This window comes from Yinghuangia soli (assembly GCF_021502675.1).
In the GTDB taxonomy this organism is placed as follows: Bacteria; Actinomycetota; Actinomycetes; order Streptomycetales; family Streptomycetaceae; genus Yinghuangia; species Yinghuangia soli.
Window position 1 is genome coordinate 218103 of the sequence record NZ_JAKFHA010000003.1, and the last position, 115343, is coordinate 333445.

The following is a 115343-nucleotide window of genomic DNA, read 5'->3' on the forward strand; positions in this document are numbered from 1 at the left end:
CCCCCGCCCCCCCCCCCCCCCCCCCCCCCCCCCCCGGGGGGGGGGGGGGGCCCCCCCCCCCCCCCCCCCCCCTCGCCGCCGGCAAGAGGTCCCGGACGTGCCCGTCGGTCAGTTGCGGCGCGCTTGGTGGAGGACGGCTGCAAGGTGGTCGGCGACAGCCTGCTGATGGTCGGTCAGATAGAAGTGGCCGCCCGGGAACGTGTGCAGGTCGAAGGGGCCGGTGGTGTGTTCGCGCCAGGCGGCGGCCTCGTGGATGCCGACCTTGGGGTCGTGGTCGCCGACCAGTGCGGTCAAAGGGCAGCCGAGGGGCGGCCCCGGGCTGAAGCGGTACGTCTCCACCGCCCGGTAGTCCGCGCGGATCGCCGGGAGGACCATCCGCAGCACCTCGTCGTCGTCGAGGATGCCGGCGTCGGTGCCGCGCAGCGCGCGGATCTCGGCGACCAGCGCTGCGTCGTCGTAGGTGTGCACGCGCTCGGCGCGGCTGCGGTCGGGTGCGCGGCGGCCGGACAGCACGAGGGCGGCGGGTGCCGTCGCCGGGTCGGCGGCGGTGAGCCGGCGGGCGACTTCGAACGCGACGACGGCCCCCATGCTGTGGCCGAACAGGACGAGCGGCCGGTGCCTCGGGTCGCCCGCGATCACGCCGCCGAGGATCCCGGCGACGATGTCGGCCAGCCGGCCGATGTCCTCGACGGGTGCCTCTGCACGCCGGTCCTGACGGCCGGGGTACTGGACGCAGAGGACTTCGGCCTGGTCGCGCAGGGCCACGGACAGCGGCAGCCAGAAGCTGGCCGAGCCGCCCGCATGCGGGAACGCGACCAGGCGCGGCAGGGGTTCGGACGTGGGGTGGTAGGTGCGCATCCACGCGGCGGGGTCGGCCTCGGCAGGGTCGGCCGTCGGCGCGGTGGTGCCGGTGTGTCGCGGGCCTGCGGTCGGCGCCGCGGGGGTAGGGCTCATGGCGGTGTCCTCGGGTATGGGGGTCGATGGCCGGGCCCGGGCCAGGGGGGGCCCGGGGCCGGCGGGCTGGAGCGGTCGCGGTGTGCCGGCGGCGGTCGGCGGGGAGCCCCGTGGGCCGTCCCCGGCCACCGGCCCGCGCCGTTCCCCGCGCCCGTTCAGTCGTCGCTGATGCGGGCCAAGTTCTCTGCGGTGGGACGCCACTGCTCGGCGAATTCCGCGGGCAGTTCGGTGGCGGCCAGCACGGGGTGCCGCGGGACGGACACCCGGTAGCTGATGCGCCAGCCGGCCGAGGTGGGTTCGACGATGTCGTAGTAGTCCCCGCCGTGCACCCGCCCGTCGACCAGCGTGGCGATGTAGCGGCTGCGGGCGCGGACGATGCCGTCGTCGCCGACCAGCACCACGGTGTCCAGCGTCTGGTGGTCCGGGGTGTCGGGGCGCCGCGCGCGGGTGAATGCGGCGGCCTGGCCGATCCCCGGGATGGAGTAGCCGAGGCCGATGGTGTTCTCGACTGTCACGTCCTCGGTGAACACCTCGCCCAGCTCGTCGGCGTCGCCGTTGTCGAAGACGTGCCCGAACTGCGCCAGCGCGAGGTGGATCTCGGCAAGGTCCGCGGCGGTGACGGTGCGTGCGGCGCTCATCCGAACTCCTTGGACAGCGGGAAGGCGGACGTTGCGGCGGCAGTGCCCTCGGGGCGCGGTACGCGGGCGAGGCTGCGGCGGTAGCGGATCCGCCAGCCGTCCGGTGTCCGCTCCAGGATGTCGAGGAACTCGCCGCTGGTGAGCCGTCCTTCGGGGTTGATGCCGATGTAGCGGCTGCGCGCCTGCACCCGGCCGTGCTCGTCGACGACGACCGCGGTGTTGAGCGTGTGGTGGTCGGGCGTGGCGTCGCTCTTGCCGCGGGTGTATTCGGCGAACTCGGCAATGCCGTGGAACGAGCGGTTCGCGCTGTGCCCGATGTCCACGGTGACGTCGTCGGTGAAGACCAGGCGGAGTCCGTCGATGTCGCGGTTGTCGAAGACGTGCGCGAACAGGGCGAGGGTCCGGTGGATCTCGGCGAGGTCGGCCGGGGTGAGCGGGTGGGTCATGGACTTCCTTCGGATTCGGTCGTGCGCCGGTGGAGGCACCGGACGGTGGGAATGCCGTGCGGGGCAGCGGCTGCGGGGGCGGTCAAGGTTGCCGGGCCAGGCCGTCGGCCCATGCGGCGACGGCGCGGGCGGTGTCCCCGGCGTGGTCTTCCAGGACCGTGAAGTGGTCGCCGTCGACGGGGATCAGGTCGTGCGGGAGCGGCCAGTAGGCGTGCCAGTCGGCGTCGCCGTCGAGGTCGTCGGGGGTTCCGTCGATCGGTTCGTTCGCCTGGGCGACGAGAGTGGGCGCGGCGATGGGCTGCGGCTTCCAGTCGGCGAAGATGCGCTGGTACAGGCCCATGGTGCTGAGGTTGGTGTCGTCCAGCCACATGTCGTACTGGGCGATGCGCCCGAGCATGCCGTCGATCATGGCGGGGAGCCACCAGTCCATGCCGGGCTCGAGCGGGGTGTCGATGGGGAAGGTGTCGACGAGGGCGACGCCGAGCGGGGCGAGGCCCTGGGCCTCGAGTTCGCGGGTGACGGCGTGCGCGATGCATCCGCCCATGGAGCGTCCGACGACGATGAACGGCGCGTCGCCGACCGCTTCGCGCACGCTGTCGGCGTGCAGCCGGATGATCGCCTCGGCGTCGCGCGGCAGTGCCTCGCCGACTGCGAACCCGGGAGTCTGCAGCACGAAGACGTCGCGTTCGCCGTGGAACGCTTGCGCGAACCGGGCGTATTCGTGCGGCCCGGAAATGGCGCTGACGGAGGGGAAGCACACGATCGCCGGCCCGCCGTCGCCGGTGGCGAGGCGCAGCACGGGCTTGGCGTGTGCGGCGCGTTCGCCGGTGCCGAAGAAGTCGCGGAGCCCGGCCGCGGCCATGATCACCTCGGCGGCGGTGCCGTGCTTGGCCGCCCGGGACAGTTGGACATAGAACTGGGCCAGGGGGCCACGGGCCCGCTCGTCGGCGCTCCGGTCGGCTTGGCCGGCCGGCGCGTCCGATGTGCCGGGGGCGGCGATGCCGCGTTCCGTCAATGCTTCGTCGAGGGCGGCCGCGACCGCGCGTGGCGTCGGGTGCGCGATCGTGACGGTGGCGGGCAGGCGGACGCCGGTCGCCTCGGTGATCCGGTTGCGCAGTTCGACGGCGGTGAGCGAGTCGAGGCCGAGTTCCAGGAAGGCCGTGTCCGCGGATATGGGCTCGTCGCCATCGGTGTGCCCGAGCACCACCGCGGTCCGGGCGCGCACCAGTTCGACGAGCGCCTCCTCCCGGGCCACGGGGTCGAGGGCGTCCAGGCGGGCGGCGAAGTCGGTGGCCTCGGGCGCGGGCGCGGTCCGCGCGCGGCGGCGCGCGGCCACCGGGCGGGCGGAGGTGGCGCGTGAGGCGTCTGCGGAGGCGCTCCGGCGGAGGCGGGCCGCGGCCTCGGCGGGCACGGCCCGTGACACGAGCGAGGCGACCGACAGCACCGGCGCGCCGGTGGCGTCGGCGGCTTCGAGGGCGATGCTGTCTGTGCCGTTGGGCGTGACGGTGACGCGCAGGGCAACGGCGCCGGAGGCGTGCAGCCGGACATCGTCCCAGGCGTACGCGAGACGGCTGCCCGGGTCGGTGCCGCGAGCACGGGCGGTGCGGACAGCGTCGACGACGGCAATGTGCAGAGCGGCGTCGAGCAGCGCCGGGTGGACGCCGAAGCGGGCCGCGTCGGCGTGCTCGTCGGCGGCGAGTTCCACGTCCGCGTACAGGACGCCGTCGGCGCCGCGCCATGCGGCCTGCAGGCCCTGGAACGCCGGGCCGTAGTCGAGGCCTGCGGCGGTGAGCAGGCCGTAGGCGTCCGAGACGTCGACGGGCTCGGCGCCGGGCGGCGGCCAGGCCGCAGCGCGGGCGGGGTCGGGAGCCGGCGGCGGGGCAGAGCCGGTTCCGGGCGCGAGGAAGCCGCCCGCGTGCCGGGTCCAGTCGGCGCCGTCGTCGGCCGCGTCCTCGTCGCGGGAGAGGATCGCGAACCGGCGCCGCCCGTCCTCGGTCGCCGATCCGACGGCGACTCGGAGGTGCACGCCGCCGCGCTCGGGCACCGCGAACGGCGCTTCGATCACGAGTTCCTCCACCACACCGAGGCCGACCTCGTCGGCGGCCCGGACGGCGAGTTCGAGGAACGCGGAGGCGGGCAGCAGCACGGTGCCTTGCACCGCGTGGTCGGCGAGCCACGGGCTGCCGCGCAGCGAGAGGCGTCCGGTGAGCAGGACGTCGTCGCCGTCGCCGATGTCGACCGACGCACGCACGAGCGGGTGTTCGATGCCGCGCAGCCCGAGCGCGGACGCGCCGGACGCGGGCGCCTCGACCGTGTCGCGCCAGTAACGACGGTGCTGGAAAGCGTAGGTGGGCAGGTCGGTGTGCCGCGGAGTGTGCTCCGCGAACACGGCCGCCCAGTCGACGGCTACGCCGCGCACGAAGACTTCGGCGAGTGCGGTGAGCACGCGCGGCAGGCCCCCCTGGTCGCGGCGCAGGGTGCCGGTGACGATTCCGGCGGGCTGCCCGGGCCGGGCGGCGGGCAGTTCCTCGTGGAGGGTGTCCTCGATCGCGGGGGTCAGCACCGGATGAGGGCTGATCTCGATGAAGGTGGTGTGTCCGGCGGCGACGAGGCCCTGGGTGGCTTCGTGGAAGCGGACGGTCTCGCGCAGGTTCGCCGCCCAGTAGTCGGCGTCCATGCCGGCGGTGTCGATCCAGGTGCCGGTCACGGTGGACCACAGCGGAACGGCGCCGGTGACGGGGGTGATCGGGGCGAGGTCGGCGCGGATGCGGTCACGGATGGCCTCGACCTGAGGCGAGTGCGAGGCGTAGTCGACGGGGATGAGTCGGGCGCGGCCGCCTTCGCCGGTCACCTGGGCGACCAGGACTTCGAGGGCGTAGGGGGTCCCGGAGGCGACGACCTGCGCAGGTCCGTTGACGGCGGCGACGGCGATCTTGCCGTCCCAGCGCGCGATGCGCTCGCGGGCCTGTGCCGCGGGCTCGCCGAGCGAGGCCATGCCGCCGCGGCCGGAGAGCGTGGAGATGGCCTGGCTGCGCAGCGCCACGATGCGGGCGCCGTCCTCGAGGCCGAGCCCGCCGGCGACGACGGCCGCGGCGATCTCGCCCTGCGAGTGCCCGACGACCGCGTCGGGGTGGACGCCGTAGGAGCGCCACACTTCGGCGAGCGAGACCAACACCGCCCACAGCACGGGCTGGACGACGTCGACGCGGTCGAGCCAGCCGCGGTCGGCGCCGGTGACGACGTCGGTGAGCGACCAGTCGACGAACGGTTCGAGGGCCTTCTCGCACTCGGCGAAGCGTGCGGCGAACACCGTTGATTCGGCGAGGAGTTCGGCTCCCATGCCGGCCCATTGGGAGCCCTGGCCGGGGAATACGAACACGGTCTTGCCGGTGGGGCCTGCCGTGCCGGTGACGACCGCGGGGCTGTCCTCGCCGCGCCCGAGGGCGGCAAGCGCGTCGCGCAGGCCGGTGCGGGCGCCGACGAGCACGGCTCGTTCGTCGAACGCGGTGCGGGCGGTGGCGAGGGTGTGTCCGACGTCCGCGGTGCGGAAGGCCGGGTGGGCGGCGAGGTGTTCGGTGAGCCGGCCTGCCTGGGCGCGCAGCGCGTCGGCGGACTTCGCCGACAGCACCCACGGGAGCGGCCGGTCGGCGTCGGGAGCGATCGCCGCCGGCTCTTCGGGATCGGTCGTTGCCTCGGGGAGTTCGAGGATGACGTGCGCGTTCGTCCCGCTCACCCCGAACGCGGAGACCGCGGCGCGGCGCGGCGCGCCGGTCTCCGGCCACGGCTGCGCCCGGTCCAGCAGCCGCACGGTCCCGGCGGACCAGTCGACGTGCGGCGACGGTTCGTCCGCGTGCAGGGTGCGAGGCAGTCGGCCGTGGCGCAGTGCCTCGACGGTCTTGATCACGGCCGCGACCCCCGCGGCGGCCTGCGCGTGGCCGATGTTCGACTTGAGCGAGCCGAGCCACAGCGGCCGCTCCGGGTCGCGGTCCTGGCCGTAGGTGGCGATCAGGGCCTGCGCCTCGATGGGGTCGCCCAGCGTGGTGCCGGTGCCGTGCGCTTCGACGGCGTCCACGTCGGACGCGGTGAGCCCGGCGTTCGCGAGGGCCTCGCGGATGACGCGCTGCTGGGCGGGTCCGTTGGGGGCGCTCAGGCCGTTGGACGCGCCGTCCTGGTTGACGGCGCTGCCGCGGACGACGGCGAGCACCGGGTGTCCGAGGCGTTCGGCGTCCGACAGCCGTTCGAGGACGAGGACGCCCGCTCCCTCGGCCCAGCCGGTGCCGTCGGCGCCCGCCCCGAAGGCCTTGCAGCGCCCGTCGGGCGAGAGCCCGCGCTGGCGCGAGAACTCGACGTAGCCGGCCGGCGAGGCCATGACGGTCGCGCCGCCGGCGAGTGCCAGGTCGCTCTCGCCCGAGCGCAGCGACTGCACCGCCAGGTGCAGCGCGACCAGCGAGGACGAGCACGCGGTGTCGACGGTCACGGCCGGGCCTTCGAGCCCGAACGTGTAGGCGATGCGTCCGGACGCGACGCTGCCGAGGGTTCCGGTGCCGAGGTAGCCCTCGAGTTCCTCGGGCACCCGGTCGAGGGCGGGCGCGTAGTCGATGCCCGCGATCCCGGCGAAGACCGCTGTGCGGGTGCGCTTGAGGGTGGCGGCGTCGATGCCGGCGCGTTCGAACGCCTCCCACGCGGTCTCCAGGAGCAGGCGCTGCTGGGGGTCCATGGCGAGCGCCTCGCGCGGCGAGATCCCGAAGAACGCCGCGTCGAAGTCGGCGGCGTCCGGGAGGAACGAACCGTTGACGGTGTAGGTGGTGCCGGGCCGGTCGGGGTCGGGGTCGTAGATGTCCCGCAGGTCCCAGCCGCGGTCGGTGGGCGCCTCGCCGACCGCGTCGGTCCCGGAGTCGACGAGCTTCCACAGGTCGTCGGGTCCGCGGACGCCGCCGGGCAGCCGGCATGCGGTGCCGACGATGGCGATGGGTTCGCGCCGCGCGGACTCCACCTCGCGCAGGCGCGCGCGGGCGGTCTGGACGTCGGCGAGGGCGCGCTTGAGGTAGGTCCGGAGCTTCGCTTCGTCGGCGGGCGTCCCGGCCGCGGCGGTCCTCGCCTCGGTGCTGACGTCGGTCATGGTGCGTGCCTTTCTCTGCGGGCTTCGGTGCCGCGCGGGGGCTCAGAGGGATTCGAGGTCGCCGTCGAGGAGGCTGAACAGTTCGTCGTCGGTGGCGGTGTCCAGGTCGATCCCGTGGCCGCCGCCGGGGTGTTCCGGCACGAGGGCCCACTTGTCGGCGAGCAGCCGCAATTGCCGGAGGACGGCAGCGCGAGTGTCCGCGTCGCCGAGGCCGTCGCCGGCCAGGGCCGCGTCGAGTCGGACGAGGCCGGCGAGCACGTCCGGCGCGGAGCCGTCGCCGCCGGACGGGTCGCCCGACGCGAGTTCGGCGGCGACGAGAGCCGCCACGTCGGCCGGCGTCGGGTGGTCGAACACGAGGGTGGCGGGCAGGTTCAGCCCGGTCGCCGCGTTGAGCCGGTTGCGCAGTTCCACGGCGGTGAGCGAGTCGAGGCCCAGTTCGCGGAAGGCCCGGTCCGCCTCCACGGCGGCCGCGCCGTTGCGCCCGAGCACCGCGGCGGTCTCGGCGCGCACGAACTCACCGATCACCGAAACGCGTTCGTCGCCGGCGAGGCCTGCGACCCGGGCCGCCAGCACGGGACCCTCGACGGGCGCGGCGGCGAAGGCGATGTCGGCGGCGGCGCCGTTCGCGGTCCGCTCGCCGTCGAGCCAGTAGCGGGTGTGCTGGAAGGCGTAGGTGGGCAGCGGGACCGTGCGCGGCCGGCGGTCGGCGAGCGCCTCCTGCCAGTCGACGGGCACACCGCGGACCCAGGCCTCGGCGAGCGAGATGGTGAACCGCCGCAGGCCGCCTTGCTCGCGGCGCAGCGTCCCGACGACGACCGGGCGGGTGACGCCGGCGGATTCCAGGGTCTCGGCGACCGCGGTGCCGACGACCGGGTGCGGGGCGATCTCGACGAACACGGTGTGCCCGGTCGCGGCGAGGCCGCGGGTGGCGTCGTCGAAGCGGACGGGCTCGCGCAGGTTGGTCACCCAGTAGGCGGCGTCCATCTCCGCGGTGTCGATCCACTCCCCCGTCACGGTGGACCACAGCGGGATCCGGCCCGTGGCGGGCGTGATCCCCGCCAGGTCGGCGCTGATCCGGTCGCGGATGGCGTCCACGTGTGCGGAGTGCGAGGCGTAGTCGACGGGGATGATGCGGGCGCGCACCCCGTCGGCTTCGACCGCGGCCACCAGGGAGTCCAGTGCGGCGGGTTCGCCCGCGACGACGGTCTGGGCGGGGCTGTTGACCGCGGCGACGGAGATCCGCCCCTCGTAGGCCGCGATGCGCTCGCGGACCTCCGCCTCGGGTTCGGCGACGAAGGCCATACCGCCGGTGCCGGACAGTGCGAGGATGGCTTGGCTCCGCAGTGCGACGACGCGTGCCCCGTCCTCGAGGGACAGGCCGCCCGCGACGACCGCGGCGGCGATCTCGCCCTGCGAATGGCCGACGACCGCGTCGGGCCGGACGCCGTGTGCCTGCCAAAGCTCCGCGAGCGCGACGAGTACGGCCCACAGCAGGGGCTGCACGACGTCGACGCGGTCGAGCCAGTCGGTGTCCTCGCCGGCCAGCAGATCGGCGGGCGACCAGTCGACCAGCGGTTCGAGTGCCTTGGCGCAGTCCGCGAAGCGTGCGGCGAACACCGGTGACTCGTCGAGGAGTTCCGCAGCCATGCCGGCCCACTGGGAGCCCTGCCCGGGGAAGACGAACACGGTCTTGCCGACCGGCCCGGCAGTCCCGCGCACCACCGCCGGCGATGATGCGCCGTCGGCGAGGTCCGCAAGGGCGGCAGGCAGTTCGCCGCCCGTCCCCACGACCACGGCGCGCTCCTCGAACGCGGCCCGGGTCGCGACGAGTGACAGCGCGACATCGGCCGGGTCGGTGCCGGGCCGATCGGCGAGGAACGCGTGCAGGCGGCGGGCCTGGGGCGCCAGGGCCGCCGCACGCCGGGCGGTGACGGGCCAGGCGACGACCTGCTCCGCGCCGGTGCCGTCCGCGCGCGGCGCCGGCGCGGGCGTCGGTACCAAGCCGTCGGCCCCGTCCGGCTGTTCGAGGATGACGTGGGCGTTGGTCCCGCTCACCCCGAACGACGAAACGGCGGCGCGGCGCGGCCGTCCGGTGTCGGGCCAGGCCTGGGCCTCGCTCAGCAGCCGGACCGCTCCCGCGGACCAGTCGACGTGCGGCGAGGGCTCGTCCACGTGCAGCGTCCTCGGGAGCACGCCGTGGCGCAGGGCCTCGACGGTCTTGATGACGCCCGCGACTCCTGCGGCGGCCTGGGCGTGGCCGATGTTGGACTTGAGCGAGCCGAGCCACAGCGGGCGCTCCGCCGGGCGGTCCTGGCCGTAGGTGGCGAGCAGCGCCTGCGCTTCGATCGGGTCGCCGAGCGTCGTGCCGGTGCCGTGCGCCTCGACGGCGTCGACGTCGGCGGCGGTGAGCCCCGCGTTGGCCAGGGCCTGGCGGATGACGCGCTGCTGGGCGGGCCCGTTCGGGGCGGTGAGCCCGTTGGACGCGCCGTCCTGGTTGACCGCGCTGCCCCGCACCACGGCGAGCACCTGGTGCCCGTTGCGCCGCGCGTCGGACAGCCGTTCGAGGAGGAGCATGCCGACGCCTTCGGCCCAGCCCACGCCGTCGGCGGCACCGGCGAACGCCTTGCAGCGGCCGTCCGTGGACAGACCGCGCTGCCGGGAGAACTCGGTGAACGCACCGGGCGACGCCATCACGGCCACGCCGCCCGCGAGCGCGAGGTCGGTCTCGCCGGTGCGCAGCGACTGGGCGGCCAGGTGGAGGGTGACCAGCGACGAGGAGCACGCGGTGTCGATGGTGACCGCGGGGCCTTCGAACCCGAAGGTGTAGGCGATACGTCCGGACGCGACACTTCCGGCCGTTCCGTTGCCGACGTATCCCTCCAGTGAGGCGGGCACGTGGGCGGGCTGCGGCGCGTAGTCGTGGTACATGACGCCGGCGAAGACGCCGGTGCGGCTGCCGCGCAGCGCGGTGGGGTCGATCCCGGCCTGCTCGAACGCCTCCCAGCTCGTCTCCAGGAGCAACCGCTGCTGCGGGTCGGTGGCCAGCGCCTCGCGTGGTGAGATCTCGAAGAAGTCGGCGTCGAAGTCCGCTGCGTCGTAGAGGAATCCGCCGTGCCGGGTGTAGGACTTGCCGGGCGCCGTCGGGTCGGGGTCGAAGAGGTCGTCGACGTCCCAGCCGCGGTCCTCCGGGAACGGGCCGATGGCGTCGGTGCCGGATGCGACCAGGTCCCACAGGTCGTCCGGAGAGCCGACACCGCCGGGCAGCCGGCATGCCATGCCGACGATGACGACCGGGTCGTCGCCCGTGGCGGCTCCGGGGCGCGGCGCTGCGGCGGCCGGTGCGGCAGCCGCGGAGCCGAGCAGTTCGCTGCCGAGGTACTCCGCGAGCGCGGCGGGGGTCGGGTGGTCGAACACGAGCGTCGCGGGCAGCCGGGCGCCGACCACGGCGGTGAGCCGGTTGCGCAGTTCGACCGCGGTGAGCGAGTCCATGCCGAGGTCGGCGAACGGGCGGCGCGGCCCGACCGCGTCGAGGTCGGCGCCGAGCACGCCGGCCACCTGGGCGCAGACCAGCCCGACGAGTTCGCGGTCGCGCTCCCCCGGGGTGAGCGCGGCGAGCCGGGCCGCGAAGCCCCCGGTGGGTGTGCCGGGCTCGCCGGCCGCGGCGGCGGTACGGCGGGGCCCGGGGACCAGGACGCGCAGCAGCGCCGGCACGGGGGTGCCGGATGCGGCGGCGCGGGCCCGGAGCCCCGCGAGGTCGAGCGGGGCGGGCACCAGCACGGGCGGCGCGGTCGCGGAGCGGACGGCGGCGTCGAAGAGCCGCAGGCCGTCGTCGGTCCCGAGCGGCCGGATGCCGGCGCGGGCGGCGCGCGCCCGGTCGGTACCGGTCAAGTGGGCGGTCATGCCGCCTGCTTCGGCCCACATGCCCCACGCGAGCGAGAGCGCGGGGAGTCCCGCGGCGCGCCGGTGTTCGGCGAGGGCGTCGAGGAAGGTGTTCGCCGCGGCGTAGCTGCCCTGCCCCGCGCCGCCGAGGACCGCGGCGACCGACGAGAACGACACGAACGCCGACAAGTCGTGCCCGGCGGTCAGTTCGTGCAGATGCCAGGCGGCGTCGGCCTTGGGCCGGAGCACGGCGGCGAGGCGTTCCGCGTCGAGAGAGCCGAGCACGCCGTCGTCGACGATGCCCGCGGCGTGGACGACCGCAGTCAGCGGGTGGTCGGCCGGAACGCTGTCGAGGAGGCCGGCGAGGGCGGCACGGTCCGCGACGTCGACGGCCGCGACGGTGACGCGGGCTCCTGCGGCGGCCAGTTCGTCGCGCAGCGCGGCGGCGCCGGGGGTCTCGACGCCGCGGCGCCCGGTGAGGACGAGATGCCGGACACCATGCTCCGCGACGAGATGCCGGGCGAAGAGCCCGCCGAGAGTGCCGAGGCCTCCGGTGACGAGCACCGTGCCGTCGGGGTCGCCGAACGGGCGATCGCCGACGAGGGGCTCGGCCGGTTCGGCGCGGGCAAGGCGCGGCACGTACAGGGCATCCGCGCGCACGGCGAGCTGCGGCTCCCCCGCGGAGAGCCCGGCGGCACGGACCCGCTCGAGCAGGGCCGCGTCGCCTGCCTGCGCCTCCGAGCCGGGGCCCGCACCGGTCCCCGCGGCGGGGGCGAAGTCGACGAGCAGGAAACGGCCCGGCTGTTCGGTCTGGGCGCTGCGGACGAGGCCCCAGACCGCGGCGCCGACCGGGTCCGGGTGCTCGCCGGGAAGCGCGGCGACGGCGCCGCGGGTGATGACGGCGAGCGGCGCGGCGTCGTCCGCGCCCCGTTCGGCGCTTGCCTGGAGCACGGCGAGGACCCGCGCGGTCTCGTGGTGCACGGCGTCGACGAGTTCGGCGGCGTCACCGGACCACGGGCGCACGTACACGGCTTCCGCGTCCGGGACGGCGCCGGCGTGCACGGCTGCGGCGACGTCCTGCGCGGCGTCCTCGACCGGGAGCGGCGGGCCCGGCATCCACGTGGGCGCGAACAGCGCGTCGCGGTCGCGGCTGCGCGCGGCGGCGAGTTGGTCCGCGGTGACGTGCCGGGTCGCGAGGCGGCCGATCGAGACGACGGGCGTCCCGGTGCCGTCGGCGGCGTCCAGGACGACGTCGCCCTCGCCGTCCGTCCCGATGCGCACGCGCAGCAGGCCGGCGCCAGCGGCGTGCAGCCGGACGCCCTTCCACGCGAACGGCAGCCGGTTGCCCCGCTGGTCGGCGGGGTCGAGAGCGCGGACGGCGGCGATGTGCAGGGCCGCGTCGAGCAGCGCGGGGTGGAGGCCGAAGCTCGCGGCTTCGGCTCGCTGCGCCTCGGGCAGCACGGCCTCGGCGTAGACCGCGTCGCCCTGCTGCCAGGCGGCGCGCAGTCCGCGGAAGACGGGGCCGTAGGCGATGCCGGCCGCGTCGAGGGCGTCGTAGGCGCCGGTGACGTCGAGCGGTGCGGCGCCTGCGGGCGGCCACGGGGCGGCACCGAGTTCGGCCGGGAACGCAGCGGCCGCCGCGGTGCCGAGGACGCCGGAGGCGTGCCGGGTCCACGGTGTGCCCGGTGCCGCATCGGCGAGCCGGGCGTGCACGGCGACCGGGCGCCGTCCGTCGGGCTCGAGGGTGTCGACGAGGACCTGAAGGTGGACGGCGCCGTGTTCGTCGAGAACCAGGGGCGCCTCGATGACGAGTTCGTCGACGGCGTCGAGCCCAGTCTCCTCGCCGGCCCGCAGCGCGGCCTCGACGAATGCAGTGCCGGGAACGACGACGTTGCCGTGCACGACGTGGTCGGCAAGCCACGGGTGGGTGGCGAGCGAAAGCGATCCGGTGAGCAGGACGGTTCCGGTGCCGCCGTCCGGGCCGTCGCCGGCGACGTGCACCGCGGCGGCGAGAAGGGGGTGTCCGGCCGCGGCGAGGCCGAGCCCGGCCGGGTCGCCGCCGTCGGCGGGCGGCTGGTCGATCCAGAACCGCCGGTGCTGGAAGGCGTACGTGGGCAGGTCGGTGCGGCGCGGCCGGGCGGGTGCGAAGAAGGCGGCCCAGTCGATGCGGGCCCCGGCCGCGTGTGCGGTGCCGAGGGCATGCGGGACGGTCTCGGCCTCGGCGCGGTCGCGGCGCAGCGCGGCGGCGAACAGCGGCGGCTCGGTGCCGGTGTCGGCGCGGTCGGCCAGGGAGTCCTGGGCCATGGCGGTCAGGATGCCGTCGGGGCCGAGTTCGAGATAGGCGCGTACTCCGGCGTCGGCGAGATGGGCGACGACGTCGCGGAAGCGCACCGCGCCGCGGACGTGGTCGGCCCAGTGTGCGGGGTCGGCGAGTTCGGCGGCGCTTGCGATGCGGCCGGTGAGGTTGGAGACGAGAGGGATACGCGGCGGCGCGTACGCGAGGGTTCCGGCGATGCGGCGGAACTCGTCGAGCATGCCGTCCATATGCGGCGAGTGGAAGGCGTGGCTGACGCGGAGCCGCTTGGCCTTGCGGCCGAGCGCGGCGAAGTGCGCGGCGACGGCTTCCGCGGCGTCGGCGTCGCCGGAGACGACGACGGACGCCGGCCCGTTGATGGCGGCGATGCCGAGTCGGCCGGCGTGGGCGGCGACTGCCGCGGCGGCCTCGGCTTCGTCGGCCTGGAGGGCGACCATGGCACCAGTGGCGGGCATCGACTGCATGAGCCGGGCGCGCGCGGCGACCAGGGCGGCGGCGTCGGTGAGGTCGAGAACGCCGGAGACGTGCGCCGCGGTGAGCTCGCCGAGCGAGTGGCCGGTGACGAAGTCGGGTCGCACGCCCCAGGACTCGTAGAGCCGGAAGAGCGCAGTCTCCAGGGCGAACAGCGCGGGCTGCGCGTAGATGGTGCGGTCGAGGAGGGCGGCGGCCTCGGTGTCGGCGGGATCGGCGAACACGACATCCCGCAGTCGGCGGGGCACGTGGCCGGTCAGGTGAGTGTCGAGTGCGTCGGCGGCGGCGTCGAAGGCCGCCGCGAACACGCGGTGCCGGGCGTGGAGTTCACGTCCCATGCCGACGCGTTGGCTGCCTTGCCCGGTGAACAGGAAGGCGAGCGGGGCGTCGGAGGTGGCAGTCGCGCGGACGACGTCGGGGGCGGCATCGGCGGCGAGGGCTTCGAGGCGGGCGAGCGCGTCCTGCCGGTCGGCGGCGATGACGACGGCGCGTTCCGCGAACGCGGCGCGCGTGGTGGCGAGCGAGAACGCGGTGTCGACCGGCCGGGCCTCGTCCTGGTGTGTGCGGAGGTGGTCGGCGAGCCGGGCGGCCTGGGCCCGCAGTGCGGCGGGCGTCCTGGCGGACAGCACCCACGGCTGCGGGCCGTCCGCCGCTGCCGCGGTGGCCTCGCCGGCCGTCGTGCCGGCGGCCTCGTCGGCAGGGGTCCGGTCGGCGGCGCCGCCGGTGTCCTGCGGGTATTCGAGGATGACGTGCGCGTTGGTGCCGCTCGCCCCGAACGCGGACACCCCGACGCGGCGCGGCCGTCCCGTCTCGGGCCACGGCAGTGCCTCGGTCAGGAGCCGCACGTCGCCGGCCGTCCAGTCGACGTGCGGGCTGGGTTCGTCGACGTGCAGGGTCTTGGGCAGGATCCCGTGGCGCATGGCCTCGGTCATCTTGATGACGCCGACGATTCCCGCGGCGGCCTGCGTGTGGCCGATGTTCGATTTGGACGAGCCGATCCACAGCGGGCGGCCGTCGGGGCGGTCCTGCCCGTAGGCCGCGATGAGCGCCTGCGCCTCGATCGGGTCGCCGAGCGTGGTGCCGGTGCCGTGCGCCTCGACGGCGTCGATGTCGGCGGCGGTGAGCCGGGCGTTGCGCAGGGCGTCCCGGATGACGCGCTGCTGGGCAGGTCCGCTGGGGGCGGTGAGGCCGTTGGAGGCGCCGTCCTGGTTGACCGCGCTGCCGCGCAGGACGGCGAGCACGCGGTGCCCGTTGCGGCGGGCGTCCGCGAGCCGTTCGACCAGGACGAGTCCGGCGCCTTCGGCCCAGCCGGTGCCGTCGGCGGCGGCCGCGAAGGCCTTGCACCGGCCGTCCTCGGAGAGCCCTTGGAGCCGGGAGAACTCGACGAATCCGATGGGCGAGGCCATCAACGTGATGCCGCCGGCGACCGCGAGGTCGCATTCGCCGGTGCGCAGGGCGTGTGCGGCAAGGTGCAGCGAGACCAGTGCCGACGAGCAGGCGGTGTCGACGGTGACCGCGGGGCCTTCGAACCCGAAGGTGTAGGCGATGCGGCCGGAGGCGACGCTGGCCGCGTTGCCGTTCCCTATGTAGCCGCCGACTTCCGCGGGGATCTCGCGCAGCCGGGCGGCGTAGTCCTGGCCGTTGAGGCCGGCGAACACGCCGGTGCGGCTTCCGGCAAGGCCGGTGGGGTCGATCCCGGCGCGTTCGAACAGCTCCCACGCGGTCTCCAGGAGGACGCGGTGCTGCGGGTCGGTGGCGAGCGCCTCGCGCGGGGAGATGCCGAAGAAGTCGTTGTCGAATCCGGCGATGTCGGGAAGGAACGAGCCGTGCCGGGTGGTGGACGTGCCCGGGTGGTCGGGGTCGGGGTCGTAGAGGCGCTCGACGTCCCAGCCGCGGTCCTCGGGGAAGGGGCCGACGGTGTCCGCTCCGTCGGCGATGATCTTCCAGAGGGCTTCGGGCGAGGTGGCACCGCCGGGCAGGCGGCAGGCGGCGGCGACGATGGCGACCGGTTCGGGCAGGGGATTCTCGGCGTGCGCCAGCCGTTCGCGGGTTTCGTGGAGTTCGAGGGTGAGGCGCTTGAGCAGGTGGCGGATCTGGTCGTCGTCGCTCATGTCGTGTCCGTCTTTCCGGAGGTTGCCGGGTCGGTTCGGCGGGGCGCGGTGTCGGGTCGGGCCGGGCGGGGTCAGGCGATCCCGAACTGCTTGCCGATGAGGGCGATGAGTTCGTCGTCGCTTGCGGCCTCGATCGCGTCGGCGAGGCCGCCGTCGGCGGTGTCGGGGCGGGGTGGTTCCGGGTGGGCCCCGCGGTCGCTCAAGCGGTCGGCGAGAGCCGCGAGCCGAGCGGCGACACGGGTGTAGTCGGCTGCCGCGGTGGCGGCTGTCGGGTCACCGTCGGCGTGCCCGGCGACTTCGGAGAACAGGTGTTCCAGCCGGTCGAGTTCGTCCTCCAGATCGGCGGGCGTGGCGGCGATGCGCGGCACGAGGGTGTCGCGCAGGTAGTCGGCCAGCGCGTTCGGGCTGGGGTGGTCGAAGACGAGCGTGGCGGGCAGCCGCAGCCCGGTCTCGGCCGCGAGGCGGTTGCGCAGTTCGACGGCGGTGAGGGAGTCGAACCCTTGGTCCCGGAAGGACTTTCCGGGGTCGACGGCGTCCGCGGACGGGTGTCCTTGGACGGTGGCGGCGAGCCCGCGGACGAGCTTGGCCAGGTGCCGGGTGCGCGCCGTCCCGTCGAGGCCGGAGAGCACCTCGGCGAGGCGGGCCGGCGCGGTCGGGGCGGCGGCTGCGTCGTCGGCGTCGCCCGGCGTCGCCGCGGCGCGGTTGCGCAGCACCTCGGCGACCAGGGGGTGCCGGCGTCCGCGGAAGAGGACGTCCCAGTCGATGTCGCAGACGGTCAGGTGGCTTTCCCCGTGGTCGAGGATGCGCCCGAGGGCGGTGACGGCGAGCGCCGGGTCGAGCATCGTGAGGCCTTGCCGGCCGAGGCGTTCCTCGATCTCGGGGGCGGCGATGCCGCCGCCCGCCCAGTGGCCCCAGGACACGGAGGTGGCCGGGAGGCCGGCGGCGCGGCGTTGCTCGGCGAGGGCGTCCAGGTAGGCGTTGCCCGGCGCGTAGTTGCCTTGTCCGGGGACGCCGCAGATGCCGGCGACGGACGAGAACAGCACGAATGCGGTCAGGTCGAGGCCGCGGGTGAGCTCGTCGAGGTTGCGGGCGCCGATGGCTTTGACGCGCAGCGCGCGCTGCATCTGGGCCGGGGTCAGGTCCGCGATCACCGCGTCGTCGAGGATGGCGGCGGTGTGGAAGACGGCGGTGAGCGGCCGATCGGCAGGGATGCCGTCCAGTACGGTCGCCAGCTCGGCGCGGTTGCCGATGTCGGCCGCGGCATAGGTGACGCGGGTACCGTGCGTGGCGAGTTCGTCCGCGAAGTGTGCCGCGTCGGGGGCGGTTCCCGCCGATCGGCTGAGCAGCACGAGGTGTTCGGCGCCGCGGGCGGCAAGCCAGCGCGCGATGTGGGTGCCGAGCGCTCCGGTGCCGCCGGTGACCAGGATGGTCCCGGTGGGCGTCCACGGTTCGCCGGCGCCTTGCGGGCGCGCGGCGCGGACGAGGCGCCGTGCGAGGAGGCCGGATGCGCGTACCGCGACCTCCTTCTCTCCTGTCCCGGCGAGCACGGCGGCGATGCGGTCGCCGGACGCCGCATCCCCGGGCGACGCGGGCAGGTCGATCAGTCCGCCGAACGTGTCGGGGAACTCGGCGGCGGCCACGCCGCCGAAGCCCCAGGTCTGGGCTTGGTCGGCGGCCCGGACCACGTCGTCGGGCGCGGCGGCCACCGCTCCGCTCGTGGCCAGCCACAGGCGTCCGGCGACCCCGAGGTCGTCGAGTGCCTGGGTGAGGTGGAGGTTCGCGGCCGCGCCCCACGGCACGGCGTCGAAGTCGGCGGCGGTGCCGTCGGCGAGCGCCAGCAGGGACAGGATGCCTGCGGTGTCTTCGCTCAGCCGGGACTGCAACTGCGCCCGCAGCGTGGCCCGGTCGGTGCCGTCCGGTACGGGAACCTCGGCCACCTCGGCGCCCGCGGCGGTGAGCACGGCGGCCAGGTGGTCCGTCCACGCGCTACCGGTGCGGTCGGAGCGGACGAGCAGCCAGCGTCCGGTGAGCGACGCCGGCGACTCCGGCGCGGGCAGCGGCCGCCAGGCGATGCGATGGCGCCAGGCGTCGGTGCGCGCGTCGGCCCGGGACTTGTCCCACCACGACGCGAGCGCCGGAAGGACATCGCCGAGCGATGCGGTGACCCGGGTGTCGTCGGCGCCGAGTGCGGCGGAGAGCGCTTCGGCATCGCCGCCGCGGACCAGGTTCCAGAACTCGGCGTCGATGCCGGTGCCGGGTGTGGGCGGCTGTGCGGGGCGCACGGGGTCCAGCCAGTAGCGGGTGCGCTGGAACGCGTACGTGGGCAGGTCGACGCGGCGGGGCCGGTGCCCGGCGAACGCGGCGTGCCAGTCGACGGGGACGCCGCGTACCCAGGCCTCGGCGAGCGAGGTGGTGAGGCGGCGCAGTCCGCCCTGCTCGCGGCGCAGCGTGCCCAGGACCGCACCGGTGCGGTCTTCGGCGTCGAGAGTCTCCTCGACGGCGGCGGTCAGTACCGGGTGCGGACTGACCTCGACGAAGATGCCGTGCCCGTCCTCGGCAAGGCCGCGGACAGCATCGGCGAAGCGCACCGTCTCCCGCAGATTCGTCGCCCAGTACGCAGCATCCAGCTTCGCGGTGTCGATCCACTCCCCCGTCACCGTCGACCACACCGGCACCGCACCCGGCACCGGCGCGATCGGCGCCAACGCCGCGACGATATCGGCACGGATCGCGTCCACCTGCGCCGAATGCGACGCATAGTCGACGGGGATCACGCGGGCCCGCCCGCCATCGGCAGTCACCTGCGCGACCAGGTCCTCGAGGTCGGCGGGGCTCCCGGAGACCACGGTCTGGGCCGGGCTGTTGACCGCGGCCACCGACACCCGCCCGGCGAAGGCGGCGATCCGCTCCCGTACGGTCTGCTCGGGCTCGGCGACGGACGCCATGCCGCCGGAACCGGCCAGCTCCAGGATCACCTTGCTGCGCAGCGCGACCACCCGCGCGCCGTCCTCCAACGACAGGCCGCCCGCGACCACCGCAGCCGCGATCTCACCCTGCGAATGACCCACCACCGCATCCGGCTCGACACCATGCGCCCGCCACACCTCGGCCAACGACACCAGCACCGCCCACAGCAACGGCTGCACGACATCCACCCGATCGAGCCACGCCTGATCCCCGGCGGCGAGGACCTCGACGGGCGACCAGTCGACGAACGGCTCCAGCGCCTTCGCGCAGTCCGCGAACCGCTTGGCGAACACCGTTGATTCTTCGAGGAGTTCCGCAGCCATGCCGGCCCACTGCGAGCCTTGCCCAGGGAAGACGAACACGGTCTTGCCGGACGCGTCCGCCCGCCCGCGCACGACTGCGGGCGACGCCTCGCCGGCGGCCAGTGCGGCCAGCCCCGCGGGCAGTTCGGTGCCTTGGCCGATCACGACGGCGCGTTCGCCGAACGCCGTCCGGGTGGTGGCGAGCGACCAGCCGACGTCGACCGGATCGGCGGAGCCGAGCGCGCTCAGGCGTTCGGCCTGGGCCCGCAGTGCCGCTTCGGTCGTTCCGGTGACGGCCCAGGGCACGAGCGCGTCGGCGGTACCGGTGTCGTCCCGGTCGGCTCGTTCCTCGCCTGCGGCGTCCGGAAGTTCGAGGATGACATGGGCGTTGGTGCCGCTCACCCCGAACGCGGACACCGCGGCGCGGCGCGGCCGCCCGGTCTCGGGCCAGTCGCGGGCCTCGGTGAGCAGGCGCACGGCGCCCGCCGACCAGTCGACGTGTGGGCTGGGTTCGTCGGCGTGCAGCGTCTTGGGCAGCACGCCGTGCCGCAGCGCCTCGACGGTCTTGATGACTCCGGCGACACCGGCGGCCGCTTGGGCGTGGCCGATGTTGGACTTCAGCGAACCGAGCCACAGCGGTCGGTCCTCGGGCCGGTCCTGCCCGTACGTGGCGATGAGCGCCTGCGCCTCGATCGGGTCGCCCAGCGTCGTGCCGGTGCCGTGCGCCTCGACCGCGTCGACGTCCGCAGGCGAAAGGCCCGCATTCGCGAGCGCCTGGCGGATCACCCGCTGCTGAGAAGGACCGTTCGGTGCGGTCAGCCCGTTGGACGCACCGTCCTGGTTGACGGCGGAGCCGCGCACGACGGCGAGCACCCGGTGCCCGTTGCGCCGCGCGTCGGAGAGCCGTTCGAGGACGAGGAGCCCGGCCCCCTCGGCCCACCCGGTGCCGTCGGCGCCCGCCCCGAACGCCTTGCAGCGTCCGTCTGCGGACAGCCCCCGCTGCCGGGAGAACTCGACGAACATCCCGGGCGTGGCCATCACGGCCACCCCGCCCGCGAGGGCGAGATCGGACTCGCCGCCGCGCAGCGACTGCACGGCCAGGTGCAGGGCCACCAACGCCGACGAGCACGCGGTGTCCACCGTGACCGCGGGTCCTTCGAGCCCGAGGCTGTACGCGATACGCCCGGACAGCACGCTGCCCGCTCCGCCGGTGCCGAGGTACCCCTCGAGCCCGGCCGGGACGTCGTCGAGGCCGACCGCGTAGTCGTGTCCTGCGGCTCCGGCGAACACACCGGTGCGGGTGCCGGCCAGCGTGTCGGCGGCGATCCCGGCTCCTTCGAGCGCTTCCCACGCGGTTTCCAGGAGCACGCGCTGCTGCGGGTCCATCGCGAGCGCCTCGCGCGGCGAGATCCCGAAGAACGCGCTGTCGAAGAGGGGTGCGCCGGCGAGGAAGGCGCCGTTGCGCGTGTACGAAGTGCCGGGGTGGTCGGGGTCGGGGTGGTAGAGCGCGTCCAGGTCCCAGCCGCGGTCGGCCGGGAAGCCGCCGACCACGTCGGCGCCCTCCGCCACGGTCCGCCACAGATCGGCGGGCGACGCGATCCCGCCGGGCAGCCGGCACGCCATGCCCACGATGGCGATCGGGTCGTCAGTGGAGTCGACCCGCCCCGCGGACGGGGCGGCGGTGTCCGCGGCGGCGTCGCCGAGCAGTTCGCCGCGCAGGAACTCGGCGAGCGCTGCCGGGTTCGGTTGGTCGAAGACCAGCGTGGCGGGCAGCCTCAGGCCGGTCTCCGCGCTCAGCCGGTTGCGCAGTTCGACGGAGGTCAGCGAGTCGAAGCCCTGGTCGCGGAACGGCCTGGCGGGCTCGACGGCGTCGCCCGAGGCGTGGCCTTGGACGAGGGCGGCCTGGGTGCGGACGAGGTCGACGAGGAGCCTGCGGCGGTCGGTGTCGCCGAGCGCGGCCAGGCGCTCGGCGAGCGGCGCGGTCAGGGTGTCCGCGCGGCGGTCGGCGGACTGCCGTGCGCCGGACACGAGTTCGGCGACCAGCCGGTGGTCGCGGCCGCGGAACAGCCGCTCCCAGTCGATCGAGCAGACGACCAGGTGCGGCTCGTCGTGGTCGAGGACGCGCCCGAGAGCGTCCACCGCGAGGGCGGGGTCGAGCATGGCCAGGCCCTGCCGGGCGAGGCGCTCCTCGACGTCGGGGGCGGCGATGCCGCCGCCCGCCCAGTGGCCCCACGCGACGGCGGTTCCGGGCAGGCCGCGGCCGCGGCGCCGGGCGGCGAGCGCGTCCAGGTAGGCGTTCCCGGGGGCGTAGTTGCCCTGTCCGGGGACGCCGCAGATGCCGGCGACGGACGAGAACAGCACGAACGCCGAGAGGTCGTGTCCGGCGGTGAGTTCATCGAGGTTGCGGGCTCCGGCCGCCTTGACACGGGCAACGCGGTCCAGTTGCTCGGGGGTCAGGTCGCCGATGAGCGCGTCGTCGAGGATGGCGGCGGTGTGGAAGACGGCGGTGAGCGGCAGGTCGGTGGGGATGCCGTCGAGCGCGGCGGCGAGTGCGTCCCGGTCGCCGACGTCCGCGGCCGCGTAGGTGACGCGGGTGCCCTTTTCCGCGAGTTCGGCGGCGAACTGCACGGCCCCGTCCGCCCGGTCGCCCGAGCGGCTGAGCAGGACCAGGTGCTCGGCTCCGCGTCCGGCCAGCCAGCGCGCGAGGTGCCGGCCGAGTGCGCCGGTGCCGCCGGTGACCAGCACCGTGCCGGTCGGCGTCCACGGCTTGGCGGGCGCGGCGGTGCCGGGGGCACGGACCAGGCGGCGCACCCACAGGCCGGACGGACGCAGGGCGATTTCGCGCTCGCCGGAGGCACCGCCGAGCACCGTGGCCAGTGCGGCGGGGGCCACCGGTTCGCGGGCGGCGTCCGCGCCGGGCGCCGGAAGATCGAGCAATCCGCCCCAGACCTCGGCGAGTTCGGCCGCGGCGATGACCCCGAAGCCCCACGTCTGGGCCTGCTCGGGGGCGACGAGGATGTCGGTGGGCGAGGTCGCGACAGCGCCGCTGGTGGCGAGCCACAGGCGGGCGTCCGTCCGGGCCTCGGCGCCGAGGTCCGCGAGTGCCTGGGTCAAGGCGACGTTGGCGGCCAGGCCCCAGGGGGCGGCAGGCCGGTCGGCAAGGGTGCCGGAGGCAGGAGTGCCGGAGGTGAGGGCGAGCAGCGAGAGGACACCTGCGACCGGTTCCGCGGCGGCCGTGTACGCCCGGTCGAGTGCGGCGCGCAGCGTGGCGCGGTCGGCGCCCGCGTGGTCGACCGCGAAGGGGGTGACGGTTGCACCGGCTCCGGTGAGGGCGCGCGTCAGGTCGGCGGTCCACCCGTCGGCGTCGGGGCCGTGCGGGTGGGCGATGAGCCAGGTGCCGGTCAGCCGGCCCGCCGTCGTGGCGAGCGGGCGCCAGACGACGCGGTGCCGCCATGCGTCGGCGGTCGCTCCGGCCTGCTCGCGGTCGTGCCACGCGGTGAGCGCGGGCAGCACCGCATCGAACTGCCCGGCCAGTTCGGGTGCCGCCCCCAGGGCCTCGGCGAATCCGGCGGAGTCGTTGTCGGCGACGAGGCGCCAGAACGCGCTGTCGGCTTCGGTCGGGGGCGGCGTGTACTCGCCGGTGTCGAGCCAGAAGCGCTCGCGTTGGAAGGCGTAGGTCGGCAGAGCGGTGCGGCGTGCGCCGGTCCCGGCGAAAGCAGGCCGCCAGTCGACGGCGACACCGCGCACGAACACGTCCGCGAGGGACGTGTACAGGCGGCGCAGTCCGCCTTGGCCGCGGCGCAACGTGCCGGTCACGACGGCCGCGCCCCGGTCCGACTCCTCCAGGGTCTCCTCGACCGCGGCGGTCAGTACCGGGTGGGGGCTGACCTCGACGAAGACGCCGTGCCCGTCCTCGGCAAGGCCGCGGACGGCGTCGGCGAAGCGCACGGTTTCCCGCAGATTCGTCGCCCAATAGGCGGCGTCCAGCTTGGCGGTGTCGATCCACTCGCCCGTCACCGTCGACCACACCGGCACCGAGCCCGGCACCGGCGCGATCGGCGCCAACGCCGCGACGATCTCGGCGCGGATCGCGTCCACCTGCGCCGAGTGCGATGCATAATCGACCGCGATCAGGCGGGCCCGCCCGCCGTCCTTCTCGACGGCGGCGACGAGTTCGGCGAGGGCGTCGGATTCCCCGGACACCACGGTCTGGCCGGGTCCGTTGACCGCCGCGACGGACACCCGTCCGGCGTAGGCCGCGATGCGTCCGCGTACCACCGCCTCGGGCTCCGCGACGGACGCCATGCCGCCGGAACCGGCCAGCACCAGGATCGCCTTGCTGCGCAGCGCGACCACCCGCGCGCCGTCCTCCAACGACAGGCCGCCCGCGACCACCGCGGCCGCGATCTCGCCCTGCGAATGACCCACCACCGCATCCGGCTCGACACCATGCGCCCGCCACACCTCGGCCAACGACACCAACACCGCCCACAACAACGGCTGCACGACGTCTACCCGATCGAGCCACGACGCGTCGTCGCCGGTGAGGACGTCGCGGGGCGACCAGTCGACGAACGGGGCGAGCGCGCCCGCGGCGGCGTCGAACCGTGCGGCGAAGACCGGGGATTCGGCGTACAGCTCGGCTCCCATGCCGGCCCACTGCGAGCCCTGCCCGGGGAAGACGAACACGGTCCTGCCCGACGCGGGGGCCTCGTCGGGGACCGAGACGACTGCGTGCGGAGACGCCTCGCCGCGCGCCACATCGGCTGCGGCACGGGCGAGTTCGCCGGGCGTGCCGACGGCCACGGCGCGCTGCTCGAAGACGGCGCGCGTGGTGGCGAGCGAGAAGCCGATGTCCGCGGCGGCGGTGTCCGCCGCGGCCGCGCCCAGCCGCTCGGCCTGGCCGCGCAGGGCCCGCGCCGACTTCGCGGAGAGCACCCAGGGAAGGACGTCAGGAGTGCGGGGTGTCGCCTCCGCGGCGGTGGCCGACGGGTCGTCGGACCGGGCCGGGCCGGCAGGGTCCGCGTCGTCCGGCAGCTCGAGCACTACGTGCGCGTTGGTGCCGCTCACTCCGAAGGAGGAGACGGCCGCGCGGCGGGGACGCCCGGTCTCCGGCCACGGACGGGCCTCGGTGAGCAGGCGTACTGCGCCCGCCGACCAGTCCACGTGCGGGGAGGGCTCCTCGGCGTGGAGTGTCCGGGGCAGGGTGCCGTGGCGCATCGCCTGGATCATCTTCACGACCCCGGCGACGCCTGCCGCGGCTTGGGCGTGGCCGATGTTGGACTTGAGCGAGCCGAGCCACAGCGGCCGGTCCGCCGGCCGGTTCCTGCCGTAGGTGGCGATGAGCGCCTGCGCCTCGATCGGGTCGCCCAGCGTCGTGCCGGTGCCGTGCGCCTCGACCGCGTCGACGTCCCCGGGCGCGAGGCCCGCATTCGCGAGCGCCTGCCGGATCACCCGCTGCTGCGAGGGCCCGTTCGGTGCGGTGAGCTGGCTGCTGGCCCCGTCCTGGTTGACGGCGCTGCCGCGGATGACCGCGAGCACGTCGTGGCCGTTCCGCCGGGCGTCGGAAAGGCGTTCCAGGACGAGGACGCCGACGCCTTCGGCCCAGCCGGTCCCGTCGGCGCCCGCCCCGAATGCTTTGCAGCGGCCGTCCGCGGACAGCCCGCGCTGCCGGGCGAATTCGACGAACATGCCGGGCGAGGCCATGACGGTCGCGCCGCCGGCGAGCGCCAGGTCGCATTCGCCGCCGCGCAGGGCCTGCGCCGCCAGGTGCAGGGCGACCAGCGACGACGAGCACGCCGTGTCGACGGTGACGGCGGGGCCTTCGAAGCCGAACGTGTAGGACAGCCGCCCCGAGGCGACGCTTGTGGTGCTGCCGGTGAGCACGTAGCCGTCGACGCGCTCGGGCAGGGTCTTGTAGAGCCGCGGGGTGTACTCCTGGGCGATGACGCCCGCGAACACCCCGGTGGCGGATCCGCGCAGGGTGCCCGGGTCGATGCCGGCGTCCTCCAGCGCTTCCCAGGCGGTCTCCAGGAGAAGGCGCTGCTGCGGGTCGGCGGCCAGCGCTTCGCGGGGCGAGATCCCGAAGAAGCGGGCGTCGAAGTCCGCGGCGTCGTAGAGGAACCCGCCGTGCCGGGTGTAGGACGTGCCGGGCCGGTCGGGGTCGGAGTCGTAGAGCGCGTCCAGGTCCCAGCCCCGGTCGGCGGGGAAGCCGCCGATGGCGTCGCGCCCGTCGGCGACCAGGCGCCACAGGTCGTCGGCGGTCGCGACGCCGCCGGGCAGGCGCAGGCCGATGCCGACGACCGCGATGGGCTCGGTGCGGGCGTCCTCGGCGTCGCGCAGGCGGCTGCGGGCCTGGGCGAGCTCGGCGGTGACGCGGGTGAGGTAGTCGCGGAGCTTGTTCTCGTTGGTCGTCATGCGGGTCTTCTGCCTTTGCGTGCGGCGGCTCGGCGCCTGGTGGTCGGGCGGGCGGGGGTCCGGGGGCGGCCGGTCAGGCAATACCGAGTTCGTTGTCGATGAAGTCGAAGAGTTCGTCGTCGCCGACGGCGCCGAGGCGGACGGCGACGTCCGCGGAAGTGGCGGCCGGCACTCCTGCTGCCGGGGCGACGCGGTCGAGCAGGGAGCGCAGCCGGTCGGCAAGGGCGGTGCCGCTGCCCGGGTCCAGGTCGAGGCCGGACAGCAGGCCGTCCCAGCGGTCCAGGTCGGCGATCAGCCGCTCGGTCTCGGACACGGGGGCGGCCGGTGCGAAGCGCTCGGCCAGATAGTCCGCGAGGGCCGCGGGGGTGGGGTGGTCGAAGACGAGGGTGGACGGCAGGTCGAGCCCGGTCTCGGCGCTAAGCCGGTTGCGCAGTTCGATGGCGCCGAGCGAGTCGAACTCGGCGTCCATGAAGCCGCGCTCGGGCCGGATCAGGTCGGCGGCGCCGGGTCCGTCGTGGCCGAGCACGGCTGCCGCGGTGCTGCGGACGTGGCCGAGCAGGTCCCGGCGCCGCTCCTCGGGGCTGCGGGCGGCCAGGCGGGCGGCCAGACCGGCAGGTTCCGGTGCCGCGGAGGGAGTCGTGGCCGGTCGGTGGCGGCGGCGTGCGGCCGCGAGTCCGGCGAGCAGGTCGTGTGCGGCGCCCTCGCGCAGCGTGCGGGTGTCGAAGCGGGCGGGCAGGGCGTGCGGGAGAGCGGTGTCCAGGACGCGGTCGAACAGCTCCAGGCCGACCTCGGTGGGCAGCGGTGCGATGCCCGCGCCCGCAAGGCGGGCGAGGTCGGTGCGCGTCAGGTCCGCAGCCAGGCCGCCGGCGTCGGCCCACAGTCCCCAGCCCGCGGAGGTAGCGGGCAGTCCCGTGTTGCGGCGGTGGTGGGCGAGGGCGTCGAGGAACGCGTTGGCGGAGGCGTAGGCGCTCTGCCCGGGGTTGCCCGCGGTGGCGACCGCGGAGGAGTAGAGGACGAACGCGGACAGGTCCAGGTGCCGGGTGAGGTCGTGCAGGTGCCAGGCGCCGTCGGCCTTGCCGTCGAACGTGCGGGCGAGATGGTCGGCGGTGACTGCGGCGAGCGGCGCGTCGGCGGTCGTCCCGGCGGTGTGCACGACGGCGGTCAGCGGGTGCTCTGCGGGAATGGCGTCGAGGAGCGCGGCGGCCTGGTCGCGGTCTCCGATGTCGCAGGCGGCGATGCGGACGGATGCTGCCCCGAGGGCGAGGAGTTCGTCCCGCAGGCCGGCGGCGCCGGGCCCGGTGCCGCCGCTGCGGGCGGCGAGGAGCAGGTGCCGGATGCCGTGCCGCTCGACCAGGCGCCGCGCGGCGAGGGCGCCGAGGGTTCCGGTGCCGCCGGTGACGAGCACCGTGCCGTCGGGGTCGCGCGGGGTCGGGAAGGTCAGCACGAGTTTGCCGGTGTGCCGGGCCTGGCCGAGGTGGCGCACGGCGCGCACCGCGTGCCGGGCGTCCCACGCGGTGGCGGGGAGCGGAGAGAGCGTTCCGTCGGCGAACAGCGGGGCCAGGGCGGCGAGCATGCGGCGGACCGCGTCGGGTTCGAGCGTCAGCAGGTCGAATGCGGTGTAGCGGACGCCGGGGTGGTCGGCGGCGACCCGGTCGGGGTCGCGCTGGTCGGTCTTGCCCATTTCCACGAACCGCCCGCCGGTTGCCAGGAGTCCGAGGGAGGCGTCGGTGAACTCGTGGGCGAGGGCGTTGAGGACGACGTCGACCCCGCGGTCGTCGGTGGCGGCGCGGAACCGCGGCGCGAAGTCCAGGCTGCGGGACGACGCGATCCGGTCGTCGGCGAGGCCCGCGGTGCGCAGCGCCGTCCACTTGGCGGGGCTCGCGGTGCCGAACACGTCGGCGCCGAGGTGCCGGGCGAGTTGTACGGCGGCGCTGCCGACGCCTCCGGTGGCGGCGTGGATCAGCACCGCCTCGCCCGCTGCCAGCCCGGCCAGGTCGACCAGGCCGTGGTAGGCGGTGAGGAACGCGACCGGAACGGTGGCGGCCTCGGCGTAGGTCCAGTGCTCGGGGATGCGGGCCAGCAGCCGCGCGTCGACGGTGGCGACCGGCCCCAGGTGGCCGGGGACCAGGCCCATGACCCGGTCGCCGACGCCGAACCGGGTGACGTCCGGTCCGACTTCCGCGACGACGCCGGCGGCTTCCGCGCCGATGCGTGCGGTGCCCGGGTAGACGCCGAGCGCGATGAGCACGTCGCGGAAGTTGAGGCCCGCGGCGCGGACCGCGATGCGCACCTCGCCCGCGCCGAGCGGTGCTTCGGCCTCGGGAGCGGGCACGGCGCCGACGCTGTCGAGGCTGCCGGGGGCGAGTGTGTCGATGCGCCAGGCGTGTTCCGCCGTTCCGGCAGGCGGCGCGATGTCGTCCGCCGACGCATCGGCGATGCGGGCGACGAGGAGTTCTCCCGCGCGGATCGCGGTCTGTGCCTCGCCCGCACCCAGTGCCGCGGGTATCGCGGCGGGCGAGTCGGGGTGGGTGTCGAGGTCGAGGAGGGCGAATCGGCCGGGGTGTTCGGTGCGGGCGGCGCGGACCAGGCCCCACACCGCGGCGGCGGCCAGGTCGGCGATTCCTTCGCCGGTGTGGGTGGCGACCGCCTGGCGGGTCGTCAGGACCAAGGTGGCGCCTTCGGTTTCCGGGGCGGCGGCCCATCCCTGAAGGAGGGCCAAGGCCTGTGCCACGGCCGTCCGGGCAGCCGTCGCATCCTGCTCGGAGCCGGTCCCGACGACCGCGAGGACGTGGCCCGGCCGGGCGTCGGCCGGGGTCTCGCCGAGCACCTTGCGCAGACCGTCGAGATCGGCGTGGACGGCGACGGCAGGCGGCGCCGCGGGGGATGCGAGACCGAGGGCGTCGGTCTCGGGGGCGCCGATCACCCACCAGGTGTGCTGCGCGGTCGCAGGTGTGTCGGGCCGGATCCAGGCGACTTCGTGCCAGGCGTCGGCCGGGCCCGTCGCCGCCGCGAAGGCTCCGGCGGGCAGAGCGCGCAGCGCGAGCGCGCGGGTGTCGAACAGCGGGGTGCCCTCGCCGTCGGCGAAGGAAAGTGCGACGGTGCCGGTGGCTGTCGGGGCGATCCGCACGCGCAGCGCGGTCGGCGCCGCGGCCGGCTGCGTCACGCCGGTCCAGGTGAACGGGAGAAGGGTGGCACCGTCGCCGGGCAGCAGCCCGACCACGGCGTGCAGTGCCGCATCCAGCAGCGCCGGGTGCATGCGGTGCGCTCCGGGGCGCGTTCCCGCGGCGTCGGCCGCGGCGGGCAACGCGACCTCGGCGTAGACGGTCCCGCCGTCGCGCCAGGCCGCGCGCAGGCCCTGGAACGCCGGGCCGTAGTCGTAGCCGAGGGCGGCCAGTTCCTCGTACAGGCCGGTTGTGTCGACCGGCACCGCGCCCGGCGGCGGCCAGGCCGAGGCGTCGAACGGGTCCGCCGTCGGGCCCGGCGTTCCGAGGCGTCCGGAGGCGTGCCGGGTCCAGGCGGGTCCGTCGGCCGGGTCCGCGGGCGTGGTGTGGGGGCGGGAGTGGACGGTGACGGTTCGGGCGCCGTCCGCGTCGGCCGGGCCGACCGCGAGCTCGATGCGCACGGCACCGTCGTCGGGAAGGACCAGCGGCGCTTCCAGGACGAGTTCGTCGATCCCGGCGGCGCCACTGCGGTCGGCGGCGTGCAGGGCGAGGTCGACGAACGCGGTGCCGGGCAGCAGCACGGTGCCGTGCACCGCATGGTCGGCGAGCCACGGGTGGGTGCGCAGGTCGAGGACGCCGGTCCACACGCGCCCGGTGCCGTCCGCGCGTTCGACCGATGCGCCGAGCAGCGGGTGTCGGGCCTCGTCGATGCCCGCGGCGGTGACGCCGGGGACGGGTGTGGCGGCGTCCAGCCAGTGGCGGCGGCGCTGGAACGGGTAGGTGGGGAGGGCGACCTTGCTGCCGCGGACGTCGCGGCCCTCGAAGGCGGCGTCCCATGCGACGTGTGTCCCGGTGGTGTGCAGTGCGGCGAGCGCGTGCGCGAACGTGCGGGCTTCGCTCTGCCCGGCGCGCAGTACGGGGGTGGCGGTGCGGGCGTCGACCGCGGCGGTGTGCACGAGCGCGGTCAGCACGGCGTCGGGGCCGAGTTCGAGGTAGCTGCCGGTGCCTGCGGCGGCGAGTGCACGGACACCGTCGTGGAAGCGCACGGCGCCGCGGATGTGCCGGACCCAGTACTCGGGGTCGGTGAGCTCGCCCGGTCGGGCGAGGCGCCCGGTGAGGTTGGAGACGACCGGGGTGTGCGGTTCGGTGTAGCGCAGCCCGGCGGCCACGGTGCGGAACTCGTCGAGCACGGCGTCCATGTGGGGCGAGTGGAAGGCGTGGCTGACCTGGAGGCGCTTGGTCTTGCGTCCGGTGGCGGCCCAGGCGGCCGCGATGTCGTCGATGACATGCGCGGTCCCGGACACGACGACCGAGTCGGGCCCGTTCACGGCGGCGACGCCGGCGTCCGCCTCGTGGCCGGCGAGCAGCGGCCGGATCTCGGCTTCGGTCCCCTGCAGTGCGGCCATCGCGCCGACGTCGGGCGGCAGCGCGCCCATGAGCCGGCCGCGGGCTGCGACGAGCGCGGCCGCGTCGGCGAGGTCGAGGACGCCGGCGGCGTGCGCGGCGGCGAGTTCGCCGATGGAGTGGCCGATGAGGAGATCGCCGTGCAGCCCGTAGGACGAGGCGAGCCGGTGCAGCGCCGTCTCCAAGGCGAACAGCGCGGGCTGGGTGTAGGCGGTGGCGTGCAGGAGGGCTGCGTCCTCGGTGCCGGGTTCGGCGAACATCACCTCGAGCAGCGGACGGTCGAGGAGGACGTCGAAATGGCCGCAGATCTCGTCGAGCGCACGGGCGAAAAGCGGTTCTGCCGCGTACAGTTCACGGCCCGCGCCGGGGCGCTGGCTGCCTTGGCCGGTGAACATCACGGCAAGCGGACCGGCCGGTTGGACGCTGCCGACGACGAGGCCGGCCGCGGTCTCCCCCGCCGCCAGCGCGTCGAGGCCGCGCCGGAGGTCGGCGTCGCCGCGCCCCGTCACGACCGCCCGGTGCGGCAGGACCGCTCGGGTAGTCGCGAGGGCGTGGGCGAGGTCGCCGAGCGCGGTGCCGGGTCGGGCGTCCAGGTGGGCGCGGAGCCGGTCGGCCTGCGCGCGCAGCGCTCCGGGGTCGGCGGCCGACAGCAGCCACGGGCCGGCGTCGTCGGCGTCCGCGGGCAGGGTCGCGGGCGCGGTGCCGCGGTCGTCGTGCGGTGCCTGTTCGAGGATGACGTGGGCATTGGTGCCGCTGATGCCGAACGAGGAGACGGCGGCGCGCCGCGGCCTGCCGGTCTCGGGCCATGCGCGGGACCGGTCGGCGACGGCGACGGTGCCCGCGCTCCAGTCGACGTGCCGGCTGGGTGCGTCGAAGTGCAGGGTGCCGGGCACCCGGCCGCGGCGCAGCGCCTCGACGATCGCGATCACGCCGGTGGCGCCCGCGGCCGCCTGCGTGTGGCCGAGCTGCGACTTGGCGGAGCCGACCAGCAGCGGGCGTTCGGGGGTATGGCCCGGACCGTAGGCGGCGATGAGCGCCTGCGCCTCGATCGGGTCGCCGAGTGCGGTGCCGGTGCCATGCGCCTCGACGACGTCGATGTCGGCGGGGCCGAGTCCGGCGTCGGCGAGGGCCTGGCGGATGACGCGCTGCTGGGCGGGGCCGTTGGGGGCGGTCAGACCGTTGCTGGCGCCGTCCTGGTTGACGGCGCTGCCACGTACGACGGCGAGCACGGTGCGGCCCGCGCGCCGTGCGTCGGAGAGGCGTTCGAGCAGGAGCAGGGCGACGCCTTCGGACCACGCGGTGCCGTCGGCGGCGTCCGCGAACGGCTTGCAGCGCCCGTCGCGGGCGAGGCCGTGCTGGCGGCTGAACTCGGTGAACATGCCCGGCGTGGACATGACGGTCACGCCTCCCGCCAGCGCGAGCGTGCACTCCCCCGCGCGCAGCGCGCGGGCGGCCAGGTGCAGGGCGACCAGCGACGACGAGCAGGCCGTGTCGACGGTGACGGCCGGACCTTCGAGGCCGAGCGTGTAGGCGAGGCGGCCCGACGCGACGCTGCCGAGCGCACCGGTGAGCAGGTGCCCTCCGTAGCCTTCCGGGGCTTCGTGCAGACGCGGCCCGTAGTCCTGCTGCATGGCGCCGACGAAGACGCCTGCGCGGGTGCCGCGCAGGTCGGCCGGGTCGATGCCGGCGCGCTCGACGACCTCCCACGCGGTCTCCAGGAGCAGCCGCTGCTGCGGATCGGTCGCCGCGGCCTCGCGGGGGCTGATGCCGAAGAACCCGGCGTCGAACTCGTCCGCGTCGTAGAGGAATCCGCCGGTGCGCACGTAGGAGGTGCCGGTGGCGGTGAGGTCCGGGTCGTAGAGCGCGTCGAGGTCCCAGCCGCGGTTGGCGGGGAACGGGCCGATGGCGTCGGTGCCGGCGTCGAGCAGCGCCCACAGGGCTTCGGGGCCGGTCGCGCCGCCGGGCCACCGGCCTCCGGCCGCGACGATGACGACCGGGTCGTCGTCCGGGTCGGCCGGAGCCGTCCCGGGCCCTGCCGAGTCCGCTCCGCCGAGCGGCTCGGTGCCGGCCGTGTCGGCGGCGAGGAGATGGGCCACGGCGCGAGGTGTCGGGTGGTCGTACGTCAGCGATGCGGGCAGCCGGGCGGCGCCCGCGGCGGCGAGCCGGTCGCGGAACTCGACGGCGCCGACCGAGTCGAAGCCGAGGTCCTTGAAGGTGGCGTCGGGATCGACGGCCGCCGCCGACGCGTGGCCGAGGACGGCGGCAGCTGCGGCGCGCACGAGCGCGAGGTGGTCGTGCCGGGCCCGGTCGGGCTCGGCAGGGGTGGCGCCGGCGGCTCGGTCCGACCCGACCGGGTCGGACGGGGCGGTGGCATGGCCGGTGTCCGCAGGGCCGGCCACGTGGCCCCCGACGGCGGCCGGCAGCCAGTGGCGGCGGCGCTCGAACGGGTACGTGGGCAGGTCGGTGCGCCGCGCATCGGCGGGCACGGCGGCGCTCCAGTCGACGGGCGCCCCGGCGGCGAACGCCTCCGCTGCCGAGGCCAGCAGGCGCACGGGTCCGCCCTCGCCGCGGCGCAGCGTGCCGACCGCGGCCGCGTCCTCTGCTCCGGCGGCGTCGAAGACCTGGCGCAGCCCGTACGCGAGCACCGGGTGCGCACTGGCCTCGACGAAGACGCGGTGGCCGTCGGCGAGCGCGGCGCGTATCGCGTCCTCGAAGCGGACGGTGCCGCGCAGGTTGCGGAACCAGTAGTCGGCGTCCAGGGCGCCGGGCTCGGCGCGCGCGCCGGTGACCGTCGAGTAGAACGGCACGCCGCCGGCGCCGGGCGCGATGCCGCGCAGCTCGGCTCCGAGTGCGTCGCGGAGGGTGTCGACCTGCGGTGAGTGCGAGGCGTAGTCGACGGGGATCGACCGCACGTCGACGCCTTCGGCCCGGTAGGCGTCGAGGAGTTCGGCAAGTGCCTCGGACTCGCCGGAGACCACGGTCACACCGGGGCCGTTGACCGCGGCCACGGCGAGGCGGTCCGGGAAGCGCTCGATGCGTTCGGCGACCTCGGCGGCCGGGCGCGGGATCGACGCCATGCCGCCGAGCCCGGCGAGGTGCTCGCGGATCAGGCGGCTGCGCTTGGCGACGATCGCGGCGGCGTCCTGCAGCGACAGCGCGCCCGCGATGTGCGCTGCGGCGATCTCGCCCTGGGAGTGGCCGATGACCGCGGCGGGCCGGACGCCGAACGCCTCCCAGGTCCGGGCCAGGGCGACCATGACGGCGAACAGTGCGGGCTGGACGACGTCGACGCGCTCCAGGTCGGCGGCCCCGTCGCGGCCGCGCAGCACGGCCTCCGGATCCCAGTCGACGTGTGGCGCGAGGGCGTCTGCGCAAGCACGTACGTGCTCGGCGAAGACGGGTGAGGCATCGAGGAGTTCGGCGGCCATGCCGGGCCACTGCGAGCCCTGGCCGGGGAAGACCAGGACGGCCGGCCGGTCGGCGCGGGCGGTACCGAGGGCGACGCTGCGCGCGGGGACGCCGCCGGCGATGCTGCCGAGCCCGGTGAGCAGGTCGTCCCGCGAGTCGGCGGCGACGACGGCGCGGTGCGGGAGGCGGGCGCGGGCGACGGCGAGCGTGTACGCCACGTCCGCCGGCTCGCGGTCGACGGCCGCGGCCCGGAGCCGGCCGGCCTGCGCCGCGGCCGCGCTCGGCGAACGCGCCGACACCGGCCAGGCGTACGCCCGCACGCCGGGCGCGAACAGGCGCGGGCCCGCCGCTCCGGAGGTCGGGCGGCGCCTGCGCGGTGCCCGGCCCGGTTCGGCGAGGATGACATGGCAGTTCGTGCCGCCGATGCCGAACGCGCTGACCCCGGCGACCAGGGGCCGGTCGGGATGCGGCCACGCACCGGGGTCGGTGCGGACCCGCAGCCGGTCGGCGGCGAAGTCGATCGCGGGGTTGGGCGCGGCGTAGTTGAGGCTCGCGGGCAGCTCGCGGTGGTGGACGGCGAGGACGGCCTTCAGCAGCCCGGCGATGCCCGCGGCGCCCTCCAGGTGGCCGATGTTGGTCTTGGCCGAGCCGACCTCGAGAGGGTCGTGCGGGTCGCGGCCCGTTCCGTAGACCGTGCCGAGCGCGCGGGCTTCGATCGGGTCGCCGACCTTGGTGCCGGTGCCGTGCAGTTCAACGTACTGCACCGTGCCCGGGTCGGTCCCGGCCCGGGCCAGGGCCCGGCGCAGCGCGTCGGCCTGCGCATCGGGGCTCGGCACGGTGAGTCCGTCGGTCGCGCCGTCGCTGCTCACCGCGCTGCCGCGGATCACCGCGTAGATGCGGTCGCGGTCGGCCTGTGCGGCCCGCAGGGGCTTGAGGACGACCAGCGCGCCGCCTTCGCCGCGCACGAATCCGTTGGCGCGGGCGTCGAAGGTGTGGCACCGGTGGTCGGGCGACAGCGCCCCGAACAGGTCGGCGCCGAGGGTGCTTTCCTGCGCGAGGTTCAGGTGCACACCGCCGGCGAGCGCCACGGTGGACTCCCCGGCGCGCAGGCTTTCGACGGCCTGGTGCACGGCGACCAGCGCGGAGGACTGCGCGGTGTCGACGGTGACGCTCGGCCCGGTCAGCCCGAGTGCCCACGAGACCCGGTTGGCCACCAGTCCGCGGGCGGTGCCGGTGAAGGTGTGCCGGGTGACGGCACCGGAGCCGCCGCGGTGCACGAGGGTGGCCCAGTCGGAGGACGTCGCGCCGACGAACACCCCGGCGCGGCCCGCCCCGAGGACGGCGGGGGTCAGGCCGGCGTCTTCGGCGGCCTCCCAGCCGAGTTCGAGGGCGAGCCGCTGGTGCGGGTCGAGCCCGTCGGCCTCGTTCGGCGCGATGCCGAAGAAGGCGGCGTCGAACGCGTCGACGCGGTCCAGGTACCCGCCCGGCGGCAGCGGAGCCGCCCCGGGCACCGCGCTGTCCGCATTCCTGCTCGCGGACGGCGCGGCGATCGCGGCGCGGCCGTCGTGCAGCAGCCGCCAGTACGCCTGCGGGTCGGCCGCGCCGGGCAGCCGGCAGGCGATGCCGATCACGGCGATGGGCTCTGCGTGCGGGAGTCGTTGCTGGGTCGTCACGGTTGTTGCCGCCCCTCGTGCGGGATGCCGGTGGATCGCACCCGGCGCGGCGGCCGGGGCCGTCGCCGGGCCCCGGGCGCTTCCCCGAGCACCACCAACCCTCGTCGCGCAGGGGCTCCCGGTTAACCCCTGCCGATCCCCTACTGCCCCCTGATCGGCGGGCGTTCGCCCAGGTGGGGACGGGTGCGGGGAGGGACGCGGGGAAGGCAGGGGGCGCGGCGTGGGAACGCCGAAGCGGGGGGGGGGGGGGGGGGGGGCGGCCGCGGGGGTAGGGCGGGGGGCGGGGGGGGGCCCCCCCCACGCGGCCGGGCCCCTTCGGGGACCCGGCCGCTTTCCCGCCCGCCTCCGCCTATCCGGCGATGTCCGCTTCGAGCCACGGCGGCAGGTCGAGGCGTCGGGCGACACCGAGCTTGCGGTAGGCGCGGGTGAGGTGCTGTTCGACCGTGCTCACGGTCACGAACAGCCGACGGGAGATCTCCCGGTTCGTGTAGCCCTTCGCGGCGAGCGCCGCGACCCGGCGTTCAGCGACGCTGAGGTCCGCCGCCTCGGACTCTTCTGCCGGGCGCGGCGGCTCGGGCTCGCGCGGGGTGCGGGCGCGCGGCACGGGTATCGGCGCGGGCAGTTCCGCGTCCGCTGGGTCGTTCCGGTCCGGGACGGCCGCGAGGCGGTCGGACACCAGCAGAGTATGGGCGGGCTGTTCCGCCTGGCAGGCCGCGGCGAGGTTGGCTGCGCGGTCGGCGGCCCTGCGGGCGCGGCCGAACTCGTCGAGGTCCCGGTAGGCCAGGCTCAGCGCGCCGTACGCCTGCGACAGCTCGAACAGGTCGCCGGCCGCCTGGAGTTCGCGTACCGCTTGCCACAGCAGCGGCGGGCGGCGGCGCAGTTCGACGGTCCCCGCCTGTACGGCCAGCGCGAGTCCGCGGGTGCGCGACGGCCCCGCGGGCAGGACGGCGAGCTGGTCGTCGAGCAGCGCCGCCGCGGCGTCCTCGTCACCGAGCGCCAGGTGGGCGCGGGCGGCCTCGACCCGCCAGGGCACGAGGCCGGGCAGGTCGACGCCCCACTCCGCCATGAGGCGTCCGCAGGTGGTGAAGTCGTGCAGGGCCGCTTCGAGGCGTCCGGTGGCCAGGTTGTAGCGGCCGCAGGCGTGCAGGTAGTGCAGTCCGGCCGGGGTGCGGAACATTAATCCGGGGACCGGGAGTTCGAGGTGGCGGGCGGCGGCTTCGCGGTCGCCGCGCGCGACTGCGGACACGATGCGGGCGGCGAGCGGGACCCCGACGGCCACGCCCCAGCCCTCCGGCCGGACCCGGGCGAGTGCGGTGCGCCCGTACTCCTCGGCCGCGGGCAGGTCGCCCTGGCGTACCGCGATCTCGGCGAGGACGGCGGCGAACAGGCCGTGCGCGATGGGGCTGTGCCGGGCGGCCGCCTGGCCGACGAGGCCGGCGCACCATTCCTTGGCGACCGCGGTGCGGTCGGCGTACACGAGGGCGGTCAGGGCGGAGGTGAGCGATTCCAGGGTGCTGTCGTCGAGGATCGCCCCTTGCAGGATCCGGGCGGCGCGCGTCTCGGCCTCGTCGCCCTGGACGTCGCCGGACAGCACCGCGGTGAGCAGGTCCAGGCCTTCGATCCGGGTGATGGTGGCGGGCAGGGCGGCGAGCGGTCCGGCGTCCGGTTCCGGATCGGGTTCGGGGTACCAGTACTTGAGCCAGGTGCGTGCGGTGCGGGTCTCGGCCGCGAACTGCCAGTCGGCGTCCGGCCCGCACTGCCGGAGGCCGGCGTCGACGGCGGCCCTGGCCTCGTCGAGGCAGCCGTACCAGGCGAGGTAGCGCACGCACAGGAGCGCGTCGCGGCCGGTGAGCCGGTTCTCCCGGACCGCTTTGCGCACCCAGGGGACGTGCCGCCCGGCGCGGGCCGGGTCGACCAGCCATTCCAGACCGACGAGGCAGGCCTTCACCGAGACGCGCTCGCACTCGGTGGCCGCGATGCGTTCGGCGAGCTTGAGGTACTCGACGGCGGTGCCGAGGCCGCCTTCCCCGACGGACGCCTCGGCGGCGGCGCGCAGGGTCCGCACCGCCCACGGGGTGTCGCTGCCGCCTGCGGCGGCCAGGTGCCGGGCGACGAGCGGGTCCGGGATGCCCTCGATGTGCAGCAGGCGTGCGGCGGTGGCGTGCGCGGCCTCGCGTTCGGCGCGGGTCATGGTGTCGAGGACGGCGGCGCGGGCGCGCGGATCGTGGAACCGGCCGCTCGCCACCAGCCCCGCGTTGTGCAGGGCCTGCTCGGCCGCTGCCGCGGTGCCGGGCTCCAGGCCGACGAGTTCGGCGAGGTTCCCGGTCTCGCCGGTCTCGCCGAGGATCGCGAGGCCTTGCGCGACGCGAAGGGCGACGGGGTCGAGGCGGTAGAGGCAGCCGACGAGTGCGCGCCCGTAGGCGGCGTCGGCGCTGAGCGGCGCGGTGCGCCGGAACCGGTCGTCACGGGCGCCGAGGTCCTCGAGGAGGGCGTGCACCAAGAGCGGGCTTCCGCCGCTGAGTTGGTGGGCGTCGGCGGCCAGTCGGGCCCCGGCGGCGGCGCCGAGCCGGTCGGCGACCACGTCGGCGACGGCGGCGCGGGGCAGCAAGCCGAGCCGGATGCGCTCGTGGCCGGGTTCGCGGTCGAGTTCGGCGGCGAACGCCGGGTAGCCGGAGGCCGAGCAGGAGCCGTGCTCGCGCTCGGCCAGGACCACGAGGACGCGGGCGCGGCGGACCCGGCGGATGAGCTGCACCAGCAGGTCGAGAGAGAACGGGTCGGCGTGCTGCACGTCGTCGATGCACAGCGCGAGCGGTTCGGCGTCGGCCAACGCGGCAATCGCGTCGGCCAGTTCGCGCAGGGTTCGGAGCATGGCGCTGTTGGGGGCCTCGCCGTCGGCGAACGATGCGGTGTACGCGGCGTCCTCGAGGAGCTTGGCGGCGCTCGCGCCGGGCCCTTCGCGGGTGTCCACGCCTTGCAGCAACTGCCGTGCCACGTCCAGGGGGAGGTCGCGTTCGAGCGGGCCGCACACGGCGTGCAGAACGCGCACGTTCCCGTCGTCGGCGACACGCTCGGAAAAGGCGTGCAGCAGAGCGCTCTTGCCGATCGCCACCGGCCCCGAGACGGTGACCACCCTTCCGGTGCCGCGTACGCTGCGCTCGAGCGCCGTTTCGAGCCTTGCCAGTACATCCGCGCGTCCAGCCAGGAACACGGCTGCCTCCCCCGAGAAGTGGCACGGCGTGCGCCGGGAGTCGGCGCGCGGTGCCGGACAACATGTGCATCGGTCTTCTTGGGTCCGGACATTCCTGAGCGCCTGGCCCGCCCACGACCCCCGACGGATATTCCCGGGGTCGTTTCGGAATGCGGATCCGCGGATTTTCCGGGTCTTTTACTACCCGGCAATCCGACGGAAACGAAAAAGGGGCGGCCGCTCCGGTGATGTCCCGGTCAGCGACACAGCCCGCTGGACTTGCGGGCGAGGTCCACGTCCAGCCGAGCCACCAGAGCAAGGCGCGGGGCGCCTCCGCCCGGGGTCTCCGACATGGCTCGCTCCGACGAAATCGGGGGTCCGGAAGCGGACCCGCTGCGTGTTTCACTCCACCCAAAGGATGTGCAGCAGTCTAAAAAGCCGCGGCTGCGCACGTCAAATGCCCTACCCGGGAAGGACATTCGAGGCGGTGCCGGACCCTGGGGCCGGTAGGGGTGGCTTAGGGGTGTCCCGGAAATTCCGCGCGCGGCTAGTTTTCGATCCGCCGGAAGACTCCGAGCGCCGGGCGATGCCGCGGCGCCGGGCGGCGCTCCGCCGCTCCGGCACACCCCTGCGAACGACTTGGACATGTGTGATGCCCGCTTTCCGCGACCGCCCTGGCAGATCCCTCGGCGCGGCCCTGATGGCCGCCGCGTTCCTCACGGTGTCCTGTGCCGCCGACGACAAGGGCGGCAGTGCGGCAGGGTCGGGCCCGACGGGCGCGCCGACCCGGGGCGGGTCGGCCACGATCGCGGTCAATGCGGAGCCGTCGTGCTTCGACATCCACGTCAGCCCGCAGGACATCACCGCGTCCATCGAGCGGAACGTCTTCGACTCGCTGGTCTCCCAGGACGCGCAGGGCGGCTTCCACCCCTGGCTGGCCGCCTCGTGGGAGGTGGCACCGGACCTGACGAGCTACACCTTCAAGCTGCGCACGGACGTGACGTTCACCGACGGCGCGCCGTTCGACGCGGCGGCGGTGAAGGCGAACTTCGAGCACATCGCGGCCAAGACCACCAAGTCCCAGTACGCGGCGAGCCTTCTGGGCGGCGGCGCGTACGCGGGCACCGACGTGCTCGACCCGTCGACCGTGCGCGTGCGCTTCAACAAGCCGTTCGCGCCGTTCCTCCAGGCGGCGAGCACCGCCTACCTCGGCTTCTACTCGCCGCGCACGCTCACCGACAGCGCCGACAAGCTGTGCGCCGGCGGTACCCACCTGGTGGGCACCGGGCCGTTCAAGGTCGCCGGCTACACCAAGGGCCAGAGCCTGGTCCTGGAGAACAACCCCGCCTACCGGTGGGCGCCGGCCACGGCCAAGCACCAGGGCGCCGCCTACCTCGACAAGCTCACGTACCGGTTCCTGCAGGAAGACGCGGTCCGGGTGGGAGCGCTGACCTCCGGGCAGGTGGACGCCGCGGCCGCGATCCCGCCCGTGAACGCCAAGTCCGTGGAGGGATCTTCGGGCACCCGCATCCTGCGCCGCGACTTCGCCGGCGCGGTCTACAGCCTCTTCCTCAACACCACGCGCGCGCCGTTCGACGACGAGCGGGTGCGCAAGGCGGTGCAGCGCGGCATCGACGTCGGCAAGAACGTCGAGGCGGTGTACTTCGGCCAGTACAAGCGCGCATGGAGCCCGCTCGGCCCTGCGACGCCGGGATTCTCCGCGGCCTTGGACAACACGTGGCCGTACGACCCGGCACTCGCCGGGAAGCTGCTGGACGAGGCCGGTTGGAGCGCCCGCGACGGCGACGGATTCCGCACCAAGGACGGCAAGCGGCTGACGGTGAGCTGGCCGGCCGCCCCGGGCCAGGTCCGCGAACAGCGCGACATCCTCGCCCAGGCGATCCAGGCCGACCTGAAGAAGATCGGCGTCGACGTCCAGCGCCCGGCCCTGGACCTGGGCAGTTTCACCACCAACGCCTACAAGGGCAACTACGACCTCCTCGACATGAGCTGGGCGCGCTTCGAACCCGACCTGCTGCGCCTGTACTTCAGCTCGACGAGCCTGCCGAGCTCGGGCGGGCAGAACGCGGCGTGGCTGAGCAACCCGGAGATCGACCAGTGGACGGCCGCGGGCGCGGCAACGCTCGACAAGGCGACGCGCGCCGACGTGTACGGCAAGACCCAGGCCTGGGTCGTCGACCACGCGGCCGTCGTGCCGCTCTACTCGGCGACGACGCTGCTGGGGGTCGCCAAGCACCTGGCAGGCGTGGAGTTCGACCCGAACGCGTGGCCGCTGTTCTACGACGTGTGGACCACCCGCCCATGACGAGCGAGACGACCGCCGTTCCCCCGGCGGGGTCCACCGCCGCACCGGCCGCAGCTCCCGCTGCCGGTGCGGCGACCGCGGCCGGCGACCAGGCGGGGAGGATTGCCCGCCGGGGCGCGGCACGACTGGCCCGTGCCGTGGCGGCGCGGGTCGCCGCGGTCGCCGTCGTGCTGTTCGGCGCGGCCACGGTCGCGTTCGCGGGCCTGCAGGCGCTGCCGGGCGACCCCGTGGCGACGCTGCTCGGGCCGCAGACCACCGCGTCCCCCGCGGTGCGCGAGCAGATCCGCGACGAGTACGGCTTCGACAGGCCGGTGGTCGTGCAGTACGTGGACTATCTCGACGACCTCGTGCACCTGCGGCTGGGCGAGTCGTACCAGCTGCGCCGCCCGGTATGGGACCTCATCGCCGACCAGTTCGGCCCGACCGCGCAGCTGGCGTTCGCCGCCCTGGGGCTCGCCCTGGTGCTCTCGGTGACTGCCGCAGTGCTGACCGCGGGTCGCCGCGGGGTGCTGCGTTCGGCGGCGCGGGCCTGGGAGTTGGCGGCGGTGTCCGTGCCGGGATTCTGGCTGGGCATCGCGCTGCTCACGGTGTTCTCGTTCCATCTGCGGTGGTTCCCGGTCGCCGGATCGGGCGGCGCCGGGACACTCGTGCTCCCGGCCGTCACGCTGGCCCTGCCGGTGTCCGCGGTACTGGCGCAGGTGCTGCGCGAAAGCATGGAGGCCGCGCTGGACGAGCCGTTCGCGCTGAGCGCGCGGGCCCGCGGGCTCAGCCGGACCGCCGTGCGCATACGGCATGTGCTGCGGCACGCCGCGCTGCCGCTGGCCACCTTGTCGGGCTGGCTGACCGGCACGCTGCTCGGCGGCACGGTGCTGGTGGAGAAGGTGTTCGCCAGGCCGGGAGTGGGCGCACTGACGTTGCAGGCCGTCGAGACCAAGGACATGCCGGTGGTGATGGGTGTCGTGCTGCTGGCGGCGCTGTGCTTCGCGGTGATCTCGCAGCTGGTCGATGTGCTCTACCGGGTGGCCGATCCGCGGCTGAGGAAGGGGTGACGGGATGGCCGTGACGGCACTTCGCGTCCCGGGCCGGTCATGGCGCCTGCCGCGTCCGAGCACCGCCCTGGCCGCCGTCCTGCTTGTCCTGCTGCTGGCTTGCGTGCTGTTCCCCGGTGCTGTGGCGGGCGCGTCGCCGACCGAGACCGATCCGGTGAACGCGCTGCAGGGGCCGAGCGCAGCACACTGGTTCGGCACCGACCAGCTCGGCCGGGACACGTTCGCCCGCGTCGTGCACGGGGCGCGCCCGTCGCTGCTCATAGGTCTCGGCGCGACCGCGATCGCCGTGGCGGCGGGCGCTGTCGTCGGGCTGGCGGCGGCGCTCGGCGGCCGCGTCGTGGACGCCGTCCTGATGCGGACCGCCGACGTGCTGATGTCGCTGCCCGAGCTGCTGCTCGCGTTGTTCATCGTGACGGTGGCGGGCCAGGGGACGGTGAACGTGATGGTCGCCGTCGCGATCGCCGCCGTGCCGGCGTACGCCCGGCTGGTGCGCGCCGAGACCATGGTGGTGCGCGGCTCCGGCTACGTGGAGGCCGCCACGGTCCTCGGCCTGCCGCGCTTCACGGTGGTCCTGCGGCACGTGCTGCCGAATGCGGTCGGCCCGCTGCTGGTGCTCGGCACGGTCGGATTCGGCACCGCGCTCATCAATGCGTCCGGGCTGAGCTTCCTCGGGCTCGGCGCACAACCGCCTTCCCCCGAATGGGGGGCGATGCTCTCCGAGGGCCGCAACTTCCTCGACACGGCATGGTGGATCGCGGTGTTCCCGGGTGCCGCGTTGACCCTCGCCGTGGTCACCGTCAACATCCTGGGCAGCCGTGCCCGGCACCGACTCTCCGGAAGGACGGCGCGATGACGTCGGACAGCCCCGCCGCCGCCCCGGCGCTTCCTGCCGAGGCCGCGGCCGCACGCGGGGCGGGTACTGCCGATGCGGAGCGTGCGGTGCTCGTACGTGTGGAGGACCTGCACGTCACCTTTCCGGGACGACGGGGGTCCGTCGATGCGGTCCGCGGGGTCTCCTTGACCGTCCGCCGCGGCGAATGCCTGGCGATCGTGGGCGAATCCGGTTCGGGCAAGAGCGTCACGGCCAGGTCGCTGGTGGGCCTGGCCGGGGACCGTGCTTCGGTGCGGGCCCGGACGCTGGAGTTCGGCGGCACCGACCTCGCCGGCCTCTCCGAGTCGCGATGGCGCAGGCTGCGCGGCCGGCGGATCGGCCTCGTGCTCCAGGACGCCCTGGTCTCGCTCGACCCGCTGCGCACGGTCGGCGCCGAGGTCGCCGAGCCGCTGCGCGTCCACGGCCTCGTACCGCGCAGCGGCACGCGCGGCCGCGTGCTGGAACTGCTCGGCGACGCCGGCATACCGGATCCGGCACGGCGGGCCCGGCAGCACCCGCATGAACTGTCCGGCGGCCTGCGGCAGCGCGCGTTGATCGCCTCGGCGCTCGCGGGCGGGCCCGAGCTGCTCATCGCCGACGAGCCGACCACTGCGCTCGACGTCACGGTGGAGGCCAGGATCCTGGGCCTGCTGGGCCGGTTGCGGGACGAGGGCACGGGGCTGCTGCTGATCAGCCACGACCTGTCAGTGGTGGCGCGGCTGGCGGACCGGATCGCGGTGATGAAGGACGGCGTGTTCGTCGAGTCCGGCGATGCGGCTCAGGTGTTGGCCGATCCCGGGCATCCGTACACCCGGGCACTCCTGGCGGCGGTCCCGGCGCTGCATGCCAAAGGCACGCGCCTGTCCGGGACTTCCGCGGGATCGGCCAAGGCCTTGCGGGCGTATGCGGCCGCCCGCGGCGACGCGCGCGCGGCGGCCGAGGCGTCCGGGGCGCCGCTGCTGTCGGTGGAGGCCGTCGCGAAGCGCTTCCGGTCGCCGGACGGCGGATGGCACCAGGCGGTCGACGAGGTGTCGTTCACCCTCGCGGAGGGCGAAGCGCTCGGTGTGGTGGGCGAGTCCGGATCGGGCAAGACGACGATGGCGCGCATGGTGCTCGGGTTGACCGAACCGGATGCGGGACGCGTGGTGTTCGGGGGCCGGCCGTGGAGCGGGGTGGGCGAGCGCGAACGGCGTCCGCTGCGCCGGCGGATCCAGGCGGTGCAGCAGGATCCGCTGGGGTCGTTCGATCCGCGCCATCCGGTGCGGCGGATCGTCGGCGAGGCGTTGGGGCGGGGGTCCGACGGCGAGCGGGTGGGCCTGGCCGGCCGCCGGTCCCGGGATGCCCGGGTGGCCGAACTGCTGGACCTGGTGGGGCTTCCGAAGGCGCTGCTGACCCGCCGTCCCCGGGAGCTGTCCGGTGGGCAGCGGCAGCGCGTGGCGATCGCCCGGGCATTGGCGACGGGCCCCGACCTCATCGTGTGCGACGAGCCGGTGTCGGCGCTCGACGTGTCCGTGCAGGCGCAGGTGCTCGACCTGCTCGCCGACGTGCGGGCAGAGCTGGGGGTCGCCCTGCTGTTCATCTCCCACGACCTCGGCGTCATCCGGCACGTGAGCGACCGGGTGGCGGTGATGAAGGACGGCAGGATCGTGGAGACCGGCGACGGGGAGGCGGTGTTCACCGCACCGCGCGCGGCGTACACGCGCGAGCTGCTCGCGGCGATCCCGCAGCCGGTCAGCGCGGTGTGAACGCGCGCAGGAACGTGGTGACCCCGGCGGCGACGGCCCGGTCGAGGGCGTCGGGGTCCACGGGCCGGGTGCCGAGCGCGGTCAGCGTCGGCAGGTCGCCGGCGACCAGGGCGAGGAACTGGCCGGCGGCGGTGACCGGGTCGTCGAGGTCCAGGTGGCCGCTGTGGGCGAGCCGGGCCAGGCGTCCGGCGAGCGCCTCGACGATCTGCACGGTACCGCCGACGCGGATGGTGTCGTACAGGTCGGGGAACCGGGCGGCCTCCGCGTAGACCAAGCGCTGCAAAGCCCACCCCTTGGCACCGGCCTGGCATTCGACGACGCGGTGCGCGATGGCCGTGAGGCGGCCGGGCAGTTCGGCGCCGTCGGCCGGGAAGTCCTCGAGCGCCGAGAGGATCCGCTCGCGCGACTCGCCGGCGGCCTCGGCGATCACCGTCCGGAAGAGGTTCTCCTTGCCGCCGAAGTGGTTGTAGATCGTCGGCTTGGAGACTCCGGCCTCGACCGCGATCGTGTCCAGGCTGGCGAGCGTGTAGCCCTCGCGGGTGAAGGCGTCCTCGGCCGCGGCCAGGATGGCGCGGCGCTTGTCGATCCGCCCGCGGGGCGTGCCTGCCTCCGAACCGGCCTTGCCCGACGTCGACTTCGCGGGCTTCCCGGACTCGTCCGCCGCTGTGCCGCGCGCCGGACGCGCCGCCGCCATGTTCGTCGTATCCGCCGCCCGAGCCATGTTGCGACCCTACCAGACCGACTGATAATTTGAACTTGTGAGTAAAGAACATTGAATCTTCCAGTTAACTCGGAGGCGCTTGTGAACGCCGCACCACCGGAAGAATCGGACACCCGGATCGACGGGCCGCTGCTCCGCCTCATGCTCGTGATGCTGCTCGGGGGCGTCATGGGCATCCTCGACACCACGATCGTCAACGTCGGAATCGACACCCTCGGCGAGCACTTCGACACCTCGCTGGGCACCATCGAGTGGGTGGCCACCGGCTACCTGCTCGCCCTCGCCGCGACCGTTCCGGTGAGCGGCTGGGCGGCCGAGCGGTTCGGCGGCAAGACCGTGTGGCTCTTCGGCCTCACCGTCTTCCTGCTCGGCTCCGCGCTCTCGGCGATCGCCTGGAGCCCCGGCAGCCTCATCGCCTTCCGCATCGTGCAGGGCATCGGCGTCGGGGCACTCGAACCGACGCTCCTCACCATGCTGGCGCGCGCGGCCGGGCCCGCCCGCGCCGGGAAAATGATCGGCATCGTCGGCGCCGTCGTCACCCTCGGCCCCATCCTCGGCCCGGTACTCGGCGGCGTACTGCTCGAACACGCTTCGTGGCGCTGGATGTTCATCATCAATCTGCCCATCGGCGTGATCGCACTCGCGCTCGCCTACAAGCAGATCCCGGCCGACCCGCCGCGAGAAGGCGACCCGCCGCCCCTCGACACCCGCGGCATCGCCCTGCTCTGCCCCGGCTTCGCCGCCGTCGTCTACGGCCTCTCGCAGGCCGCCGGCGACTCCGGATTCGGCTCGCCGCACGTGATCGCCGCCCTCGCGGCCGGCGCCGCACTCCTCACCGGGTACACCCTGCACGCCCTGCGCGCCACGGCGCCCGTCCTCGACGTCCGGCTGTTCCGCTCCCGCGGGTTCGCCGGCGGCATCGGCGCCGTCTTCCTCACCGGCATCCTGCTGTTCTCGCTCCTGTTCCTGCTCCCGCTCTATTACCAACTCGCCCGCGACCGCGGCGTGATGGCGGCCGGGCTGCTACTCGTCCCGCAGGGTGTCGGCGTGTGGATCGGCATGCCGATCGCCGGCCAGCTGTACGACAAGGTCGGTGCCCGCGTGCTCATCCCCTTCGGCGGAGCGCTCGCCGCGCTCGGCATCCTGGGCTTCGCGACCGCGGGCAGCGGGGCGTCGACCTGGCTGCTGGTGGCCTACTCCGTGGTGACCGGCGCGGGCCTCGGCTTCGTCGGAGCCCCCGCGATGTCGGCGGCATTCGCCTCCGTCCCACCGGAGTCGGTGCCGAGCGCGACCGCAGCGGTCTACCTGAGCAACCAGGTCGGCGGCTCCCTCGGCATCGCCATCGCCGCCCTGGTCCTGCAGAACCGCAGCGAATCCCACACCGTGGTCCCGGCGTTCCAAGGCACCTTCGCCTACCTGATCGCGATCGCCGCCCTGGTCGCCTTCGCCGGCCTCGCCATCCGCAAGACGGCGGCCCCGCCCCCGACCCCCGAGAAGCACTCCACCGCCACGGAACCGGCGGATCCGGCGGACGAACCGGTCGCAGCAGCACAGGGCTGAGCCCCGCACCGCCCCGACCTGCCACCGCGCAACGCGGGCTTCCGGCGCCCCGGCCCATCCCGGCCAGGCACCGGAAGCCCGCTGTTTTTTCCGATGAGGTACCCCGCACAAGAGATCGACCACGATCGACCCCACCGATGACCCCGGCAACGTCGGTGGCCACCGCAACCCCCTCGGCCTGGGATCCCTTTCGCGGACAACCTCCGGACAAGTTCAAAGGGACGTGTTCTGCACCGTCCGAAAGTCGGAGTGCTAACCCGGCATTGCCTGATTGTTACCGGATTCCCCGATGGCCATGCGGAGCCTCGGATTCCGTTGTGGCCGTCGATCGAATCTGGGTATGTTCAGCGCGTGCCGAAGACTTTGCTGACCAACCGGACCCACGTGGACCTGTGTCGGGTCGGCAGCGCGCTCTGTCTGCGCTGAGCCTGTCTGCGCGGAGCGCACGGGCGGCTGCCGTCCGTCCGTCCGTCTGCCCGCCGCCCGCTGTCCGAAGCGGGCCGTCCAGCCGCTGAACTCCCCTTCCCTTTGCCCGCCGTGCCCGGCGGGGTCACCCACGCGCGCCCTGACACGGGGCCGCTTTGCCGCGCCCGCGGCCCTTCCGTCCCCCGAGGAGATACCGCCATGCCCACGACCACGCTGCGCCGGTTCCGACGCGCCGGAGCCGCCCTTGCCGCGGCCGCTCTCGCCTTCACCGCGGCTGCCTGCGGCGGGGACTCCGAGGCGGCGGACGGCAAGGGCGGCCGGACCGTCCTGAAGATCATCGACCCGGGGAACGCCGGCGTGCTGGCCTATGCCAAGAAGACCGGCATCCTCGACAAGGAACTGGCCAAGGTCGACGCCCGCGTCGAATGGGGCGGCCACTACGCGTCGTTCACCGCGGCGACCGACGCCATCCGGGCCGGGGCCATCAACGTGCAGAGCGGCGCCATCTCTCCGGCGCTGGGGTACTTGTCGTCCACTCCGGACATCAAGATCTTCTCGTTCTCCGACCCGGTGACCGACCAGCGCGCGGGCGCGGGCGACGGACTGGTCGTCAAGCCGGACAGCCCGATCAAGTCCGTACAGGACTTGGTCGGCAAGAAGGTCGCGGTCAACCGGGCCGGGCACGGCGAGTACCTGTTGCTGCTGGCCCTCGAACAGGCCGGCGTCCCGGTCGACCGGGTCGAACGCGTGTACATGCAGCCCGACCAGGCCGCCGGTGCCTTCGCGGCGGGCAAGGTGGACGCCTGGGTCGCCATCGTGGACGCCTTCCCCGAGGCGGTCGCGCAGGGCGCACGCGTCGTCTTCCGCGGCCGGGACCTGCCGTCCGACGATCTCGGCATCACCGTCGCGTCGAACAAGCTCCTCGCCGAGAACCCCAAGGCCGTGCAGACCTATCTGAAGGTCGTCCAGGACCTCGTTGCCGAACAGCGGGCCAACCCCGAGAAGTTCCAGAACATCTTCGAGGACAAGGGCCCGCGCGCGGCGTCCGGTGAGCGGCTGAAGAACAACGTCGAGACCGCCCGCTACACCAACCCGCCGCGGCTCCCCAAGGCCGAGGACACCGCGAGCATCGAGAAGGTCGCCGCACTGTTCAAGAAGTACGGCGTGCTCCCCAACCCGGTGGATCCGGCCGCGGTGGTCTTCGACTGGACGAAGGTTCCGTCGTGAGCGCGGTCGCCCCCGAGAAGGCCGTCGCGGCCCACGAACTCGAAGCTGCAGTAAGGGGTCCGGCCGATCAGGAGACGCATGGCCTGGTCACGCCCCAGTTCCTCGGATCCCGGCCGCGGAGCCGTGCCCTGTCGCTCGCGCTGCGCGCTGTCGTCCCGGCCGGGTTGCTGCTGCTGTGGTGGTGGCTGTCCGCATCGGGCCGCGTGGACCAAGCGGTGCTGGCCTCCCCCGGCTCCGTGCTCACCGCATTCCGCGAGCTGTGGGAGACCGGCCAACTCGCCGACTACACCGCGGCGTCCGCCAAGCGCGCCGGCCTGGGCGTGTTGTTCGGCGCCGGGGCCGGACTCGCCCTGGGGCTGCTGAGCGGGTTCTCCCGGCTCGGCGAGGAACTCATCGACACCACCATGCAGATGAAGCGCGTCGTGCCGTTCCTTGCGCTCGTTCCGTTGTTCATCTCGTGGTTCGGCGTCGACGAGACCTTCAAGGTCGTGCTGATCGCGGTGTCCGCGTCCGCGCCCATGTACGCGTACACCTACCTGGGTGTGCGCGGCGTGGACCGCAAAGTCGTGGAAGCCGCACGGGGGTTCGGTCTCACCGGGCCGCGGCTCGCGCTCACCGTCGTGCTCCCCGGTGCGCTTCCGAACATCCTCATGGGGCTGCGGATCTCCCTCGGCATCAGCCTCACCGCGCTCATCGCCGCCGAGCAGGTCAGCACCACCGAGGGCATCGGGTACCTCGTCTCGTTGGCCCAGCAGTACTACCGGCCCGACTACATGGTGCTGTGCATCGTCTTGTACGCGCTGCTCGGCCTGGCCGTCGACTCCCTGATCCGCCTGGTGGAAAGGAAGGCCATGCCGTGGCGCAAGCACCTGACGCTCCGTTGACGGCGTCCGCCGCGTCCACGCCGGGGCGCCTCGCCGTGCGGCTGCGCGGCATCGGGAAGGCCTACCGCGTCAAGGACGGCGAGAAGCGGGTGCTCGACGGTGTCGATCTCGACATCCGGCCCGGCGAGTTCGTCGCGCTCCTCGGTCCCAGCGGCACCGGCAAGACCACTCTGCTGCGGCTGCTCGCCGGTTTGGAGAGCGCGGACACAGGCACGGTCCTCGTGCCCTCGCGCCGCACCATCGTCTACCAGGAGCCGCGCCTGGTGCCGACGATGCGCGTGCTGCCCAACGTCACCCTCGGGCAGCGCCGCGGCGCCGCCACCCGCGAGGCCGGGCGTACCGCGCTCGCCGAGGTAGGCCTCGCCGAGCATGAGCGGAGCTGGCCGGCCACGCTCTCCGGCGGCGAGGCCCAGCGCACCGCGCTCGCCCGAGCGCTCGTCCGCCAGCCCGAACTCCTGCTTCTCGACGAGCCGTTCGCGGCACTCGACGCGCTGACGCGGCTGCACATGCAGGACCTGGTGGGCGACCTGTACGCGCGGCACCGGCCCGCGGTGCTGCTCGTCACCCATGACGTCGACGAAGCCGTCCGGCTCGCCGACCGGGTGGCGGTGCTCCGCGACGGCGTGTTCGCCGTCGACGTCCGCGTCGACCTGCCGCGGCCGCGCCGTACCGACGCTCCCGCGTTCATCGCGCTGCGCCGCGCGCTGCTGGCCGAGCTCGGCGTGCACGCCGACGAGCCGGCCGCTCCTCCTGCCGCCCCTGCTCCGTCCCGACCTGCCGAGGAGGCTTCATGACTCCCCCTGCCGCACCCGACACGATCTGGTACACCCGCTGCCCGGTTCCCACCGCCAGCGGCCTCGCCCTGCACCGCGGCACGCTTGCCGCCGAGTTCGCCCGGCACGGACTCGGGTTCGGGGTCCTCCAGGACGGCCCGCCGGAGCTCGCCCGGCACCACTTCGACCACGGACTCGTCGGCCTGTTCCGCGAAGGCGGCAACGTCCCCGCGCTCGCCGCCCGCTCCGAAGGCGCCCGGACCCGCCTGATCGGACTCACCTGGATCGACGAATGGCAGTCGATCCTGGTCCACCCCGACTCCGGCATCACCAGTGCCGCCGATCTCGCGGGCGCCCGCATCGCCCTCCCCGCCTGGGCGGACTCGCGCGCCGGGAGCTTCCCGCGTGCCATGGCCCTGCATGGCTTCGCGGGGGCGCTGGCCACCGCCGGACTCGGCCTCGCCGACGTACGGTTCGTCGAGGTCGCCGGCGGCGGCCAGAGCGGCCCCGCGGAGCGGCGGTGGCCCGCCCGTACCGGCATCGACGCCGCCTGGCCCGGCCTCGACGCGCTCGCCGCGGGCGAGGTCGACGCCGTCTACGTGAAGGGCGCCCGGTCCGCCGAGGACGCTGCCCGCATCGGTGCGGTCGTCGCCGTCGACCTCGACGCGGGCGCCGACCGCCGCTTCCGGGTCAACAACGGCACGCCGCGCCCGATCACCGTGCACGAGGACCTGCTCACCGAACACGAGGACCTCGTCGTACGGTTCCTGGTGCAGACGCTGCGCGCCGCGGACTGGGCGGCCGGGAATCCGGACGAAGTCCGCGCGATCCTGGCCGCCGAGACCCGCTCCGGCAGCGCCGGAGTCGACCGTGCCTATCGCGAGGGGTTCCACACCGCGCTGCATCCGGACCTTTCCGACGAGCGCCGCGAACTCCTGGGCATCCAGAAGGACTTCCTGCTCGTCCACGGATTCCTCGCGGCCGACATCGATCTCGGCGCCTGGACGGCGGACGAACCGCTCGCCCGCGCGCAGGAGATCGTCGCCGCGGAGCAGGCCGAGGACAGCGCGGGGGTGCCGGCGTGAGCCGACTGCCTGCCGCCTTCCACTGGACCGTGCCGGTGCGCGGCGACGGCCGCGAGGCGGACCCGGGGCGCCGGCCGCGCGGCGGCTGGAATCCCGGCGCGCGACGCGAATTCCGGCCGGTGTTCACCGACCCGCGCCCGGGGAACGTCGGTCCGTTCGACCACCTTTCCGCGATCGGCAGGGCCGCCGACGTCGCCGGGTTCGACGGCGTCACTGTGCCGTTCGACCCGGATGGCGAGGACTCGTGGATCACCGCGGGCACACTGCTGCGCGAAACCCTGTGGCTGCGCGTCGGGGTCGAGTTCCCTCCGGCGTTCGCCACTCCGGTCTACGCCGCCAAGCTGTCGGTGTCGCTTCAGCGCTTCACCGGCGCGCGCCTCGACTGGCACCTCGCCGTGGACATCGACCCGGCCCGCCGGCGCGCCCTCGGCGACCATGTCGACGGCGACGACCGCTACGCCCGCGCCGACGAGTTCCTCACCGTGGCCCGCGGCGTCTGGCACGAGAAGGAGTTCACCTACGAAGGACGCTTCCACCACGTGCTGGAGGGCGGGTTCTTCGGCCCGCTGTCCGGCGTCCCGTTCCCGCGCGTCCACCTGACGGGCACCGGCGACGCCGCCCTCGCACTGTCCGCCCGGCATGCCGACGTGCACGTCTTCGGGCTGGACGACGACCTGGCCGAGCACACCGACCGCCTGCGCCAGGCCGGCCGCGAGCGCGGCACCGACATCGCCCTCGGCCTGCGCGTACCCGTCCTGGCCCGCGCCGACGCCGCCGAGGCGGCCGACGACCTGGCGCGCCACCAAGCCGAAGCAGGCCGCGCGGCCGGCCCCGGGGCCGAACCGACCGGGCTCGTCGGCTCCTACGACGACATCGCCGCGCGCCTCGCCGAGTACCGCGACGCGTACGGCATCACGCAGTTCTTCCTCGCCGCTCACCCCGCCGTCGAAGAGGCATACCGCATCGGCGAACACCTCCTGCCGCGCCTGCACGCGGCCCGCACACCCGCGGAGGCGTCCCTGTGACCATCGACATCTACTGGCGCATCGGCATGGGCGGCGACAAGGAGTCGCTGCGGCATCCCGACAAGACCCGCGGCGACTGGGACCGGGTACGGCCCGGCAGCATCGCGCCGGGCCTGCGCCGCGGCTCACCGGACGGGTTCACCTACCTCGACCACATGGCCGACGTGGCCCGTGCCGCCGAGCAGGCGGGCTTCTACGGCGGCCTGCTGCCGTCCTTCCCGATGACCGACGACCCGTGGGCCGCAGCTGCGGCGCTGGCGCGCGAGACCCGCACCTGGCGGTTCATGATCGCGTTCCAGCCCGGTTTCCTGAATCCCGTGCACGCCGCCCGGATGTCGGCCTCGCTGCAACGCGCCACCGGCGGCCGCACCGTCTTCAACGTCATCACCGGCGGCGGTGGGCCCGCGCAATTGTGGTGGGGCGACAAGGTCGCGCACGACGACCGCTACGCCCGCACGTCCGAATTCCTCGACGTGCTGCGCGGCGTATGGAACGGCGGCCCGTTCGACTTCGACGGACGCTTCTACCGCGTCGAAGGCGGCGGCCTGCCTGCCGCGCTCGCCGCCGAGCCCTTCCCCGAGATCTACTTCTCCGGCTCGTCCCCCGCCGCCATCGACGCCGCCGGACGGCATGCCGACTACTACCTGTCCTGGCTGGAGCCCTTCGACCAGCTCAAGCAGAAGTTCGATGCGGTACGCGAGCACAGCGCCCGCACCGGCACACCCCCGCCCAAGTTCGCGGTACGCGTCGACGTCCTCGCCCGCGAGACCGAGGAAGCCGCCTGGCGCGAGATCCGCCGCGGCTGGGACCACGTCGACCCCGCCGCCGCGGACGGATTCCTCCGCCGCCAAGGCGACTCGGTCGGCGCCCAGCGCACCGGCGACTTCCTCTCCGGCGCCACCCTCCACGACCCGGCGGGACTCACCGTCTCCCCCGGCGTGTGGGGCGGTTTCAGCCTGCTGCGCCCGGGGCCGGCATTCGGCCTGGTCGGCAGCTACCAGCATGTCGCCGAACGGCTCGACGAACTGATCGGCCTGGGCGTCGACGCGTTCATCCTCGCAGCCACCCCGCACCTCGAAGAGGCGTACCGGGTCGGCGAAGAAGTCCTGCCGCTGCTGCGCGGCCCGCACGAACTCACCGCACCGGAAAGCCCGGCGGAACTGTCCGCGGTCTGACCGCCGGCAGCCGACCACTCGTCCCGTACCAGAAAGGCACCGACATGACCACCAGCCTGGACACCGCCCCCACCTCCGACGCTCCCGCCCCCATCGCCGGAGAACTCTCGGCCGACGTCCTGGAATTCGTCGCCACCGCGAAGGAACAGGCCGAACACGCCTTCCGTGTGCTCCGCCAGATCGGCAGCATCACCGCCAACGGCACCGTGAGCGGCGTCGAACGCGTGCCCGGCCACGACCTCTACCTGACACTCACGTACCCGGGCCCGTTCGCGGTCGACCAGACCGTCACCCCGTCCGTCGTCGGCCTCGACGGCACCGTCCACCTCGGGGACGCCAATGCCGCACGCGGCTTCGGCTTCCACCGGGTGCTGTCCGCCCACCCGGACATCACCACCGTCATCCACGTGCACTCCCCGTACCTGGGAGCCTGGTCGCAGACCCACCGGCCGCTGCCCATCCGGTACGTTCCCGTGCAGCGCGACACCCTCGCGCGCGAGATCCCCGTCTACATCGACCGGCGCGGCTCGCAGGTCGACTTCATCCTCGACCGCCTCGCCGAGGAGATCCCCCCGCCCGCGATCCTCGAGGCCAACGGCGGCGCCACCGTCTGGGGCAGCGGCGGCTTCCTGGCCACTGTCGAGTACATCGTCCTGCTCGAAGAGGGCGCCCAGCTCCAACTGCTCGCGGAATCCCTGGGCGGCTCGCAAGAGTACGGCCCCGGCGTGCTGCGCGAGCAGTGGACGCGGTTCAACGGCGGCGCCCTCGGCAAGCGCGCCGAAGCACTGGGCCTGCTGCCGACCGAGTAGCCAAATCGCCTGTGCCCGGACGCCGGCCGCCCGGGCACAGGCCACCCGGCAGCGGGAGCCTCCGCGAGCGTCGCCGCCGGCACGCATGCCGCGGAGCCGGCCCCGACCATCACCACGTCGACCGAAGCAGCCGTACCGCGCGCCCCTCCTTCGCCGTCACCGGCATCCCTGCGCACGCCATCCACGTCCTCCAGGTCTGCGGCGTCCACGACCTCCTCGCCGGTACCGGGTCCGCCGCGCGGCGGCGGGGGCGGGCCGGGTCCGACGGGATGCACCCCGGCCGCGCGGTGACCTCACGGTGATCCACTCGGGCATGCGGGGCCGGCCCGCGCGCCGGTCTTCCCCCGCCGGGCATCGAAGCGGAGCGTGCGGGTAGCTGCGGTCACGAAGCGGCCAGGGTCCGCCCGGCCGGACAGTCGGCCACGGAGAGGCACGCATGAGCTACGACGCGCGTGACAACACTTGGGAAGCGGCTCACGACAAGACCGTCCAGCGAGGCCGGGACAAGGTGGGACGCGGCGACGTCCGCACCGGCAACGCCGGCCACACCCCGGCCGCATGGATCGGCGTGGCGGTCATCCTCACCGGCTGCGTCGTTGCCGCAGTGGCGCTGCCGATGGCCCAGGCCTGGCTGTTCTGGTTGGGCGTCGGCATCGCCGCGCTCGGCGCGGTCCTGGGAAAAATCCTCTCCCTGATGGGACTCGGCATACCGCCCGGCTACCACCAGGAAGGCGACGTGGAACTGCGCGACCAGATGCTCGGCGAGGACGGCAGCGGGCAGTGGAGCGGCCACCAGAGCAGCCCACGAGCCCGGACGTGATCCCGGAGCGCATCCGGGCAGCAGATCTCAGCCGGCCTGCAGCGGCAGCCAGGAGTGGGCCACAGCCCCCAACCCGCCTCCCACCGCAGCGAATTCCCGCGGCCCGGCCGGCCTCCCGCGCGTCCGCTGTCGATACGGGGCAGGCGTCGATAGGGCGCCGATTGCCATGGCGTAGCCGTTCGGGCCGTCGACGACGACATCGGCACCCCCCAGGGCTCCGAAACCGAGCGTTCCTGAGCGGCATTCGGTCGTGACACCGATGCTACTCTGAACATATGCACATTAATACGTGCATAAATCTTCCCTATTTGGAATCGACCCGCGGGTCAGGGATATCCAGGGTGGGAAGGCGAGGGGGCCGCAGAGCCCCGACCGTCTGAGGGTGCGTCCCAGTGGCCAGGAAATCGACCAGGAAGTCGAGTACCCGGCCCCGTTCTGCGCCCGATGCCACCTCGGGGCGCACCGCGAACCGTCGGCACCCGGGGCAGGCGCCCGTTCCTGTCGACCTGGACATCGACGTGCGCAACGACGGCGGCCGTCCGTGTGTCCGCGTGGCGGGTGAGATCGACCAGGACAGCGTCCCTGCGCTGCGCGACGTTCTGGAGGCAGTACTGGACACCGGCTGCCTCGGCCTGCACGTGGACCTGACCGCGGTGCGGTTCATCGACAGCTCGGGCCTGCACGTGCTGCTCGCGAGCCGAGACCGGCTGCACGAGCGCGGGGGCGTGCTGACCGTGGCCCCCAGCCCGCAGACGGTGAGCCTGCTGGAGGTCACCCAGACCCGCGGCCTGTTCCCGCCCGCCCCGTCGCCCTCCTCTGACCAGCCGAACGAGGCGTCGTGACGCCCCATCCGGCCCCGGCCCCACCGCAGCGGCCGTGGTGGTCCGTCCGTGCACGCTACGCAGCGCCGAACTGCAGGCGCAGCGCGGTGTGGTCGAGGGTGTGCGGGAGCGGTGCGCCGTCGTCGCGCAGGCGGCCTTGGACCAGGCGCAGGCCGTCGCGTTCGCGCAGCAGGGTGGCCAGCAGGGCGGTGACGGTGAACAGCACCAGGTTCCGCCCGGGGCAGGCCACCGGGCCGGCGCTGAACGGGACGATGCCGCGGGCCGGGCCGGCGTCCCCTGTCGACCACGCCAATGGGTCGAAACGGTCGGCGAAGGGGAGCGTCTCCGCGTCCCGGTGGAAGAACGAGCTGACGATCGCGGTGGTGCCCGATCCCCGGCCCGGGTCGGTGTCTTCGCGCAGGATGACCAATGTGGTCGGCCATAGGCGCAGTGCTTCCAGCACACAGGACCGCAGGTAGGCCAAGGTCGCCGTCGCGTAGGGGTCTTCGGGGTCGGCGTCGTTCGCCTCCGCGCGTACGCAGTCGGCGTGCTCGCGGTGGGTGGCCAGGAGCGCCAGGGTGTTGTACGCCGCGATCGCCGCGGCGTCGTAGGCGAACAGCCAGTGCGGCACCTGTCCGTATGCCGCGTTCTCGGCGGTGTGCGGCTGTTCGGCCAGGAGGCCCGCGAGGCTGTCCGGGTCGGCGCGCTGCAGATGTCCGGCGAGCCGGTGCGCGAACAGTTCCTGCACGCGGCGGCGGCGCGGGTGCGCGTAGGCCCAGTTGCCGTCCGAGCGCAGGCCGTTCAGCAGCCGGGTCAGCGGCACGTCGTCGACCGCGGCCGCCCCGAGGACGATGCGGCGGATGACCCGGTCGAACGTGATGTGGAAGGTCTCCCAACCCAGTTCGCCGGTCGGCCCGACGCGCAGCAGCAGCCGCCGGGCCTCCTCGCAGACGGCGTGGTGGAACGCGCCGGAGAGCCGATGGACCGCGTAGCCGCTGTCCAGCACCGCCTCGTTCAGGGCACGCCGGGGAGCGCGGTCGGCCGGGTCGGTGACGAGGACCGCCTCCGGTTCGAAGTGGCCGAGCGCGGCGCGTTTCTCCCTGGTGGCCGGACTGAGGCGGGTGGGGTCGGCGTCCAGGATCTCCCGTACGTCCTCTGCTGCCAGCGGGATCGTGACCCGGCGGCCCAGGATGTTCGCCTCGACCGGACCGGGGCCGTGGCGCTGCCGCAGATCCGCCAGCACGCCGTTGGCCCGGCGCGCCGCATCCACGCGTTCCGCGAGCGCGAGCACCCGCGGGCGGCGGACGACGGCCCCCTGGGCGACCAGCGGCACCAGGACCTGCGTCGCCACCCGGGCGGTGTCGGCCAGGCCGAGCCGATGCGCCACAGGCGGCGCCTCGGTGCGGGACGGGCTCATGCGTACCTCCTGCGGTCGTACACGTCGGCAGCGCCGCCGGCGGCCGCCGGACCCCTACTGCCCAGGGCCGCCACGACCATGCGGGATCCCCGCGGCCTCCGTTCGGTCCGGGCAAGCAGCCAGGGGTCAGGCCGGGGACCTGACCTGCCGCGGCGGCGCGTTGCTCATCTCGACCACACACGCAGCGAACCTGGCGAACTCGCGGCCGGCGGGGTCCGACGTGTCCATCTGGCGCATCAACTGCCCGGCAAGGTGCCGCAGCTCGTCGTCATCCAAAGCCCCGCGGGCCGACCGGCCCCACACCCTGGCCCGCGCCATGCCCGGGTCCTCGGCCCTGCACAGTTCCAGGGTGCTGTTCCTCGCGGCCACCTCCGTCCAGGCAGCCGCTACCCACCGCCACCGCAATCCACCGGCAAAGGTGCGCTTCTTCTCCCGGGACGCTGCTCCTGCTCGGCCGACGGTGGCCGGCCGGCGAACGCTTGCGCCCCTCGGTGCGGCAGGTGCTGCCTCGGGAGGACGGGACCGCCGCCCGGCAGCCCGAGCACGGCGGTCGCAGTCGCCGTGCCTGGGCCGTCTGGTGGCCGGGACCTCACCTGGCGGCTGCCCCGGCCCCTGCACGGCGAACCCGTCCTGGAGGGCCTGGCGGAACCGAGCCGCAGCGGTGGCGTCGCCTTGCCGCTCCGCCAGGGAAGTGCAGCCGGACGTACCCAGAACCGCGCAAACTGCCACCATCGCCCACGCATGGACGGACACCCAAACGTACTCGGTCGCTGCGGCGTCGATCGCGCTCAAGCGAGGCTGCTCGCTTCGGGTGAAAGGCTTGTCGCGGGCGTGCCGGGCGGGGGAACGCACGCGTTGGACGTGCCATGAGTGCGCTTCGTTTGCTGGCCGCCGCATTGAGTGCTGCGATTGTCGCTACTGCGGGGGCGGGGACTGCGTCGGCCGCGAGCGGCGGCGAATCGCGGTCCGAGACCCGGCTTCAGGAGCACGAGAACCAGCTCTTCCCCCAGTTCGACTACACCTCGATCATGATGTACGGCTCGTACGCCTTCTCGGGCAACGGACAGCCCACCATGGTGCCTCGGGGTACCGAGGGTGCGGATGCGGCCGAGGCACGTGGCCTCCAAGCAATCGTCAACTACAGCAGGGCGGCCACCCTCTGAGCAGCAATCGGACCTCCGTGGTCGCATAGCCGCGACCGCGCCGCCGAGCAAGCCGAGCCCGCCCGGGAGTTGCCGCCTGAATTCACGACGCTCGGCTCGGGTTCCGCGTCGACTGCCACGCCGTTCACTTGGTGGCGGTGCACGTGGAGTCGCGGTGTGCTTGCTAGGTTCGCCAGATGACAGTGGCTTTGATCGACTCAGGGATCGGCTTGCTCCCTACGGCCGGTTGGCTTCGCTGGTTGGCCCCGAGTGTCGACCTGCTTCTGTTGCTTGATCCGGACGGCATGCCGTGGGGCTCGAAGTCGGCGCAATTCATTACTGAGCGGCTGCTTGCCGCCGGCGAGATCGCCGTCGAGCGCGGAGCGCAGGCCCTCGTCGTGCCGTGCAACACCGCGACGGTCACCGCGATCGACGCACTTCGCGAGAGCTTTGAGCCAGGGATCCCCGTCATCGGCACGGTTCCTGCCATCAAACCGGCCGCAAGCGCGGGAGCGCCCATTGCCGTCTGGGCGACCGTGAGGACCACCGAAAGCGAGTACCAGCAGCGCTTGGTCGCGGAACACGCCGACGGCGTCCCGGTGTTCCCTGTCGCGTGCCCCGGGCTCGCCGAGGCTGTCGACTGCGGGGACAGGGTTGCGATCGTTCGTGCCGTCGCCGCAGCCGTCGAGCAGACGCCGCGCGCGTGCAGCTCGGTTGTCCTCGGCTGTACCCACTACCCGCTGGTTGCCGACCAGATCATGCTCAGTCTCCCCGATGCGACCACCTTGTACGACAGCGCCGAAGCCGTAGCCCGTCAGACCCTCCGCCGGCTCGACGTCCCGCCCGGACCGTCTCAGGGGCCAGGCCGCGTAAACGTGGTCGTCAGCGGCCGGGCAGGTGTCCTGCCGCCCGCCGCGCAGTGCTTTCCCGTGGGCCGCGCCCTGATGACGGCGGCAGCGATGCCGCTCGAGTTCCTCACGCCTGCGACGTCAGTCCGACGCCTCACAAGGGAGACTCTTCTGCAGGAGTGACGAACGAGTCGCCGACCACAGAAGCGATGCTGTTGTCGATCTTTGTGGCGTCAGTCCGGGTTCATGGCGGTCCCGCGGTCGGCGGCCCAGGCGTGGCAGTTGGCCATACCGGGGCCGCCGGCTGCTGTGGGGGCGCAGTCAGATCGTGCGGACCTGCTGCGCCTGGGGGCCCTTCTGCCCCTGGCCGACCTCGAACTCCACGCGCTGGCCCTCGTCCAAGGACTTGTATCCGTTGCCGGTGATCTCGGAGTAGTGCACGAACAAGTCCGGACCACCCCCGTCCTGCTCGATGAACCCGAAGCCCTTCTCCCCGTTGAACCACTTCACACTGCCCTGAGCCACGCTGCTGTCCTCCGCTTCGACCCGATACCGCTCCTGGCCCCTGACCGTCGATCGCCCAGGGCCCGGCTACCACGGCACGCACCAGGGTCGGGCTGCCGTCGCTGTCGCCATTGCATCCGTTCGCAGGGCGAAGCGTCGACACCGGAACGGCACATCCACCCGAACGGACGCATGAGCTGTGGCTCTCGGCAGCGCTGTGCCGACACCTGGGCCGGCTTCCTGCGCGGCCGTCCCCCAGGCACCGCTGCAACGATCTTCGCAGGACGCTGTCCGCGTGGACGTCGATCTCGCCGTGCACAGCAAGAAGCGCGCCGGTCTCGCGGTTTGCCGGACTTCCTCATCGAAGCGTGCGATGCGTAGCGAGAATCCGATCCCGTATTCCTGATCGTCCATCGGCGCGGACGCCGTGTGGGCGGCACGGCGGACCGCCGTCCGCGGTCGTGCTCAACGCGGGCGTCGGCCAAGGCGGCGCCTTCGTCGACAACGACCTACGTGACGAGTTGGACATCATCGCCCTCAACTGCACCTCCACGATCCACCTCGCCAAAAGAGCCCTGGCCGACTTGCGGTCGCGGGGCACCGGCCGACTGCTGGTCACCTCCTCGATCGCCGCCACGATGCCCGGCTCCTTCCAGGCCGTCTACAACGCCTCCAAGTCCTTCGTGCAGTCCTTCGCCCTGGCCGTCCGCAACGAACTCAAGGACACCGGGATCACGGTCACCACGCTCATGCCGGGACCGACCGACACCGAATTCTTCGAACGCGCCGACATGCTCGACACACCCGTCGGCCAAGGCGACAAGGACGACCCCGCCGACGTCGCCCGCGAGGGATACGAAGCGCTCATGGCCGGCAAGGCCAAGGTCGTCGCAGGCTCCCTGAAGACGAAGGCCCAGGCCGCGGCAGCAGCCGTCCTCCCGGACAGCACCAAAGCGCAGATGCACCGCAAGATGGCCGAGCCCGGCTCCGCCGACGACTGATCAAGCTGCCGCGCCCCGGCCGACCGCGATGCCGCGCAGCAGGGCCGGCCTGCGGAGTTCCGGATACTGAGACGAACAGCCCTTTGCGACGCGGCCGGGCACCCAACGTGCCGCCGGGTGCAGGGGGCGCCCCCGCGGTTGGAGGTCGCGTGTCACAGGTCCCGTTCGACCGCAGACACCAATTCCCATCCCGCAGAAAGCCGGTCTGCCCGGGGTAGTTGGCGCGGCTACAGCGCTGTCAGGGTGCCCGGCGGACCGCAACCCGCGCCGACCGCGCACGTTCGCGCTCGCGGGTGGTCATGCCGCCCCAGACTCCTTGCGGCTGCCGGGTATCCATCGACCAGTCACGGCAGACGGCCAGCACCGGGCAGCCGCGGCACACCTTGAGCGCTGCCTTGACCGACGCCGCGGCCCGCGTATCGGGCTCGGTGTCCTCGAACGCCCTGGGGTCCGTGCCTCGGCACGCTGCCCGACCCATCCAGCCCATCACCGGGATCTCCCCCGCCATGTTGCACCTCCGCGCGTCCTGCTGCCCCGATGTGCTGCGGACATGCCCTGACATGCGAACTCACCGGCGGGGGCGGTTGGTGAAGGCGCTCGCGGCCGGCCGTTCTCCATGGACCTCACGAGCGCCGTCGGTGTCGACGAGTCCGCCGACCACCGCGCCACCGAGTGGCAGGCCACCACCGCCGCTGAACGCCGACACGGCGCCGACCGGGTCCAAGGCGGCCCCGGACCCCGCCGCTGAGGCCGGGGACGAGACCCCGCGTGGAATCGGCACCCAGGGGTAGCGCCGCGGTTCGAGGCACTTCGCCTCGCCCTATCGAGGAGCCGACCGCATGACGCAGATCCAGGAATCCGTCGAAGTTGCCGTCCCCGTACGCGCCGCCTACGACCAGTGGACGCAGTTCGCGGACTTCCCGCGTTTCATGGACGGCGTCGAACGCGTCGACCAGATCGATGCCACCCACACCCACTGGGTCACGAACATCGCCGGCGTCACACGCGAGTTCGACGCGGAGATCACCGAGCAGATCCCTGACAATCGCATCGCCTGGCGCAGCCGCACCGGCCCCGACCAAGGCGGCGTCGTCACCTTCCACCAACTCGACGACGCCCGCACCAAGGTCATGCTGCAACTCGACCACGACCCCGAAGGCATCGTGGAGACCGTCGGCGAGAAGCTCGGCTTCGTCACCCGAAAGGCCCGCGGCGACCTCGACCGCTTCAAGACCTTCATCGAGAACCGCGACGGCAACACCACCGGATCCTGGCGCGGCGAAGTCTGAGCGCCGCGCCAGGGCGACCGCTGCGGAGCCCGGCCCCCCGCGGCCGGGCTCCGCGGCCGGTCCGCCAAGCGGGGATTGCGGCCAGGGACCGACGGGTGCAGGTCGCCACCACCGACGCAGTGCTCGCCGCCCTGCTCGTCCACCGCGCCACGGCCCACCGGTAGACCGATGGGAACGCCGGCCCGGCAGCGCCGCAATCCGCTCCCCTGGTCGTGATCCGCGGTTTCGCGATCCGCGCCATCCGACGGCGGCGCGGTGCACACACGGTCCGCCCCCGTTCAGGCGTCGTCCGGCCGCAACAGCACGAGCTGAGTGCCTGGCGAATGTTTTCGCCGCCTCAGGGCAGCGTCGTGACGCCCGGACGCGTCGAAGCGGCCGGGACGGCACCATGCCGGGTGGAACAGCAAGGAGCGAACGCGTGCACGTCAGGATGGGCGTCGAGGAAGAATTCCATGTGATCGACGCGAGCAGCGGGCTCCTGGTACCGGAAGCCCCGGCGTTGTCGGCGGACTTGCCGGCCGAGACCTTCACCGGCGAGTTCCAGCTCTCCGTGATCGAATCGCGCAGCGGCGTGCACAGCACCCTCGGCGCGCTGCGCGAGGACCTCGCAGCCATCCGCGGCACGCTCGTCGAGGCCGCGTCCGAGCACGGGCTCGCCGTGGTGGCGGCCGGCACAGTGCCGCTCGTCCGCGGCGATTCGCTGGGATTCGCCGCTGACGAGCGCTCCGCCAAGATGGCCGACGAATACCAGGCGGTCGCCGAAGAACAACTCATCTGCGGCGCCCAGGTGCACATCGACATCCCGGACCGGGACACCGCGGTACGGGCGATGCCGGTGGTCTCGCCATGGCTTTCCGTGCTGCTCGCGCTGTCCGCGAGCTCCCCGTTCTGGCAGGGTGCCGACACCGGGTACGCCAGCTGGCGCACGATGCTGTGGCAGCGCTGGCCCACCGCCGGCCCCGCCGGGGTGTACCGCTCGGCCGCCGAGTACGACGCGGCCGTCCGCGCGCTGGTGCGCACCAGGGTGATATCCGACCCCGGCATGGTCTATTCCGACGTCCGCCCCTCCGACCATGTGAAGACGCTGGAACTGCGCATCTGCGACGCCTGCCCCGACATCGGCACGGTCGTCCTGATCGCAGGCCTGTTCCGGGCCCTGGTGGTCGACGCTTGCCGCGCGGTGGACAGCGGCGACCCGCCGGCTCCCGCGCCGGACGGATGGCTGCGCGCCGCTTCCTGGCGCGCCGCCCGCTCCGGCCTGGAGGGGGACCTCCTCGACCCGTCCACCGGTGCGCCCGCGCCGGCCGGGCAGGTGGTCCGCAGCCTGCTGGCCCGTCTGCGGCCCACGCTGGAGGCCTTCGGGGACTGGGAAGCGGTCACCGCGGCCGCCGAGGCGATGCTCACCGAAGGCAGCGTCGCGCGCCGCCTCCGGAACCGGGCCGCCGGGGCCTCGTGGCGCGAAGTCGCCCTGGCACTGGCCGACTCGACCCGCGGCGGTGCCTCCGCACCGGCCACGCGGGCTACCTCCTCGACGTCGGAGGCGCGTCCATCTGCGGCATAAGCGGCGAGGGCAGGCCCGACGTGGCGGACGTCGAGGCGACCGCTGTACCAGGAGCCGATGGACCGGGTCCTCGACAGGAAGCGGTCAGTCCCAGGTGTGATCGGGGTGGCCATGGGTGCGCAGGCGCTGCTTCATCTCCGCCTCGTACAAATGCCGACGGCCGCCTACGAGTTCGTCACGCAGACGCTGCTCGGCTTCGGCGAACGGCCCGTAGTACGTGCGGTCGTACGCCTCGACGATCTGGAACGTCCAGTGCCCCGGGATGACGTTGCGGCCGGCGATCTCCCGGGCCAGAAGCTCCGCGGCATCCTCGTGCCCGGCCTGCCGCAGCAACTCCACGGCGTCGTGCAGGATCCGGTCCGCGCTGCCGGTGAGCTGATGAAACGTGTACAAGTGGCCCCGGGCGCGGGCGGTGTACTCCCAAGCCTCCGACACCCTGGCGAGTGCGGCGACGGTGGCGTCCGCCACCCCGTCGGGGCGCAGGTGCGAGTCCTCCGGAACGGGAAAGTCACGATCGGTCACCGCGATCAACTCCTGACATCGCTCGTAGCGGCACACTGCGGGGCTCCGGTCGTCTCCCCGCGCCACGCCACCGGCAGCAGCCGTGCCGCGATCCCGCGGACGAACGGCTCGACGCCCACGCCGAGCAGGCGCTGCGCCCAGTCGATCGCGTAGGCGTCCGCCCCGATGTAGACGCGGGCCCGGTTCCGGGACACGCCGCGCAGGATGGCCCGCGCCGCTCCTTCAGTGGAGGTGAGCGCGACGCGCTCGCTCACCTCGGCCACGGCGTCGGCGTCGGCGTCGACGCGCGGCGAGGTCCGCAGCGCCCGCGCGAAGCCGGAGGCGACGCCGCCCGGCCGCTGAAGTCGCGCACGGTGCCCTCCAGCCGGTCGGATCGTCCCTTCTCGCCCGGGGGCTACCCGAATCCGGCGCACGGACACGGGCACGGCCCGCTCCGGCACCGGACGCGCACAGGGGCGCGTGGCCGCTCCCGGCCTGGGCAGCCGCCGTGCTTGGCGGGACGGAGTCCGGCCTATCGCAGCAGCGCGGGCCAGGAAATCGCCGCCAAGCACCGCAGCAGCGCACGCCCGGCGGCACTGCCGGACAGCCACACCGGGAACCGCTCTGCGCACCCCTCGGGCCCCTTCTCGCCCGACGCGGGGACGGCGTGGAGCATCGTCCCGGTGCCGGTCAAGACGAACAGGCCGCTCAGGTTCCGGCCCGGATTGTGCAGGCGCAGGTGTCCTCCGCCCTCGACGGCCGCCTTGGCGAGGTCGTGGAAGACGCGCAAACCGGTGGCGTCGCAATGCGTCACTCCGGCGAGGTCGATGTCGATGGCGTGGCGGTCGTCCGCCAGGCACCGCGCCAGCGAGCCCCGCAGCACGCTCTCGGAGCGCGCGTCGATCTCCCCGTGCAGCGCCACGCCGGCCTCGGTGTCGCGTCGGTGGACGATCAGATAGACGGGTTCGAACGCACGGCCGGGCAAAAGGCCTCGCTTCCGATGTCGGGAGAGCAGCCTGGGGGGCCGGGCCCAGGGGGACCCGAGGGGGTGAAACGAGAGGCCCGGATCCAGGGCGCAGCGAAGGACGCGCTCGCGTCGCCCCGGGGGCCGTCTCGGCTATCCCTCGACGATGCGGCGGACGTTGTCCACGTCGCCGCACTTGGCCGCCAACTGCCGTGCACGCTCGCGCTCGAAGGCGGCGCCGAGTTCCCGCCGACGCTCGTCCGCAACGTTCTCGCGGGCTCCGTTGAGGATCGTGCGCTCCTCCTCGTCCGCATGGTGCGAGACCGCTTCGACGAGCTTCTCCAGCTTCTCGTCCCAGTCGTCCGAGCCGACCTCGTCGACCTCCAGCAGCGCCAAGAGCGCCTTGTTGCCTTCCTCGTGCTCCTCTTGGCCGTGCTCGACCTCCTCGTCGTCGATGTGCTTGTAGCGCTTGAGCGCCGGATACACCTCGGCTTCCTCGGCCAGGCCGTGCGCGATCAGCAGGTCCGCGAATTCGCGCAAAGCCCCCTCCCGGTCCGCCTCGACACTGCGCATACGGCGGAACAGCTGCTCCATGCGCCGGTGGTCTTCCAGAATCAGCGCGACGACGTCGCCTTCAGCGGCCATGACGGCTCTCCTTTCACGGAAACGGCACATCGGCGGCCCTGGGCCTGCCTGGGAGAGGCCCGGGGGCCGGTGCGCATGGGCACGCTGCCCTGAATCGTCCGGCCGAAGCGCAAGGTCACGAAGTCACCCGGTCGGGGCATCGCGGCCGACGGGCCGGGTAGCCGCTGCGCATCCGCTGCCTGCCCGGCAGGCGGCGGGATGCGAAAGGAACGACCGTGACGCACTCCCCCGTCCCCGCCCCCGCCCCCGCCCCCGCCCCCAGCCGCCCTTCCCGCCATGCGGCCCTCGGCCGCAGCGGAGCCGACCGGATCGCCCGCATCCGCTGGTTCGCCCGGGTCGCTCGGGGCGCGCTGGACCAGCATCAGCTCGGCGTCCTCACCGAGCGGCTCCTCGCGCATCTGCGCACGCTGCATCCGATCAGCCCCTCGTACAGCCGCTTCCGCATGTGCATTGTCGAGCTCAACCAGCCCATGGCCGATGCCATCGCCGACGGGCTCACGCGCTCGCCGGGCCTCGGCACCGAAGTCGGCCGCCGCGCCGGACGCCGCGGGCTGCTGCGCGCGATCGACACGTACACGCCGAGCTGCGGTGAGGACTTCCGCCGGTACGCCGCGTCGGTCATCGCTGCCGAGATGTACCGGCTCACCGAACGCGGCTGACCGCTCCGCCGGCGCCGCACCGCACCGCACCGCACCGCACCGCACCGCACCGCACCGCACCGCACCGGCCAGGATTGCCCGAAATCCGCCGCGCCCCCACCGCCATCCACTCGGGTCTTCCAGGAGCGGTGGTCCACCGGTCCGGCAACTCCTCGGCCTCCCCACCGTGGCCGGGTACTTCCTGGACCGGCCCGGGTTCGCACCTGCGCGAACCGCCGCACCACACCGCGGAGGCGTGAAGATCAACAGCTGGGGCAGCCGCCGGGTGACCGGAACAGATCACCGGGGGCTGGGAGGAGGCAGGCCCATGGCCCGGCGTGACGCATCCGCCGCGGATCGGTTCCAAGCGGTGGCGGACGAGCTGTATGCGCTCTCTCCCGCGGACTTCACCGCCGCCCGCGACACACACGCGGCGCAGCTGCGCCGAGACGGAGAGCGCGACCTGGCGGCGCGGGTGGCTGCGCTGCGGCGGCCGACCATGGCGGCATGGGCCGGCAATGTGCTGGTGCGGGCCCGGCCCGAGGAGGTGGCCGGGGTCTTGGAGCTGGGGGCGGCGCTGCGGGAGGCGCACCGGGACCTGGACGGCACGCGGCTGCGGGCGCTGTCCGCGCAGCAGCGTGCGTTGACGATGGCGCTGGCGCGGCAGGCGCGGGCGTTGACGGTGAAGGCGGGCCGGCCGTTGAGCGAGCAGGGCGTGCTGGAGGTCCGCGGCACCGTCCAGGCCGCCCTCGCCGATCCCGATGCCGCCCGGGCGTGGGCCGGAGGGTGCCTGGACCACCCCTTGACCCCGCCCGCGTTCCCTGCCGTCGCCGGCGCCGGGACCAGGCCCGCAGGTCCGGTGTGGGACCTGTCCGACGAACCGGCGAAGCGCCGTTCCGCAAAGCCCGCTCCGCGGGCCGCCGCCGACGACCTCGAGCGGGCGCGGGTACGCCGCGAGGCCCGGGCCCGGCGGGACGAGGCCGTTCGGGACGCCGAGACGGCCGCAGTGAACGCTGACCGGGCCCAAGCGGCCGTGGAGGCTGCCCGTGAGCAGGCCCACGCCGCGCAAGAGCGCCGGGAGGAGGCCCGCGGGCACGTCGCGGAGCTGCGCCGGGAGCTCGCCGACGCCGAACAGGCCGAACACGACGCCGCCGAAGACGAGCGCCGTACCCGCGACCGGGTCCGGGAGGCGGAGCGCGCGCTGCCCGGGGCCCGCCGCCGCGCCCGGGAGGCCGAACGACACGCCGCCCACCTCGCCCGCCAAGCCGCCGACGGCAACACCAAGGCTGCGCCTGCGTCTTCTCGGGGCTCGACCCGGGGCTCGGCTCGGGGTTCGACTCGGGGTTCGACTCGGGGTCGTTCTCGGGGCGGGCAGTGAAGGGCGGTGAGCCGCGATGCCGGCACGCGCGGTGTGGAGCGGAGTGGTATCCCTCGGGCTCGTGACACTGCCGGTGGGCATGTACAGCGCCACCGGCGAGCACACCACCCACTTCCACCAGCTCCAGCGCGGGACCTCCGACCGGGTCCGCATCCAGCGCGTCAACGAGCGCACCGGCAAGGAAGTCGACTACGACGACATCGTCAAGGGCTACGACCTCGGCGGCCGGTACGTCCTCGTCGAACCCGCCGAACTCGACGCGATCGCACCGGGCAAATCCGAACTCCTCGACGTGAGCGGGTTCGTCGACGAGGACGACATCGCCCCGGTGTTCTACGACCGCACCTACTACCTCGCACCCCGCGGCGCCCCCTACGCCAAGGTCTACACCCTGCTGCGCACCGCCATGCACGACGCCCGCAAGGCCGGCATCGCCACGTTCGTCATGCGCGGCAAGCAGTACCTGGTCGCGCTGCGGGCCGACGAGAAGGTCATTACCGCGGAGACCCTCCACTGGCCCGACGAGGTCCGCGACCCCGGCGAACAGCTCGACCTTCCCCGCCGCGGCAAACCGCCCGCACCCGAACTGCGCGCCGCCCGGCAGCTCGTCGACGCCATGACCATCGACTGGAACCCCGCCGACTGGCGCGACACCTACGAGGCCAAGGTCCGCGCGCTGATCGACGCCAAAGCCGAAGACGGGGAGATCGCCGAGGCGGAGCCCGCGCCGAAGGCCACGGACGTCGTGGACATCATGGATGCCCTGCGCCGCAGCCTCGAGCGCGCAGGAACACCCCGCGACAGGGCCGGCCGCCCAGCCGCCCGCAGCGGGCGCAGCCCGGCCCCGCGGAGCAAAGCCGGCAGCACAGGCGACCGTACCGGCAAGTCGCGCCGGAAGGGCAAGGCCGTGACGGGCAAGCGCCCCACCAAGAAGGCGGCGACCGGCGCCGGGCTGAGCGAATTGTCCAAGCAGGAGCTGTACGACCGGGCGAGCCGCATGAAGATCACCGGCAGGTCGCAGATGAACCGCGGCGAACTCCTCGACGCCGTCCGCGCCGCATCATGACCGCCCGGCGAGCGGCCGTCCCGCGGGCGGATTGCGGGCGCGGCGCTACCCCGGACGGGTGTAGCCGCCGACGCCTGCACGGTGCGGCTGCGCCGACCCGCAGGGGCCGCAGGTGACGCTGCATATCGAGGTCGTCCCCAGGAGGAGAAGCCGATGCCCGTCACAGTGGTCGAGGGGCGGCGCCTGGTCCTGACCAACCTCGACAAGGTCCTCTACCCGGCGACCGGCACCCGCAAGGCCGAACTGCTGGACTACTACCGGCAGATCCACAGCGCCCTGCTCCCCCACCTGCGTGACCGGCCGGTCTCCTTCGTCCGCTACCCCGACGGGCCCGGCGGGCAGCAGTTCTTCGCCAAGCACCCTCCGCCCGGCACCCCCAGTTGGGTGCGGACCGCGACCGTGCCGTCCAAGACCCACGGCACCCGTACCCAAATCCTCGTCGAGGATCTCGCCACGCTGATGTGGGCCGCCAACCTCGCCGCCCTCGAACTCCACGTCCCCCAATGGCACGCCGAGCAGTACGCGACGGCCGACCGCATGGTCTGGGACCTGGACCCCGGCCCCGGAGCCGACATCCTAAGCTGCCGCGACGCCGCGTTCATGCTGCGCGAACGCCTCGCCGCGGACGGTCTGCAGGCATGGGCCAAGACCTCCGGATCGAAGGGCCTGCACCTGCTCGTCCCCCTCGCCGACACCCCCTCCGACCAGGTGTCCGCGTACGCCAAAGCGGTGGCCGCCGAACTCGAAGCCACGTACCCCGCGCTGCTGATCGCGTCGATGGCCAAAGCCCGCCGCGCCGGAAAGGTCTTCCTGGACTGGTCGCAGAACGCCGCTGCCAAGACGACCGCCGCCCCCTACACCGTCCGGGCTCGCGAAGCCCCCACCGTCTCCACGCCCGTCGCCTGGGACGAACTCGCCGACGCGACCCGCACCGACGACCTCACCTTCGACATCACCCAGGTCCCGGACCGCATCACCGACCTGGGCGACCTCCTGGCTCCGCTCCTGAACCCGCGCCGCGCCCACTCGCTCCCCCAGCCCCCACCGCCCATGCGGCGGCCCTCCCACGCCCGCACCACCGCGCCCACGCCCCGACCTGCACCCGCGGCCGGGCGGATCGTGCTGGAACCGCCGATCGAGGTGATGCGGCCCGGCAAGGCCGCCGCAGTGCCGGCCGAGGACGCCATGCCCGGCGGCACCCGGTACGAGCTCAAACTCGACGGATTCCGCGCCCTCGCCTTCGCCCGCGGCCCCGGCCGCACCATGCTGCAATCCCGCACCGGCCGCGACCTCGCCCCCGGATTCCCCCTGCTCGCCGACGCCATCGCCCACCTGCCCGAAGGCGTAGTCCTCGACGGGGAGATCGTCGCCACCGTCGACGGCGTGTTCGCCTTCGAGCAACTGCTGCGCACCCGCACCGCCCGCGAAGCCGATGACGTGGCCGTCTCCTACATCTGCTTCGACCTGCTCGCCCACCCCGAACACGGCGACCTCCGCCAACACCCTTTGGCGGAACGCCTCGAGCTCCTCACCGACGTCCTGACCGGGGCGGGGCCGCCCCTGGAACAGGTCATGGCCACCCGCGATCGCGACGAAGCCCTCCACTGGCGTAACGCCCTCGCAGCAGCAGGCATCGAAGGGCTGGTGTGCAAGGGCATGGCCACCCTGTACCGGCCCAAGGCAGCCGCGCACCGCTGGCTCAAACACCGCCGGAGCGACAGCACCGACGCCCGCCTGCTCGGCTTCGCGGGCACCGCGCGGCGCCCCCGCACACTCCTGCTCGAACTCGCCGACGGCCGCACGATCGCGACCACCCCGCAACTGGACACCCGCCAAGCCAGGCAGATCGCCGACGCCTCCGCGGGCCGCCTCGGCACCCCGGTCCGCGACCCCGAGCACGGCCAGGTCTTCCCCCTGGCCGATCCGCTCGTCGTCGAGGTCGCCCTGAGCACCGGACGCCACGCCACCGCCCGCTTCTTGCGCCTGCGCGGCGACTGACCCGCCCGTCCCGGACCGCGCATCGAGGGAGACCGCGTTTCGCCGGATTGCCGCGGAGAGCCGCCCAGACAGGTTCTTCATTGCCGAGAACGGCGGTCGACCACGCGTGCGAGACCGATCCGTACGAGCTGTACGAGCCGTACGAGCCGTACTGAATCGCCTCTGCCTGAAGCGGCGGCCATCCGCCGATCAGCAAACCAGTGGATGTCCTGGCATACGCGCGGGCGCAGGCTCAGCCGCAGTCCTGCTCATGCGGCTGAGCCCGCGCCCGGCGCTGGACCTCGCCCCGCAGCCCCGGCGTGGCCGGCTGCTGCTGCCGAGTCACACGCGGGCGGGCTCGAGATAGCCGTTGTGTCCGTCGTGGCCGTCGGCGTCGGCCTCGTCGAACCAGTGGCCGCCGTGGGCGAGGTACCTGAAGTGCGTACGCCCCGCATCCGGCACCGCCACCGTGACCGCGCGGGTGCCGTCTTTCCGCACCTGGAGTTCGTGGGTGCCGGGTGTCCAGTCGTTGAAGTCGCCGACCACGCTGACCGCGGGGCAGGCGGGGTCGGGCGGCAGGATGAAGGTGACCTGGGTGGTGTCCTTGCGGCGGACGCGCTCCAACACGGCGGGCTCCTCTGACTCGGCTCCGACTGGGCTCCGGCTCGGCCACCGCCGAACGGCGCGGCACCGGACTGCCCGCAATCGTGGAACTCCAGGCACCTGGGAAGCCGCACCGCACCGATGCCGCGCGGGAGATTCACCCGCCCGGCCCTGCTCGAGGCCGCCAACGCCCAACGCAGGCAGATCGCGATCCAACACCGCGACTGCCCCGCCGGCGCGGACTGCCGCCCCCGCTGGGCTCCCGGAGACGCGCGCGTGGCGTGCTAGAGGCCGGTGCAATCGCCGGCGTCGGCACGGATGACGACCAACTGCTCTTCCCGGCAACCGGGTTCGATGATCCCGGCCTGCTCCAAGTAGGGTGCCCGCTCGGTGAGGACAGGCCCGAAGGGCTCGGTGCGGCGCGCGACCTCGCGGGATCGGAGCCCCAGCGATGCGAGCAGGTCGAGCGTGTCCTGGACTCCGCACAGCGAGGAGTGGACGATCAGCACGCTGCCGCCCGGCGCCAGGACTATCGGCAGCCCCCGGCACAGGCGGTCCAGCACGAGCCGGCCGTCCGTCCCGGCATCCCAGGAACGGGACGGCCCGCGGCGCGGGCGATGTCCACGTCGGTGACGCGGCAGTCCGCATCGGAAACGTCGGCGGCCGCCAGAGCCACCGCTCCGGTCCCGGTGCCATCCAAGACGGTGCGTGCCCCGTGCAGATCCTCTTGCCGCAGATAGGCGTCCACAAGCAGCCAAGTGTCGGCCTGCGGCGGATACATCCCCGGAGTACGGAGCAACAGTGTCATGATCGGCGGCTGCCCACCCCGATCACGACAAACCCTATGGGCGGGCGTCGGAGAGCTCCTTGCCGCGGCACACGGACGCGCTTCGCGTGGTCCCTCGGTCCTGCCACGGCAGGACACGCGAGCGGCTCGCGCATCTGTCAGTGGTCGGTTTGCTCGGGCAGGTCGAGGACGAGGGCGACGGTGCGGGGGCCGTCGGCGGCGCGGCGCATGTGGGTGCCCGGAGTCACGCGGTAGGTGTTGTGGCGGCCGGTGCGCTGCCGGGTGAGGTAGCCGGCTTCTTCCAGGTCGTCGAGGATCAGCTGGACGGCCCGAATGGAGAGCAGGCATGCGTCGGCGATGTCGCGGATCCGCGCCTGGGGGTTGCGGGCGACGTGGACAAGCACGCGGGCATGACTGGTGAGGAACGTCCACTCACGCCCGCCACTTTCGGTCATGGCACCGATGCTACGCCGGACACATGCACCTCGATACGTGCAAAGTTCTTCGCTTATAGGCGTTGACCTGCGGCACGGAGCGTTTCAGGGTGGATGGAAGGGGGCTGCCGAAAACCCGAGCCCGACTGGGGGTGTGTCCCAGTGGCCAACAGATCCATCACTCGAAAGCATCCCGCAACCGGCGCAGCCGCCGTACGCCGCCACGGATGTCTGCCGAGGCGCCATCGGCCCGTCGTCGATCTGAAAGCGGCTGTACTGACGAGCCGGGACGGTCCGTGCGTCCGAGCGGTCGGGCAGGTGGACATGGACAGCGCGCCGGTGCTGCACACCGCCCTTGACCAGGCTCTGGACACCGGCTGTCGCCACTTGCACGTCGACCTGACCGGCGTGCGGTTCATCGACAGCTGCGGCCTGCACGTCCTGCTCGACGCGCGGCGCCGGCTCCTCCGGCAGGGCGGCGTGCTGACCGTGGCCCCCAGCACCCGCATGGTGGGCCTGCTGGAGATGACCCAGACCCGGCCCCTGTTCCCCTCCTCCGTGCCGCCCGGCCGCGCGGACCCGACCGAGGAGGCGTCATGACCCCACCAACGGCACCCGCCCCCTCGCTCTGATGAGGCTCCTTGAAAGTCCCCAGGGTTGCTGACGCTCCTCAGTTGATTGACCGGGCAACAATCAACCGGATGTCCGTTTGTTCGGAGTCCGTGCTCAGCCGTCGAGCAGTGCATGCTCCCAACGGTCTTCGCGCTGCTGTGTGTACTCGGCGTCGCTTCGCCACGTCTCGCCGTGGCCTTCCGCCCACAGCGTCGCCCAGGGCTCCGTGCCCCGGGCTGCCTGGACGCGCAGGAACGCGTACATGGCCTCGCAGCGGCGGGCCAACAGGGGTGCCAGAGCACGTCGTTGCGCCTCGTCGAGCCCGTACGCGTCGGCGAAGACCCGCAGCCGGGCTGCGGAGTCGGCACGCTGCCACTGCGGGTTCGCCGACAGCGGGAGGAAGCCGTGCGCCGCATAGGCAACGTCCCACAGGCGGCTGCCGGGTGCGGCGGTGTCCCAGTCGATGAAGGTCCACGCGTTTTCGCCGTCGACCACCAGGTTCCACGGCGCCAGGTCGTGGTGGGCGATGATGTCCGCGCCTTCCGCGGGCACCAGCACCTGCCACTGCGCGTCGGGCGGCGGAGTGAAGCCCTGCACCGCGTCGTGGAATTCCCGGATGAGCCGAGCCACGCGCACCAGCCCCGCCTCGGACGCGAGCAGAGCGAACCGGTCGGGCCACACGGTGTGTCCGGGGACGTAGGTGAGCACCTCGCGCCCCTGCTCGTCGATCCCCAGCGGGCGCGGCGCCGCCCGGAACCCGACGTCGTACAGGTGCGTCAGCAGGGCATGCACCGCCGGCGTCCACGGCCCCGCAGGCCGACGGACCGTGTCCCCGACGCGAACAACCCCGCCACTGACGTTCCCACCCGGAAGCCGCTGCTCCTGACCATGATCCATCACGCCAGTCTGCCGCCGAACCAGCCTCGAAATGTTGCCGGATTTCGCGGCCGTAGATGACTCCGGACCTACGCAGCCGATCCGGTAGCCGAACCGGCTGGGGAACTTCATCGAGCATGTCCGTCCCGTCCCTCAGCAACTTGTGGGGATTTTCAGATAGCGCCATCAGCCCCGCCGACGAGCTAGTTCGCATGCTGACCGGAGCCGCCTACCCGGTCCGGCCAGATCACCTCGCAGACGTCGCTACCTGCAACAACGCCCCACACACGTGCTCACCGCGGTGGCCGCACTTCCCGCCGGGGTGGCCGTCGCCGGACCCGGCCAGGCCTGCTCCGCGGTCCTGGGCCGCCTCGCCCACACCCCACCCAGCCCCTGAGCTGCGCCGCCCGGAGCGCCGGGCCGCCGACTTTCGGCCGCTGCTGCCCTGAGCCCGCGCCGGAAACGGAACCCGATGGACCACGCCCTCGTACCCGACGCCGTACCGACTTGCCCCTGCTGCCGCGCCCCGGCATAGCCGGGCCCGGACCGCGTCGCGCTGCCCGCCGCCTCGGCAGCCCGCGCTACCAAGGGGACTCGGTGACATGGCACCACGCTGTCTGTCCGGCCGCTGCGGCACGCTGGAACGACCTCACCCCTCGACCTCAGCAGCACACCACGCAACACCCCCCTCAGACCCCGGACATGACGCAGTGACCGCTCCCGGGCCGAGCGCGTTCGACGCCGATGCCAGCCACCCTGCGCCGGCCACGAGCGGTCCCGAAACAGGCACGCAGACCGCACTGACCGCAGCTCCGCCGACGTCACCCCGGGCCCTGGTCGCAGGTGAGACCACCAAGCAGGTTCTCGCCGAGCCGACCGGCCATCCGCACTAGACCGGCCCCAGTCACCGTCAAAGCCGGTCGAGGCGCCTGCTGCCGGGCCGGCAGGAGCACGCCTGGCGTTCTGAACGACAGACTTCCCGGTCACAGCACCAGCGCTACCGAAGGCGTCGCCCGGTCGGCTGCGACGGCCCGGTCACCACAGAGGCTTGGAGACTCACAGTTCGCGTTCATCGCCTCCTGTTCCGATCCGGGGGCGCGCTGGGACCGCAGGGGTGCCAAGAGCCGCAGCTCTTGCACCCCTGCGCTCTCACTCCAGGGCGGATGGCCACCGCGTCGCGGTGTGTTCCGGCACCCGATCGTGCAGCCGTGCGGCGCAGTTGGTCACCGGCCGTGGTCAGGGCCCGAGTTCGCAAGCTCCGTGGGGGCCGAACAGTTCGCGGCTGACCTGGTTGGGGCCGAGGTAGACGCCGTCCGGCAAGCCGGTCAGAAGAGCGAGCAGGTCCGCGCGCGGCGTACAGCGGTGTGCGGCCAGGAGCAGTTCGGGCGCCCGGGCGGGCCACCGCACGTCGCGCAGAGCGCAGAGGACGGTCTCGCGGGTCAACGGGCCGTCGATGTGCTGCCCGCGCACGGCGCGGGGGTCTCGGGGACCCGCCGGCGGCGGAGGGTTCACGGTGGTCATCGCAGCACCTCTGGTCTCGCTGCCCACTCGCGAACGGCATGCGGCGCCTGTTTGCGCAGCCTCGCGGTGGCCCGCGGTCGGTTCCTCGGCGGCGGTGCCGCCGTGCCCGAGTACAACCATCCCCTACCCGCCGAGCGGGATACGTCCCACCGAAGAGCTACTGCCCGCGAGTCGGCGTCCGGGACCGAGAAGCGGCCGGCCAAGCCTCGGTGCCGCGGACGGAGGGCTCGATGCCGGTGCGGAGCAGACCCGGAGCGGCGCGCGCAGCGCCAAACAGCACGTGCCACGCCAGGCGCAGAAATACGCGGTATGCGTGTTTTATGGCTCTGGGTCGGGAACCTGCGTCCTATTCGGCGGCAGAAGGGCAGACGGGTGGCAAGGCGGATCCTTCCGATACTCGCGGCCTTCGGAGCCGCCGCGCTTGCGCTGGTCGGGGTGTGCGGCTGCTCGGACCTGTCGGAACTCCGGGACGGTGCTGCCGCTGCCGCGGCGCATTTCAGGCAGGCTGTGCAGGCTCAGGACTGGGCCGCGGCCTGCGAGGCGCTCGCGCCTGCCAGCCGCGACGAACTCGAGCAGAACAACAAGGCCCCTTGTCCACAGGCCCTCGGCGGGCAGGAGCTGCCCGACGCGGGCCGGGCCCGGCACACCGACGTCCACGGGGAGGCCATGGCCGTCTTCGCCCAGGACACCGTGTTCCTGGCGCACTTCCCCTCCGGGTGGAAGGTCACCGCCGCGGGCTGCCAACAGCAACCGGGCGACCGGCCGTACCGGTGCGCACTCAAGGGACGGTGATCCGGCCATGCGGACGATGTTCACCCTGTGCTTGGCGGTCATCGCCGGCGGATTGGCCTACTTCATCGCGATTGGACTGATGCAGCGATGAACCGCCCCCTCGCCCCGCCTCCCACGAAGACCGCCACGGAGCGGCGCGCGTCACCGGGTTCCTGCGCGACAACGGGCTTGGGCTGGCGTTCCTGCTGGCATTCCTGGGCGCGTTGGTGGGGCAGGCGTTCGCCGGGCGCGCGGAGTTCAACTCCCAGCTCGCCGTCGACGGCCTCGCGCAGGTCGGATTCTGGCAGTACGTCTCCTCGTCCGACTTCGCGGTCGACGTCACCGAGAACTGGCAGTCGGAGTACCTGCAGTTCTTCCTGTACATCACCGCCACGGTCTGGCTGCTGCAACGCGGCTCCCCCGAGTCGAAGAAGATGGGGACCGCCGGCACCGAGGGCGACAAGGACCAGCGGGTCGGACCGCACGCCGGGCCCGATTCCCCCTCCTGGGCCAGAGCCACGGGGTGGCGGCAGGGACTGTTCTCCCGCTCGCTGGGACTGGTCATGGGCGGCATCTTCGTGCTGTCGTGGCTCGCGCAGTCCATCACCGGCGTCGCCGCCTACAACGAGCAACGCCTCCGCGACCTGCAAGCCCCCGTCGACTGGTCGCAGTACGTGGTCTCCGCGGACTTCTGGGCCCGCACCCTGCAGAACTGGCAGTCCGAGTTCCTCGCCATCGCCTCCATGGCAGTCCTGTCGATCTACCTGCGCCAGCGCGGCTCCCCCGAATCCAAGCCCGTCGGCACCTCGCACACCGCCACCGGCATCGAAGGCGGCTGAACCGGGCACCGCCTTGTGCGCCGCGCCGCGCCTCGCCACGCCCCCGCGCCACGCGGTAGGGCGCCCTGCCGGCTGCTGGTTTTCCGACACCCCTGCGGGCACCCGCAGTACCGTGACCGCTACACGCCACCCGATCATCGACCGACCAAAATCCGAAGGAACACGACCTAGCACTCGTGCGACACGCACGGGCCTGGGAGGGCATGAACACGCGTCCGGCGGCCGGAACTCGGCGCACGGGCGTCCCTTGCGGGAGGGCAGCGGACAGCGGATCCGACGATGCCCAAACCGGTGCCCCGGCACCGACGTTGCTCACATCATCCGCAAAGGACCCTCCAGCATGACCACTTCCGCCGCCGTACCCGCCGCCCCCGATTCCCCCGCGGTGACCGCCGCCGACCGTGCTGCGGCCGGTGCGGTGCTCGCGCGTGAGGCGGCGCGGTTTGCCGGACTCGGGTGGATGCGCGGTACGTCCGGCAACCTGTCGGTCGTCATATCCTCCGACCCGGTCCGCCTCGCGGTGACCGCGAGCGGCATCGACAAGGGCGAACTGGGCCCGGACGACGTGGTCGTGGTCGACGGCGCGGGCACCGTCGCCGCCGCCGACCAGGGCCCGGGCGCACCCCGCAAGCCGTCCGCCGAGGCGGCCCTGCACGCTCGCGTCGTCGCACTGAGCGGCGCACGCGCCGTCTTCCACGTGCACACGATCGAGGCGGTACGGGCGGGCGCGCGGTGGCCGGGCGGGATCGAGTTCTCCGATCTGGAGATCCTGAAGGGCATCGGCCGCTCCGCGCACGACGAGAAGGTCGTCATCCCGGTCATCGCCAACAGCCAGGACATGGCCTGTCTTGGCGACCGCCTGGCGGCCGTGTTCGACGAGCGCGTCCCGGCCGTGGTCGTCGCGGAGCACGGGATGTACGTGTGGGGCGCCAACCCGATGCAGGCGCGGCATCACGTCGAGGTCGTGCAGTGGCTCCTGGAGTACAAGGTCGCCACGGGCTGAGGCGCCGCGATCCGGATGCCGACACCCTCGCTCGGACGTAGCCTGCCGAAAGGCATGATCATGCGCATTCCGGCCTTCAGGATGAGATGGGTCCCGCGGCAGGCACCTTCGATGTCCACACCGACAGGGCGGGCACTACGCTTCCGGCTCAAGGCCGCCAGCGGCCGGATCATCGCCGCCGGCGAAGCGTACGAGTCGAAGTCTGCGTGAATGAACGGCATCAAGTCGATCCAGACCGCGGAACTCACCGACGCCTGACCGGGGCCACGCCCGCATCGCGGCGGGCCTTCGAATAGCGGATCGAGGCGGCTCCCGTCCCACTACCGCCACAGCCTGGATCCGGACTCCCATGCCGGGTAATCGCGTCAGGCGCGGGCAGCGGCCTCATAAAGCGTCTCTGCACACTCCCCGGACGCCGTGCCACCGCAGGCCCCAGGCGGGGTCGGAACAATGAGAAGGGATCGCGAGGCAGCGTCATGATGGCCGAACAGGACCTGATAGCCGAGCTCGTCGAGGAGCACCGCAGGATCGACAGCCTGTGCGGGCGGATCAAGGCGACGCCGTAGGGCGACCCCCGCCGCAAACACCTCGCCGACCAGATCGCCGCCGAACTGGCCGTCCACGCCCGAGCCGAAGCCCGGTTCCTGCGTCCCGCGGTCCGGCGGCGGATCCCCGAGGGGCAGGCTCTCGCCGCGCGCGAACTCGGTGGCCAGGACCGGATCGACCACCTGCTGCGGGATTTGGCCCGCCGAAGCCCCGACGATGCCCGGTTCGACGCACTGCTGTCCCAGCTGGTCGTCGACGCCCAGGACCATGTGACCGGCCAGGAGGCGCGGCTCTTCCCGAGCCTCGCCGACGCTGCCGACACCGACGAGCTCCGCATCCTCGCGCGACGACTGCGCAGGTCCCGTCCGCGCGGACCCGCCGGCGGCCGCGTGGCCCGACCTGATCCCGATCCCGCAGACCGACTCATGCGCCGCACCGACTGACGTAAGGCCGCCCCGCGTCCGATCGCCCCGCGGGTGCGGCCGCGGTTCGCAGTCAGGCGTGTGCAGCGCCATGCGAACCCCGGTGTTGGCGCCGATGCAGGGGACGATGCTCTCGGCGCTGCTGCCGAGACACCCTCCGTCGCCCTACGCAAAGCCAACGCCCCCGCCGACGGCTGAGGACGGGCGCCCCCCTGCACAAGGCGGCAGCGCGGTCCTCGGAGCCGAGGCCGGCCCAGCAGGTCCCGCACCCATGCACGCCTCTCCGAGAGTCACAGTGCGATCACGCCACGCGTTCACGGCGGCCAAGGGTGGTACTGGGCGGGAGCCGGGCGCCCGTCCCGGTGCGAGCAACCAAGGAGGAACCCGTGACCGCGTACGAGAACCGCGTCATCGCAGTCGTCGCCGACGAAACCGGCATCCCCGAGGCAGAGGTGAACGCCCGTTCGCGATTCGCCGACGACTTCGGCATGGACACCTTCGCGGTGGCCGGGCTGGCGCTGCGCGTGAGCGAGGAGTTCGAGGTTGCCTTCTCGCACGACGACATCGAAGCGTTCGACACTGTCGGGGACATGGTCGACGCGGTCAGGGAACTCGCCCCTCAGGCATCCTGACCGCACCGCCGATTTCACTCCGAGTCGGCGCCGTCGAGCCCTGAGCCGGGACGCCTGCCTCAACGCCGGCGACCACCGTCACGCTGCCGTGCGCATCGTCGTCACCGCGGCGGCGGTGCGAACGGCAGTACGGGCGGACCGGCACGGACTGGCAGGCGCGAGGCCGCGGTCCTGCTCCTGCGACCGGGCCACGTCGACCTGCGCCGTCGGATGCCGTGTCAGGACCGGGGTTCGAGGTATCCGTTGTCTCCGTCGTGGCCGTCGTGGCCGTCGTGGCCGTCGTGGCCGTCGGCCTCGGCCTCGCCGAACCAGTGGCCGCCGTGGACGAGATCCCGGAAGCGTCCGCTCCCTGATCGTCACCAGTAACCGGGCTCCCAGCGACTGGTATCCCCTCTTCCCCAACCCCGTCATCGCCGAGTCACTGCTGGACCGGCTCATCAACACCAGCCACCAGGTCATCACGAACGGCCCCAGTTACCGACCGAACAAGCGCCCCAAGAACCCCGCCGACAAACCCACCAAGCCCACGATCAAGTAACAAGGGCCGCTCTCGGGGCCGGGGACAGAGCGTCACGACCCCGGCCCCGAGGGGCCACCACCTCACGAGAGGCGGACGGACCGCGCAACCAGGCTCCGTGTCAGTCCAGGTTCCGGTTGACTCCGAACCGGCGACGCCACTCGGGGTCATTGCCGACCCTCGCGAGGAAAAGCCTGATGTCCTGAAGTTCCTCCTCCATGCCGTCGAACGCCGGGTCCGCCTGGTTGACGGGGTCGGCCAGCGGGCCGGAATAGCCCCATGATGCCGCCACCTGGGAACCCACCACGATGCTGAACCGGCAGGCGCCCGGCCGCTCATGGGCGTCACGAACAAACCTGACGTCGTCGTCGACCCGCCAGCGCCGACTCCCCGCCTGGAACCACAAACCCGACGCGTCCGCATACACCGCACAGAACGACGGATCGGTGCCGCCCGCACCGCTGCGCGCGTTCAGCGACACCCAGCCCACATTCCCGTCCGACTCCCCGGCAGGCCGTTCGGACAGCTCACCACTCTCGACCGAGAGTGCCCACCTTCCGGCAAAGACGTCCCAGTCCCGCAGAAAGACCGCTGTCACGGCGCTACCCCCTGGCCCGGCAGGGCCCACAGTTGTCAGCCCCAGCACCCGCGTTGACCCCAGTCAACCTAACGCCAACACATGGGGACCTGGGGAATTACCTGAACTCAGGGGTGGGGAAATACGCGACCGTCGACAGTTTGCGAGTCCGGGTACTGGCGCGACTTTTGTGGCTTGGATCGGCGTCGTACGGGGTGCGCTGGACAAGCTCACAGGTCGGCTGCGGTACCGACGGGATTCGAACCCGCGGACAGATAGGGGCAGGTCCGCCCCGTCTCCGTCAGTCGCCGTGAGCGGGGCCTCGCCCACGTCGATTGCAATGGGCCGCTCTGCCACGGCACCGCAGCCTGCGAGAATGCGCGCCATCCCGCTCCGGCTCACGGTAGAGGAGCGCCCTGTGCACAGCGAGCCTTTATCCAGAGCCGGCAACCGTTGCAGTGGGTCCACATAAGTGATGCTGTTGGCGATCTCGGCCGCCGTGTCACTCAGTGGCCCGGGGGCGTGGCCGTTTGGCGGACGGGGCGGGGGCATCCTGGGCGGGGCTGCGGTGGGGTGGCCGTGGACTTGCAGGTGCCGGCGTTCAGGTGAATGTGCTCAGCCGCGTACGCGTGGAACGCGCCTGCAGCCCAGAACTGATGAGCAGACGTTACTGACGCTCATGCATAGAGCCACGTGTGCCAGAGTCCGAGTTCCGGAGGCACCTCGGCACGAGTTCGGGAGTCGCCTCGGTCGTGCGGAGGTTGCTGTGCACGGGATTCAGAGGCACCTGGCGGGTTGACGTCTTGCGGGCCGGTCGATACTTGCGCGGGGATCAATGTGGGGAGCCTGCGCGGTGGACTGGTCAACGGTGGCGCTCGGGCTCGTGGCCGGGCTGCTGATCTCGGTGGCCACTGCGCCCGTAGGCGTGTCCGGGGCGGTGTTCCTGCTGCCGGTGCAGGTCAGCGTGCTGGGCGTGCCCAGTCCAGCGGTGACGCCGACGAACCTGCTCTACAACGTCGTCGCCGGCCCCGGGGCGCTGTGGCGCTACCGCAAGTCCGGGCAGCTCAGCGGTCCCCTGGCGCGCTTGTTGATCGCGGGCACGGTCCCCGGAGTGGTGGTCGGCGCCGTGATCCGGGTGTTCGCGGTCCCCGGGCCGCGCGTCTTCCGCCTGTTCGTCGCGGCGTTCCTGCTGCCGCTCGGCCTGTGGCTGTGCTGGCGCACCCTGCGCAGCCCCGCGCCTGCTCGCGGACCGGCTGGCCCGCCTTCGCCGCGCACCACGAGCAGGCTGGCGGTTGCCGTGGGTGTGGCCGGCGGCATCTACGGGATCGGCGGCGGCTCCCTGCTCGGCCCGATCCTGGTAGGCCGCGGCATGCCCGTCGCCCTCGTCGCCCCGGCGGCGCTGGCGGCGCTGGCGGCCACCTTTGTCACGTCCGTGGTCGGGGCGGCGACGTTCGCGCTGCTGTCTCTCGCGGCGAGCGGCGACGTCGCTCCGCACTGGTGGACCGGACTGGCCTGCGGGCTCGGCGGGCTGGCCGGCGGATACCTCGGCGCTGCCCTCCATCCGCGCGTGCCCGAGACCGCCCTGCGGTACCTGCTGGGCTCAGTCGCCGCCGGTGTGGGCGTCCTCTACGCCGTCCAAGGTCTGCGCTGAGATCAACAGCCGCGCGCGGCTGCCAAATCTCGTGTACACCCCACAGGAGGTCGTGCATGTTGTAGCAGCCGGACCGCACCTCCTCGCCCAGGTGGGCGCGCGCCAACTACGCCAAGGGCGCGGCGGTTTCGGTCTCGGGCAGACCGGTGAGAGCGGCCGCGGCGGGGGCGGGGGCGGTTGTAATGGGGGATCAGACCCAAGCTGTGGAAGAAGGGCCTTCCCCCGCTTCACCCCGGCAATCTGCGTCACCGGAGGGTGTGCGTGACGTCGAACTGGCCTCCGGGCTCGAACTCCCCCTGAGCTGCTGGAAGTCCGCGAACGGCGTCCATTGGTCGTGGACGGCACGTAGCGGGACGCTGCCTCGGCGGACTCCGCGGTCTGCGCCACGGCAGTTCAACTCGTCACAACACAAAAGGACTCGAACCGCCCCGCTACCCCCGGACCCCGCTCCCACCCGCCGGGCAGGGAGGCGCGTCGCCTTCGGATTCGGGGGCGAAGAAGTCGGCAAGTGCGGAGGCCAGGGCTTCGGGGGCTTGTTCGGCCACGTGGTGGCCGGAGTCGATGCCGTGTCCGCGGACGTCGTCCGCCCAGCGGCGCCACACCGCACGGGGGTCCCCGTGGAGGTCCTCCAGGTCGTCACGCAGGGACCACAGGACCAGGGTGGGGCAGGTGATGCGGGTTCCGGCGGCCCGGTCGGCTTCTTCGTGGCGGCGGTCCAGGGTCAGGCCGGCGCGGTAGTCCTCGAGCATCGCGCGCACCACGCGCGGATCGCGTACGGCTCGGCGCCACTCGTCGTGGTTCTCCCGGCCCATGGTCTCGGGGTCGCCGCGGTATCAACTGTCGGGATCGGCGGTGATGACCCGCTCGGGGACGTCCGGCTGCGCGAAGAAGAACCAGTGCCACCACGCGGTGGCGAACTCGGGCGTGATCCGCGACAGATGCTCGGTGATCGGCAGGCAGTCCAGGAACGCCACCCGTGAGGCGGCCGCGGGATGGTCCAGCACCAGGCGCAGCGCCACAGCACCCCCGCGGTCGTGGCCGGCGACGGCGAACCGCGGGTGCCCCAGGCGCCGCATGACCGCGACCACATCCGCGGCGACCGCCCGCTTGCAGTACCCGGCGTGGTCCGCGGTGAACTCCGGGCCCGCGGAGCGTCCGTAGCCGCGCAGGTCCGGGCACACCACCGTGTGGCCGGCCGCCACGAGCAGCGGCGCCACCCGGTGCCAAGTCGCCGACGTGCGGGGGTGCCCGTGCAGCAGCACCACAGGCGGCCCCTCGCCGCCGAAGCGGACGAACACCGCCGCCTCGCCCACGTCGAGCCGCGTCTCCTCGAAGCCCTCGAACACCCCGACCTCCTCGCCGACTGCAGGGCCATGTACCTGCCCGTGTGCAATGTGGGACTCACCGGCAGCCCCCGGTCGCCGGCATCGCCCCGCCGGCCCCGCGACAGGGGAGTGTCGACGCCGGACCTCCGGTCCAGGAAACGGCGCGACCACGAGGGCCGGTCAGTCGTCGGTTTCCACGACGGACGCGCCGGCCGCGTTGGCCTTCACCGACTCGATGCCCTGCAGACACGCGCTCTTGGTCGTGTACCCCTCGCCGACGGCGATGATCTCGCCGTTCGCCGCCTTGAGCCGGAACCGGTGCTGACCGGAATGGTCCAGGTACACCTCGAACTTGGCCGACATGGCAACTCCTTCGCGACGACTGTCAGGGGACTGGGCCGTGCAGCCGACGCCCGAAGTCCGGCGCCGACCGCTGCCGACCGCCTGCCGACCCTGCCCCGTAACCGCCACGGCATGCCGCCGATCCGCGGTCCAAAGCAACCACACGTGCGACGCGGCCGAACCGCGCGTGCCGCGCGGACTTGCGGCAGAGGTGCGGCCGCCACCGCGATGGCGCCCGTCCCGCACTGGCGCGCCCTGCCCGACGAGGGCGGCGGCCCCGGATACGGGCACGGTTGAACCCACCGCCGGGCAGTACACCGATGCCGAGGACGCCAACCGCGGCCTCCACGCCTCGCTGGTCCGCATCACCACTGCCTGACCCGCTGCTGCCCGCATCTTCGGTGCCGCCGCCAGATTGGGCATGAACGGCATGAAAACCGAACATCAGTGGTGCATGAGGCTGATCCGCTCACTGGCCACCCCCGCCCCTCCCCGCTCCCGGGCCGCCGCCCCGCCGCGGTCCCGGCTACGGGCCGCAGTGCACAGGGCGATCTCCTTCGTGCGCCGAGGGGACTACGCGCCTTCGGTCTGACCCGTGCCAAGGATCAGACCCGGCCGGGGCGGACCGATCGCGCGGCGGGGTGCCCGACGCGGGCCCGGATGCCGTACGCGGGCGCGGGGCGTGGTCAGGCCTGGAGTACGGAGTCGTCCTCGGTGCGGGCTCCCGAGAGCCGGAACCGGGCGGCGATCAGGGCGGCGTCGACGTCGGAGGTCCCGGTCGACACGCACAGCGTGTACGCCAAGTCCTCCTGGCGGCGGCGTACTTCCTCGGTGCCCTGCTCGGCGCCCAGCAGCGCCAGCGCCTCGTACTCGTCGACCATGGCCGTGAGAACGGCAGGGTGGGCCAGCAGCATCGCACGCCTCCTCGAATGACGGGGGCGCCCCGTCGTCAGGGCGCCGTGCGCCGGTACTGCTACCCGACCATCAGACGATCACACCGCCGAGTTCGCGCGCCGTGCCGGACCGAGCCGGACGCCGCCTCGACGGCGCGGGGGCGGCCCATTGGCAGCAGTGGCCCTCGACTTCTCCGCGTAAAGCAGAACCGACGGATTCGTCGCAGAAGGCCATGCTCCCCTGCCGCGCCCGTCGGTGAACAGTCAGCGCATTCCCGTCGCATATGCGAAATCCACACCGTGCGACGGAAAAGTAGGTCATGGGCCGGGGTGGGACCAAACTTTTGGCCCCACCCCGATTCACGCCATCCCCGGTCCTACCAGCGGTACCAGCGGCCCTTACGGCCCCCGTGGCCAGCCGGCCGGATGATGAAGCCGAGCAGCCAGACCGCCAGAACGATCACCGCGATCCACCACAGCGCCTTCAAAGCGAATCCGGCACCGAACAGAAGCAGGGCGAGCAACAGAACGACTATCAGGGGAACCATAGTTATCAACCTCCGAACCCGCGTCTGCCCGGCTGAAGCCCCTGCATTCCCGGGTTTTCCGAAATTTCAGACCCGCATAGCCTTGCTGTGCCGGTAGGCCTCGGTGAGCATCATCAGGACGCGCGGGTGAATGCCGACGGCTGCGGCCAAGCCGTCGTCCACCTTGGCGTCGCGCGCCTCGTAGGCGGCGGCGCCGGGTGCGGGGGCGGGTGCGGGTGCGGGTGCGGGTGCGCCGACGATCATCCTGCGCAGGCACTGCCGCGTAATCATCGCGGTCGACTCCTCGGGAGGCTCACGCGACGCTTCCGGGGCGCCGCTCCTGGTCATTCGGATCGGGCTGGACGCCGACACTCCGGACGACGTCGTGGCGGCGGGCCGGTGCATCCGCAAGTTCCCGCACACGGGCACCGGTTACCAGTTCTACCGAGCGGACTCGTTCCAGGCGTACGTCGACCTCGGCCGGTCAAGCGTCGCCACGGGCCTGCGCGCGCCCGACGTCCAAGCCGCCCTCGACGGGCTGCCCTGCGACGCCTCGCCGCGGCCGGGCACAGGGGGGACGGTGTAGGAGCGCAGCCGGTCGACCACTCCCCGGGTACGCACCCGTCCTCGGACCCACCCTGGACCACGTCGTGCACGCATTCGCCGTCGCGCGCCGGCCTGGCTCGCGGCACCGGGAGCGGGCGACACACCTCGGTGCAATGCGGCTCCTGGCCGTGCCTCAGCCACACGTGCTGTCGATTTGCGCCGCCAGGCCGAAAAGGCCGACAAAGCGCGGGGGTGTTAGAAAGAAGAGATGGCAGGGCGTCTTGTCCGGTTCATGCGGTCGCGCGTCCACGGCCCTCGCACCTTGGCGGGGCAGATCTTCGTGCTCCAGGTCGTGGTCGTGGTCCTCCTTGTCGCGGCAGCGGTGACGGTGCTCCTGGTGCAGGCGCGTGACGACAGCGAGCGGGACGCGCGGCACCGCTCGCAGACCGCCGCCGAGACGTACGCCCACTCCCCCGGCCTGGTCGACGCCCTCGTCGGCCCCGACCCGACCGCGGTGCTCGAACCGTCGGCGCGGGCCGCGCAGCAGGCCTCGGGCGTCGACGCCCTCACGGTGCTCGATGCGGACGGGGTGCGGCTGACAGGACCGGACACGGCCCTGATCGGGATGCGCTACGAGGGCAACCTGGGGCCGTTTCTGGCCGCCGGGCAGTCGGTGACCACGAAGTACCCCAGCAATCAGGGCGAACTGTTCGTCACGGTGGTGCCCGTCTACAGGCAGGCGGGCGAGCCGGTGGGCATTGTGGTCGCCGCGATCACCGTGGAACGCGTCAACGACACCGTGGGGCGGCAGATCCCCTGGCTCGCCCTCGGCGCGGCCGCCGCGCTCACGCTGTCCGCGGGCGCCGCCGCGCTGGTGAGCCGGCGCCTGCGCCGGCAGACCCGCGGCCTCGGGCCGAGCGAAATCACCCGGATGTACGAGCACCACGACGCGGTCCTGCACGCGGCCCGTGAAGGCGTACTGATCCTGGACGCGGACCGCCGGGTGGTGCTCGCCAACGACGAGGCCCGGCGCCTCCTGGGCCTCCCCCCGGACACGGCCCCGGGCACCGCGACACGCACGGACACGGATGCGGACACGTCGGTGGGCGGGGCGGCGGCGCTGGGCCTGCCCGAAGGGCTGACCGGGCTGCTGGTGTCCGGGCGGGACGCCTCCGACGAGGTCCACGCCGTCGGCGACCGCCTGCTGGCGGTCAACCAGCGGCCCACCGCCCCGTACGGGTCCGCCGGAAGTGTGGTCACCCTGCGCGACACCACCGAGCTGCGGGCCCTGGCGGGGCAGGCCCAGGCGGTCCGCGAGCGGCTGCGTCTGCTGTACGAGGCCGGGGTGCGGGTCGGCACCACCTTGGACGTGGCGCGTACGACCCAGGAGCTGGCGGAGCTGTGCGTGCCGCGGTTCGCCGACATCGTGACCGTCGACCTGGTCGAAGCGATGCTGGACGACGAACCCGGTACACCGAACGCCGCGGCGGGCCGGATGCGGCGGGTGACCTCGCACTGGACAGGCTGGGGCGCTGGGGTCCCGGCGCTGTACCCGACCGGGGAGGTCATCACGTTCGGCCCGGCCACACCGATGGCCGAGGCCCTGCGGGAAGGGCGCGGGGTGCTGCGGGCGGACCTGGGGACGGACAAGGCGTGGCAGGCACAGGCCCCCGACCGTACCGCGCGGCTGATCGACGCCGGGGTGCACTCGCTGGTCACCGTGCCGCTGCGGGCCCGCGGCCCGGTGCTGGGACTCGCGACCTTCTGGCGCGGCGCCGGGTCGCCCGCCTTCGACGGCGACGACGTGTCCTTCGCCGAGGAGGTCGCCGCGCGGGCAGCGGTCGCACTGGACAACGCCCGCCGCTACACCCGCGAACACACCACCGCAGTCACCCTGCAGCGCAGCCTGCTCCCCCAGACGCTCCCCGAACAGGACGCAGTCGACGCCGCGTTCCGCTACCTGCCCGCCCACGCCACGACAGCGAGCACTGCGGCAAGCGAACCGCGCAGCCTCGCAGAGGCGACTGCGAGCGCAGGCGTAGGCGTGGGCGGCGACTGGTTCGACGTCATCGCGCTGCCGGGCACCCGGGTGGCACTGGTGGTCGGAGACGTGGTGGGGCACGGGTTGCACGCCGCGGCGACGATGGGACGGCTGCGGACCGCGGTACGCAACTTCTCCGCACTCGACCTGCCGCCGGACGAGGTGCTGGGGCACCTGGACGAACTCGTCGCCGGAATCGACCAGGACCGCGACGCCGACGGCGGCGCCGGCCCGGAAGAAGGGCGGATGACCGGCGCGACGTGCGCGTACGCGATCTACGATCCGGTCACCGGGCGGGTGGTCGCAGCCCGGGCCGGCCACCCGGGCCCTGCAGTCGTCGACGCCGAGGGGGCCGTGGACTTCCCGCCGGTGCCCGTCTCGCTGCCGTTGGGGTTGAACGAGGGACTGCCCATCGAGACAGCCGAGTTCGACCTGGCCGAGGGTTCGCGGCTGGTGCTGTTCACCGACGGTCTGATCGAGCGCCGCGACCGCGACCTGGACGCCGGACTGCACCTGCTGCGCGACGCGCTGACCGCCGCAGGCCCGACCGCGACACCGGAGCAGACCTGCGACGCGGTGATCGGGGCGCTGGCCGAAGAGCAGCCGAGCGACGACGTCGCGCTGCTGGTGGCGCGTACGCACATCCTCGAGGAGTCCCAGGTGGCCGCGTGGGACGTACCGCCCGATCCGGAGGCGGTCGGCGCCGTACGCGCGGCGTGCGCCCGCCAGTTGGACGCCTGGGGTCTGGGGGAGATCGACTTCACCGCCGAGCTGATCCTCAGCGAACTGGTCACCAACGCGATCCGCTACGGCACCGCGCCGATCCGCGTCCGGCTGCTCCACGGACGCGCCTTGACATGCGAGGTCTCCGACGCGAGCAGCACCGCACCCCACCTGCGGCGCGCCGCCACCACCGACGAGGGCGGCCGCGGCCTGTTCCTCGTCGCCCGGTTCGCCACCCGCTGGGGCACGCGCTACACCGCCCGCGGCAAGGTCATCTGGGCCGAACTCCCCCTCCCCGGAGCCGGCAGCGCCCCGACCACGGACCTCGCGGACGCCCTGCTCGACCAATTCGACGACGCCGACTGGTGACCTCGGCGGTCCAGGAACCAGGAACCAGGAACCACGCCGACCTGCAGCGCCAGCCCGGCCGCCAAGGCGGGGATTGCGCAGGACGCCTCGTCCGCACCACCCCCTGACAGCGGTCCGTCCGTTTCAGAACGCGAACTCGTCGATCCCCAGGATCTTGGCTGGGGTCGTTGGAGGGTCCGGCAGCCCCCGCACCTCACCCAGGATCACGTCGCAGCACGCCCGCAGCGGCAGGCACTCGGCCAGCAGGATCCGGTACGGCCGCCGACAGCGCCCTCGGCCTTTGTCGGAGAGCGTCGCTATCGTGCGCGTACTTGATCATGGATATTCGGCAAAGGGGCGGCGGCACGTGGACAGTTCGGCAGGTCGGCACACCGCGGGAACCACGACTCGACACGCCGGGCACCCCGACGAGAACGCTTTCGCCTTCCCCGCCGCGTGGCTCGCGGTGCTGCACCCGCGCCGGGGCGGTGCTGCGGCACCCGTCCCCGACGTCGACACCGAGGCGCACGCCGTCGTCGCAGGCTGGGCGGCCCCGGAAGCCGCCCGCGCCGCCGCCACCCTCGCGCACGAACGCACCGACCCCGCCATGGCGGCCGCCGCAGCGCGATACCGGGACGGCGCCGCCGACCCCCTGGGCGCCGCTGTCTGGACACTCCTGGCCGGTCCGTACAGCGGCGAACTCGCCTCGTACGCCGACAGTTGGGTTGCCGCCCACGGGCTGGTGTTCGCCGCCGAGGCGATGATGGCCCGCGTGTCGATCAGCGTCGGCTGGGACTACAACAGCCGAACGACATGGCTGGCTCCTGAACGGCGGCCCTTCGCCGAGCGTCTCGGCGTCGTTTCGCACCATGACCTTGGACTCCGGACGGTGGCCGCCCGCGTCCGCGCGCTGCTCAGCCAAGCCGACGACGCCACGCACCAGGCGGCGGTCACGGCACTGGCCGGGCTGCGTCACGACCCGGCGCGCCGCATCATGGCGAGCTACCTACTGCCGACGGAGACTGCCTGGACGGACGAGTGCCTCGCGGAGCCGGACGCGCCTGCCCACGAGGATGCGTTCCTGAGGCCTCTGCTCCTGGCTGCGCTGGGCACCGACGCCCACCTCGCCGCGGTCTCGTCCTTCGGCGTCCCGTACGACGCCGACCGCAGGTTGGCGCTCATGGCGACGCTCGCAGACGGTGTCGGGCCCGCGTTCGCCCGCCTCGCGATCGCGGACTGGGCCGCACACCGGTGGGATGACCCCAAGTACCAGGACACGTTGTTCGACGTGCTGGGCCGCCTGCCGACCGACGAGGCCTTCGCCGCCCTCGTCGACGAGATGGGCAACCGGTACGCCCGGCCGCATCTCGCCGCGGCCATGGACCGCTACCCTCGGCGTGCCCTGCGGCACCTCGCCCGCGCGTCGCGCACGCCCGGTCCCGGCGGCCCGGCCGCCTTGGCGATGCTCACCCGGCACATACGCCGCCACCCCGCAGTCGCCGCCGAGGTCCTGCCAGTCCTGGACGCCGACGAGGCGGCCGTCGTGGCCCCGCTGCCGGCGGCGACCCGGCGCATCCCCGAGGCGTCGTCAGCAGACCTGCCCGACGTGCTCGCCTCCGCGCCCTGGACCCGGCCGCGGCCCTCCTCCCTCCCCGCCCCCGTAGCCCTGCCGACCGATCCGGGGACCTGGATGGCGTGGCTGCCCGGCGAGCAGGACGCGTTCGCGCAGACACCGTCCTGGCACGCGCGCCGGACGCTGTATTTCAAAGACCTGGTGGCCGCGTACCGAGCCGGGCACCTCTACGGCGGTGACATCTGGACAGCGTTCCTGCGCGGCCCCGCCGCCGAATACGCCGACGCGGTCGCCGCCTGGCGGCCCGTGGGCAGCGAGTGGGACGTCGAGAACGCCGCCCGCGTCCTCGCCGCCGTCTACGGCACGGACGCCGCGGGCCCGCTGACCCACCTCGCGCGCACCAGCCCCCTCGTCCACGGCCCCGCGCTCATGCCGTTCCTGAGCCTGGAGATCGCGCAGCTCATGGCCGACTGGCTGATGCGGCTCAAATCGGTTCGCCCGCTCGCGCGAGCGTGGTTCACCCGCCACCCGGACGCCGCCGCACGGCTCCTGATCCCCGTCGCCGTCGGCGCCCCCGGCAAGGACCGCGAAGCCGCCGGACACGCGCTCCTGTTCGTGGCCTCGGTGACCTCCGAAGTGTCGGCAGCCGACACACCAGGCCCGGCGGGCGCGGCCCGGGTCCGCGCGATTGCGGACGAGTTCGGGGCGGCGGCCCGCGCCGCGGTCGACGCGCTCCTCGACGCCGACCCCCTGGTCCGCGCCCTCCCCGCCAAGATCCCGGTAACCCCGGCCTGGGCCGATCCGGCCGCACTCCCGCAGCCGGTCCTGCGTAGCGGCGCGGCGCTTTCGGACCACGCGACCGGCACCCTGGTCACGATGCTCGCCCTCTCGGCCCCCGGCGCCCCGTACGCCGGGCTCGGCCCGGTACGCGACGCCTGCACCCCGGAGAGCCTCGCCGAGTTCGGTTGGGAGCTGCTCGAGGAATGGCGCTGCGCGGGCATGCCCGCCACCGGCAGCTGGGCCCTGCACGCACTGGCCTGGCTCGGCGACGACGGGACCGCGCTGCGCCTCGCCCCGCTGGTCCGCGCCTGGCCCGGCGAGAACGCGCACAAGTGGGCGGTCGACGGCCTCGACGTGCTGGCCGGGATCGGCACGGACCAGGCCCTCACCCTGCTCCTCGGCATCGCGCAGCGCGCCCGGTTCAAGGCGGTCAAGGCGCACGCCCGGGAGAAGACCGCCGAGGTGGCCGCGCGCCTGGGACTGACCAGCGGGCAACTCGCCGACCGCCTCGCCCCCACCTTCGGCCTCGACGCCGACGCCCGCACGGTCGCCGCCTACGGACCGCGGGCGTTCACGATCGGCTTCGACGACGAACTGCGGCCCTACGTGCTGGGCCCCGACGGACGCCGCCGTGCGTCGCTGCCCGCGCCCGGTGCCGGCGACGACGCCGAGGCGGCCGCGGAGAGCCGCGCCAGGTTCACGGCGTTGAAGAAGGACGTGCGCACGCTGGCCGCTGACACTGCGCGGCGGTTCGAGGAGGCGATGGTGGAGCGCCGCACATGGGATGCGGCGGAGTTCCGCTCCTACCTGGTGGAACACCCGCTCGTGGGCCGCGTGGTGCGGCGGCTGGTGTGGACCGCGGATGCCGGCGCGGGCGGGGTGGCGTTCCGGGTGACCGGGGATGGAACGTATGTCGACGCGGAGGGCCGGACTGTCGCCGTGGGCGACGGGGCGACGGTGACGCTGCCGCACCCGCTGCTCCTGGGTACCTCCGTGCCTGTGTGGGCGGCGGTGTTCGCGGAGCAGGGGATCGTGCAGCCGTTCGCGCAACTCGACCGGCCGGTGTACGCCCTCGAGTCCCAGGAAGCCGCGAGCCACCGGCTCGCCCGCTTCGAGGGTGCTGCCGTGCCGACCGGCACCGTGCTCGGCCTGGTCGGGCGCGGCTGGAACCGCGGCCCCGCGCTGGACAACGGTGTGGAGCGGTGGATCTCGCGGCGCGTCGGGGAAAACCGGCACGTGGTCATCGCCCTGGAAGAGGGCATCTCGATCGGCGTGCCGGACACCGACCCGGTCCAGCCCCTGGGCGAAGTCTGGCTCGCCGAACGCCCCGGCGACTACATGCCCTTGGACGCGCACGAGCTCACGTTCGGCGGGCTGGACCCGGTACTTGCCAGCGAGGTCCTCGGGGATCTGACCGACCTCGTCGCGGTGCGGTGACGGGGCAGACTGCGGCGCCCTCGGGGACCTGGCTCGGGATAGACGAGCGCGGGGGCGGTGTCCGGTTCGGAGCCGGGATCGCAGCGGCTGCGGGCACGGGGCGTTCCGGGGCCGTGAAGGGGGCGGGAAGATCCGGACGGAGGTGCCGATACCCCGGTGAGCGTCGGAGCCGATGTCTTTCGGAATTCTGACGTTTGCTGCCTCAGGGCGGCCTGGCCTCCCGTCCGCGCTGCCGAGCGCCGATGCTGGGACCGAACGCCGGCCCTCGCATGCCGGGTCGTCCATGGAGGTCTTGATGCGTCGTCTTCTGCTGTTCCTGCGCAAGCCGGTCGTCCTGGGGGTGGCGGCTGTGCTCGCTGTCGCCTTGGCGTTCGGGCTGTACTGGTTCCAGCCGTGGAAGCTGTGGGTCGACGAGACCGTCAACGAGGCGCGGCCCGGCCAGATAGCCGTGCCCGCGGCGCAGGAAGGTTCATCGAGCGCGCCGGCCCCTGCGGCTACGGGCTCGCCTGGTCCCGCGGCGGCCGCCGGGCCGGTCATATTGGCGACCGGCCGCTTCATCAGCCACGAGCACAGCACCAAGGGCACTGTCGAGGTCCTGCAACTGGCGGACGGCACAAGGGTGCTGCGCCTGGAGGACCTCGACACGAGCAACGGCCCCGACCTCCACGTGTGGATCACCGATGCGCCGGTCAAGGAGGGCAGTTCCGGGTGGCGTGTGTTCGACGACGGCGCCCATAAGGACCTCGGTCAGTTGAAGGGCAACAAGGGCGACCAGAACTACACGCTGCCCGCGGACGTCGACCTCGGCCGCCTGACCAGCGTCACCATCTGGTGCGACCGCTTCGACGTCTCCTTCGGTGCCGCACAGCTCAGTTCTGTCTGACGGGGCGCGGAGCCGGCGGTCGGGTAATCCGTTCGAGGGACCGCGGGTGATCTCTTGTGTCCCGGCGCCCCGGCCGGGGTCGCGCACGCCACGATGGGGCGTCATGGCAGATGCACACTGGCTGTTCGGCGATCAGCTCGGCCCGCACTTCCTCACCGCGGATGCCGGTGGTCCGCGGCCCGATGCCCCGGTCGTGATGATCGAGGCCCGTTCCGTCTTCCGTCGGCGGCGCTTCCACCGCGCGAAGGCCCACCTGATCCTGTCGGCGATGCGGCGGCGCGCGGCGGAGCTGGGCGACCGCGTGCGCTACGTCCGGGCCGAGACGTACCGGGACGGGCTGCAGGAGGCTCTGGGTACGGCGCGGGTCACGGTGCACCACCCGACGTCGCACGCCGCGTTGCGCCTCGTGCGGTCCCTCGACAACGTCACTGTGCTGCCGGCCAGGGGGTTCCTGGTGCCGCACGATGCCTTTCGTTCGTGGGCAGGCGACCGGGCGCGCCGCCAGTTGCGGCAGGAGGAGTTCTACCGCTGGGTCCGCCGCGAGCACGAGCTGTTGATGGAGGGCGCCGAGCCCGTCGGCGGGCGCTGGAACTTCGACCATGACAACAGGGCCTCGCCGCCGCGCGGCGCGAGCTCGCTGGGCGTGCCGTCCCCGTACCGGCCGCACGAGGACTCGGTCGACGATGAGGTACGCCACGACCTGGACGCTTGGGAGCGGGCCGGCGAGGTCTCGTTCGTGGGCCGCGACGGGCCCCGGCTGTTTCCCGCATCTCGACGGGAAGCGGTGGCGGCGCTGGAGCGGTTCGTCGCCCACCGGCTTTCGGCCTTCGGCACGTACGAGGATGCCGTGCTGTCCGCCGACCCTGTCATGAGCCACAGCCTCCTGTCGGCACCGCTCAACCTGGGGCTGCTGGACCCGGCCGAGTGCGTCGCCGCGGCCGAGGCGGCGTGGCGCGCCGGTGCGGCTCCGCTCAACAGCGTCGAGGGCTTCGTGCGCCAGGTCGCGGGCTGGCGCGAGTACGTATGGCAGCTGTACTGGCATTTCGGCGTCGACTACCGGACGAACAATGCGCTCGGGCACACCGCCCCGCTGCCGCAGTGGTTCCTCGACGCGGACGCCGATGCTGTGGAGGCGAACTGCCTGGCCACAACGCTCGCCCAGGTCCGCGACACGGGATGGACCCACCACATCCCGCGCCTGATGATCCTCGGCAGCCATGCGCTGCAACGGGGCTGGGACCCGGCTGCAGTGACCGACTGGTTCCACCGGCTGTTCGTGGACGGCTACGACTGGGTGATGGTCCCCAACGTCGTCGGCATGTCCCAGTACGCCGACGGCGGACGCATGACCACGAAGCCCTATACGTCCGGCGGCGCCTACCTGCACCGCATGAGCGACCTGTGCGGGTCGTGCGCGTTCCGCCCGACCGAACGCGTCGGCGCTCGCGCGTGCCCCTTCACCGGCGGGTACTGGGCGTTCCTGCACCGGCACCGCGACCGGCTGGCGCACAACCCGCGCATGACCCGCGCGGTCGCGGGCCTCGACCGGCTGTCCGACCTGGAGGAGGTACTGGAGCAATGGCAGATCAAGGGCTGACGCCCGAACCCGAGGACGCCGAAGACGCCGACAACGCCGACAACGCCGACAACGCCGAGGATGTCGCGGACGCCGCGAGCCGCAGGCAGCGCAAGGGCGCCGCGCCGACCGGCGCAGGACTCGACGTCATCGTGGTGGGAGCGGGACTCGCCGGCCTCGCCTGCGCCGCGGACCTGATCGCGGCCGGCCGGCGGGTGCGGGTGCTGGAGGCATCCGACGACGTCGGCGGGCGGATGCGCTCGGATCACCGCGACGGCTTCGTCCTGGACCGCGGATTCCAGGTCTTCAATACGTCGTATCCGCAGGTCAAGCGGCGCATCGATCGGAAGGCGCTGCGGCTGTGCGCGTTCCGGCCCGCGGTGCTCGTGCACGGCCCTCAGGGGACGACCCGCGTGGCCGACCCCACGCGCAGGCTGGCGGACGCGATCGGGAGCGTGCGCACCGGCGGCATCGGGCCGCGGGACATGGCCGCGCTGGCGGCGCTGTCGGGCTGGTGCGCGCTGGCACCGCCGCGGCTCACCAAGGCGGCGGGGGTGTATCGGCCGGACCGCAGCACCGGCGCGGCACTGAAGTCCCTGGGGTTCACCGACGAGTTCGTCGCACGCTTCTTCCGGCCGTTCCTGTCCGGCGTCTTCCTGGAGGACGGGCTGGCCACGTCGGCAGCGGTCTTCCGCATGGTGTGGCGCAGCATGGTGCGCGGATCGCTCTGCCTCCCGGCCGACGGGATCGGGGCGGTCCCCCGGCAGCTCGCCGCGGCCCTTCCCGCGGGAACCGTGGTCACCGATTCGCCCGTCGCCGCGCTGACCGGGGAGGGAGTCGTGCTGGCCGACGGGACCGATCTGGGCGCGTCGGCCGTGGTGGTCGCAGCCGGCCCGAGCGCGGCAAGCCGACTGCTGCCGGGGGCGGCGGTGCCGCCGTACCGGACGGTGACCACCTATCAGTACGCAGCGCCGACTTCGCCGCTGGCCGAGCCGACCCTGATGGTCGACACGCGCATGCGCTTCCTCAACACCTGCGTGCTGACCGAGGTGGCCCGGACGTACGCACCGACCGGAACCCACCTTGTCCAGGCCTCGGTCCTCGGTACGGACCTGCCCGGACGCGAGGGCGAAGTCCGGGCCGCACTCGCCGATGCTTACGAGGCCGACTCCTCGGCCTGGGACCTCGTGGCGACGACCACGGTGGCCGACGCGCTCCCGGCGATGCCTCCCGGCCACCCGCTGACGAGGCCGTCCCGCATCTCCCCCGGGCGCTATGCCGCCGGCGACCACCTGACGACCGGCTCGGTGCAGGGGGCCTTGGCTTCCGGCGCCCGCGCGGCCCGCGAGGTACTGCGTGACCAAGCCTGAAAACGCCGTGGGCACCGCCCTGGCGAGCGGTGCCCGCGCGGCCCGGCGATCGGCGGATTCCGCCGGAGGACGGCGGCGTGCCGGGCGCCACCGGACGCGTGGTCCTGCAAGAGTCTCGTCATGACCGGTACGCAGGACACTTCCGATATGCCGACCAGGTCCGGCGAACGCGCGGACTTGCTGGCCTCGTTGGACAGGCATCGCGGGTTCCTCCGGGTGACCGCCGAGGGGCTCACCGACGAGCAGGCCGCCACGAGGAGCACGGTCAGCGCGCTCACCGTCGGCGGCCTGATCAAGCATGTGGCGTCCACCGAGCAGCGCTGGATGGCGTTCGCGGTCGGGGGCGCTGCCGCCATGGAGGCCGAACCGATCGACTGGGAAGGGCAGTTCGTACTGACCGAGGACGAAACGCTGGCCGGTGTGCTGGACGCGTACGCCCGGGTCGCGGCAGCCACCGACGCACTCGTGGGCACGCTCGACCTGGACGCCGCACACCCCCTGCCCGCCGCCCCGTGGTTCGAGCCCGGCGCCGTCTGGACGGTCCGGCGGGTGCTGCTGCACGTCATCGCGGAGACCGCGCAGCATGCGGGGCACGCCGACATCATCCGCGAGACGATCGACGGCCACCGCACCATGGGCTGACGCGGCATGGCCGACCGGCCCGTTCGCCGATGCGGCGCTCGCAGCCGCGCCCGCTCAGAGGTCCTCGTCCCACTGGGCGAGGAGCGCGTCGGGGTCGATGTCGTCGTGCCGGCGCTCGGGGTGGAGGGCCTGTTCGGCCCAGATGACCTTGCCGCGCGCGGTGTAGCGGGTCCCCCAGCGGTCCGCGAACTGCGCGACCAGGAACAGGCCGCGGCCGCCTTCGTCGGTGGTCGCGGCGCGGCGCAGGTGCGGCGAGGTGCTGCTGCCGTCCGAGACTTCGCAGGTCAGGATGTCGTTGTGCAGCAGGCGCACCCGGATGGGCTGCGCGGCGTACCTGATGGCGTTGGTGATGAGTTCGCTGAGGATGAGCTCGGTGTCGAACGCGATCTCGTCCAGCCCCCAGGCTTGCAGGGTGGCCGTGCACGCCGTGCGGACGCGGGCCACCTCCTGCGGGTCCGAGGCGGCCTCCCAGGTGGCGACGTGGTCGGGCGGGAGGAGCCGGGGCCGGGCCACCAGGAGGGCGATGTCGTCGCTCGGGCGTTCGGGCAGCATCGCGTCCATGACCGCCGTGCAGGTCTGCTCCGGGGTGCGTCCGGCGCCCCCGGCGGCCAGCGCGGCGCGCAGCCGCTCGAATCCGGCGTCGATGTCGGAGCCGCGGTGTTCGACCAGGCCGTCGGTGAACAGCACGAGCTGCGACCCTTCGGGCAGGTCCAGTTCGGTGGCTTCGATGGGCTCGTTGCCGGCCAGGCCCAGCGGCGGGGAGCCGGGGATGTCGGGGAACACCACGGTTCCGTCGGGCTGCACGATCGCGGGTCCGGGGTGGCCGGCGCGGGCCAGGGTGATCCTGCCGATCACGGAGTCGTAGATCGCGTACATGCACGTCGCGCCGGTGACCTGGGCGGCCGTGTCGTCCTTGTCCTGGTCCTGGTCGATGCGCGCGACCACGTCGTCCAGGTGGCCGATCAGTTCGTCGGGCGGCAGGTCGAGAGCGGAGAAGTTGTGGGCGGCGGTGCGCAGCCGTCCCATGGTGGCGGCGGCATGCAGGCCGTGGCCGACGACGTCGCCCACGATGAGCGCGACCCGGGCTCCGGGCAGCGGGATGACGTCGAACCAGTCGCCGCCGACGCCGGCTTGGGCCGGCAGGTAGCGGTAGGCGACCTCGAGCGCGTCCTGGTCGGGCAGTCCGCGGGGCAGGAGGCTGCGCTGGAGGGTGACCGCGAGGGTGTGCTCGCGGGTGTAGCGGCGGGCATTGTCGACGGACAGCGCGGCGCGGGCGACGAGTTCCTCGGCGACCACGCGGTCCTCATCGTCGAACGGCTCGGCGTCCCGGCCGCGCCAGAAGGTCGCCAGTCCCAGCACGACGCCGCCGGCCTGGAGCGGCACGGTGACCACCGAGTGGAGTCCGGAGGCGGCGAGCCGCCGGGCATGCTCGGGGTCATGGCCGCGGCCGTCGGCGGCGGCCAGATCGGTGTGCACCACGGCGCGGCCGTCCTCGACGGCGGCGGCAACGGGCGTGCCGGGCGCCCTGTCGAACGGCTCGCCGACCGGTCGCAGGGGGTGGTCGTCCGGTGCGCCGTGCAGGGCGGTGCGGCGCAGGGCGGTGCCGGTCGGCTCCTCGCCCCGCAGCACGGGGTCCAGGAGTTCGACGGTGGCGATGTCGGCGAAGGCGGGTACGGCCACGCCGGCCAGTTCCTCGGCGGTGCGGCGGACGTCGAGCGTGGTGCCGACCCGGACTCCCGCGTCGTACAGCAGCCGGAGGCGTTCACGCGCGACTTCGGCGTGCCCGGCGAGCGCCCGCAGTTCGGTCGTGTCGCGGAGCGTCACCACGCTTCCTCCGGGGCCGCCGTACGGGGCGGTGGTCCGCTTGTTGACGGCCAGCAACCGGTCCCCGGCCGGGTGCACCTCGTCGTCGGCGACCCGGTCGGACGCCAGCAGCGCGGCGAGCGAGGGGTCCACGGGCAGGTCCTGTACGGCGCTCTGCTCGTTGTCGGGCGGCAGGTCGAGCAGGCGGCGCGCTTCGTCGTTGGCGAGCAGCAGGCGCCCGTCCGCGCCGATGATCAGCACGCCTTCGCGCACCGCGTGCAGGACGGCGTCGTGGTGCTCGTACATCCGCGTCATCTCGGCCGGCCCGAGGTCGTGCGTCTGGTGCTGCAGCCGCCGGCTCACCAGCGCGGTCCCGCCCGCGGCGAGGGCCAGCGCGGCAGCAGCGCCGCCCAGCATCAGGGGCAGCTGGCGGTCCACGTTGTCGCCGACGCGGTCGGTGGTGATCCCGGCGACGACGACGCCGACGAAGCGGCCGTCCGGGGCGAACACCGGCGTGCTGGACACGATGGACCTCCCGGCCGTGGCCGAGACCGTCGCGGTGACCGATTCGCCCTGCAGCAGCTGCTGCCGCAGGACCTCCGGCACCTCGAGGCGCACGCCGATCCGGCCGGGCTCGGTGTGCGCGACCCGGACGCCGTCCGCGTCGAACACCGCGACGTAGGCGACGCCGGTCCGCTCCATGACCCGCAGCGCGGCAGGCTGCAGCACGGCGGTCGGATCGGGGCTCTCGAGTGCCGCCGCCACCCCGGGCGCCTGGGCAAACCCCTCGGTGACTCCGAGTGACTGGTGGCGTGCCTTGCTCTCGCTGTCGCGGTGCGCCTGCAGGACCAGCGCCGTCGCGGCTGCTGCGCTCAGCAGCAGCACGACCGCGACCTGCAACCAGAACACCTGTCCGGCCAGGCTCCGCAGGCTCAGCAGCCCGCGCCTCGAAGCCGCAGGCTGCACCTCGGGCTTTTCGGACGCCTCGCGCGACCCGGCCCCGATCCTTCGCGGAAACGGCGAGCGCGTCGATCGTCGACGGCGCCATGCCATGCTCCCAGTTGTAACACCCTGACCATTCCGCGCCCAGTCGTGGAGTCGGCTTCCCGCCCCGCACACCTTTCCGGCGGCCCGCCCCCGCACGCCTTTCCGACGGCCCGCGCGTCCGGGAATCCGGCCGTCGATGCGCACCGCCACCACCGACCGAAATCCCCAGCGCCGTGTGACGGCCGGTGCCGCGGAGGTTCGCCGTGGGGCGGTTGGCGGTGCCCTAGGCTTGCCAGTCCACGGCCGCGGACATCGGAGTCAGGATGCACGGTTACGCCCCTGACGCCCTACCGCCGGGCGGTGCCCCGGGAACGGACGGCCAGGCTGCGGACTCGGCGGCGGACTCGGCGACGCCGGAAGCGCTGCTGGTCACCCGTGCGGCCGAAGGGGACGATGCCGCGTTCGGCGTGCTGGTGCGCGGCCACGCGCCGCAACTGCTCGCGCTGGCGACCCGGCTGCTGGGCAGTGCCGTCGAGGCGGAGGACGCGGTCCAGGACGCGCTGGTGACCGCGTGGCGCAGGCTTCCCGAGTTCCGCCGCGAAGCGGCCTTCGGCACCTGGCTGTTCCGCATCACCACCAATCGCTGCCTCAACCTGCTCCGGGCCCGTCCCGCGACCCGGCCCCTGGAGGCGGCTCCCGAACCGCGCATGGCCGATCCGGCTCTGGACCCGCCGCGCGCGGCCGAGTCGGCGGCGTCCGGGCGGGCGCTGAACGAGGCTCTTGACGCGCTCACCGCCGATCAGAGGGCATGCTGGGTACTGCGGGAGCTGCACGGAATGTCGTACGAGGAGATCGCCGATGTCGTCGGCATCGCGGAACCGGCCGTCCGCGGCCGCCTGTTCCGTGCCCGCCGCAGCTTGATGGAGGCGATGCAGGCATGGCGCTAGAACCACCCCCGACGCCGGACGACGCCGACGACGAGGTTCTGCCGTGCGGGGCCTCGCTGGCCGGCATCTGGGACGCCGGGCAGCCTCCCGTCGGGCACGGCGCCTGCCCGCACTGCCGCGCAGCGGCCGCCGACACGTCGGCGCTGCACGAGCTGGTCGCCGAAGCCGCTGCCCCCGGCGGGACCACCGACGCGGCCCGGCACGCGGACTTCGCCGCCCGCGTGATGGACGTCGTCCGTACCGAACTCCGTCCCGGCCCCTTGCTGCCGCTCGGCACCCCGGCGGCAGCTGTCGGGGGCGAATCCGGTGATCCCGAGGACGTCGACGAATGGATCACCGAGGCCGCCGCCGCTCGCGTGCTGCGTGCCGCTGCCGAACGCGAGCCCGGGGTGTGGGCGGGCAGTTGCCGGATCCGTGCGGCAAGCGCGCCCGCCCGCGCGCACCCGGGACAGCGCCTGCCGCGCGAACCGCTGCGCGTGCGCATCGAGGTCGCGGTCGCTTCCGCACCCCGACTGACCGATACCGCCGAACAGGTGCGCCGGCGTGTCCTGGACGCCGCCGACCGCGAACTCGGCATCGACGTCGCCGCGGTGGACGTGGCGGTCGTGGAACTGCGCGACGAACCGCCGACCGCCTCGCCCCGGAGGGCCCCGCGATGACCACGCGCTACATTCCGGCACCCGCAGCGCCGGGGCCGTCCCGCAGTCTCGCGCTGGCCGCCGCCGAAGCCGCGCGCCAAGTGCCGGGCGTCGCGTACCTCAGCCCGGGGATACGCGGTGTCGATGCGCGGCGGACGCAGCGCTTCCGCGACCCGGCTGCGGGCGTCACCGTCACCGCTCAGGCGACCGGTCGGCATGTGCGCATCCACCTCGCCGTGTACGAGGGGCAGCGGGTGTCGGCCGTCGCCGGCGCGGTGCGCCGGGCGGTCGCGGATGCGCTGCGGGCTGCTCTGGCACCGTCGTCCCCGGGCTCGACGGTCGGCTCGCCGGCAGGCGCGGCGGACAACGCGCCGGTCGCGCCGGTGACGGTCGGCGTCGTGGTCACCGCGGTCCTGTCGGCGCCGCGCTGACGTCCGTGCCGCTGGGCCGATCGGGGGAAGCTGCAAAGAAGTTCGCGATGGCGCGTGAGGATTCCGCGGCTGGTGTGTCCAAGAGGCATCGGAACACACCGGATGGGCCGCCCGGCCCGCCATGAGGAGGACGAGTATGAGCAGCGCCACGAAGACCGACTCCGCGACCTCGACCGGTGCCGCGCGCCGCACGCCGGGTGCCGGAGCCGCATACGACAGCGTCGCGCCTGCCGCGCAGACCGGACAGGAGGTCGCCGTACCGGCGTTCGCCGTCCCGGCCGACCGCGGCCGCACCTCCATCGCCGACCCGGTCGTCGGCAAGATCGCCGGTATGGCCGCACGCGAGGTCGCCGGCGTGCACGCCTTCGGCGGCAGCCTGACCCGTGCGCTCGGCGTCGTCCGGGACCGCGTCCCGGGCGGGCGCCCCAGCGTCACCCGGGGCGTGAAGGTCGAGGTCGGCGAGAAGCAGACCGCGATCGACCTGGAGATCGTCGTCGAGTACGGCGTGGCCATCAGCGAACTGGCCTACGAGGTACGCGAGAACGTCATCTCCGCGGTCGAGCGCATGACCTCGCTCGAGGTCGTCGAGGTGAACATCGCGGTCACGGACATCCACATCCCCGGCGACGAGGACTCGTCGAGCACGCGCGTCGAGTAGCCGCGCCGGGACGTGCCTGCAGTCCCGCAGGCCGCCCGCTCGACAGGTCAATAACTCGACAGGTCAATAGCTCGGCAGGTCAATAGCTCGGCAGGGCGCCGTCGCGGCATGCGCGAGGGCGCCCGCCCGCTGCCTGTCCCTTCGGATCGCGCGGCATCCGCGCTCATCGACGCGAAGCGTGCCCCTGGCAGGCACGGGCAGGGAGTTGGAAGTTCATGAGCACCCCCATCGTGGGCCTGCTGGCCGGCATGGTGCTGGGCCTGGCTGCCGCGCTCGGCGGCATCGGAACGCTGCTGCTGGTCGCGGCCGTGGGCGCGGTCGGCTTCCTGGCCGGGCGGTACCTGGACGGCGACCTGGACCCGGGTGAGCTGTTCACTTCCCGCGGCCGGCGCCGTTGATGGCGGCGCTCGTTCCGGCCGGCTCCGCAGGCGCGCCGACGCCCGTCTCCGCCGCCCATCGGGGGTCGCTGCGGATCGCGGACCGGGTGGTCCGGAAGATCGCCGCCCGGGCCGCGGCCGAGGCGACCGGTGCGGCCGCCCCGGACACCGCGCTGCGTCGGCCCAAGGCCGGGGTGAAGGTCCGCGACGCACACGCCACCGTGCGCCTCGACCTCGATGTGCCCTACCCCGGACGGGTCGTGGACATCGCCGCGACGGTCCGGCAGCGGGTACGCGCCGACGTGGAGCGGCTGACCGGGCTGCCGGTGCTGCGGATCGACGTGGTGGCCGGCCGGCTGACCCGGATCGGGACGGGTGGGAGGCGGGTGCGGTGAGCGCGCCGGACGCGCCCTTCTCCGCGGCCATCGGCCTCGCGGATACACCTGTCGACACGCATGCCGACACGCATGCCGACGCGCTTGCCGCGGTGCCTTTCCCGGGGTACCGCAAGCCGCGGCGGGCGTGGTCGCCACGCGGGTTCACCGCCGCGATGACGGCTTCGGCCGTCGGTCTCGCCGCCGGGACCGTGGTGTTCGTCGGAGTCTCGGCCCGCCTCGAGCGCACCCCGGGGTGGGCCGACGCGACCCTGGACTGGCTGCAGACCCACGCATGGGCCGAAGACCCCGTATGGATCGCCGGCTTCGCAGTAGCGGTCGCGGGCCTGTGGCTGATCGCGGTCGCCCTGACACCGGGGCGGCGGCACCTGCTGCCGCTGGAGCCGGTCGGCACCGCGATGTCCGCGTACATGACCCGCCGCACCGCGGCGCAGCTGCTGCGGCACACGGCTCTGTCGTCCACCGGCGTCCTGGACGCCCGGGTGCGGGTCACCCGGCGGCGTGCCCTGCTGCACGTGGACTACCACTTCCGCGACGCCGACGAACTGTACGACGAGCTCGACGCGGCGCTCGAAGAGCGCATGGACACGCTGCTGCCGTCGCGGCCTTTGCGGGTCGACGTCTACCTCCGACCTGCCTGAGGGAGATGAGCCGAGCATCATGCGACGCGTCCTGAACCGTGTCCTCCTCGCCCTCGTCGGTCTGCTCATGCTGGTGGGCGGCTCGGCCGCGGCAGCCCGTTCCCGCGGCGGGTTCCACGGCCGGCTCGGCGATGCGCTGGGCACCGCGCACAAGCCGCTGATCACCCCGAGCCAGACCGAGCGCCTCACCGAGCACGGCTGGTGGTGGTGGGTCGCGTTCGGGCTGCCGGGGGTCGTGCTGGCGGTGTGCGTGGGATGGTTCCTCGCGCAGTCCCGCCGACGCCTCGTGAAGGCGCTGCGCGTCGCCGACGCCGTCACCGTCGACGGGCATGCGTTGGCGCACGCCGTCGAGGACGACGTGCGGCGGATCCCCGACGTGATCTCGGCGCAGGCCCGGCTCGTGCGCCGACGGCACGGCCCGCAGCTGAAGCTCGCGGTGCGCGCCGAGGCCGGCGCGCACCCGTATGCCGTCCTCCGGGCGGTCCGCGACGAGGCCGTCGAGCACGGCCGCACCAGTGTCGGACTCGAACGCCTGCCTGTCGACGTCGAGTTCCGCACCGTCCGCGGCCTGCCGCGTCGACACCTCCACTAGCCTCCGCGGTCGGCAACCCCAGGCCGGCGACGGGTACCGAAATCCACCGAACGGACGCGTGAGGTTCGCGCGCCGGAGGTGTCCAAGCACACACAAGTCCGGTCCCGCCACCCCGAGGAATCCCCCGATGCCCGCGCGCCCCCGTCCCGAGACCACCCGCGACCACCGCCACCTGCCCGCTCCGGACCACCGGCCGTTCACGGCCTGCCGCGTCCACATGACCGCCCGGACGCTCGTCCTCGTTCCGGACGGCGACATCACCATCACCGCGGACCGCTGCCTGCGCGCGGCAGCGTCCGAGATCCGCACCGGAGTGGCACACGTGCAGCTCGACCTCACCCGCGTCCCCTGGATGGACGACTACGGCCCCCACTTCCTCGACCACTTGGCGCAGCGCTGCAGCGCCGTCGGAGCGACCCTGGAGATCAGCGGCCTCGGCGAAGGCCTCGAACCTCCCGCTGCTCCAAGGGAGTTCGCGGCCATCACGATGGTCCGGGACGACGCTGCCCGGGCACATCCTCACCGTCCACGGCCCGCATCGGCCTCCGCGCAGCCCCAGGGCGCGCCCCGGTCGGCCTCGGCAACTGCGGTGAGCAGTCCCGCCGGGTCATGCCTCCGACGAGTCATGGCTCCGCATCCTTCGTCCTGCACGCATGCCGTCGTGTCCGCCGACCGGCCGGGGACAGCGTCGGTGCCGGCCTGATCGAAAACCGGGCGCGGCTTCACAGGGTGAGGGCGGCAGACAGCCGCAGCCAAGCGCAACGAGGGCGGCCGGCGGCTCGCCGGCCCGTTGCCGGACCACCCCCGCCGGATCCCGGTCGGTGAAGGCGAGGGTCCCTGGCGCCCGGGACTGCGGGAGCGGAACCGTACCCGGTACGGGGCCGCGCGGGGACGCACCCCGAGTCGCGACCACCGGGGCGGACCCGGGGCGTCGACGGGCGCGCCGGTCTTCCCGAGCGACGCGCGGGGCTGTGCCTGGGGGGAACATGATCGGGATGACGGGGCAGGCGGCGTCTCCGCCGAGCCGCCGAGGGGTGCTGCGCCTGGCCGCCGCGCTGACGGGCGGGGCGGTGCTCGGGGCGACCGGGTGCGGTACGGGCGGCAGCGCAGGCGTACCGCGCCGCGCGCCGCTGTGGACGTTCCGAGCCGAGGACAACGAGTGGATCCAGGGCCGTCCGGCCGTGGGGTCAGGGCAGTTGTACGTGACCACGGACGCGGACCGGAGACCCGGCGGTTCGGCGTACGGCATCGACGCGGCGACCGGCCAGGTCCGATGGCGCTTCCGGTGCGGGGGCGAGACTTGCGCACCGGCGCTGGTCGGTGACGTGGTGGTGTTCGGCTCGGGCAGCGAGAACAGCCGGGGCACCTGGTACGGCCTGGACGCGGCGACCGGGTCGGAGCGGTGGCGTGTGCCGGACCTGGGGAGCGACTGGACCCTGCCGACAGTGGTGTCCGACGGCGTCGTCTACGTCAACTCGTCGCCGCGGCAGGGGTCAGGGATGTTGGTCGCGATACGGGCGTCCGACGGGCAGCGCCTGTGGTCGTTCCCGACGCCCTCGCCGTCGATGCTGGTGTCGGTGGCCGGTGAGGTGGTGCACGCGGTCGACCCGGACGGCAACGCCGTCGGCCTCGACACCCGCACCGGCCGCCCGCGGTGGACCGGGCCGTTGAGGGCGTACAGGTTCGGGCCCGCCGTACCGGCAGGTGAGCTGGCGTACGTCCTCACCCAGGACGCCGACTGGAACCTGGGCGTGGCCGCCTACCACCCGAGCGACGGAACGGTCCGCTGGCAGACCGGCCCCGAATTGCGCGCCAACGCTCTCATCAGCGTGGCCGACGGCGCGGTGTACTACAGCACCGCGTCAGGCGGCGCCGGGTGCCTGGACGCCGCGACCGGCAGCCACCGCTGGTTCACCCCGCTGCCCAGGCCGGACGGCTCGAACTACATGATCACCCCGGTCGGCGACCACCTCTACGTGGCCTTCCCGCGCGGGAGTTCGGTGCTGCACGCACTGGACCGCGCCACCGGCGCACCCCGCTGGGAGACCAAGGTCTACAAGGCGAACCCGGACCGCTTGGAGCACGCCGGCACCGAGTGGGTGGCCGGCGGTCCGGACGGCAACCTCCTCGGCCGCGACCAGGACCGCTTCGTCGGCCGGGACCCGGCAACCGGCAGCATCCGCTGGACGGTAGGCGGCGTGCGGGTGCAGGGCGGTGCGGTGGTGACAGCCGGAACCACCGCCTACCCCACCCACTTGGGCGAGTTGTACGCGGTCGACATCGGCCCCCTCCCGCCCGACGCCTGAGCTGCCCGCCCGCGGCAGCCCTGGCGGGGCTGTCGCGACTCGCAAACCCGCTGACCGGCAAGGCAATGCCGACCGCGGACCGGCGCCGGCACCGCCGCCACCGCCCTCTCCGCCGCGCCCACCTGCCACGCGCGTTCCTGACGTCGGCACGTGGCAGGCGGACGAAGGCCGGCGGCACCTGCCGGTCAGCCCCCGTAGGGGACGGCCACGTCCAGGACCCAGGTCACTCCGAACCGGTCGGTGACCATGCCGTACAGCGGAGCCCACGCAGCAGGCCGGAGGGGCTGCCGCACGGTCGAACCGGGGGCCAGCTTCTCCCACAGGGCACTGATCTCGTCGGCGTCGGTGCCCCGCACGGAGACGAAGAACGGGTCGTGGCCCTGGCTCCAGGGCAGGTGGGAGGGCGCGTCGTAGGCCATCACATGGAAGCCGTTGTCGCCGGTGACCTCGCCCCACATCACCCAGTCGGCCTCGGTCTCGTCGGCGATGTTCCCGGCGTCCTTGTAGGTCACGGCGACGACGCGTCCGCCGAAGACGGACTGGTAGAAGTCCAGTGCCTCGCGCGCGACACCTCGGAAGTTGAGATGGGTGGTGGTCGTGACGGACATGGCTTGCTCCTTCGGTTCAGCTCGGCTTGGCCCGGCTCCGCTTGGCCCGGCTCGGCTCGGCGTGGCGAACGGGCGCCGCCTGCCTCCCGCGTCCGCAATTCGGCGGCCGCGGCCGGGGGTATCGGCGCCCCGACTGGCTCACGACCCACAGTCGCAGCAGTAGCGGACAGCATCGGTCCGCTACCTCGGGCAGAATCCGAAGCATGCGAAAGACGTCCTCGCGGTTGCTCACCTTGCTCTCGCTGCTCCAGACCCCGCGCGACTGGTCCGGGAGCGAGTTGGCCCAGCGCCTCGACGTCACCGCGCGCACCGTACGCCGCGATGTCGACCGGCTGCGGGAACTCGGCTATCCCATCAGGGCGTTGAAAGGGCCTGCGGGCGGCTACCGGCTGGCTGCGGGCACGCACCTGCCGCCCCTGCTGTTCGACGACGCGCAGGCCATCGCCCTGACCGTCGCCTTGCAGACCGCAGCCTCCGAAGGCACCCCACTGGCCGACGACGCCGCGCGCACCCTGGCCACCCTTCGCCAGGTCCTGCCTCCGCGCCTGCGCCAACGCGTCGACCTCGTGCAGGCCACCGCGGTCCGGCCGTCGGACTCCGGCGCCCAGGCCCCGGTCGACGGCCAGACACTCGCGGACATCAGCCGTGCTGTCCGCGCCGGGGAGGAACTGCGCTTCGACTACGTCCAGGACCCAGGTGCCCTGACCGGGCAGCCCCGCCGGGTCGAGCCGCACCACCTGGTCATCTGGCACGGCCGCTGGTACCTCGTCGCCTGGGACCTCGACCGCGCGGACTGGCGGACGTTCCGCGCCGACCGGATCCGCCCCCGCACACCCGCCGGCCCCCGGTTCACCCCCCGTGCCCTCCCCGGAGGCGACGTCTCCGACTTCGTCACCGGCCGATTCCGCGGCACCGACGGCACCACCACCGCATGGCCCTGCCGCGGCGAGGTCATCCTCCGCCGCCCGGCCGCCGAAGTCGCCGCATTCGCAGGCGACGCAGTCGTCGAACCCGTCGCCGCCGACCGCTGCCGACTCACCCTCGGATCCTGGTCCTGGACCGGACTCGCTGCCGCCATCGCCCGCTTCGACGCCGACATCGAAGCGGTCACCCCACCGGAACTGGCCGCCGCCTTCGCCCGAATCGCCACCCGCTTCGCCACAGCAGCAGAAGGCGGCACCGGCCGCCCCTGACCGGGCGCGCGGCGATGGACCAGCCGGCCATGGCAGGCGCGAGCATCACCATGCCGCCGGAATCACCGACCGCCGTACCCTAGCGGCGGGCGCGGCGGCGGGTGTGGGTCACCTTGACGGGGTCGATGTCCGGGTGTGACCAGCTGTGGGCCAGTTCGAGGCTCGGGGCGCGGCCGGCGGCGACGTGGCGCAGCGCGTACGACGCTGCGCGTTCGGTGTCGTGGGCGGCGATCGCCGTGTACAGCTCTTCGTGCTCGGCGCACTGCTCGCCGGGGTCGCGGTCGGCGGTCAGGCGGAACAGCCACTGCAGCCGGGCGTCCAGCGGTCGCATGAGAGAGGTGAGCAGCGGGCTGTCGGCGAGGTCGACGATGGCCGCGTGGAAGGCCGCGTTGGCGGCCGCGATCGCGGGGCGGTCGCCGCGCGCGGTGGCCGCGCGGGCGTCGTCGAGGCGTGCGCCGAGGCGCGCCAGTCCGGCGTCGTCGGCGCGTTCGGCGGCGAGCCGGGCGGCCAGCACTTCGAGGCTCTCGCGGACGTCGAAGAGGTCGCGTACGTCCGCCGGCGTGAACGGCGAGACCAGTGCGCCTCGTTGCGGGACGAGCACCACCAGCCCCTCGGCCTCGAGGCGGCGCAGCGCCTCGCGCAGGGGAATGCGCGACACCTCCATCTCGGCGGCCAGGTCGCGTTCCACGAGCCTTTGGCCGGGCTGGAGTTCCACGTCCACGATGCGCTGCCGCAGGATACGGTACGCGCGGTCGCGCAGCGACTCGCGCGCTGCCCCGGACGCGTCGTCCGCCCCGTCCGCCGCCACTGGCACCGCCTCACCGCTCCGGGCGCGGCCGACCGCCGCACTGTCGCAACTCCACCCGAGCCCCCGTGGGTCCGGCGCCGACCACCTTATGCCGCGGACTCCGCAACCGGCGCGAGGCGCAGGCGAGGCACAGACGAGGGTCACATGCCCGCTGCGGCCCCCGGTGCCGCGGCCGCACCTGGCGGGCGACGCGTCTGCGCGCCACGCCATCACCGGCTTACCTGCGCGAAACCCGCCCGGAACACAACGCCCGGAGACTGATGCCCCAATAGCGGTATACCACTAACGCGACCGGCCGCATCCGGTCGTGACATCCCAGGAGTCGCCACCATGAGCAACCTCCGCACGGACCGCCGCCGCAGAACCGCCGTACCTGCCGCCGCTTCGGCCGGCCTCGCCGTGGCACTGCTCGCCCTCACCGCGTGCGGCGGCAGCACCGACGGCACCGCACCGGCGGCCGGCGCCGGGCCCTCGGGCGCCCCCGGCGGCGCGAAGCTCAAGGTCGGCGTGATGTTCCCCGGCTCGATCTCGGACAACGGGTTCATGGAGTCCGCGTACCTCGGCCTCCAGCGGCTCAAGGCCACGCTCGGCGACCGCGTCGAGTTCGCGCACGTCGAGCAGGTCGCCAAGGCCGACTACCAGCAGGCCCTGGTCCGGTTCGCGCAGGACGCACAACTTGTCATCTCACTCGGCGGCCAGACCGACGCCGACGTACGCAAGGTCGCCCCGCAGTTCCCGAAGGTCAAGTTCGTCGAGATCGGCGGGCCCGCGGACGCCGCGCCGCTCGCCAATCTGGCGCTGTACGACCCGCAGCAGGCCGAGGCCGAGTTCCTGTCCGGCGTCGTCGCCGCGAGCCTGTCCAAGACCGGCACGGTCGGCTTCGTCGGCGGCGTCGAACTGCCCGCGATCGTCAACGCGGGCAAGTCGTTCGAAGCGGGCGCGAAGTACGCGCGGCCCGACGTCAAGGTCCTCAAGCCCGCGTACGTCGGCGACTTCAACGACGTCGCCAAGGCCAAGCAGGCCGCCGCCGCGGGGTACAGCGCGGGCGCCGACGTCCTGGGCCAGATCGTCAACCTCGGCAAGAAGGGCATGGCCCAGGCCGCGGCCGACGCCTCGGCCTCGTTCGTCGGCGGCCCCATCCCCAAGGACTGCGGCAGCGAACCGGGCGTGGTCGGCTACGTCAAGACCGACATCGGCGCCGAAGTCTCGTACGCAGTCGAACAGGTCCTCGCCGGAACCTGGAAGGCCGAGCAGGTCAGGTTCGGGCTGACCGCCCCGCACACCGCGTCCGACTTCATCCTGTGCGACCCGAGCCCGGCTGCGGCCGCCAAACTCGCCGAGGCCAAGCAGGCCATCGCCGCGGGCACCGTCAAGGCCGGGTGAGCGCCGTGCCCAGCCTGACCTGGCGCGCGCCCCGCGCCCGCCCCGCCCCGGAGCCTTTCCGGGGCGGGGCTGCCCCGGACGAGGCGAGATCGTCCGGCGCGGACCGCGCAGACGCCACCGTCACCCTCGAACTCGAAGGCCTCACCAAGGCGTTCGGGGCCACCCCGGCCCTCGACGCGGCCTCCTTGCGAGTCCGCGCGGGCACCGTGCACTGCGTCCTCGGGGAGAACGGGGCAGGCAAATCGACGCTGTGCAACCTCGTGTTCGGCGCCCACTCCCCCGATGCGGGGACGATGCGGCTGTACGGCGAGCCGTACGCCCCGCAGCGTCCCGCCGACGCACTCGCCGCCGGAGTCGCCATGGTGCATCAGCACTTCAGCCTGGTGCCCACCATGACCGTCGCGGAGAACCTGCTGCTCGGCACGGGCCTGCGCCTGCGCCCGCCGCGCCGCGAACTGCTCGGCGAACTGGACGCGGTGGCCGACACGTACGGCCTGAGCCTCGACCCCGACGCCCGCGTCGACGCGCTGCCCGTCGGCATCCGCCAACAGGTCGAGATCGTCAAGTGCCTGCTGCGCAAACCGCGTCTGCTTCTGCTGGACGAGCCGACCGGCGTGCTCGACCCCGCGCAGATCGAGTCGCTCATGGCCACCTGCCGCCGTATCGCCGAGGCCGGCCACGCAGTCGTACTGGTCACCCACAAGCTCGCCGAGGTCGCGCGGGCCGGCGACGAGGCGACCGTGCTGCGCGGCGGCCGGGTGGTCGGCGGCGGTCCGCTGGCCGGCATCGCGCAGAGCGACCTCGTCGCGATGATGGTCGGGCGCCGGGTCGCGGAGCTCGACCCGCTGCTCGCCGCGGGACTCGGTCTTGAGGGTGCCAGGCCCGAAGGCGTCGGGCCCGAAGGCTCCGGGGCCGACGAAAGCGCCGTGGACGCCGCGCCCGACGGCGGCGGGCCGCCCGCGCCAGGCGCAACCGTCCCGGCGGCGGCCGCCGCAACATCGGCGGGCGCGCCGCGCGCTGCGGCCCTCGCCGTACGCGGCCTCACCGTCCGACGCCCTGACGGCACCACGGCCCTGGACGCGGTCTCGCTCACCGTCGCGCGCGGCGAAATCCTGGGTGTGGCGGGCGTCGAGGGCAACGGCCAGTCCGAACTGGGCGCCGTGCTCGCCGGATCCCTGCGGGCCCGGTCCGGATCGGTCGAACTCGACGGGCACGACATCACCGCGGCGCCGCCCGCCCGGCGCACCCGCCTCGGCCTCGGCGTCGTCCCGGAAGACCGCCTGCACGAAGGCTGCATCGGCGAACTCTCGGTCGCCGAGAACCTCTTCCTTGCCCGACTTGCCGACTTCCGGCGGTACGGCCTCCTCGACCGGCGCGCGCTGAACCGCGCAGCGGACGAGGTCGTCGCCGCCCACGCGATCCGCACCGAAGACAGCCGGGCCCCGATGCGCACGCTATCCGGCGGCAACCAGCAAAAGGTGGTGCTGGCCCGCGAGTTGGCCCTGGACCCGCTGGTCTGCCTGGTCGCCTCGCAGCCGACCCGCGGCCTGGACATCGGCGCGGTCGGCGCCGTGGTCACGCGGCTGCGCGACGCCGCGGCACGCGGCTGCGGCATCCTCCTGATCTCCAGCGAACTCTCCGAACTCCTGGCCGTCGCCGACCGCATCGTCGTCATGTACCGCGGCCGCGCGCTCGGCCCGGTACGCACCGGCGAACCCGGGGCCCGCGAGCGGCTCGGCCGCCTGATGACCGGAGCCGACGCATGACCGCCCCGCCGCGGCCCGCCGCCGCCTCCGCGTCCGCCCCCGGACCCGGCGCCTCCCGACCCGACGCCGACCGACCCGACACATCTCGACCCGGCACCGCCCGGTTCTCCCCCGCCCGGCTCGCCTGGCTGCGCAGCCCGGTCGTCCTCGGCGTCCCGGCTGCCGCGATCGCCGCCGGCGTCGCGGTGCTGCTGGTGATCGGCTCCGGCGCCACTCCCGCGGAGGCCGGACAGGCGCTCGCCGACGGCATGTTCGGCACCGACTACGCGATCGGGGTGTCCTTCAACGGCGTCGCCGTCCTCATGCTCATCGCGGTCGGCTTCAGCGTCGCGCACCGCGTCGGACTGGTGAACGTCGGCGGCGAAGGCCAGTTGTGCCTGGGCGCGTTGGCCGGAACGGCGGTCGGCGTGAAGTTGGGCGACGGGCTGCCTCGGGCGCTCGGCACGCCGTTGGTCCTGGCCGCGGGGTTCGCGGCCGGCGCACTGTGGGCCGGGATCGCCGCATACCTCAAGGTGCGGCGCGGCACCAGCGAGGTCATCACCACACTGCTGCTCAACTTCGTCGGCATCGGCCTCGTCTCCCTCGCGGTCCACGAAGAGGCCCTGCTGCGGCAGCCGGTCACCTCCTCCGAGACGCTGCCGCAATCGGAGCCGGTCGCCTCGTCCGGGCGGCTGCCGCTCCTCGACGCGGCCACCTCGCCGGCCACGATCGCGATCGTGGTGGCCGTCGCCTCGGCGCTGGTGGTCGCGGTCGTCCTGCGGCACACCGCCACGGGGCTGCGCCTGAAGGCCGCGGGCCGGTCGGCACCGGCTGCGCGCCGGGCCGGGCTCCCGGTCGGGCGGCTGGAAGGCGGGGCGCTGGCCGTCGCGGGCGGTTTCGCCGGGCTCGCGGGTGCGGTGCTGGTCGCGACCGCGCCGTACGTGCTCGACGAAGGCCTCTCATCCGGCTACGGATTCGCGGGCCTGGTGGTGGGCCTGCTGGCCCGCGGCTCGCTCACCGCCGTCGCGGCGGTCGCCCTGCTGCTGGGCTTCCTAGTGTCGGGCGGCATCAACCTGCAGATCGCCGCGGGGGTCCCCGCCTCGACCGTCCAGGTGGCGCAGAGCGTCCTGGTGGTGTGCATCGCCGGGGCCATGCGCTGGACCGCGGCCCGACCCGGCGGAGGCGCCCGATGAGTCCCGTATCCGACCTCCTGTCCGGCGGCGTGCACCTCGCGCTGCCGGTACTCCTCGCGGCAAGCGGCGAATTGATCAGCGAGCGCGCGGGCGTGCTCAATCTCAGCCTCGAAGGCATGATGCTCACCGGGGCGTTCGCGTCGGTGGCCGGCGCGCTGCAGAGCGGCGACGCGACCGTCGGGGTGCTGTGCGGCGTCGCCGCGGCCGTGTTGTTCGCGGCCTTGCAGGCCGTCCTGAGCGTGACCCTGCGCGCCGACCAGGTCGTCGTCGGCATCGCCGCGAACGCGCTGGCGCTGGGCGCGACGACGTACGGCTCCCGCGTCATGCTGGGCGACGACCGCAACGCGACGGTGCCCTCCTTCGACGAGCTGCCCGTGCCCGGTTTGTCCGACATCCCGTACGTCGGCCCCGCGCTGTTCGCGCACACGGCACTCGGGTACGCGGCCCTCGCGCTCGTCGCCGTCATCGGCCTCGCCGCCTCCCGCCGCACCGGCCTCGGCCTGGCCGTCGACGCCGCGGGCGAGGACGCGGAGACCGCGGACCGCTCGGGCCTGCCGGTCCGCGGCATCCGGTACGCCTGCGTGCTCCTGGCCGGCCTCACCGCAGGCCTGGGCGGGGCGCAGCTCGCGCTGTCCGAAGTCCACGCCTTCACCGACAACATGACGGCCGGCATCGGCTACCTCGCCGTCGTGGCGGTGATCGCGGGCCGCTGGCGGGCGCTGCCGACCGCACTTGCCTGCGTGTTCTTCGGGATCGCCCAGGCCCTGCAGTTCACCGCGCCGGCCCTGGGGGTCGACCTGCCGGTGGCGGTTCTGGTGATGTCGCCGTACGTCATCGCGCTGCTGGCCGTCAGCGGACTGGTCGGCCGCAGCCGCGCCCCTGCCTGCCTGACCGTCCCGTTCGCCCGCACCGGGTGACCTCCCCCGCCTGCACGCTCCGCACCTCTCCCGCTGCTCGCCACCGCTACCCGCCTCCGACCCGCAAGGACGGTTGTTGATGACGCTTTTCCTGACCCGCACCGAAGTCCTCGACCTCATGGACATGGGCAGGATGATCGACGCGGTGTCCCGCGCACATGCGGACGCCGCGCAGGGCCGGGCGGTCAACCCCGGGCCGCACGGCATCGTGATGCCCGGCTCGGA

The 115343-nt window shown here is 73.5% G+C and carries 87 protein-coding genes, 1 tRNA gene and 3 pseudogenes (1 of these 91 only partly in view); 58 read left to right on the forward strand and 33 right to left on the reverse strand.

The window, feature by feature from the left end; genetic code table 11:
• Positions 1 to 108: 108 nt before the first annotated feature.
• From LZ495_RS07975 to LZ495_RS08010, 8 genes and pseudogenes are all read right to left on the reverse strand, one after another.
• Positions 109 to 858 (reverse strand): thioesterase II family protein, encoded by a 750-nt coding sequence (locus LZ495_RS07975; protein ID WP_235051509.1) that lies wholly within the window; start codon positions 856 to 858, stop codon positions 109 to 111.
• A gap of 251 nt (positions 859 to 1109) precedes the next feature.
• On the reverse strand, positions 1110 to 1592 hold the full coding sequence (locus LZ495_RS07980) for a nuclear transport factor 2 family protein (protein ID WP_235051298.1): 483 nt from the start codon (positions 1590 to 1592) through the stop codon (positions 1110 to 1112).
• Entirely contained in the window at positions 1589 to 2038 is a 450-nt protein-coding gene (locus LZ495_RS07985) for a nuclear transport factor 2 family protein (protein ID WP_235051299.1), read from the reverse strand. Before LZ495_RS07985 ends, LZ495_RS07980 begins: the two co-directional genes overlap by 4 nt.
• Positions 2039 to 2120: 82 nt before the next feature.
• Positions 2121 to 7109 (reverse strand): annotated as a pseudogene (locus tag LZ495_RS07990) (acyltransferase domain-containing protein); the annotation flags it as partial.
• A gap of 90 nt (positions 7110 to 7199) precedes the next feature.
• On the reverse strand, positions 7200 to 15932 hold the full coding sequence (locus LZ495_RS07995) for a type I polyketide synthase (RefSeq protein ID WP_372498540.1): 8733 nt from the start codon (positions 15930 to 15932) through the stop codon (positions 7200 to 7202).
• A gap of 71 nt (positions 15933 to 16003) precedes the next feature.
• Positions 16004 to 25618, reverse strand: coding sequence for a type I polyketide synthase (locus tag LZ495_RS08000; protein ID WP_235051301.1), 9615 nt, complete (start codon positions 25616 to 25618; stop codon positions 16004 to 16006).
• A gap of 73 nt (positions 25619 to 25691) precedes the next feature.
• Positions 25692 to 35264, reverse strand: coding sequence for an SDR family NAD(P)-dependent oxidoreductase (locus tag LZ495_RS08005; RefSeq protein WP_235051302.1), 9573 nt, complete (start codon positions 35262 to 35264; stop codon positions 25692 to 25694).
• 349 nt (positions 35265 to 35613) lie between these two features.
• The gene (locus LZ495_RS08010) at positions 35614 to 38472 is read right to left on the reverse strand and encodes a helix-turn-helix transcriptional regulator (protein ID WP_235051303.1); all 2859 of its coding nucleotides are present in this window, start codon (positions 38470 to 38472) and stop codon (positions 35614 to 35616) included.
• Positions 38473 to 39103: 631 nt separating this feature from the next.
• Between LZ495_RS08010 and LZ495_RS08015 the strand changes: the two genes are divergently transcribed.
• From LZ495_RS08015 to LZ495_RS08030, 4 genes are read left to right on the forward strand one after another with little or no spacing between them, the layout of a single operon-like run.
• Positions 39104 to 40777, forward strand: coding sequence for an ABC transporter substrate-binding protein (locus LZ495_RS08015; RefSeq protein WP_235051304.1), 1674 nt, complete (start codon positions 39104 to 39106; stop codon positions 40775 to 40777).
• Complete coding sequence (locus LZ495_RS08020) at positions 40774 to 41826, forward strand: ABC transporter permease (protein WP_235051305.1); 1053 nt, start codon at positions 40774 to 40776, stop codon at positions 41824 to 41826. The genes LZ495_RS08015 and LZ495_RS08020 overlap by 4 nt, the downstream gene beginning before the upstream one ends.
• A 4-nt stretch (positions 41827 to 41830) precedes the next feature.
• The gene (locus tag LZ495_RS08025; protein WP_235051306.1) at positions 41831 to 42679 is read left to right on the forward strand and encodes an ABC transporter permease; all 849 of its coding nucleotides are present in this window, start codon (positions 41831 to 41833) and stop codon (positions 42677 to 42679) included.
• A complete protein-coding gene (locus LZ495_RS08030; RefSeq protein WP_235051307.1) occupies positions 42676 to 44442 on the forward strand; it encodes a dipeptide ABC transporter ATP-binding protein in 1767 nt (588 codons plus the stop codon). The genes LZ495_RS08025 and LZ495_RS08030 overlap by 4 nt, the downstream gene beginning before the upstream one ends.
• Here LZ495_RS08030 and LZ495_RS08035 read toward each other — a convergent pair.
• A complete protein-coding gene (locus tag LZ495_RS08035) occupies positions 44429 to 45163 on the reverse strand; it encodes a TetR/AcrR family transcriptional regulator (protein ID WP_235051308.1) in 735 nt (244 codons plus the stop codon). The genes LZ495_RS08030 and LZ495_RS08035 overlap by 14 nt on opposite strands.
• Before the next feature lie 81 nt (positions 45164 to 45244).
• Here LZ495_RS08035 and LZ495_RS08040 point away from each other — a divergent pair, with 81 nt between their 5' ends.
• The 11 genes from LZ495_RS08040 (at position 45245) to LZ495_RS08085 (ending at position 55789) form a co-directional block, all read left to right on the forward strand.
• Positions 45245 to 46723: a DHA2 family efflux MFS transporter permease subunit gene (locus tag LZ495_RS08040; protein WP_235051309.1), complete on the forward strand. Its 1479-nt coding sequence runs from the start codon at positions 45245 to 45247 to the stop codon at positions 46721 to 46723.
• A 351-nt stretch (positions 46724 to 47074) separates the two neighbouring features.
• The gene (locus tag LZ495_RS45240; RefSeq protein ID WP_372498545.1) at positions 47075 to 47149 is read left to right on the forward strand and encodes a putative leader peptide; all 75 of its coding nucleotides are present in this window, start codon (positions 47075 to 47077) and stop codon (positions 47147 to 47149) included.
• Positions 47150 to 47347: 198 nt separating this feature from the next.
• Positions 47348 to 48376, forward strand: coding sequence for an NrtA/SsuA/CpmA family ABC transporter substrate-binding protein (locus tag LZ495_RS08045; protein ID WP_235051310.1), 1029 nt, complete (start codon positions 47348 to 47350; stop codon positions 48374 to 48376).
• Positions 48373 to 49260 (forward strand): ABC transporter permease, encoded by an 888-nt coding sequence (locus LZ495_RS08050; protein ID WP_235051311.1) that lies wholly within the window; start codon positions 48373 to 48375, stop codon positions 49258 to 49260. Before LZ495_RS08045 ends, LZ495_RS08050 begins: the two co-directional genes overlap by 4 nt.
• Positions 49233 to 50054 carry an ABC transporter ATP-binding protein gene (locus tag LZ495_RS08055; protein WP_235051312.1) on the forward strand — a complete coding sequence of 274 codons (822 nt, stop codon included), beginning with the start codon at positions 49233 to 49235 and terminating at the stop codon, positions 50052 to 50054. The genes LZ495_RS08050 and LZ495_RS08055 overlap by 28 nt, the downstream gene beginning before the upstream one ends.
• A complete protein-coding gene (locus tag LZ495_RS08060; protein WP_235051313.1) occupies positions 50051 to 51118 on the forward strand; it encodes an ABC transporter substrate-binding protein in 1068 nt (355 codons plus the stop codon). The genes LZ495_RS08055 and LZ495_RS08060 overlap by 4 nt, the downstream gene beginning before the upstream one ends.
• Positions 51115 to 52143, forward strand: a complete 1029-nt coding sequence (locus LZ495_RS08065) for an LLM class flavin-dependent oxidoreductase (protein ID WP_235051314.1) — start codon at positions 51115 to 51117, stop codon at positions 52141 to 52143. Before LZ495_RS08060 ends, LZ495_RS08065 begins: the two co-directional genes overlap by 4 nt.
• Positions 52140 to 53318, forward strand: coding sequence for an LLM class flavin-dependent oxidoreductase (locus LZ495_RS08070; protein WP_235051315.1), 1179 nt, complete (start codon positions 52140 to 52142; stop codon positions 53316 to 53318). Before LZ495_RS08065 ends, LZ495_RS08070 begins: the two co-directional genes overlap by 4 nt.
• 44 nt (positions 53319 to 53362) lie before the next feature.
• Complete coding sequence (locus LZ495_RS08075; RefSeq protein WP_235051316.1) at positions 53363 to 54127, forward strand: class II aldolase/adducin family protein; 765 nt, start codon at positions 53363 to 53365, stop codon at positions 54125 to 54127.
• Positions 54128 to 54563: 436 nt separating this feature from the next.
• Positions 54564 to 54947: an HGxxPAAW family protein gene (locus LZ495_RS08080; protein ID WP_235051317.1), complete on the forward strand. Its 384-nt coding sequence runs from the start codon at positions 54564 to 54566 to the stop codon at positions 54945 to 54947.
• 518 nt (positions 54948 to 55465) lie between these two features.
• Positions 55466 to 55789, forward strand: coding sequence for an STAS domain-containing protein (locus tag LZ495_RS08085; protein WP_308267743.1), 324 nt, complete (start codon positions 55466 to 55468; stop codon positions 55787 to 55789).
• 55 nt (positions 55790 to 55844) lie between these two features.
• On the opposite strand, the gene LZ495_RS08090 is transcribed toward LZ495_RS08085, so the two are convergent.
• On the reverse strand, positions 55845 to 57185 hold the full coding sequence (locus LZ495_RS08090) for a cytochrome P450 (RefSeq protein ID WP_235051319.1): 1341 nt from the start codon (positions 57183 to 57185) through the stop codon (positions 55845 to 55847).
• Positions 57186 to 57311: 126 nt separating this feature from the next.
• Positions 57312 to 57503 (reverse strand): hypothetical protein, encoded by a 192-nt coding sequence (locus LZ495_RS08095; RefSeq protein ID WP_235051320.1) that lies wholly within the window; start codon positions 57501 to 57503, stop codon positions 57312 to 57314.
• 548 nt (positions 57504 to 58051) lie between these two features.
• On the opposite strand from LZ495_RS08095, the gene LZ495_RS08100 reads away from it, so the two are divergent.
• Complete coding sequence (locus LZ495_RS08100; protein WP_235051321.1) at positions 58052 to 58348, forward strand: M12 family metallopeptidase; 297 nt, start codon at positions 58052 to 58054, stop codon at positions 58346 to 58348.
• Positions 58349 to 58524: 176 nt separating this feature from the next.
• Positions 58525 to 59358 (forward strand): glutamate racemase, encoded by an 834-nt coding sequence (locus LZ495_RS08105; protein ID WP_235051322.1) that lies wholly within the window; start codon positions 58525 to 58527, stop codon positions 59356 to 59358.
• A 138-nt stretch (positions 59359 to 59496) separates the two neighbouring features.
• On the opposite strand, the gene LZ495_RS08110 is transcribed toward LZ495_RS08105, so the two are convergent.
• Positions 59497 to 59700: a cold-shock protein gene (locus tag LZ495_RS08110; RefSeq protein ID WP_235051323.1), complete on the reverse strand. Its 204-nt coding sequence runs from the start codon at positions 59698 to 59700 to the stop codon at positions 59497 to 59499.
• A 440-nt stretch (positions 59701 to 60140) separates the two neighbouring features.
• Between LZ495_RS08110 and LZ495_RS08115 the strand changes: the two genes are divergently transcribed.
• Positions 60141 to 60680: an SDR family NAD(P)-dependent oxidoreductase gene (locus LZ495_RS08115; RefSeq protein WP_308267747.1), complete on the forward strand. Its 540-nt coding sequence runs from the start codon at positions 60141 to 60143 to the stop codon at positions 60678 to 60680.
• 238 nt (positions 60681 to 60918) lie between these two features.
• Here the strand turns inward: LZ495_RS08115 and LZ495_RS08120 are convergent, their stop codons facing one another.
• Positions 60919 to 61188 carry a WhiB family transcriptional regulator gene (locus tag LZ495_RS08120; RefSeq protein ID WP_235051324.1) on the reverse strand — a complete coding sequence of 90 codons (270 nt, stop codon included), beginning with the start codon at positions 61186 to 61188 and terminating at the stop codon, positions 60919 to 60921.
• A gap of 108 nt (positions 61189 to 61296) precedes the next feature.
• On the opposite strand from LZ495_RS08120, the gene LZ495_RS43895 reads away from it, so the two are divergent.
• The 3 genes from LZ495_RS43895 to LZ495_RS08130 all read left to right on the forward strand — a co-directional run bounded on the left by LZ495_RS43895 (position 61297) and on the right by LZ495_RS08130 (position 63530).
• The gene (locus tag LZ495_RS43895) at positions 61297 to 61428 is read left to right on the forward strand and encodes a hypothetical protein (protein WP_268822481.1); all 132 of its coding nucleotides are present in this window, start codon (positions 61297 to 61299) and stop codon (positions 61426 to 61428) included.
• Positions 61429 to 61519: 91 nt separating this feature from the next.
• Positions 61520 to 61969, forward strand: coding sequence for an SRPBCC family protein (locus LZ495_RS08125; RefSeq protein ID WP_235051325.1), 450 nt, complete (start codon positions 61520 to 61522; stop codon positions 61967 to 61969).
• A gap of 418 nt (positions 61970 to 62387) precedes the next feature.
• A complete protein-coding gene (locus LZ495_RS08130; protein ID WP_235051326.1) occupies positions 62388 to 63530 on the forward strand; it encodes a carboxylate-amine ligase in 1143 nt (380 codons plus the stop codon).
• A gap of 84 nt (positions 63531 to 63614) precedes the next feature.
• Here LZ495_RS08130 and LZ495_RS08135 read toward each other — a convergent pair whose 3' ends face one another.
• The 4 genes from LZ495_RS08135 to LZ495_RS08150 form a co-directional block, all read right to left on the reverse strand.
• Positions 63615 to 64052, reverse strand: coding sequence for a hypothetical protein (locus tag LZ495_RS08135; RefSeq protein ID WP_235051327.1), 438 nt, complete (start codon positions 64050 to 64052; stop codon positions 63615 to 63617).
• 5 nt (positions 64053 to 64057) lie between these two features.
• Positions 64058 to 64315: an SDR family oxidoreductase gene (locus tag LZ495_RS08140; RefSeq protein ID WP_235051328.1), complete on the reverse strand. Its 258-nt coding sequence runs from the start codon at positions 64313 to 64315 to the stop codon at positions 64058 to 64060.
• Between the two features lie 248 nt (positions 64316 to 64563).
• Positions 64564 to 65016, reverse strand: coding sequence for an STAS domain-containing protein (locus tag LZ495_RS08145; RefSeq protein WP_235051329.1), 453 nt, complete (start codon positions 65014 to 65016; stop codon positions 64564 to 64566).
• Between the two features lie 132 nt (positions 65017 to 65148).
• The gene (locus tag LZ495_RS08150; protein WP_235051330.1) at positions 65149 to 65640 is read right to left on the reverse strand and encodes a hemerythrin domain-containing protein; all 492 of its coding nucleotides are present in this window, start codon (positions 65638 to 65640) and stop codon (positions 65149 to 65151) included.
• Between the two features lie 215 nt (positions 65641 to 65855).
• Here LZ495_RS08150 and LZ495_RS08155 point away from each other — a divergent pair, with 215 nt between their 5' ends.
• The 4 genes from LZ495_RS08155 (at position 65856) to ligD (ending at position 70720) form a co-directional block, all read left to right on the forward strand.
• The gene (locus LZ495_RS08155; protein WP_235051331.1) at positions 65856 to 66299 is read left to right on the forward strand and encodes a hypothetical protein; all 444 of its coding nucleotides are present in this window, start codon (positions 65856 to 65858) and stop codon (positions 66297 to 66299) included.
• Positions 66300 to 66606: 307 nt separating this feature from the next.
• Entirely contained in the window at positions 66607 to 67656 is a 1050-nt protein-coding gene (locus LZ495_RS08160) for a hypothetical protein (protein WP_235051332.1), read from the forward strand.
• Positions 67657 to 67672: 16 nt separating this feature from the next.
• Positions 67673 to 68722 carry a non-homologous end joining protein Ku gene (gene ku, locus LZ495_RS08165; RefSeq protein ID WP_268822482.1) on the forward strand — a complete coding sequence of 350 codons (1050 nt, stop codon included), beginning with the start codon at positions 67673 to 67675 and terminating at the stop codon, positions 68720 to 68722.
• A 153-nt stretch (positions 68723 to 68875) separates the two neighbouring features.
• The gene (gene ligD / locus LZ495_RS44730; RefSeq protein WP_308267752.1) at positions 68876 to 70720 is read left to right on the forward strand and encodes a non-homologous end-joining DNA ligase; all 1845 of its coding nucleotides are present in this window, start codon (positions 68876 to 68878) and stop codon (positions 70718 to 70720) included.
• A gap of 321 nt (positions 70721 to 71041) precedes the next feature.
• Here ligD and LZ495_RS08180 read toward each other — a convergent pair whose 3' ends face one another.
• The 3 genes from LZ495_RS08180 to LZ495_RS08190 form a co-directional block, all read right to left on the reverse strand.
• Positions 71042 to 71326: an early set domain-containing protein gene (locus LZ495_RS08180; RefSeq protein ID WP_235051334.1), complete on the reverse strand. Its 285-nt coding sequence runs from the start codon at positions 71324 to 71326 to the stop codon at positions 71042 to 71044.
• 260 nt (positions 71327 to 71586) lie between these two features.
• Positions 71587 to 71865, reverse strand: a complete 279-nt coding sequence (locus LZ495_RS44735; protein ID WP_308267754.1) for a class I SAM-dependent methyltransferase — start codon at positions 71863 to 71865, stop codon at positions 71587 to 71589.
• Between the two features lie 382 nt (positions 71866 to 72247).
• Positions 72248 to 72544, reverse strand: a complete 297-nt coding sequence (locus tag LZ495_RS08190) for a helix-turn-helix transcriptional regulator (RefSeq protein WP_235051335.1) — start codon at positions 72542 to 72544, stop codon at positions 72248 to 72250.
• Between the two features lie 93 nt (positions 72545 to 72637).
• On the opposite strand from LZ495_RS08190, the gene LZ495_RS08195 reads away from it, so the two are divergent.
• Entirely contained in the window at positions 72638 to 73123 is a 486-nt protein-coding gene (locus LZ495_RS08195; RefSeq protein WP_235051336.1) for an STAS domain-containing protein, read from the forward strand.
• A 126-nt stretch (positions 73124 to 73249) separates the two neighbouring features.
• Here the strand turns inward: LZ495_RS08195 and LZ495_RS08200 are convergent, their stop codons facing one another.
• A complete protein-coding gene (locus LZ495_RS08200) occupies positions 73250 to 74032 on the reverse strand; it encodes a phosphotransferase enzyme family protein (RefSeq protein WP_235051337.1) in 783 nt (260 codons plus the stop codon).
• A gap of 689 nt (positions 74033 to 74721) precedes the next feature.
• Between LZ495_RS08200 and LZ495_RS08205 the strand changes: the two genes are divergently transcribed.
• Positions 74722 to 74904, forward strand: coding sequence for a hypothetical protein (locus tag LZ495_RS08205; RefSeq protein ID WP_235051338.1), 183 nt, complete (start codon positions 74722 to 74724; stop codon positions 74902 to 74904).
• Positions 74905 to 75247: 343 nt separating this feature from the next.
• On the opposite strand, the gene LZ495_RS08210 is transcribed toward LZ495_RS08205, so the two are convergent.
• A complete protein-coding gene (locus LZ495_RS08210; RefSeq protein WP_235051339.1) occupies positions 75248 to 75532 on the reverse strand; it encodes a DUF2795 domain-containing protein in 285 nt (94 codons plus the stop codon).
• A 372-nt stretch (positions 75533 to 75904) separates the two neighbouring features.
• Between LZ495_RS08210 and LZ495_RS08215 the strand changes: the two genes are divergently transcribed.
• The 4 genes from LZ495_RS08215 to LZ495_RS45245 all read left to right on the forward strand — a co-directional run bounded on the left by LZ495_RS08215 (position 75905) and on the right by LZ495_RS45245 (position 78355).
• Positions 75905 to 76324, forward strand: a complete 420-nt coding sequence (locus LZ495_RS08215; RefSeq protein WP_235051340.1) for a hypothetical protein — start codon at positions 75905 to 75907, stop codon at positions 76322 to 76324.
• A gap of 152 nt (positions 76325 to 76476) precedes the next feature.
• Entirely contained in the window at positions 76477 to 77142 is a 666-nt protein-coding gene (locus LZ495_RS08220; RefSeq protein WP_235051511.1) for a DUF6766 family protein, read from the forward strand.
• Between the two features lie 340 nt (positions 77143 to 77482).
• Positions 77483 to 78145, forward strand: a complete 663-nt coding sequence (gene mtnB / locus LZ495_RS08225) for a methylthioribulose 1-phosphate dehydratase (protein ID WP_235051341.1) — start codon at positions 77483 to 77485, stop codon at positions 78143 to 78145.
• A 111-nt stretch (positions 78146 to 78256) separates the two neighbouring features.
• Positions 78257 to 78355 (forward strand): DUF1508 domain-containing protein, encoded by a 99-nt coding sequence (locus LZ495_RS45245; protein ID WP_372498542.1) that lies wholly within the window; start codon positions 78257 to 78259, stop codon positions 78353 to 78355.
• Between the two features lie 155 nt (positions 78356 to 78510).
• Here the strand turns inward: LZ495_RS45245 and LZ495_RS08230 are convergent, their stop codons facing one another.
• Positions 78511 to 78873, reverse strand: a complete 363-nt coding sequence (locus LZ495_RS08230; protein WP_235051342.1) for a hypothetical protein — start codon at positions 78871 to 78873, stop codon at positions 78511 to 78513.
• Between LZ495_RS08230 and LZ495_RS08235 the strand changes: the two genes are divergently transcribed.
• From LZ495_RS08235 to LZ495_RS44740, 3 genes and pseudogenes are all read left to right on the forward strand, one after another.
• On the forward strand, positions 78757 to 79134 hold the full coding sequence (locus LZ495_RS08235) for a hemerythrin domain-containing protein (RefSeq protein WP_235051512.1): 378 nt from the start codon (positions 78757 to 78759) through the stop codon (positions 79132 to 79134). The genes LZ495_RS08230 and LZ495_RS08235 overlap by 117 nt on opposite strands.
• Before the next feature lie 365 nt (positions 79135 to 79499).
• Positions 79500 to 79745, forward strand: coding sequence for an acyl carrier protein (locus LZ495_RS08240; RefSeq protein ID WP_235051343.1), 246 nt, complete (start codon positions 79500 to 79502; stop codon positions 79743 to 79745).
• A 343-nt stretch (positions 79746 to 80088) separates the two neighbouring features.
• Positions 80089 to 80283: pseudogene (locus tag LZ495_RS44740) on the forward strand (ATP-binding protein); the annotation flags it as partial.
• A 100-nt stretch (positions 80284 to 80383) separates the two neighbouring features.
• Here the strand turns inward: LZ495_RS44740 and LZ495_RS08250 are convergent.
• The gene (locus LZ495_RS08250) at positions 80384 to 80743 is read right to left on the reverse strand and encodes a hypothetical protein (RefSeq protein WP_235051344.1); all 360 of its coding nucleotides are present in this window, start codon (positions 80741 to 80743) and stop codon (positions 80384 to 80386) included.
• 340 nt (positions 80744 to 81083) lie between these two features.
• Positions 81084 to 81202, reverse strand: a tRNA-Arg gene (locus LZ495_RS08255).
• A 490-nt stretch (positions 81203 to 81692) separates the two neighbouring features.
• Between LZ495_RS08255 and LZ495_RS08260 the strand changes: the two genes are divergently transcribed.
• Entirely contained in the window at positions 81693 to 82490 is a 798-nt protein-coding gene (locus tag LZ495_RS08260; protein WP_235051345.1) for a sulfite exporter TauE/SafE family protein, read from the forward strand.
• Between the two features lie 431 nt (positions 82491 to 82921).
• Here LZ495_RS08260 and LZ495_RS08265 read toward each other — a convergent pair.
• The 5 genes and pseudogenes from LZ495_RS08265 to LZ495_RS08285 all read right to left on the reverse strand — a co-directional run bounded on the left by LZ495_RS08265 (position 82922) and on the right by LZ495_RS08285 (position 85868).
• Positions 82922 to 83836, reverse strand: a pseudogene (locus LZ495_RS08265) (alpha/beta fold hydrolase).
• Between the two features lie 159 nt (positions 83837 to 83995).
• Positions 83996 to 84178 carry a YegP family protein gene (locus LZ495_RS08270; protein WP_235051346.1) on the reverse strand — a complete coding sequence of 61 codons (183 nt, stop codon included), beginning with the start codon at positions 84176 to 84178 and terminating at the stop codon, positions 83996 to 83998.
• 665 nt (positions 84179 to 84843) lie between these two features.
• Positions 84844 to 85071, reverse strand: coding sequence for a DUF5133 domain-containing protein (locus tag LZ495_RS08275; protein ID WP_235051347.1), 228 nt, complete (start codon positions 85069 to 85071; stop codon positions 84844 to 84846).
• A 356-nt stretch (positions 85072 to 85427) separates the two neighbouring features.
• Positions 85428 to 85598, reverse strand: a complete 171-nt coding sequence (locus LZ495_RS08280) for a hydrophobic protein (protein WP_235051348.1) — start codon at positions 85596 to 85598, stop codon at positions 85428 to 85430.
• Between the two features lie 66 nt (positions 85599 to 85664).
• Entirely contained in the window at positions 85665 to 85868 is a 204-nt protein-coding gene (locus tag LZ495_RS08285) for a hypothetical protein (protein ID WP_235051349.1), read from the reverse strand.
• Between the two features lie 94 nt (positions 85869 to 85962).
• On the opposite strand from LZ495_RS08285, the gene LZ495_RS08290 reads away from it, so the two are divergent.
• From LZ495_RS08290 to LZ495_RS08320, 7 genes are all read left to right on the forward strand, one after another.
• Positions 85963 to 86163 (forward strand): hypothetical protein, encoded by a 201-nt coding sequence (locus LZ495_RS08290; RefSeq protein WP_235051350.1) that lies wholly within the window; start codon positions 85963 to 85965, stop codon positions 86161 to 86163.
• Between the two features lie 228 nt (positions 86164 to 86391).
• Positions 86392 to 89256: a SpoIIE family protein phosphatase gene (locus tag LZ495_RS08295; protein WP_235051351.1), complete on the forward strand. Its 2865-nt coding sequence runs from the start codon at positions 86392 to 86394 to the stop codon at positions 89254 to 89256.
• Positions 89257 to 89602: 346 nt separating this feature from the next.
• Positions 89603 to 93025 (forward strand): DUF4132 domain-containing protein, encoded by a 3423-nt coding sequence (locus tag LZ495_RS44745; protein ID WP_235051352.1) that lies wholly within the window; start codon positions 89603 to 89605, stop codon positions 93023 to 93025.
• Between the two features lie 295 nt (positions 93026 to 93320).
• A complete protein-coding gene (locus LZ495_RS08305; RefSeq protein WP_235051353.1) occupies positions 93321 to 93908 on the forward strand; it encodes a DM13 domain-containing protein in 588 nt (195 codons plus the stop codon).
• A 103-nt stretch (positions 93909 to 94011) separates the two neighbouring features.
• A complete protein-coding gene (locus LZ495_RS08310) occupies positions 94012 to 95505 on the forward strand; it encodes a cryptochrome/photolyase family protein (RefSeq protein ID WP_235051354.1) in 1494 nt (497 codons plus the stop codon).
• On the forward strand, positions 95487 to 96854 hold the full coding sequence (locus LZ495_RS08315) for an NAD(P)/FAD-dependent oxidoreductase (RefSeq protein WP_235051355.1): 1368 nt from the start codon (positions 95487 to 95489) through the stop codon (positions 96852 to 96854). Before LZ495_RS08310 ends, LZ495_RS08315 begins: the two co-directional genes overlap by 19 nt.
• Positions 96855 to 96974: 120 nt before the next feature.
• Entirely contained in the window at positions 96975 to 97496 is a 522-nt protein-coding gene (locus LZ495_RS08320; RefSeq protein ID WP_235051356.1) for a DinB family protein, read from the forward strand.
• Positions 97497 to 97550: 54 nt separating this feature from the next.
• Here the strand turns inward: LZ495_RS08320 and LZ495_RS08325 are convergent, their stop codons facing one another.
• Positions 97551 to 100352 (reverse strand): SpoIIE family protein phosphatase, encoded by a 2802-nt coding sequence (locus LZ495_RS08325; protein ID WP_268822484.1) that lies wholly within the window; start codon positions 100350 to 100352, stop codon positions 97551 to 97553.
• Positions 100353 to 100609: 257 nt separating this feature from the next.
• On the opposite strand from LZ495_RS08325, the gene LZ495_RS08330 reads away from it, so the two are divergent.
• From LZ495_RS08330 to LZ495_RS08375, 10 genes are all read left to right on the forward strand, one after another.
• Positions 100610 to 101233, forward strand: a complete 624-nt coding sequence (locus tag LZ495_RS08330; RefSeq protein WP_235051358.1) for an RNA polymerase sigma factor — start codon at positions 100610 to 100612, stop codon at positions 101231 to 101233.
• Entirely contained in the window at positions 101224 to 101892 is a 669-nt protein-coding gene (locus tag LZ495_RS08335; RefSeq protein WP_235051359.1) for a hypothetical protein, read from the forward strand. Before LZ495_RS08330 ends, LZ495_RS08335 begins: the two co-directional genes overlap by 10 nt.
• Complete coding sequence (locus LZ495_RS08340) at positions 101889 to 102302, forward strand: Asp23/Gls24 family envelope stress response protein (RefSeq protein WP_235051360.1); 414 nt, start codon at positions 101889 to 101891, stop codon at positions 102300 to 102302. Before LZ495_RS08335 ends, LZ495_RS08340 begins: the two co-directional genes overlap by 4 nt.
• Before the next feature lie 136 nt (positions 102303 to 102438).
• On the forward strand, positions 102439 to 102960 hold the full coding sequence (locus LZ495_RS08345; protein ID WP_235051361.1) for an Asp23/Gls24 family envelope stress response protein: 522 nt from the start codon (positions 102439 to 102441) through the stop codon (positions 102958 to 102960).
• 215 nt (positions 102961 to 103175) lie between these two features.
• Positions 103176 to 103358: a hypothetical protein gene (locus LZ495_RS08350; RefSeq protein ID WP_235051362.1), complete on the forward strand. Its 183-nt coding sequence runs from the start codon at positions 103176 to 103178 to the stop codon at positions 103356 to 103358.
• Positions 103358 to 103732, forward strand: a complete 375-nt coding sequence (locus LZ495_RS08355; RefSeq protein WP_235051363.1) for an Asp23/Gls24 family envelope stress response protein — start codon at positions 103358 to 103360, stop codon at positions 103730 to 103732. Before LZ495_RS08350 ends, LZ495_RS08355 begins: the two co-directional genes overlap by 1 nt.
• Entirely contained in the window at positions 103729 to 104373 is a 645-nt protein-coding gene (locus LZ495_RS08360) for a DUF6286 domain-containing protein (RefSeq protein ID WP_235051365.1), read from the forward strand. The genes LZ495_RS08355 and LZ495_RS08360 overlap by 4 nt, the downstream gene beginning before the upstream one ends.
• A gap of 19 nt (positions 104374 to 104392) precedes the next feature.
• Positions 104393 to 104965: an Asp23/Gls24 family envelope stress response protein gene (locus LZ495_RS08365; protein ID WP_235051366.1), complete on the forward strand. Its 573-nt coding sequence runs from the start codon at positions 104393 to 104395 to the stop codon at positions 104963 to 104965.
• 127 nt (positions 104966 to 105092) lie between these two features.
• Entirely contained in the window at positions 105093 to 105668 is a 576-nt protein-coding gene (locus tag LZ495_RS08370; protein WP_235051367.1) for an STAS domain-containing protein, read from the forward strand.
• 292 nt (positions 105669 to 105960) lie between these two features.
• Positions 105961 to 107271 carry an outer membrane protein assembly factor BamB family protein gene (locus LZ495_RS08375; protein WP_235051368.1) on the forward strand — a complete coding sequence of 437 codons (1311 nt, stop codon included), beginning with the start codon at positions 105961 to 105963 and terminating at the stop codon, positions 107269 to 107271.
• Positions 107272 to 107456: 185 nt separating this feature from the next.
• On the opposite strand, the gene LZ495_RS08380 is transcribed toward LZ495_RS08375, so the two are convergent.
• A complete protein-coding gene (locus LZ495_RS08380) occupies positions 107457 to 107879 on the reverse strand; it encodes a VOC family protein (RefSeq protein ID WP_235051369.1) in 423 nt (140 codons plus the stop codon).
• A 203-nt stretch (positions 107880 to 108082) separates the two neighbouring features.
• Between LZ495_RS08380 and LZ495_RS08385 the strand changes: the two genes are divergently transcribed.
• Positions 108083 to 109072: a helix-turn-helix transcriptional regulator gene (locus LZ495_RS08385; RefSeq protein ID WP_235051370.1), complete on the forward strand. Its 990-nt coding sequence runs from the start codon at positions 108083 to 108085 to the stop codon at positions 109070 to 109072.
• Positions 109073 to 109151: 79 nt separating this feature from the next.
• Here LZ495_RS08385 and LZ495_RS08390 read toward each other — a convergent pair whose 3' ends face one another.
• Positions 109152 to 109880, reverse strand: a complete 729-nt coding sequence (locus LZ495_RS08390; RefSeq protein WP_235051371.1) for a GntR family transcriptional regulator — start codon at positions 109878 to 109880, stop codon at positions 109152 to 109154.
• Positions 109881 to 110210: 330 nt separating this feature from the next.
• On the opposite strand from LZ495_RS08390, the gene LZ495_RS08395 reads away from it, so the two are divergent.
• The 5 genes from LZ495_RS08395 to LZ495_RS08415 all read left to right on the forward strand — a co-directional run.
• A complete protein-coding gene (locus LZ495_RS08395; RefSeq protein WP_235051373.1) occupies positions 110211 to 111263 on the forward strand; it encodes a BMP family ABC transporter substrate-binding protein in 1053 nt (350 codons plus the stop codon).
• On the forward strand, positions 111260 to 113029 hold the full coding sequence (locus LZ495_RS08400) for an ABC transporter ATP-binding protein (protein WP_235051375.1): 1770 nt from the start codon (positions 111260 to 111262) through the stop codon (positions 113027 to 113029). The genes LZ495_RS08395 and LZ495_RS08400 overlap by 4 nt, the downstream gene beginning before the upstream one ends.
• Positions 113026 to 114201, forward strand: coding sequence for an ABC transporter permease (locus tag LZ495_RS08405; RefSeq protein WP_235051376.1), 1176 nt, complete (start codon positions 113026 to 113028; stop codon positions 114199 to 114201). The genes LZ495_RS08400 and LZ495_RS08405 overlap by 4 nt, the downstream gene beginning before the upstream one ends.
• Positions 114198 to 115118: an ABC transporter permease gene (locus LZ495_RS08410; protein WP_235051377.1), complete on the forward strand. Its 921-nt coding sequence runs from the start codon at positions 114198 to 114200 to the stop codon at positions 115116 to 115118. Before LZ495_RS08405 ends, LZ495_RS08410 begins: the two co-directional genes overlap by 4 nt.
• Positions 115119 to 115197: 79 nt before the next feature.
• Positions 115198 to 115343, forward strand: the start of a protein-coding gene (locus tag LZ495_RS08415; protein ID WP_235051378.1) for an ornithine cyclodeaminase family protein. Its footprint extends 841 nt past the window's final position; only the first 146 of its 987 coding nucleotides appear in the window; the start codon lies at positions 115198 to 115200; its stop codon lies off the right edge, out of view.

Excerpts from the sequence above, each read along its gene's own strand:
- LZ495_RS08095 (WP_235051320.1), bottom strand. The coding sequence starts at position 57,503 with ATGGCGCGGGCCAGGGTGTGGGGCCGGTCGGCCCGCGGGGCTTTGGAT.
- LZ495_RS08090 (WP_235051319.1), bottom strand. The coding sequence starts at position 57,185 with ATGAGCCCGTCCCGCACCGAGGCGCCGCCTGTGGCGCATCGGCTCGGC.
- LZ495_RS08365 (WP_235051366.1), top strand. The coding sequence starts at position 104,393 with ATGCGACGCGTCCTGAACCGTGTCCTCCTCGCCCTCGTCGGTCTGCTC.
- LZ495_RS07985 (WP_235051299.1), bottom strand. The coding sequence starts at position 2,038 with ATGACCCACCCGCTCACCCCGGCCGACCTCGCCGAGATCCACCGGACC.
- LZ495_RS07975 (WP_235051509.1), bottom strand. The coding sequence starts at position 858 with ATGCGCACCTACCACCCCACGTCCGAACCCCTGCCGCGCCTGGTCGCG.
- mtnB (WP_235051341.1), top strand. The coding sequence starts at position 77,483 with ATGACCACTTCCGCCGCCGTACCCGCCGCCCCCGATTCCCCCGCGGTG.
- LZ495_RS08120 (WP_235051324.1), bottom strand. The coding sequence starts at position 61,188 with ATGGCGGGGGAGATCCCGGTGATGGGCTGGATGGGTCGGGCAGCGTGC.
- LZ495_RS08270 (WP_235051346.1), bottom strand. The coding sequence starts at position 84,178 with ATGTCGGCCAAGTTCGAGGTGTACCTGGACCATTCCGGTCAGCACCGG.
- LZ495_RS08045 (WP_235051310.1), top strand. The coding sequence starts at position 47,348 with ATGCCCACGACCACGCTGCGCCGGTTCCGACGCGCCGGAGCCGCCCTT.
- ligD (WP_308267752.1), top strand. The coding sequence starts at position 68,876 with ATGCCCGTCACAGTGGTCGAGGGGCGGCGCCTGGTCCTGACCAACCTC.
- LZ495_RS08405 (WP_235051376.1), top strand. The coding sequence starts at position 113,026 with ATGACCGCCCCGCCGCGGCCCGCCGCCGCCTCCGCGTCCGCCCCCGGA.
- ku (WP_268822482.1), top strand. The coding sequence starts at position 67,673 with ATGCCGGCACGCGCGGTGTGGAGCGGAGTGGTATCCCTCGGGCTCGTG.
- LZ495_RS08025 (WP_235051306.1), top strand. The coding sequence starts at position 41,831 with ATGGCCGTGACGGCACTTCGCGTCCCGGGCCGGTCATGGCGCCTGCCG.
- LZ495_RS08345 (WP_235051361.1), top strand. The coding sequence starts at position 102,439 with ATGAGCAGCGCCACGAAGACCGACTCCGCGACCTCGACCGGTGCCGCG.
- LZ495_RS08370 (WP_235051367.1), top strand. The coding sequence starts at position 105,093 with ATGCCCGCGCGCCCCCGTCCCGAGACCACCCGCGACCACCGCCACCTG.
- LZ495_RS08320 (WP_235051356.1), top strand. The coding sequence starts at position 96,975 with ATGACCGGTACGCAGGACACTTCCGATATGCCGACCAGGTCCGGCGAA.
- LZ495_RS08355 (WP_235051363.1), top strand. The coding sequence starts at position 103,358 with ATGGCGGCGCTCGTTCCGGCCGGCTCCGCAGGCGCGCCGACGCCCGTC.
- LZ495_RS08375 (WP_235051368.1), top strand. The coding sequence starts at position 105,961 with ATGACGGGGCAGGCGGCGTCTCCGCCGAGCCGCCGAGGGGTGCTGCGC.
- LZ495_RS08285 (WP_235051349.1), bottom strand. The coding sequence starts at position 85,868 with ATGATTACGCGGCAGTGCCTGCGCAGGATGATCGTCGGCGCACCCGCA.
- LZ495_RS08385 (WP_235051370.1), top strand. The coding sequence starts at position 108,083 with ATGCGAAAGACGTCCTCGCGGTTGCTCACCTTGCTCTCGCTGCTCCAG.
- LZ495_RS08080 (WP_235051317.1), top strand. The coding sequence starts at position 54,564 with ATGAGCTACGACGCGCGTGACAACACTTGGGAAGCGGCTCACGACAAG.
- LZ495_RS08330 (WP_235051358.1), top strand. The coding sequence starts at position 100,610 with ATGCACGGTTACGCCCCTGACGCCCTACCGCCGGGCGGTGCCCCGGGA.
- LZ495_RS08280 (WP_235051348.1), bottom strand. The coding sequence starts at position 85,598 with ATGGTTCCCCTGATAGTCGTTCTGTTGCTCGCCCTGCTTCTGTTCGGT.
- LZ495_RS08190 (WP_235051335.1), bottom strand. The coding sequence starts at position 72,544 with ATGACCGAAAGTGGCGGGCGTGAGTGGACGTTCCTCACCAGTCATGCC.
- LZ495_RS08200 (WP_235051337.1), bottom strand. The coding sequence starts at position 74,032 with ATGGATCATGGTCAGGAGCAGCGGCTTCCGGGTGGGAACGTCAGTGGC.
- LZ495_RS08100 (WP_235051321.1), top strand. The coding sequence starts at position 58,052 with ATGAGTGCGCTTCGTTTGCTGGCCGCCGCATTGAGTGCTGCGATTGTC.
- LZ495_RS45245 (WP_372498542.1), top strand. The coding sequence starts at position 78,257 with ATGTCCACACCGACAGGGCGGGCACTACGCTTCCGGCTCAAGGCCGCC.
- LZ495_RS08210 (WP_235051339.1), bottom strand. The coding sequence starts at position 75,532 with ATGACCACCGTGAACCCTCCGCCGCCGGCGGGTCCCCGAGACCCCCGC.
- LZ495_RS08325 (WP_268822484.1), bottom strand. The coding sequence starts at position 100,352 with ATGGCATGGCGCCGTCGACGATCGACGCGCTCGCCGTTTCCGCGAAGG.
- LZ495_RS08035 (WP_235051308.1), bottom strand. The coding sequence starts at position 45,163 with ATGGCTCGGGCGGCGGATACGACGAACATGGCGGCGGCGCGTCCGGCG.
- LZ495_RS08410 (WP_235051377.1), top strand. The coding sequence starts at position 114,198 with ATGAGTCCCGTATCCGACCTCCTGTCCGGCGGCGTGCACCTCGCGCTG.
- LZ495_RS08195 (WP_235051336.1), top strand. The coding sequence starts at position 72,638 with ATGGAAGGGGGCTGCCGAAAACCCGAGCCCGACTGGGGGTGTGTCCCA.
- LZ495_RS08335 (WP_235051359.1), top strand. The coding sequence starts at position 101,224 with ATGGCGCTAGAACCACCCCCGACGCCGGACGACGCCGACGACGAGGTT.
- LZ495_RS08030 (WP_235051307.1), top strand. The coding sequence starts at position 42,676 with ATGACGTCGGACAGCCCCGCCGCCGCCCCGGCGCTTCCTGCCGAGGCC.
- LZ495_RS08315 (WP_235051355.1), top strand. The coding sequence starts at position 95,487 with ATGGCAGATCAAGGGCTGACGCCCGAACCCGAGGACGCCGAAGACGCC.
- LZ495_RS08275 (WP_235051347.1), bottom strand. The coding sequence starts at position 85,071 with ATGCTGCTGGCCCACCCTGCCGTTCTCACGGCCATGGTCGACGAGTAC.
- LZ495_RS08125 (WP_235051325.1), top strand. The coding sequence starts at position 61,520 with ATGACGCAGATCCAGGAATCCGTCGAAGTTGCCGTCCCCGTACGCGCC.
- LZ495_RS08160 (WP_235051332.1), top strand. The coding sequence starts at position 66,607 with ATGGCCCGGCGTGACGCATCCGCCGCGGATCGGTTCCAAGCGGTGGCG.
- LZ495_RS08305 (WP_235051353.1), top strand. The coding sequence starts at position 93,321 with ATGCGTCGTCTTCTGCTGTTCCTGCGCAAGCCGGTCGTCCTGGGGGTG.
- LZ495_RS08310 (WP_235051354.1), top strand. The coding sequence starts at position 94,012 with ATGGCAGATGCACACTGGCTGTTCGGCGATCAGCTCGGCCCGCACTTC.
- LZ495_RS08075 (WP_235051316.1), top strand. The coding sequence starts at position 53,363 with ATGACCACCAGCCTGGACACCGCCCCCACCTCCGACGCTCCCGCCCCC.
- LZ495_RS08105 (WP_235051322.1), top strand. The coding sequence starts at position 58,525 with ATGACAGTGGCTTTGATCGACTCAGGGATCGGCTTGCTCCCTACGGCC.
- LZ495_RS08060 (WP_235051313.1), top strand. The coding sequence starts at position 50,051 with ATGACTCCCCCTGCCGCACCCGACACGATCTGGTACACCCGCTGCCCG.
- LZ495_RS08395 (WP_235051373.1), top strand. The coding sequence starts at position 110,211 with ATGAGCAACCTCCGCACGGACCGCCGCCGCAGAACCGCCGTACCTGCC.
- LZ495_RS08000 (WP_235051301.1), bottom strand. The coding sequence starts at position 25,618 with ATGACGACCAACGAGAACAAGCTCCGCGACTACCTCACCCGCGTCACC.
- LZ495_RS43895 (WP_268822481.1), top strand. The coding sequence starts at position 61,297 with ATGGACCTCACGAGCGCCGTCGGTGTCGACGAGTCCGCCGACCACCGC.
- LZ495_RS08380 (WP_235051369.1), bottom strand. The coding sequence starts at position 107,879 with ATGTCCGTCACGACCACCACCCATCTCAACTTCCGAGGTGTCGCGCGC.
- LZ495_RS08150 (WP_235051330.1), bottom strand. The coding sequence starts at position 65,640 with ATGGCCGCTGAAGGCGACGTCGTCGCGCTGATTCTGGAAGACCACCGG.
- LZ495_RS08015 (WP_235051304.1), top strand. The coding sequence starts at position 39,104 with ATGCCCGCTTTCCGCGACCGCCCTGGCAGATCCCTCGGCGCGGCCCTG.
- LZ495_RS08295 (WP_235051351.1), top strand. The coding sequence starts at position 86,392 with ATGGCAGGGCGTCTTGTCCGGTTCATGCGGTCGCGCGTCCACGGCCCT.
- LZ495_RS08020 (WP_235051305.1), top strand. The coding sequence starts at position 40,774 with ATGACGAGCGAGACGACCGCCGTTCCCCCGGCGGGGTCCACCGCCGCA.
- LZ495_RS08350 (WP_235051362.1), top strand. The coding sequence starts at position 103,176 with ATGAGCACCCCCATCGTGGGCCTGCTGGCCGGCATGGTGCTGGGCCTG.
- LZ495_RS08340 (WP_235051360.1), top strand. The coding sequence starts at position 101,889 with ATGACCACGCGCTACATTCCGGCACCCGCAGCGCCGGGGCCGTCCCGC.
- LZ495_RS07980 (WP_235051298.1), bottom strand. The coding sequence starts at position 1,592 with ATGAGCGCCGCACGCACCGTCACCGCCGCGGACCTTGCCGAGATCCAC.
- LZ495_RS07995 (WP_372498540.1), bottom strand. The coding sequence starts at position 15,932 with ATGAGCGACGACGACCAGATCCGCCACCTGCTCAAGCGCCTCACCCTC.